The following is a 100,407-nucleotide window of genomic DNA, read 5'->3' as shown; positions in this document are numbered from 1 at the left end:
TTCGGCGGCTCGCTGGCGTTGAAACGGCGGGTCATGGCGCCCTACTTGTTGCATTTCGAGATCATGCGGCACGCGCAAGCCCGAGGCTGCGAGTGGTACGACTTGTGGGGTGTCGCCCCCCCAGGCCACATGGACGACCCGTGGCAGGACATCAGTGTCTTCAAACGGAAGTTCGGCGGCGTCGAGGTGAGCCTCGTGCCGACGCTCGACTATATCTACGATCAGGCAGCGTACGAGCGCTATCTCAAAACGCTGCGCGAGCCGGCAGTTGCATGAAACAACCATAGCCCGACAGGCTTCCGCGCGGTGCAAGCCGCCCAGGGTTTCACGTCGAGCTCCTGGGCAAATCGATCACCACCAGGTCTTCTTCCAGGATTCCGGTGCGCCCATTCGCGATCTGCTGTGCCCCGCCATCCGCTGGCGCAAGAGCCGGCGCTTACTCCGCCGCTCGCGAGGCGCAACGCGTTGTGGGAGGCAAACCTAATTGTCTCGAGAAAATGGTTCTGTGACCACGGTGCGGCGATCTCTCAGAAGCCGTCGTTGGTGCCGATATTCTTTCAGCTACTCCAATGAAGCGTTTACTTTGGCTGAATTCTTTAGCCTGCGAATCAACCACGCTTCTGCGTCCTCGCGGGCGGCCCGAGTAGATGCGCCACGAATCGGCGTTACTTCGAAAGCACGCACTGGACCTTCGAGATCGAGCTTTCTCCAGCCGACCAGCTCACGCAATGCACTTGGGTTGAGACCGGATAGATAGAGTCGCCCTCCCTCCGCCGCCAGACTTTCCGCATAGCCAGCCAGCACCGCAAGCAGCGTCGCGCCGAGCGACGTGCGCCCTCGTAACCTCAGGATCACCACTGCATTGTGCGAGCCCAACGGCAGTGGCAGCTGACGCTCGAGCGTACGCGCGCCAGCATAAAAAAGACCCCCGTAGACATCGAGCACAGTGACCTGGTTGGAGCGCAACTGCCGATCGACCGGTACTTCTCGAAAGGCAGATGGGCGAGCGCCTGACCCGTGCCCAGCGCCGCAGCGCTGGTCGTCGTGATCAGCATCAATTGCGAGCTTGACAGAAGTCCGCCCGCGATCGGCCCCGCCATGCACGCGTACAGGCCGTGGATTGGGTTGACACCTGCAAGCAATCCGCTCGCCATGCCGTCTGGGATGCTGCTCAGCGCGCTGTTCAACCCAGCGATCGAGTCCTGTCGGATCGGCGTCCCGTCGAGGGCACGATGCGCACGGTTTGCGACAGCGGTGCGCAGTGCGGACAGGCCAGGCTGATTGAAATCAGCCTCGCTGCCTCTTGGGAACTGCGCATTGATGAGCGGCTCGTCCATGCCAGCACAACCTCGACTGCCTGGTTCGTGCGGATCACCCGACGGACTTTGCCAGCGTCTCTTCGTTGTAGGCGAGCGTGTACTTTGCGTCCTCCGGTATCAGGGGCATGCCCTCGTCCCACTCGAAGTAGGCGCGCCGTAGCTCCATGAAGCGCTCGGGCTCCCGGTATCTGAGGTTCGCACGTTCGCGCTGGTCCTTCTGGAGATTGAACAGGAATTCGTTGCCATCGACGCAGAGCCATTTCCAGTCGCCGGCGCGCACGGCCTTTTGGTTCCTGAAAATCATGCGCCAGAACACTTTGCGCTCCACCGCCGGACCGAACATGTCGACGCCATCGAGCGGATAGTCGCGATGAGGCGCTACACCCGCCGCAGCCAGAAACGTAGGCATCCAGTCCATGCCCATGACGATGCGATCGTTCACCGTGTTGGGTTTGATACGGGCCGGCCAACGCACAACGTATGGCACGCGAATGCCGCCTTCGAGCAGGTCCATCTTCTTGCCGACGAAAGGCCAGGTATCTGAGAATCGCTCGGCGCCGTTGTCGCTGGTGAACACCACGAGCGTATTGTCGCGCCCACCCGTCTCCTCGATCGCCTGCAAGATCCAGCCGATGCCCTCGTCCATGTGATGAATCATCCGCTGATAAATTTCGACCGAGCCGCCGTCGAGATGAAACAGACTCTTGATTCGTTCCGCCTCGGCGCGGTCGTCACGCGTCTCCCATGGCCAATGCGGCGCGCTGTAATGAACCGATAGCATGTAAGGGCCATCGTTCGCCTTGCGTCGGATGTAATCGGCCGCGCGCTTGGACAGAATGTCGGTGAGGTATCCGTCCACATGAGCTTCTGCGTCCCCCTCCCAGAGGTCGTGCGGCCCAGCGAAGCTGCGATGAGTGAAGAAGTCCACCGCGCCGCTGCGGAAGCCGAAGAATTCCTGGTATCCGCTCTTCTCGGGGCTGAACCACGGCGGCGATCCCAGGTGCCACTTGCCGATCAGCGCAGTCGAGTATCCGGCGTCACGCAGCAGCGAAGGCAGGGTCGGATGTTCCGGAGGCAGGCCCAACAAGGGCCCGCCGCTCGCGATCGGCTCGTCGAAGCCGCCTCTCAATCGATGCTGATAGCGGCCGGTCATGAGTGCGAAGCGCGCCGGTGAGCACACCGGAGAGTTCGAATAACCATTCGTGAAACGCGCCCCCTCGGTGGCCATCCGATCGAGCACCGGAGAACAATTCGAGCGCCCGCCGTAGCACCCGAGATCGGCGCAACCCATGTCATCCGCCATGATGAAGATGAAGTTTGGACGAGACATACCCACCTCCGGTCTCCTGCCAACACTGGCGTTCTATCGCGTCGACTCCGGCCGGTTCATCGTGACGGAAACGGTGGAGCGTGCTCTCCGCCTGCCCTCGCCTTGCGCCGGCCCAGGTAGGTTGAAAACGGAATGAGGAGCATCGCGACGATTGAGACGACCACCGCCATGACGAGCACTCTCGGCTCATCGAAGGCTTGCGTCGCAACCACGATCGCCGCAGCGAAGTTGCGCTGTGAGGCGCCGAATCCCAGCACCACCCGCTCGGGTTTGTCGAAACCTCCAGTGACATAGCCGAGCACGAAGGCAATGGCGATGAACAGGATCGAGACGAATATCGCCCCGTGCCCGACGATATCCAGGACGGCGTTGCGATTCAGGAACAGCGACAGCGCGATCATGACCCACAACGCGATCCCTAAAATCGTCGCAAGGACGGGAACGGCGCGCCTGGCCAGCTCAGGTATAACGGGCCTGAGGATGAAGCCGATGACGAGCGGCAGGAACATCGTGATCAGAAGAGGCTGGGCGATCGCCACAGCGCTGACTCGAGCTCCTTCGGCAACGAGCGGCAGGATGAGCGGCATCGCGATGATGGTCCCGATCAGGAGCAGCACGATGAGCGATGCCGCGAAGCCGACATCTTCTTTCGCGTTCATCGCCAGCTTTACGAGCAGCGGAGCGCCCCCGGCGCTCGCAACGATCATCAACCCCGTCGCGTACGGAGCGTCCAGCGGAACGGCCCGCAGCAACAGCATCGCGAGCAGAGGCACGAGGACGAAGTTCGTCACCAGCGCAATGACGACGCCGGAGATGTCACGCAGCGGTCGCGCGAGGTCGCCGATGGTGTAGCGCAGACCGACCATCAGCATGCTCGATACTGCAAAAATTTGAATCGAGAGGGTGAGTGCGAATGGCAACACACGCTCTGTCATGAACTCGATCATCAGTCCTTCATCCCGACCCGCACGCGCGCTATCGCGTCAGGTCTGTAGCGGAGCGACTCGCGGCGCGAACGACGCGGCGCCCGTGAGGCTGACCGACCGCCGCGGACAGGTCCATGGGGCCTTGGCCCAACAAAAAATCACATCGCTTCCGACTTACGGCGCGTCGGGACTGGCGGTGGCGGTGTCGTCGAGATACCGGCTCGGCAATGTGAATAGCCAGGTCACGAGTATGAAGGGCGCCGTGAGAGCAGGAATCGCGAACGGCGACAAAGCCGCGTTGAGGGCCGACTGCGCGATGACTGTGAAGATAGTAGCAACCGCGGTGTACGCCACGACACGCAAACTCGGCTGATAGAAGACGGTGCCGAGCGCGATCGCCGTCAGGACCGGGCTGAATCCGAGCAGACCGCCGGTGATCAGGGTGCTCTCTGCTCCGAAAAGGTGTGCGGTGGCGACCGCGAGAATCGCGCCACCCAATGCGAATGCCGCGGCAGCGAGAGAATTCACCGCCAGGCCCGCGAGCAGGAGCAACGCCGCCACGCCGCTTGCCTTCAAGAACACTTGCGAGATGCTTTGGTACACGCCCTGTACGAAGTCAGCGAGATCGAGCGGGCTCGCTTCATAAGGCTCGTACGGTGCGACAGCCTCGGCCGAAGGCAGCGCGGTGCCGGTCAGACCCGCGAATCCATACGTCGCGAGCAGCAGGAGCCATGACGTAATGACGAATGGATACGTCAACGCCGACCAGCCCCAAGGTTTGACGACGGTGACTGTTCCAATCGTAACGGCGACCGAGGCGACCGCCCCCAGCACCACATAGACCCAGAGCAACGGCCCGGGATCAAGAAACGTCGCCACCGCGAGTCCGACCAAGATGCTGTTATAGCCATAAAGACCGGCAGCCAGCTTTGCGTCGTCAGCGTGAAGCCAGTTCGCCGTCAAGGTTGCGACCACGATCGCGAGCACACCGGCAACCGCCACGTGAGGGACGCCGGCCGCATAGGAGCCCCAGCAAATCGCCGCCAGGAAGAACAATCCGGTCAGCGGATTGTCCTGAAACATGACTTGCCCGATGCCCCGCAGATTGCCGTCCACGAACCGTAAGGCGCGTGACCTCGCGCACAGCTTTTCCCATTTTGCCAAGAGGGCTTTCATCGGGCGCCTCCACGAGCGAGTTGAGCCGTTGTCACCGCCACAGAAAAGGTGGCGAGAGTCGAGCGCCGACAACCTCCTCGCGCACTACTCCCCATAGCTCGCGCACCTTGGCCTTGACCTGCGCGGTCTCGCAACCCAAGATCTTATAGATCAGGCCGGCATCGTGCGGCAGACGACACGCCCCAAACGCTACGCCAGTGGTGAGATCGACGTCGGCGGTGAGGCGCTCCAGAATGCGATCGGCATGATTCTTGGGCGTGCACACGATGACGTTGCCGAGCACGTCGAACGGACCCATCACACCGGTCTGTCGCATCACGTAGCGCTGCGGATCGATCAGCAACTTCTCGACGAACAACCTGGGTCCCTCCGGCCGGGCAGCAGCGGTCGCCAACGAAATCATCGTGGCCCCGAAGCACTCGCTGGATCGATAGTGTTTGCGACCGGACTGAACGATCTCCGAACACAGCAACGTCGCGGACGGCGCGATGGTGATCTGCGTGTCGCTGACGAATCGCGCGTGCCGGTGCGGAATCAGGGGATCGGGCAGAAACTCCAGATAAGCATCGTCCTCGAGCGTGATGGTCTGGACTTGCACCGCGTAGTTGGCATCCATCGAATGAACTTTGGTGGCGGATTGCGAGGTGACATGTGCCTGCGCGCGCGGACCCAGCGCGATATCGAGGGTCAGCCGGTCTCCCTGCAGCAGGCAGCCGGTGGTAGTGATCAGGAAGACGTGGGCCAGATCGGGCATCGCCTGATCGAAGTACAGTGCACGTTGCGCCATGTAGGGCGCGCGCCGTTGAAGGTTCGCGAGGATCGTACGACAACCGCGGCGCTCGAAGCCCAGATGCAGGAACCCTGTCTTACCCGCCGTACCGCTCCTCATCTGCTGCGGCTCGTCCTGATAGGCCGCAAGCTCAGGCATCGAGACGCCGAGCGCTTCGGCGCGAGCCCATCGTGCGGTGTCCGACGACATCATGGCGCCTGCTGCCGTCGCGGCTCGAGATCGAACAGCAGCTCTCGCTCGATCAGCGCGACCAATTCGGTAACGCCCTCGCCGGTTTTGCAGTTGGTGAACAGGAACGGCTTGCCACCGCGCATCAGCTGTGAATCGCGCTTCATTACCTCGAGGCTTGCCCCGACGTACGGCGCCAGATCGGTCTTGTTGATGACGAGGATATCCGAGTGCGTGATGCCGGGTCCGTTCTTGCGCGGGATCTTGTCGCCGGCGGCGACATCGATCACGTAGATGAAAAAGTCGACCAGCGCCGGCGAGAACGTGAGCGTCAGATTGTCGCCGCCACTCTCGATCAGCACCACATCGCTATCGGGAAAGCGTCGCTCCATATCCTCCACCGCCGCCAGATTCATGCTGGGGTCCTCACGCACGGCGGTATGAGGGCACGCTCCAGTCTCCACACCGACGATATGCTCCTGCAGGAGTACGCCTTTGAGCGTCCGCTGAACGTGCTTGGCGTCCTCGGTCGTCACCACATCGTTCGTGATGATCAGCACCTTGATGCCCAGATCGAGCAGACGCGGCGTGATCGCTTCCACGATCGAGGTCTTGCCCGACCCGACCGGACCGCCGATGCCAATGCGTGTGATTTTTTTCGCCATGACTTTTCATCAGCTCATGAACAGGCGCACATGCGCCTTGGTGTGGATGGCGGCGAGAATCTCCGCGAGCGGCGCATAGCTGGCCATGCTCGACAAATGCGCCCTCGCGGCACTCTCGTAGGCGGCCTCGGTCAGTCCACTGAGATCGAAGAGGATTCTCTGCGTCTCCACGTGGCTGATCTTCATCAGCCTCAAGGCCGCACTCAGGATGGTCGACGCTGTGCCATATTGAAGGACGACGAACGCTTGTTGCGCCGTCAGGTTCTGGATGGCGAAGTTCATGCCCAAGGCCACGGGATAGCAACCCATCACCACTGACGCATCTATGCACTCGAGCCATTTTCGCAGTAGCGGAGCGCCGATCACTTGCGCGCCCATTTCAGTGAACCGCTTGCCCATACGGACAGACATCAAGCGCGCTTCATCGGACAGCTTGCGGGCGTAGACCTCGCCGTCAATGTGAATCAGCGCATCGACGTCACCCGCGCTTGCCGCGCGATGTGCGGCAATCACGGCGATGCCATCGCCTCGCGCCGCCTGCTCTACCGCAGTGAGCGTGAATGCACGAAGCGTGGACGCATCCGTGACGACACCTTTCTGAACGGCGGACTCCAGAGCGCAAGAGAACGAGAACCCGCCGATAGGAAACATCGACTCGCCGAACTGCAGCATTCGCGCAAACGAGATCGCTGAGCCGAGCGCCTCGAAGCAATCATTCGCCGTGGTCGTGCGCATGGCCGGCCGCGGAAAAGCTGATGTTTGGGTGCGAATGCAACGATCCGTGCGTCCCACCAAAGAGCCGACGCGATTCGTAGGGAGCCAGGTGGGGAATGACGTCGCGCCCCGCCACGAACTCGTAACGCAGTCCTTCGAAGCGATGCGTCTGCATGACGGAGGTCATCACCTTGCGATCGACGATGAGCGGCACGTAGACGCGACTTTCATTCACGACAGCGGGCCAGTGCTGGTTGCCCATTGCATGGCCAAGCTCGACGCACGTGCGCATCGCAGCTTCGCGCCCGAACTGTAGAAGCTCGTCCAGATAAACGACCATCACATCGCTCAACTCGATGCGCGCCACGACGGCGGAGGGAGCCTGCTCGTCCCAAAGCAAAACGTCGCCGTCTTTCAGGTAGGTTCCGCGGTCGACGCAGACGGCCACCTCCACTCCCTTGGCGGTCTGCTTGCGGAAGCGGCTCTTCTGCGCCTCACGTTGATCGATCTCCAGTGTATCCACCGCCGCTGTAGACAGACGCTCCGCCCAAGCCGGATCGCCGATATTTCCAAGAACAGCGTCGACGATGATCACAACAGGCTCTTCAGCTGAAGAAGTATTTCTGGTTCAGCGCGATCGACTGCAACGGCGGCACGGTCGCGTGCTTGCCGTCGACAGTGACCGCGAACGTCTCCGGGTCTACCTCGATCCGCGGCGTTCCGGAATTGCGCACCATGTCGCGCTTGCCGATCTTGCGCACGTTCTTCACCGGTATGACCTGCCGGTGCAGTCCGAGTCGCTTCTTGATGCCGGCGCTGTATGCGGCGCCAGAAACGAAGGTGATGCAGGTCGCGGGCAATGCATCGCCACAGGCTCCGAACATCGGACGGTAGTATGTCGGCTGCGGCGTTGGCAGCGACGCATTGGGGTCGCCCATCACCGCCCAGCTGATGAACCCGCCTTTGATCACGAGCTTCGGCTTGACGCCGAAGAAGGCCGGCTCCCACAGCACCAGGTCGGCGATCTTCCCGACCTCGACTGAGCCGAGCAGATCGGCGAAACCATGCGTGATCGCCGGATTGATCGTGACCTTCGCCACATAGCGCAGCACGCGGAAGTTGTCGTTGCCTGGCGCGTCCTCCGGCAGCTTGCCGCGTCCGGTTTTCATCGCGTCGGCAGTCTGTATGCACCGGAGCCAGACTTCCCCGATACGCCCCATCGCTTGCGAGTCGCTCGAAAACATCGAGATCACTCCGAGATCCTGCAGAACATTCTCGGCCGCGATCGTTTCGGCGCGAATCCGGCTCTCGGTAAATGCCACGTCCGAGGGGATGCTGGGATCGAGGTGATGACACACCATGATCATGTCGTACAGCTCTGCCTGCGAGTTGATGCCGTAGGGAAGCGTCGGGTTGGTCGAGGACGGCAGGACGTTCGGCAGACCGGCGATCTTGATGATGTCCGGCGCATGACCGCCGCCGGATCCTTCCGTATGGAACGAGTGCACCGCGCGCCCTTCGAAGGCTTCGATCGAATCGTCGACGAAGCCCGATTCATTGAGCGTGTCGGTGTGAATGCAAACCTGAAAATCCATCTCGTCGGCGAGCCGGAGCGCGGAACGCAGCACCGCGGGCGTTGTGCCCCAGTCCTCGTGACACTTTACGCCGACCGCGCCTGCTTCAATCTGCTCGGCCAGCGAAGCCTTTCCGTATCCGTGCCCCTTGCCGAGAATGCCGACGTTGATTGGCCAGCCCTCGAACGCGCGCAACATCATGGTGATGTTGCCGGGGCCTGACGTAACCGTCGTCGCGTAGGAGCCATCCGAAGGACCGGTACCACCGCCGATCAAGGTTGTCGTGCCGTTCGAGAGCGCCACCTGCGCCTGCTGTGGAGAAATGAAATGAATGTGCGTGTCCACCCCGGCGGCGGTCAATATCAGATGTGAACCCGAGATCGCGTCGGTCGCCAGGCCAACATGCAGTCCCGGCGTAACGCGATCCATGATCTGCGGATTGCCGGCCTTGCCGATGCCGCATATGCGTCCGTCCTTGATGCCGACGTCGGCCTTCACTACGCCGAGCACCGCATCGATGATAGTGACGTTGGTGATCACGAGGTCAGGAACTCCCTGCGCGTGCGTCACCTGATTGTCCATGCCCATGCCCTCACGCATGCTCTTGCCGCCGCCGAAGACGATCTCGTCGCCGTAGCCCCGCAAGTCGCGCTCGATCTCCACGAACAGATTCGTATCTCCGAGACGAATGCGATCGCCAGTGGTGGGGCCGAAGAGGCCGACGTACTCGTGTCGCGAGATGGTTGGCATGAAAAGAGACCTTCACGGCTTCGAGCTGGAGGAACGAAAGCACCGCTGGGCCGCCAGGGCCAGCGCTTTCGCCTTTTGACTGGCGAGATCCTTGCCGGCAGTTTCGCCGTCGACCAGATTGTTGAATCCATAGACGGCGCGCTTACCGGCATACGGAACGAGCTGCACTTCGCGCTCGTCGCCGGGCTCGAATCGCATCGCCGTCGATGACGGAATATTGAGGTGCAACCCGAAGGCGGCTGCGCGATCGAACTCCAACTCGCGATTCACCTCGAAGAAATGAAAGTGCGATCCGATCTGCACCGGGCGATCGCCGGTGTTACGGACCTTGAGCATGGTCACCGGACGATCGGCATCGAAAGTGATCGCCGAGGGACTGCACACGTACCCACCCACCGGGACCTCTGCTGTCGCCGGGTCGACGTCGGCTGCCACTGCTGGCCCTAGCTTCGGTCCCGCCATGGAAACCTCCTGTGGAGCAAACTTACTGGATCGGTGTATGCACCGTCACCAAGCGGCTACCGTCGGTGAACACGGCTTCGATCTGCACCATCGGAATGAGATCGGCAACGCCTTCCATCACGTCAGCCTTGGTCAGCGCAGCGCTCGCGTCCTGCGTCACCTCCTCGATGGTCTTGCCGGCGCGCGCACCGTCGAGGGCCACGGCGGAGATGACGGCGACGGCCTCCGGGTAATTGAGCTTCAGCCCTTTGGCTTTGCGCTTGAGGGCAACGTCAGCCATCGCGTAAACGAGCAGCTTGTCGAACTCTCTGGGAGTCAGCTGCATGCGATTCTCCAGACCTCAACGACTTCCCGGCAAGAAAACATCGAGCACATCCATCGACATCGGCGAACACTCTGCCGACATCGCCAGATCGCGCAGTTGACCCTGCCGAATCCGACCGGTCAATCTGTGATTGGACCTGCTCGCGCGCCCCAAGCCCGCATAGATCGTTTGGCGAGTGTCCGTATCGTTGGGGCTCGGCTGCATGGAGGGGGATCGCTGCCGCGCTCTCGAGGAGAACGTGATGAGACGCTCGGTTCTTCCATGGCTTTCCGCAGCCTTCGTCCTTGTTCCCGCAGTCGTGCTGGCGCACACCGGCCACTCGGACACGAGTGGTTTCATGCACGGATTCAGGCACCCCATCACGGGAATCGATCACATGCTCGCCATGACTGCCGTCGGCGTGCTCGCCGCACAGATCGGCGGGAGCGCACGATGGCTCGTGCCGCTCGCGTTCGTGAGTGTGATGGCGATCGGCGGCATCTTCGGCATGGCAGGCGTTTCGCCGTCCTTTGCCGAGCTCGGCGTCGCGATGTCTGTCATCGTCTTTGGAATGGCAATCGCGGTTCCTCTGCAGTTGAAAACAGTGGCGGCCGTGATTGTTGTCGGCTTCTTCGCCCTATTCCACGGCTATGTGCACGGTGCCGAGATGCCCGTAACGGCTTCGATGCTTTCCTACGTCGCTGGCTTCGTCAGCGCGACGGCGCTGCTACATATGACTGGCGTTGCACTCGGAGCAAAGTTCGATCTGCCGCGGATGAACCGGCCATACCGCGTCGCTCGGGTCGCTGGCGGCGCGATGGCGCTGTTCGGCGTCGCCCTGCTCACGGGATTCTAAAGAAACAAAGGCATGGACCCATGGGTCTCGCCGGGATAGTGCTCGCGCTTGCATTGTTGATGTGGCTTGCCTACCGGGGCTGGAGCGTTCTGCTCCTATCGCCTGCAGCTGCGCTCCTGGCTGCAGCCATCTCCGGCGAGCCGCTTCTCGCCCACTGGACGCAGACCTTCATGCCTGGGGCCGCGCGCTTCATCGCCCAATGGTTTCCCATGTTTCTGCTCGGCGGGTTGTTCGGCAAGCTCATGGACGACAGCGGTTCGATCAAGTCGATCGCAAATTTCTTGACGGCAAAGTTGGGAGTGCGACGGACCATGCTGTCAGTGGTGCTGGCCTCGGCCGTGGTCACCTATGGCGGGGTCAGCGTCTTTGTCGCATTTTTCGTGCTGGTGCCGATGACGCGAGAGCTGTTCCGGGCGGCGAATATCCCGGCCCGGCTGATGCCGGCGGCGATCGGTCTGGGCGCATTCACATTCACCATGTCGGTCATGCCTGGAACGCCCTCGGTGAACAACGCGATTCCGATGCCCTACTTCGGCACCACGACCTTCGCGGCTCCCGGTCTGGGCATCGTTACATCGATCGTCATCGCAGCTTTTGGGATGTGGTGGCTGAAACGCGCCGAGGCGAGAGCGCGGCATGCCGGAGAAGTCTACGTCGATACCGCGGATACGGCGCCCGTCATCGACGAGATGTCTCGCGAGCGAGCGACAGCTGCCGGAGATTTCGATCCTGCGGAATTCGAGCACGGCAAACGCAGTATCGGCGAGCCGCCGTTCATTCTTGCGCTGCTGCCGCTTGTGGTGGTGATCAGCGTGAACTTTCTCATGTCCCTGCTCGTGCTCCCGAATCTGGATCTCACATTTCTCGCGGCGGACAGGTGGGGCGCGGTTACGAGCGCAGCAGTGGCCGGCGTGTGGTCGGTAGTCGTCGCGCTGACGGCGGCCATCGTGACCCTGATTGTCATCAACTACCGTCGTCTGCCCTCGTTGCGCGAAAGCCTCGATGCCGGCGCCAAGGGCTCGGTCCTGCCGATCATGACGGTCGCCAGCCTGGTGGGATTCGGCGCGGTGATTGCAGCGCTGCCTGCATTCAAAGCCGTCCAAGACGCAGTGTTGGAGGTGCCGGGCGGACCGCTGGTTTCACTCGTAGTCGCGATGAACGCACTGGCGGGCCTCACCGGCACAGCGTCGGGCGGCATGGCCATCGTGCTCAATACACTCGGTGAGACGTACATGCAGCTCGCGACTGAGCACGGCATCGACCCCGCACTCATGCATCGCCTGACGACGATCAGTGCCGGCACGCTCGATGCTCTGCCTCACAACGGCACCGTCCTGCTGCTGCTTCAGATCTCGCACCTGACGCATCGAGAAAGCTACCTGGATATGGTAATGACCGTGATCGTCAGCGTGATCATCGGTCTGGCCGTGGCGTTCGTGCTCGGCTCGACGTTTGGGTCGTTCTGATCGCCAGAATGTGTCCCGCCACTGGCGGATCCCTGGGGACTCAACTGGTTCTTTGAGTTATTGTTTTTATTGGAAATATTGGCTGGGGCGGAAGGATTCGAACCTCCGAATGGGCGCGAAGATCGCTCTCATGTAGAGCGCGTACGCGGACGAGATGGTCGCGTAGCGGCTCGAACAGGTTCTGCGGCAACAGTGTAATGCGATCTTTCTGGCCTTTGGCGTCTCGGATGACCAGCTGGCGATACTGGAAATCGATGCCCTTCACTCGAAGGCGCAGGCATTCCAGCAGCCGCAACCCGCCGCCGTAAACGAGCGCCGCCATGAGCCAGGTGGTGCCTTGCATTTGCGCGAGCAGGGCTCTGACCTCATCGCGAGTGAGCACCACTGGCAATCGCTGCGGCTTCTTGGCGCGCTGTACGCCGTCCAGCCACGGCAGTTTGCACGTCAGTACATCCCGGTAGAGAAACAGTATGGCGTTCAGCGCTTGGTTCTGCGTGGAAGCCGCTACATTGCGCTTCACGGCCAAGTGGCTGAGAAACGCTGTGACCTCATCGGCGCCCAGTTCGAGCGGATGGCGTTTGTCATGGAACAGAATGAATCTCTTGATCCACTGCACATATGCTTGCTCCGTACGGATGCTGTAGTGGCGGATTCGTATCAGCTCACGTACTTGGTCGAGCAGCCGCGGCGAGTTTCGATCCTGCGAATCAGGCGACATAAGAACCTCCTTGTTCACTCCAATGAGCTGGCAGATTGTCGCTGGCAACAATGCGGCACTATCTTGGCCACCGAACGGAGTCCGGTGCGGTAATATTTCTGCGCGAATTGCCCAATAAGTGCCTAAGTCATGAAGAGATGGGACGAAAGCGGAGATCGGAGCCAGGTTGGCTGGGGGATACACCGCACTTTTGCGGCATCCAGAAATACGCCGCGGCACGGACTACCGCATTTAGGCGGTCTATAGTAAGAGTTATGCATCCTAGAGTTTCCCGTTACAGCGTCTCGATAGCACTGCTGTCACTTGCTTCGGCAGTGTGTCTTGTTGCACTGGCGGCTCGCTACGCTAGCGTGGATTCGCAATACAGTCTTTCTTTTATGTCTCATCTATCGTTGACTCTTCCCTCACTGGTCTGCGCCGGGTTCTGGGTTTGGTGGAAGAACCCATTCTTTCGTGCGGCGGGGTACTGCATCGGGTCGGTTCTGCTTGCGTTCTGCGCGCGGAGTCTGGCTGTTGGGCCGGTGGGAGGAGATATGGATTTTGGAGCCACATTCACGGCTCTCATCGCGACGATAGGCTGTTTCGTTCTTTCCATGGTCGCGTGCGCGGTCGCCGCTGTTCTGTCTCTATTGTGGCCCAGCGTGCATAACAAGCCGTTGCAGCCCATCGCGCGCGAAGACGCGCGCTCCGGCTGAACGGCGGCGTTAGAGCGCATGGGACTGCTTCTGCTATTCGTTGCCTCCTTCCTTGTAGCGTTCGCTTTGCAGTGGTTCAAGCGATGGTGGTGGCTAGCTGCGCCGCTTTCCTCAATAAGTTTCGCAGCCTTGATCTTGCTCGACGAGTTCGTGCTGCCCTATCGTGGCGGCGGAGCTTCAATGTGGCCGATTGCTCTCCTCTTTGGCGTTCCGACTGCGGTGGCTGGGAGTCTTTTCGGTCTCTTCTTCGCCTGGCTGTTTCAACCCGATAGAGACTCCAACAATGCGCTCTAGCAACCGCTTGGAGTTCGCGCGTGTTGCGTGCCCGACTTGCAAGGGCGAGGCGCCGTTGCTCGCGGCTCACGCGGGGCGTTAGCTGCCTGCAGACGCATGGCTCGATTCAACGTTTATCGCGGCGAGGAGATGATCGGCGGCTCGGACCTTGAGTTCGGGGATCCACCGATGGGCGTAGCCTTTGGAAGGTTCATCCCTAACGAGCGGTATAAAGGTGCGGGAGCTGCATCCTCTGGCGTGTTATCTGTTTGCACGGCCAGCGGGGTTCTCATTGAAGCATCTGGCGGAGTTCATCTCGAAGATCAGTCGGCGGAGTTGGGGCCAGACGGCATGGAGGTCTCGGTTCTCGGCATCGCTAGTCCAGAATACGGAACACTATTTCCGGAGCATGTGACCGCATATGAACACCGGCTCAAGAGCAGCTAACAAGCGAATCGAGTCCGCGCGCATGGCGCGCCCGACTCGCAAAAGCGAGGCGCTTTTGCTCGCGGCTCATTCGCAGCGTTGGGTGGCAGGAAGGCGATGAAGTACAAGCACATCAACTCCGCTATCCACAACTTTGGACACAGTTTCACCAGCCTGATGAACTACGTGGACGATGGGTACGTGATTGATGAACTCGTGGACATCCATGCGAAGGGCTATGACATAGAGGTCAACTGGCTCACCGGTACATTCAAGCCAGAAGTGCTTCGATCGCCCAGAATCAAGAAGTCCATTGGGTACTGGAGAGACAATCTTTCAAAGCACCTTACGAAGCATGGTGTGGGGCCTGAGGCGCTTACGGAGCTACTGTTTGTTTGGCCCGCGCGTGAACGCAAGCAAATGCGGGCAGTCGATAATCGCGGAAAGTCTTATCGGATGTACGTGAATGAAATTAAGTAGCTCGCAACCCAACGACGCGCTGCAGGCGACGTGCGAAACGCACGCGCCTGAGCGCAGACGTTAGGCATCAAGAAATGCTGAGCATCGCGATAGTCATTTTTCTGAGTGTCGGTGCATTCGCGATCCTTGCACTTGCTTGGCGACCGCGAGAGCGGAGACTCGCGGAGCAGCAGCGAGAGCCTGACGATCAATTCTTGTGGCGTCCAGAATCGATTAGCGCGTCCATACAAGAGAATGACTTCTATGGTCAGTTTCTGAATCTAGATCAGGAACTGCGTCCTGAAGAAGGCGGCTGGACGAACATGAAGATCTCCATCCCGCAGAACTGGAATACCCAGTCCGTTGTCATGGTTGGTGGCACTGTCGTGCTAACTCTCGCTGGCGGCGTGGAGTACCTACTGAGCAGAGAGAATGTTGGAGATCTGTCGTTCAAGACAATGGATGGTGGCCCGGGTAAGTCAGATGAGATCATTGAGCAGATCTGGAATCGGCACGCGCGTGATCAGAATGCCTAACAAGCGCGTCAAGTTCGCGGGCTGCGCCCGCCCGACTCGCAAAAGCGATGCGCTTTTGCTCGCGGCTCAACCGCGGCGTTCGGCTGTTCGTCGCCTGGGACCGAGAGGCCAGTCTGTTGCAGCCAGTAGCCGCGCAGACGTAAGTCCGGCACCTCCGGCGGTCGTGGCCAGCAGCGATGCGGTAGATACTCGTAGCAAGACCCGGTAATAGTAAGTGTGCGGGCCTTATGATCGCGGGATCAAATCCCGCCATTGGTACTACGCACGCTTGCGCGTGGCTCTTCGGTAAGCGACTCGATCGTCGCTCATTTCTCTAGCAAACAACTCGTTTGCTGCGAATGACGCGAAAGTCGCTCAACTCAGCGGATGCATCCTCGTCAAGTGCCAGCCTGGTGCCAGCGCCGGGGGATCTCAGGGGACGCCACCGATTCTTTAAGCTATTGCCTTTACTAGAAATGTTGGCTGGGGCGGAAGGATTCGAACCTCCGAATGGCGGGATCAAAACCCGCTGCCTTACCACTTGGCGACGCCCCAACAGCTGCAAAAGAATGACTCGATCTCGAGTCGGGGGAGTTCAGGCCGATTCGTGCGCCAGCCGGTCCAGCAGCGGCGAACGGTTCAGACCTCGGACCACATAACCGGTCCAGCGCGCGGGTACGCGCGCCAGTACGCTCCGGGCCGTCGCCTCGTCAGGCAGCGCGACGAACACGCAGGCGCCGGTGCCGGTCAGCCTTGCCTCCCCAAATTCCTCAAGCCAATCAAGCGCTTCGGCAATCTCACCACTGCGCTTGCGGACCACCGGGGCACAGTCGTTATGACCACCCCCCGCGAAGAAGGCGCGTATTGTCGTGACGGGTGAATTACGTGTCAATTCAGGGTCCTGAAAGACGGCCGCAGTGCTCACTCCGGTTTGCGGTTTAAGCACCAGAAACAGCTGCTCCGGGAAGTCGCAAGGCGTGAGTTGTTCGCCGACGCCCTCGGCCCAGGCCGAATGGCCGCGCACGAAAATGGGCACGTCGGCGCCGAGCCCCAGGCCGAGCGCGGCCAGCTCCTCGATCTTCAAGCCCAGCCGCCACAGCTCGTTGAGCGCAACCAGCACGGTTGCAGCGTCTGAGCTGCCGCCGCCCAGGCCGCCCTGGACGGGAATGCGCTTTTTGATTTCGATGCCGACGCCGTCGAAGACCTCGTAGCGGGTCGCGAGCAAGCGCGCGGCGCGCACGACCAGATCCTCTTCGGCGGGGATGTCGGCATTGTCGCCGACGCGTTCGATGACGCCGGCCGGGCGCCGGTAGAACTGCAGCTCATCGCATAGATCGATGAGTTGCATGGCGCTTTGTAACAGGTGATAGCCGTCGGCACGGCGGCCGACGATGTGCAGGCACAGATTGAGCTTGGCGGGCGCCGGCCAGGGTTCCGGCAGCCCGAGGAATTCGTTGTTGTAGTTCATTGTCCCAGCTGCCAGCGGTCGACGACGATGCGCACGCGCGCGTCGCCGCTCGTGGCGGTGATGCGCATCGGTACGCGAGCGCCGGGCTCGGTGGAGTAGCGCTGATAGTCGATGCGCCAGCCGCCTTGCTCCAGCGTGGTTACACCGTTTTCGTTTTCATCACGCCATCGATGCTCGCCGGGCGCGGCGAGACCGAGCATCCAATAGCGCAGGTTGCCGGCGGGCACGGAAGTGCCGAGGCGGTTCTGCAGTTCGTCCCAGGCAGCGTCGGACTCTAGCTTGAGGCCGTCGCTGGTTTCCAATATGAGATTGGGATTGCCGCCGGTGCCGCTCAATTCCAGATGCACGCCGCCGATCCCGACCGGGCCGCGGATGTCGACGTTGGAAACATCGCCGCGTTGACGCCACTCGAAGCTGCCGGAGCCGCCGTTATCGGGACCGGAAACGCCGAGCCGGCCGCGAGCTTGCCAACGATCCAAGTCCTTGAGATCGGCAGGAATCGCCGTGCCAGGCGCTTTAGGCGTGGTGGCACAACCAGCAGCAAGCAAAAAAACTGCGGCCAGCGCCGGCCAGGAAAAGAGGCGAAGGCGAATACCGCGGACCTCGGCGAGTTGCCGCCGCAAGACGGCGGCGAAGGAAAAGCGAAGGGCGCGCCACAGCGAAGCGGCGGCGAAGGAAAAGCGTAGCGTTTGGTCCCGCGAAGCGGTGGCCAACCCAGAGGCCAGTGGCATCGTGCCCACGGTCAATTCAGCTTCTGCAGCCGCTGCTTGATCTCGTTGTTTTCCGGGTAGCGCTCGCTGGCCCGCTTCCAGACATCGCGGGCGTCGTCCTTGCGATCCAGGGCGATCAGCACTTCGCCGAGATGCAGATCCACTTCGGGATCGTTGATCCGGCGCTTGGCGTGCTCCAGATACCCGAGCGCATCCTGAGAACGGCCGACTCGGTGCAGCGCCCAGCCCATGCTATCGAGCACCGCGCCGCTGTCCGGCGTTTCGGTGAGCGCCTGTTCGATCAGGTCGAGGCCTTCTTTGTGATGACGAGTGCGATCGACCAGCGTGTAGCCGAGCGCATTGGTCGCCGAGGGATCGTTCGGTCGATCGGCCACGAGCCGGCGCAGATCGGTAATCGCCTCATCGACCTTGTCCGCCGATTCGAGCTGGAAAATGCGCGCGAAGCGCAGTTCCACCGCATCGGGATACGCCTTCAACGCCGAGTCCAGCAGCGCGAGCGCGCCGGCGGTGTCGCCATTCGAGCTCATCAAGGAAGCGCGGGCAGTGATGGTCTCGATCCGGTATTGAGGCCGAGTGGCGCCGAACTCTTCGAGATGCTTGAGCCCGGCCTCGAGGCCCTCGTTCTTCGCCTTGATGCGGGCCAGGCGCGTCTGCGCAGCCATTGCGAATTCGCCGCCGGTGACGCGGCCGTAGATCTGCGAGGCGTCATCCCAAGCCTCGCGGCCTTCGGCGATCGCGCCGAGATAGAACAGCGACTCGTAAACGAACCGGCCATTGGACACCAGGTTGCTGAAGCGTTGCGCGGCGGAGTCGCGATTGCCGAGCTGGAAGTCGATGTCGGCCAGCGCGCGCTCCACGACAGTCCCAGTGGACTCGCTGTTGGCGAGCGCCGCCAATTCCTTGCGCCCCTGCTCTTCCTTGCCTGCCTGCATCAGCATCAGCGCATATTCGAGCCGGTTGGAATCCTGATTGTCCTGATCGATGACTTGCTTGGCGGTGACCAGCGCACCCTCGGCGTCGCCGGTCAGCATTTGCATGCGAGCCAGCAGCAAGCCAGCGGGCGACCAATACGGCCCCAGCTCGCGCGCCTTACGGGCATGCTCCATCGCCAACCCGAGGTTGTCGGACTGGGACGCAGCCTGCGCCAGCGCGTAGTGCGCTTCTGTCACATCGGGGTACTTCACGACCAGCTGGCGGAGCACGGCGGTGGCCCCGCTGGGCGTGCCCTCGTCCGCGAGCTGCGGCAGCAGCGCCAGGAAACCGGCCTGCGGATTGATGAATGCCGAGTCGAGCAGGATGCCCAGGTGCTCGGTGGCGGTATTGATCCTATATAGATGAAGCGCGGCGAAGGCGGCGAAGCGCCGGGCTTCCTCGTTGGTATGGTTCAGCTCGAGCCAGCGCTCGGCGGCCGCCTGCACGACCGTCCATTGGCGATGCTCATGGGCGACCCGGGTGGCCTGCTCGGCCAGCTCCTCGTCGTTGGACGCCTGGGCGGCGCGCAGATAGGCCTTGGACGCTTCCAGGTATTGCCCCCGTTGCAAGGCCATTTCGGCGCCCAATACCAGGGCATTGGGATCCGCCGGCAAATTCTCGGCGGCCGGCTCGCGCTTGCCTCCCGGCGCGCTACAACCCGCCAGGACGGAGGCCAGCAATAACGCCGCAATACGCGGGAAATAGCGGAATGGACGAGGAAGTGGGCTCATTGTCAATTAACTATATCAGCTTGGATCGACACCGCTTGGTCGGCGGAACCTGCGGACTCGCTTGTCATTGGTGAGCCCTTCCCCGACAATCCGCCACCGTTGCGACTGCAGCCGGCATGCCACTCGTCGTCATAGGAATCAATCACCGCACCGCGCCCGTCGAAATCCGCGAAAAGATGGTCTTTGCGGGTGAGGAGCTGCCCGCGGCCTTGCGGGAATTGGCGGGCCAGCCGGGGGTGCGCGAAGCGTTGATCGTTTCCACCTGTAACCGCACCGAGCTCTATTGTTTCGCGGACGCCGGCGGAGAATCCCCCGACGGTGTCATTAACGAGCCGGCCCTGCTCCCGGATCCATCGCTGCCCCTGTCCGATTGGCTCGCCCACTGGCACGACCTGGCCGCGCATCGGCTGGACCTCAATCAGACCCTGTATCGCCTGCATGGCTCGGCCGCGGTCCAGCACTTGTTCGCGGTCGCCTGCGGCCTGGATTCCCTGGTGATCGGCGAGCCGCAGATCCTGGGCCAGCTCAAGGATGCGTATCGGGCCGCCCACGAGCAGAAAGTCACCGGCCCGTACCTGAACCGGGTGATGCAGACGGCCTTCTCGGTCGCCAAGCGGGTGCGCACGCAGACTCGGATCGGCGCCAATGCCGTGTCGGTGGCGTATGCCGCCGTGTCGCTGGCGCGCACGGTGTTCGAAAAGTTTGCCGGCCACACGGCGTTGCTGGTCGGCGCCGGCGAGACGATTGCACTGGCCGCGCGTCATCTGCACGCGAATGGCCTGGGCCGCATGATCGTCGCGAATCGCAGCATCGGGCGGGCGCAGGAGCTCGCCGCCGAGTTCAAAGGCTTCGCGATCGGCATCGACGACATCGCGGCTCATTTGCCCGAGGCCGACATCGTGATCACGTCGACCGCCAGCCCGACGCCCGTGATCACCTACGACGCGGTCCAGGCCGCGGTTCGTGCCCGCAAGCGCAAGCCGATCTTCATGGTCGACATCGCCGTGCCGCGCGATATCGAAGCGGAAGTGTCGAAGATCGAAGACGTGTATCTGTTCACCATCGACGACTTGCAAAACGTGGTGAACGAGAACCTGGCCTCGCGACGCGAAGCCGCGCGCGATGCGAGCGAAATGCTGGCGACCGAAGTGTCGCTGTTCGAGCAGCAACTGAAGACGCTGGATGCGGTGCCGATGATCCGGCAGTTGCGCCAGGACGCCGAAGAGGTGCGCTCGCAGACCGCCGCTCAGGCGCGGCGTATGCTGGCGGCCGGGCGCGATCCGAAGGACGTCGTGGACTTCCTGTCCTCGACCCTGACCAACCGGCTGTTGCACGGCCCGAGCCAGCGCCTGCGCGAAGCCGCCGAACAGGGCGAAGTGGAATTACTGGAGGCCGCGCGCATTTTGTTTGCCGCCGACGCTCCCGATCAAACGTGATGAAAGATTCGATACGCATCAAGCTGGAAAAGCTGGCCGATCGCCACGAGGAAGTGAGCGGCCTGCTCGCCGACCCCGCGGTGATCGGCGACAACAACAAGTTTCGCGACCTCTCCGTGGAATATTCCAAGCTCGACCCGGTGGTCGCGCGCTACAAAGCCTATCTCGGCACGCTCGCCGAACGCGTCTCGGCGCGCGAGATGGCCGAAGGCGAAGATCCGGAAATGCGCGAGCTCGGCCAGGAAGAGCTCGCCAGCCTCTCCGCGCGCATCGAAGTCGAAGAGGCAGAGCTTGCGAAAGAGCTCATCCCGAAAGACCAGCGCGACGAAAGCAACATTTATCTCGAAGTGCGCGCCGGCACCGGCGGCGACGAGGCGGCGATCTTCGCCGGCGACTTGTTCCGCATGTATTCGCGTTACGCCAGCCAGCACGGCTGGAACGTCGAAGTGCTGTCGGAAAGCCCCGGCGAACACGGCGGTTATAAAGAAGTCATCAGCCGCGTCGTCGGGCGCGGCGCGTTCTCGCATCTGAAATTCGAATCGGGCACCCATCGCGTGCAGCGCGTGCCCGCCACCGAAGCGCAAGGTCGCATTCATACGTCGGCAGTCACGGTCGCCATCCTGCCGGAGCTGGACGATATCGAGCCCATCGAGCTCAACCCGGCCGACCTGCGCATCGATACCTTCCGCGCCTCGGGCGCGGGCGGTCAGCACGTCAACAAAACCGACTCCGCGATTCGCGTCACGCATCTGCCCACGGGCATCGTGGTGGAATGTCAGGATGAACGCTCGCAGCACAAGAACCGCTCGCGCGCCCTGTCCCTGCTCAAGGCCAAGCTCAAGGCCGCCGAGCAGGAAAAGCGCGACCAGGCCGAGGCCAGCTCACGCAAGCTGCAGGTCGGTTCGGGCGATCGTTCCGAGCGCATCCGGACTTATAACTTTCCCCAAGGCCGTGTGACCGACCATCGCATCAACCTGACGCTGTACAAGCTGGCCGACGTGATCAATGGCGATCTGAACGGATTGATCCAGCCTTTGCAGCAGGAATATCAGGCCGAGCAGCTGGCCCGCATCGTGGAGTAACGGAGCAAGAAACCCTCATGGCCGCGCCTCAGGTCACCCTGCAGAGCATTACCGGCGTCGATGTCGAGCTGCGCATCGCCGGCGTCGGCAGCCGCAGCTTCGCGTTCGTGATCGACTGGCACATCCGCCTGATCCTGGCGTTCTCGTGGTGGGCGGTGGGCACCTTGATGAGCATCGGCCAGCTGAACTTCCTGGCGGATGACGGCGACTTGAGCCCGGGCTATTTCCTGTGGGTGCTGCTGCCGACAGCGGGCATTTATCTGTTCTATCACCCCATCCTCGAAATCCTCATGCGCGGCAGTACGCCGGGCAAGCGCATGGCGGGCGTTCGCATCGTCACGCGCACCGGCGACATTCCTGGCATCGGAGCGCTGCTGATCCGGAATGTGTTTCGCCTGATCGATTCGCTGCCGTTCGCTTATCTGGTCGGGCTGGCGACGGCGATGTTCACCGAACAGCACGTTCGCTTCGGCGATATCGCTGCGGGCACGTTGCTGATCCTCGACAGCAAGGAACACGACACCTCTTTTGCGCGCCTCACACCCGCGAATCGCTCGCTCGATCCGCGCGCTGCGGACCTGATCCACGAATTGCTGGAACGGTGGACGGCGCTCGACGAGAAGACGCGAGGTGAGATCGGACGTTCGCTGCTCGCACAAACCGACAAATCCATCTCGCCCGAACAGCTGGCGCGGATGACCACCCTCGGGCTCAAAGCCCGCCTGCAGGCGTTGATCGAATGACCGCCGAAGCCGGCATGCAGGCGTGGCTGGCGTCCCGGGTCGAGACGTGGCGTCAACTTTCGCCTCAGCTGGAAGCGCTCGAGAAAAGCCGCAACCACTCCGCCGCCGAAGCGTTGCAGGCCATCGACTTGTATCGCGCGCTCGGACGAGACCTGTCGATCGCGCGTCGCATCCTGCCGGGAAGCCGTGTCACGAAGGCGCTCGAACACAGCTACGCGAAGCTTCATTCCATCATCTATCGTAAACCGCACGATTGGCGGGCGCGCCTGCTCAGTTTGTTCCGGGAAGAGATCCCCGCGGTCGTGCGCGAGCTGCGTCCTGCAATCGTCTGGGTGACATTGTTGTTCGTGCTCAGCGCGGGCGCCGGCTGGTGGCTGATCTCAGAGCATCCCGAGTTGATCTCGCTGCTGGCCAGCGAAGAAATGATCAACGGCGTGGAGGGCGGCCGGCTGTGGACCGAGGGCCTGCTGAATGTCACGCCCTCTTCCATGCTGTCGATCGGCATCCTGTCGAACAACATCGCCGTGAGCCTGATGGCGTTCTGCCTCGGCATCCTGTTCGGGCTCGGCACGTTCTATATCATCGCCACCAACGGCCTGATGCTCGGCGCGATCTTCGCTTTCACCCATCAGCATGGCATGGCCGGCGAACTGCTGAAGTTCGTCACCGCGCACGGCGTCGTCGAGCTGTCGGTGATTTGTCTTGCCGGAGCGGCTGGCACGATGCTCGGCGAAGCGGTGATCCGCCCGACGCATGCGACCCGGCGTGAATCGTTCCAGCACGCCGCGACCAAAGCTTCGCGTCTGCTCGTGCTATGCGCCTTGCTGTTGGTGGGCTGCGGATTCATCGAGGGCTATCTGTCGCCCGATCCGAACTTCCCGATGATCAGCCGTGTCATCGTCGGCTTGGGTTATGGAATGGTGATGATCGGCGCACTGACCGGCGCTTTGTTCGGCCGCAAGCGGGTCAAACCCGCCGCCGATTTCTGAACTCAGCGTAGGCATCGAACACGGCGCGCTCCATATGCTCGGGACGCGTTACCAACGCCGGCGCACCCAAAGCACGTAACGCCCGCACGTTGCGCTCCAGTCGCGAGAGGTATTCCTGAGCCGCCAGCGCCCGATAGGGATCGAGCCAGGAATGCGCCGGTGCATCGCGCATCGCCTCCGCTTCCGGACTGGAGATCCCCGCGATCAGCGGCAAATGTTTCGGTAGCAACAAACGCGCCGCCGATGCGAGCTGCCCGGCTACGGTCGCGTCGTCCACATCGGTCAGCATCACGATCAGACTGCGATGTCGCACCAGCGTGCGGATGCGCAGCGCTGCGTTCAATGGATTCGACTCGGCCAGCTTCGGCGTCGCCGCCGCCAGCATCTGGCGAATGCGAAGCACACTGCCGATGCCGCGGCCGGGTGCAAGTGTCGCGAGCGGCTGATCGGCGAATAACATGACGCCGACCCGATCGTCCTGCGCGACCGCATGCTCGGCAAAGCGGGCAGCAAGATTGATGTAGTGACCGAGCCGATCCAGATCGCCGGCGCGCAACGCGCTGGTGCGTCCAGCATCGATGGCGATGACGATGTCGAGGTGTTGATCTTCGGTGTAGTCCCGGCTGATCAATCGGCCCCGCCGCGCAGTCGCCTTCCAATCGATGGCGTTCTGCGGATCGCCCTCACGATACTCGCGAAGCTGCAGAATTTCCGCGCCCGCGCCTTGATTGAAGTGGGCGCGCATGCCGCCACCCACGGCGCTGATGCGCCCCGCGCTGTCACGTAGCAACTCCGGCATGACCTTGAACGAGTAATTCGCATCGAAGCGACGCGACCACCACGCCAATCCCAGAGGCCCGCCAACGCGCACTTGCATGCTTGGCCACTGGTGTTGCCCAAGCCTGCGAGGCGTTGCACCCAACTCGATGGCCGCCGCCTCACCCGCCGGCACCTTCAGCATGCGAATCTCATTGTCGATCTCGACCGCTTCAGGCGCGGCCGGCGCAACTTGAAGCTCGACATCGCGTCCGAGCGCGTGTCGAAACAAAAGCTGCAGCGACATCGGGCGACCCAATATTCCCTGCGCGGACGCGTCGATCGCGACGTTTGTTCGCGCGCGCGTCACCGTCATGCCTTCGTACGCGAGGCCGAGCAGCAACAGTGCGAGCGGCAACAGCCACAGGCGCTGCAGGTCAGCCTCTCCGCTCCACGCGCCGAGAATGGCCACGAGCACGGTGAGCACCGCGAACACGAAGCCGTTGATACGAAGATGCATGGCTCAGCGAGGCACCGGCGTACGATCGAGCAGTTGCTGCGTGATCGTCTGCTCGGTCACGCCTTCGAGCAGCGCTTCGGGCGCAAGCATCAAACGGTGCGGAATCACCAGCGGCGCCACTTGTTTCACATCGTCCGGCGTAACGAAGTCGCCGCCACGCATGCCGGCGGCAATTCGCGCCGCACGCACGAGTGCCAGCACGCCACGCGTGGAAAGACCAAGACTGACGTGAGCGTGCGAGCGTGAGGCCGCCGCCAGATCGATCACATACCCCGACAGTTCGGGCGCGATATGAACTTGCTCGACGGCTTGGCGAACCGCGACCAGATCGAGCGGCGGCAACTGTTCTTTCTGCTCGCCTCGCGCATGCGCGTCCGTATTGCCGTAGCGGGCGACGATGGCCAACTCGTCTTCGCGCGTCGGATAAGAGAGCTCCACACGCAGCATGAAACGATCGAGCTGCGACTCCGGCAATGGGAATGTGCCCTCGAACTCGCGCGGGTTCTGGGTCGCCACGACCAGAAAGTTTTCCGGCAGCTCGTAGTTCTGACGGTCGACCGTGACCTGGCGCTCTTCCATCGCCTCGAGCAACGCCGACTGAGTCTTGGGCCCGGCGCGATTGATCTCGTCGACCAGCAGCACATCGGCGAACACCGGCCCAGGGCGAAACACGAACTGGCGCTTTTCGGCGTCGTAGGCATGGACCCCGGTGATATCGGCGGGCATCAGATCCGACGTGCCCTGCACTCGCTTGAACACACCACGCAGCGACGCCGCCAGCGACTTGCTGAGCAATGTTTTGCCCAGGCCAGGCGCACCCTGCAGCAGCACGTGCCCCCGAGCGACGACCGCAATCGCCAGCGCGCGGATCACAGGCTGCAAGCCGAGCACCACCGAGCCCAACTCCTGTTGCAAACGTTCTTCGAAAGCGACCAGCGCGTTCATTAATTTCCTTTCCCGGGGTAAGCGACTAATTCAAAGCCGCGCGCAATCGTATCAGCAGGTTGTGAAGCTGAGACAAGTTGACGCGATGACCTCGTTGTACCTTGGCGTGCAGCGCTTGCAGGCGCTCGACATCCTGCTCGGACACGACGGTCTGCGCGCTCAACCATTCCCACATCGGCGATCCGTCCGCCGGCAGGCCGTGGCGCTTGCGCGCGTCGTTGAAGAAATTCGCGATCATTTGTTGACCGACGGTCGCGGGCCGCATCACGCGCGCCATGAATCCACCCGTCGCGCGCACGAAGCCGGTGATGTCCACCGGATTCCAGCTGGACTGCGACGGACGCAGCCGCTGCGAGCCGAGGACGAACACCAACCACAGGGCCAACAACCACCACAAAGTGGCGTGCAGCCGCGAGTCGCCGAAGAACGCATCGGGATCGTAGAACGCCACCAGCCCCTGATGCGCGTCGTCGATGATCACCTTGCCGTTGCCACGCAAGGACCAGCGCACGATGTTGGCCAACAAGCGGGCGTTATCGTCTTCGCCGAGCAGTTTGTTGCCAAAAATGCTGCCGTAGGCACTGACGATGATCTGCCCATTGCCCTCCGGCAACAGCCACAGCACCGGTGCGCCCGACTCTGGATCGTGCGCCAGCTCCAGGACGCCCATGCCCTTGGTCCAGGCATCCCACTTCGAAGTCAGATACTCCGACGTCGCGCTCACCTTGTTCACGCCCTCGAGCAGCGGATGCGTGCCGGCCGGTCGCATCTCGAAATGCAGCGGCTCTGGCAGCTTGGTCTGCACGGCGACCAATTCCGCCTCCGTCGGTTCTGCGGCGTCTTCCTTTTCGGCGTCCTCCTCGCCTTCTTCTTCCGCATCGTCGGCATGCTGCTCGAAACTCATCCGCGTGATCTCTTGCAGACGCTCGATGAACGGCGCGTCGCCGCCCGGCTCCATGGACCAGTCCGGTGTATCGGACAACCCCGCGACGATCAGCAAGGTATTGCCCCGCTGCACCCAGGAATGCAGCGGCAGGATTTCGGAATCGCGCACCGGGTACAAATACGGCGCGGCCGAGATCAACAGATTGCCGGTGTGAGATTCGAGACCGGGCACGTCGCTCAACTTTGGGAACCGTTCGCGCAACGACAGCACCGGCACGCGCTCCGACTCCAGCCAGCGCACCATGCCGAGATAACCGTTCGGGCCGCCTTCGGTGCTGATCGGACGCGTCGCCTGCGGTTGCGGCGGTTCGGGCTTCGGCCCCATCACCGCATAGAACGCAACGAACGCACCGATGGCGAGCGCCAATGTGAGCAGGCGCTCCTTCACGTTGCCGCTCCCTTCAGCTGCGCATCCAGGGTGCGCCCCACCCGCAGCACGTCCGCCAGGTCGTCGCTCGCAACTTCTTTGCCGCTGAAGGTTTCACGCTCGGCGAGCTGCGCGATCTTCTGGAAAGATTCGCGCTGCGTGGAGTCGTCGAACCGTGCACGCTTCGCGAGCTCGCGATGAGTCAAACTCTGTGCGCCCTGCAAACGCCCGGTGTCGACGAGCGTCGCGATCAACAGTCTCAACAGCGCGGACAGTCTTTCGCCGCCGGCGTCCAGCCCCGTTCCAGCGGACCTCGAATCGAAAGGAACATCCGCTGCATTCGCCGCCTTCGCGGCGGATTTGCGCCGACGACCGCGCGCGGCGGTCCGCACCTCGTTGATGACGATTCCCAACGCAAGCAGGACCATCAAGGCCATCGAGCCGTAGATCAGGCCCCAGCGCACGGTATCCGGTAACGAATATTCCTTCAGCCAGCGACTCAGCCAGGAGTCGTTGCTGGAGTTGGATGGTTTTCTGTCGAGGATTTCGCGCAGCCAACGTTCCAATCGCTGGTACCAGGACAGCGACTGCTCGGCCACCGGCGGCTCGCGCAGCGACTCGAGCACCGGCGCAAGCGTGTCGCTGCCGATCGTTGCATGCTCCGGCTCCTGCTCATAGCGAAGCGCGAGCTGGTGCAGGCTGTGCAAACCGTCGCGGCTCAACAGGCTGAGCTGATCTTCGGAAACCAGATCGGTGAGCCCGAGCTGCTCCAGGGCCACACGGATCTCCGGGCAAGTCTTTTCGATGGCTTCCAGGCCGATGGCATCGGGCTCGAGCGCCTCGATACATTCCCCAATCGCTTGCCGCGCCGGGCCCTCGCTTTGCGCGAGGACCGCGGGCGCGGCCAACAACATCAGAGCCAGAAAGCTCGAACGCACCAATCAGGCGGCGCTCAGCGCATTCACGCGCGCGGCGAGATCGCCGCCTTGCTTGCGCAGCTTCAGATCCCAATAGGTCGCAATGAACACCGCGCAGGTAAACGGCATGACCAGCACGTTGATCGCCGCTTGCGAGATCAGCTGCACGGCCATGACGACCACCAGCGAATTGCCGAGCGCCATGGCGGCAAACGGCGAGATCAGTCCGAGAACGAAGGCCAGCGCCAGATAGAGGACCATCATCAGGATGCCGGTCAGAGTGAAGATCGCAGCGGTGCGCCACCAGTTACCCCACACCAGCTTGTGACTGCCGAGCAGCGCATCGACCGGACCTTTGTGCTCGAACAGCGCCAGCGACATGTACATGACCAGGCTCAGCGCCAGGATCACACAAGGCACGATCAGCAGCACGAAGCCGACCGTGAGCGCCAGCATGTAAAGAACGAGCGCCACGATCATCGTCGGCAGCCGCTGCAAAGCCGTTTGAAACGCCGCGCCGGTGGACAGGTCGCCGCCGGCACCGATCGCTTCCTGCTTCAGGAACATCGCGCTCATGCCCCACGTGGATGGGATCAGCGAGATCAGCACGGCGATCATGATGTTCCCGATCACGGATAGGTCCACAGCCGTCGCGGTCGGATCGAACACCGGGACGCCTGTCAGCACGAGGTAAACGAACGGCGCCAGACTCAGGACCGTCACCAGCAGCGCAATGGGCCAGATCACGCCAAGCGAGGATTTGTACAACTGAAACGCAGTGTCCAGGACGCCGCCGACGCCCTGCGGCTGAGTGGGCTGAATGGCCATGACACGTCTCTCCCTTGTGCTTTGTCTCGGTTGATCGAGCTGCCGTCCGCTTCAGGCAGATCGGCGGCGCAGATGATCGCGGTTGCTCCGTGCCAATGGCAAATATCCCTTTCGCAAAACCAGGGGCTTAGCCGTGCTCCGTGGGCCTGGGCAGCACTGTGATATCACTATGATATCTTTCTATGCTAGGGTGCAGCAGAAGCTCAGGAGAAAGCCATGAAAGAACGACAAGTGATGACCCTGCCCGGCGTACCCATGGTATTGATCTTATTGGTGTTATTGGCGCTGAGTGGCTGGTGGCTATGGCATTCGGTGGCAGCCTTGGTATCGCCCCTGCCACCGATCGTGGCCGCCGCCCTGGTCGGCTTTTGCGGGATGGGCTTTTTCATCGTGCAGCCGAACCAGGCCGCGGTGATGCAGTTCTTTGGCAAGTACGTCGGCTCCGAACGCAACAGCGGTCTGCGTTGGGCCAATCCGTTCTACACCAAGAAAACCGTCACTCTGCGCGTGCGCAACTTCGAGTCCAGCAAGTTGAAGGTGAACGATCTGGAAGGCTCGCCCATCGAGATCGCCGCGGTCGTGGTCTGGCAGGTGCACGATGCCGCCGAGGCCGTGTTCAACGTCGACGATTACGAGAACTTCGTGCAGGTCCAGAGTGAAGCGGCGTTGCGTCAGATGGCGACTTCCTATCCCTACGATCTGCACGAAGAACACAAGATCGCGCTGCGCTCGCACGCCCATGAGATCAACGACCATCTTCGTAACGAAGTGCAGGATCGCCTGGCACAGGCCGGGCTGACCGTGATCGAAGCGCGCGTCAGCCATCTCGCCTACGCGCCCGAAATCGCACAGGCGATGTTGCAACGTCAGCAGGCCGCCGCGATCATCGCCGCTCGTACTCGCATCGTCGAAGGCGCGGTCACCATGGTGCACATGGCGCTCGAACAGCTGGCGCGGAAGGACGTGGTCCACCTCGACGAAGAGCGCAAGGCAGCGATGGTGTCGAATCTGCTGGTGGTATTGTGCGGCGAGCGCGGCACGCAACCCGTCGTCAACACCGGCACTTTGTATAGCGGCTGAGTAAGCAGTTGGCGGAGAAAAAAGCTTATCCGCTGCGTATCAGCAGCGACGTACTCGACGCCGTTCAACGCTGGGCGCAGGATGAGCTGCGCAGCGTGAACGCGCAGATCGAGTACGTCCTGCGCGACGCGCTTCGCAAGGCGGGAAGAATGAATTCCTCGGCGCCCCCACCGCCGGTCGAGGGCGGCGAGGACACGGAAGGCTCTTAATCGGCGAGCGCCTGCTCCAGGTCCGCGAGCAGATCCTCGACGTCTTCGATACCCACCGACAGGCGGATCAACGAATCGTCGATGCCGAGCTCGCGACGCTTCTCCGGCGGAATCGACGCATGCGTCATCAGGCCCGGATGATCGACCAGACTTTCCACGCCGCCCAGGCTCTCGGCGATCGTGAAGATCCGGCAGCGTTCGAGGAAATGTTTGGCCTCGCCCAACCCGCCCTTCACGAAGAACGTCACGATGCCGCTGAAGCCGTTCTGCATCTGACGCCGGGCCAGTTGATGTTGCGGATGGCTGGCGAGCCCCGGGTACAACACCTTCGAAACGCGCGAATGTTTCTCCAGCCAGCCGGCAATCCGTAGCGAGCTCTCGCTCGACTGGCGCATGCGCAGCGCCAATGTTTTCAGGCCGCGCAACGCCAGGAAGCTATCGAACGGCCCGCTGACCGCGCCGACGGCGTTCTGCAGGAAGCCGATCTTGTCCGCCAGCTCGTTGTTGGACGCCACCGCGACGCCGCCGACCATATCGGAATGGCCGTTCAAATATTTGGTCGCCGAGTGCATGGTGATATCGGCGCCCAGCTCGATCGGCCGCTGCACCCACGGGCTGGCAAACGTATTGTCGACGACCGTGAGAATGTTCCGCTTGCGCGCGAACTCGGCGACCTGCTCGATATCGACCAGACGCAGCGTCGGATTGGTCGGCGTCTCGATCCAGATCATCCTGGTGGTCGGACGGACTGCGGCCTCCAATGCCTTTGGATCCGCCAGATTTGCGAAGGTGATATCGAGATTCGCCGAACGCTTGCGCACGCGCTCGAACAAACGGAACGTGCCGCCGTAGAGATCTTCCATCGCCACGATGTGACTTCCGGCGTCGAGCAATTCCAGGAGCGTGCTCATCGCCGCCATGCCCGACGCAAACGCGAAGCCACGCACGCCGCCTTCGAGATCGGCGATGCACTTCTCCCACGCGCTGCGCGTGGGATTCGAGGTGCGCGAATAGTCGTAACCCTTGTGCACGCCCGGACTGCTCTGCGCGTAAGTCGAGGTGGCGTAGATCGGTGGCATCACCGCGCCCGTGCTCGGGTCGGGGGCCTGACCGGCGTGAATGCAGCGAGTGCCGAAACGCAATGAGCGGGAATCAGTCATGGTGAGTACCGTTTATAACGTAGCAAAAGTTTTTTCTGCTAGCCGGCGCTGCGCGCCGACCAACGAAGATGAGGGGTTGTTTGGACGCCGTCGCATGCTTGAGTCTTACTTGACCTGGCGGCGCAGGTAATTGAGCACGTCCGAGCGCGTGACGAGGCCGAGAAACTTCTCTCCATCCATCACGGCCGCCGACGAGCGCACCTCGAGCATCGCCACCAGATTGTTCAGCGTCTGGGTCTTGTCGACGCGCAGGAACGTGCTGGTCATGGCCTTATGCACCGGCTCGTTGAAACGCTCCGGATGGCCGAAGGCAAAGCGCAGGATGTCATCTTCTGTGACGACACCGATCAGTTGTTCTCCATCCATCACCGGCAACTGCGAGAAGCCCGCGTTGCGCAGACGATTGTGCGCGGTCGTGAGCACATCGTTCGGACCGACCGTGATCGTGGCTCGCTGACCGTGCGGGCGACCGATCAGGTCGCGCAAGTCGCCATACGTCTCGCGCTGAATGAAACCCTGATCCTCCATCCAGAAATCGTTGTACAGCTTCGACAGATAGCGTGCGCCCGTATCGCACGCCAGAGTCACGACGCGCTTCGGCGTCTTCTGCTCACGGCAATAGCGCAAGGCCGATGCGAGCAAAGTGCCGGTGGACGATCCCGCCAGAACGCCTTCCTTCTGTAACAACTCGCGCGCGACCGAGAACGACTCGGCATCGGAAATGCTGTAAGCACGCTTCGTCATGGAGAAGTCGGCGATCTCGGGAATGAAATCCTCACCGATGCCTTCCACCAGCCAGCCGGTCTTCTGAGTCATTTTGCCGGTCTGGATGAACTCCGCGAGAATCGAGCCGACCGGATCGGCGAGCACCAGCTCGACATGAGGCGCGTGCTTCTTGAAGAACGCGGCGAGGCCGGCGATCGTGCCGCTCGAGCCGACGCCGATGACCACCGCGTCCACCTTCTGCTCCATCTGCTCCCAGATTTCCGGCGCGGTGGTGAGCTCGTGCGCCTTGGGATTGTCGGGATTGGCGAACTGATTGATGAAGTAAGCGCCATTGCGCTTGGCGATGGCCGCGCCCAGGTCCTGGTAATACTCCGGGTGCCCCTTGCCCACATCCGAGCGCGTCAACACCACTTCGGCGCCGAGCGCGCGCAGGTTGAAGATTTTTTCCTGGCTCATTTTGTCCGGTAACACCAAAATGAGCCGGTAGCCCTTCTGCGCGGCGACCAGCGCGAGGCCCAGGCCGGTGTTGCCGGCGGTGGCCTCGACGATGACGCTGCCGGGCTTCAGATCGCCGCGGCGCTCGGCTTCCTCGATCATGGACAGGCCGATGCGATCCTTGATGGAGCCGCCCGGGTTCATGTACTCGAGCTTCAGGAACAGCTCGCAAGGACCGGTATCGAGCCGATGCAGCCGCAACATGGGAGTGCGGCCAATCATCTCGATCGCGTTCTGGTAAACGTGCATGGAAGACTCCGTGAAGCTCGATTCAGTGTGTTAGTCCAACGTCATTCATGCCTGCCGTCAAATCCTCGCAAACCGTATCCGATGCCCTGCATACCGCAACCATGTTGCTGTCGCGGTCCTCGCCCTCCGCGCGCCTCGATGCCGAGCTGCTGCTGGAGTATGTAACCGGGCTGTCACGGACGAATTTCCGCGCCAACCCAGAGCGCGAGCTGCCTGCCAATGCCGGCTGGTCGTTCCAGCAACTGGTCAAGCGTCGCGCGCAAGGCGAACCGGTTGCATACATCCGCCAGCAGCAGGAGTTCTGGTCGCTGCTGCTGGAAGTGAGTCCGGCGGTGCTGATTCCGCGCCCGGAGACCGAACTGGTGGTCGAGCGGGTGCTGGCTCATATAAATAAAGAAGACCCGGTCAGAGTTGCGGACCTGGGCACCGGCAGCGGCGCCATCGCGCTCGCCGTCGCCTCCGAACGACGGCAAGCGCAAGTCACCGCCATCGACGCGTCCAAGGATGCGCTGGAGCTGGCCAGCCGCAATATCGGCCGACTGCAGCTGACCAACGTCTCGCTATTACACGGCAGCTGGTTCGCGCCGGTGGCAGGGCAGAAATTCCATGCGATCGCGTCCAATCCACCCTACATCGCGCAGGACGATCCCGACCTCGCACCCGACGTCCGGAAGTTCGAGCCCGTCATGGCCCTGATCTCGGGCCGCACCGGGTTCGAAGCCATCGACGCCATCCTCCGCGATGCGCCGACACACCTGGAATCCGACGGCTGGCTGGTGCTGGAGCACGGCTGGAAGCAGGCCGAGGGGGTCCGTCAGCGGCTTGTGCGCCAAGGCTTCGTTCACGTACGCTCGCACGCCGATCTGGCCGGCCACGAACGCGTCACCGAAGGCCAGTGGCCCGGCACCCAACGAGGACCGTGGCCAGAGCCACCTAGAGGATAATCCCCATGCTCGAATTCAAGACCACCAAAGGCACCTTCACCGTCCAGCTGTTCGACAAGCAGGCGCCGATCACGGTGGAGAACTTTTATCGTTACGCCGACGAAGGCTTTTTCGACGGCACGATCTTCCATCGCGTGATCCCGAACTTCATGGTCCAGGGCGGCGGCCTGACCGAGGACCTGAAGAACAAGAAGGGTCACGAGCCGATTCAGAACGAAGCCACCAATGGCTTGAAGAACAAGCGCGGCACGCTGTCCATGGCGCGCACCAACGACATCAACAGCGCGACGTCGCAGTTCTTCATCAACGTCGTCGACAACGATTTCCTGGATCACAAGGGCCCGAGCAACTACGGCTATGCCGTGTTCGGCCGCGTCGATTCGGGCATGGAAGTGGTCGACGCCATCGTCGCCGTGAAGACCGGCAGCCGCAGCGGCTACCAGGATGTGCCGGTGGAAACGGTCACGATCGAGTCGGTCCGCCGCATCGAACCGAAGGCCTGATCTCCCAAACGACAACGCCGGACGCGAGTCCGGCGTTGCGTAGCGAGCGGTGCTGCGCGTTATTTGAACAACACGCCGACGTTGATCACGTCGATATCCTGCTCGTAGGTCTTCGAGTCGTCGCCCACATCGAAGAACTTCTGATACTCCACGCGGATGGCCAGGCGCTCGGTCGCGCTCCAGGTCGCGCCGATGCCGGCGAACAGTTCCGTCTGACTCGCGTCGGAGCGGCCGTGAGCAAAGTTCTCCGCGAACTCGACGTCATACAGCCGGATCGTCTCCCGCGTATCGGCGAGGAAGATGCCGGCCTTGCCACTCAGTTCGAAACGCCGACCCAGCGGCACGAATCCCACGAGCGCGCCGGTCGGGCCGGCGCTGGTGAAACGGTAGCCCATGGTGTAATCGAAGTCTTCGCTGATCGCACCCGGGTCGAACGTGCTGTTGACGACCCCGTTGAAGTCGTATTTCACCTCGCCCAGATGCACGTAGCCGACCTCCATGCCGAGCCACCGATTGAAGCGGAAGCCGATCGTTCCGCCCCACACATCGGTGGTGTCATCGAGCGTCGAAGGGCTGCGGCCGGCGTCGGTCAAGGTCAGTGTGCCGACGGTCTCGGGATCGCTGTTATAGTCGTTCGCGATGCTGTCGAGGATGCTCTGCACCCAGGCGGTGTCGAAGGCATCGTCGATTTCGGCGCTCGAAGGCATATCGGTCATGCCGCTACCGCCCCAGAGTCCGAAATAGAACCCTCGATACTCCTCGGCAAGCGCCGGGGTCGACAGCACACAGCCCAGCGCCAGGCCCGTCAGCAGGCGCGCTTTATTAGTCATGTCTCAAGCTCTCCGTAGGTCCGTGACATCATTTACGGGAAGAGTCCATCCCGGAATTTGGGCGGCGATGCTAGATGTTTATGTGCAATCAAACAGCAACTGGCTCACACTTGCCCGGCGCTTGCAGCGCTTTCGTGACCTGTGCCCGGTTCTAGTTCCGCAATAACGCCATCCATCGCCGCTACTTCGCATGTTTCGTTTGCTCGCCTGGCTGCTGACCCTGTTACTTCTCTTGAGCATCGGCCCCGTGGCTCTGCTCAGATGGATGGATCCGCCCACGACTGCTTTTATCATCCGTGAGCAGCTCTCCGCGGGCGAGCCCGGCAAGCCGCGATCGGTGCAGTACCGATGGGTAGATGGGAATCAGATCTCGCCGCATATCAAAGTGGCCGTGATTGCGTCCGAGGACCAGAAGTTTCCCGAGCACCACGGCTTCGATCTCGATTCCATCAATGACGCCCTGGAAGATCGCGAACGCGGCCGTCGCGTCCGCGGCGCCAGCACACTGAGTCAGCAGGTCGCGAAGAATTTGTTTCTTTGGCCCGGGCAGAGCTGGATCCGGAAAGGACTGGAAGCGTACTTCACCGTGCTGATCGAGACGCTGTGGCCGAAGCGGCGCATTCTCGAGGTGTACGTCAACATCGCCGAGTTCGGCAGCGGCGTGTTCGGTGTCGGCGCGGCCTCGGAAATCTTTTTCAAGAAGCCGGCCGCACGGCTCAACGCGCCCGAAGCGGCGTTGCTGGCGGCAGTGCTGCCGAGTCCGAAACGGATGAAAGTCAGAGCGCCGTCGCGCTATGTGCTGTCACGTCAACAATGGATTCTGGGACAGATGCGCGGCCTGGGCGGCGTCGGCCTGTTGCGGGAAATCGAGCCCCCGCCACCCAAGCAGGCGAAGAAGAAAAGCTAGCCGAGTCGCACGACCTTCTGATCGATCGCGCCGAAGATGCTGCGGCCCTGCTCATCGAACATCTCGATGCGCACCGTGTCGCCGAACTTCAGGAACGGCGTCGCCGCCTTGCCCTGCTCGATCTGTTCCAGCGTGCGGCGCTCGGCGATGCAGGCCGAGCCTAGCGAACGGTCGTAATTGGAAATCGTCCCCGAGCCGAGCACCGTGCCCGCTTCGGCATTGCGAGTGAGGGTGACGTGCTCGATCAATCGGGCGAAATCGAACGTCATATCGACGCCGGCGTTCGGCTGACCGAAAGGCTGGTCGTTCACATGCACGACCAGCGGCCGATGCACCTTCGCGTCCCGCCACGCCGCGCCCAATTCGTCCGGCGTGACAGCCACCGGTGAGAACGCGGTCGCCGGTTTCGATTGATAGAAGCCAAAGCCCTTCGCCAGCTCACCCGGAATCAGGTGACGCAGCGACCAATCGTTCACCAGCATCACGAGCTTGATGTGATCGAATGCACTGTCGCGCTTCGTACCCATCGGCACGTCGTCGGTGATCACGGCGATCTCGCCTTCCAAGTCGATGCCGTACTCTTCGCTCGGCACTGGCGCGTCATCGCGTGCGCCGAGGAAATCGTCTGAGCCGCCTTGATATACGAGCGGGTCGGTCCAGAAACTCTCCGGCATCTGCGCGCCGCGCGCCTTGCGCACGAGTTCGACGTGATTGACGTAAGCCGAGCCGTCCACCCAGTGATACGCGCGCGGCAGCGGCGCCATGGCCCGCTTCGGGTCGAAGGCGAACGAATCTTTGGCCTCGCCACGCTCCAGCGCGGCAGCCACGTCGGCAAGCTTCGGCGCGACGCTTGACCAATCGTCGAGCGCGGCCTGTAACGTCGCAGCGATCTGCGGGACCGCGACCGCCCTGCTCAGATCGCGGCTGACGACGACCAGCTGGCCATCGCGAGAGCCGCTTTTCAGCGTAGCTAACTTCATTTCAAAGACCACCGAGGTTCCAGCGAAGCGGCGCTCATTGGCCGGCAATCACTTCTGTTTCCAACTATCAACGTAGCCCGCCCACTCGACGCCCGCAGCCGACTCCGTGATCTCCAGCGCATCGCGCGTATCGATCATAACGGCGTACTCATCCGTCGCCGGCTTGGACTGCACGAGCATGTTCTTCAGCGCCTTCGGATGCGGTCCGTGCGTGAAGCCGCAGGGATGCAGCGTCATCATTCCCGGCTTGATGTTGTCGCGCGAGAAGAAATCGCCGGCGTGATAGAACAACACTTCGTCGTAGTCGTCGTTGTTATGGAAGAACGGCACCTTCAACGCGCCCGGATCCGTCTCGAACGGCCGCGGCACGAACGTGCAGACCACGAAGCGATTACCGACGAACGTGGTATGCGCCGACGGCGGCAAGTGATAGCGATGGCTCGCCACCGGTCGAATGTCCTTCACATTGATGCGAACGACCGAAAGATCGCCGTGCCAACCGGTCGCATCGAGCGGATTGAACGGATAGGTCACTTTCGAAATCGCATTGTTTCGTTTGACGCGCACCTGCCAGTGACGATCGTCGCGCTGCTGAGCGACGAATGCCGCATCCATCTGCGGCACATCCAGCATCGCCGGATCGAAGATGGCGTGCGCGCCCAGTAGCCCCTTATCCGGCAGCGCGTAGCTGGAGTTCGTCGCCTCGATCAGCAACGCGAACAACGGCTCTTTCGTCTCGATGCGCCACATCGTGCCGCGGGGGATCACGACGTAGTCGCCCGCCGCGAGCGTCAGGTGTCCGTAGTCACAATGAAACTCACCGGCGCCCCGATGCACGAACAACAGGTCATCGCCATCGGCATTGCGCGCCAGGTGATCCATCGACTTGGCAGCATTCCACACGCGCACCCGAACATTCGCATTGCGCAGAATCTCCGCCGCCTGCCACGGCGATGTTTGATCCTGATCGATCTTGGTGAGATCGAAAGCATGCGGCCGCAGCGGCCCTTCGAACTCCACCCAACCGGTCGGCGGATGACGATGATGAAAGAACGCGGCCGGGCCGAAGAAGCCTTCCTTACTGATCTCGCGCTCGAACGTGCCCTGCGGCAGGTCGGCATGCGCCTGCCGCGATGCCGTGCCCTCGACCCGCGATGGAATGATGGGTCGTTTCATGACGCACCTCGGGTTAAATCACACCACGACGCATCTGATCCAATTCGATCGATTCGAACAGCGCCTTGAAGTTGCCTTCGCCGAAGCCGTCGTTGCCTTTGCGCTGGATGATCTCGAAGAAGATCGGCCCGATGACGTTCTGCGTAAAGATTTGCAGCAGCAGGCCTTCGCCCTTGGCCGGATTGCCGTCGAGCAGGATGCGACGCTTGCGCAGCTCGTCCAGATTTTCGCGATGACCGGTGACGCGCGCGTCGACGCCTTCGTAATACGTGTCCGGCGTGTCCTGGAACGCCACGCCCTGCTCACGCAACACATCGACGGTGCGCTGGATGTCGGCGGTGCCCAGTGCGATATGCTGAATGCCTTCGCCCTTGTACTCGCGCAGGTATTCCTCGATTTGCGACTTGTCGTCCTGAGACTCGTTGATGGGAATGCGGATCTTGCCGCACGGGCTGGTCATGGCGCGGCTGAATAGGCCGGTCTTCTTGCCTTCGATGTCGAAGTAACGGATCTCGCGGAAGTTGAACAGCTTCTCGTAGAAGCCCGCCCACTTATCCATGTTGCCGCGAGCCACGTTGTGCGTCAGATGATCGATGTAAGTCAGCCCCGCCGTCCGGCTCAACGCAGCGCCTGTCACCGGCACGAAGTCGACGTCATAGATCGTGTGCTCGCCGTAACGATCGACCAGATAGATCAAGCTGCCGCCGATGCCTTCGATGGCGGGAATGTTCAGCTCCATCGGGCCGACGCGGGTTTCGACCGGCCTGGCGCCCAGCTCGACACAACGCTTGAACGCGTACGCCGCGTCCTTCACCCGGAAGGCCATCGCGCAGGCCGACGGCCCGTGCTCGCGCGCGAAACGCTGGCCGAAGCTGTCCGGCTCGGCGTTGATGATGAAATTGATATCGCCCTGCCGATGCAACGTGACATTCTTGCTGCGATGTCGGGCAGTCGCCGGGAAGCCGAGCCGCTCGAACAAGGTCCGCAACAATTCGGGATCTTCGGCGGTGTATTCGACGAACTCGAACCCGTCGGTGCCGAGCGGGTTGTGACTGTCCTGGGCGGCGCTGCTCATACTCATCCCCTGAACGCGAAACCAATGGTTACAATTGAAACTATATTCCCGGAGCCCGTCAAGGGGAGTGCGCGCAAGCCATGACTGGACCTAAAGAAAAAGTTGCCGACCTGCCGCCCGCAGGGCCCGCGCTACAGCTCGATCGTTTCATTCCCTACCGGCTGTCGGTGCTGACGAACACGGTCAGCATGGTGATTGCCGGCGCCTACGAGCGGGAGTTCGGCCTGTCCATCCCGCAATGGCGCGTGATGGCGGTTCTGGCCCGTTACCCGGACCTGTCGGCGGTCGAGGTGGCCGAGCGCACGGCCATGGACAAAGTCGCCGTCAGCCGCGCGATCCAGGGTTTGCTCGATGAGAAGCGTGTGTTGCGCGCGTTCGACAAGGGCGACCGCCGTCGCTCCATCCTCCGCCTGTCTGCCGCTGGACAGGCCGTCTACACGCGCGTGGCGCCGATGGCCTTGCGCTATGAGGCCGAATTGCTGAGCGCACTCAGTCCAAGCGACCAGCGCACGCTCGACCGCCTGCTGACCCGGCTGATGGAGCAAGCCAAATCAATGCAAGCGAGTCGCGACGTTTAGGAAGGACTCGCTATAATCCGCGCCGCTTGCATGATCGCTCTTCCGCGATCGAAGGAGCGGCAACGAGTGAGAACAGTGGCGGAGTTCCGGATCGAATACCTGCGGCAGCTGAGCCCGCAGGGTCGTCCGCTCGACGAGTTGCCGGCTTTCGCCGCCGACAACGAAGAATTGCTGAAGATGTTCGCGGCCATGCTGCGGGCTCGCACGTTCGACGCCAAAGCCGTCAATCTCCAACGCACCGGCAAGCTCGGCACTTATGCGCCCTGCCTCGGCCAGGAGGCCGCGCATGTCGGCGTCGGCGCGGCGATGCGCCCCGAAGACTGCCTGGCCATTGTTTATCGCGAAATCGGCACCCTGTTCTGGCGCGGTGTCAGCATGACCGAAGTGCTGCTCTACTGGGGCGGCGATGAACGCGGCAACGACTTCGCCGTGCCCCGCCACGATTTCCCCTGGTGCGTGCCCATCGCGACCCAGACGCTGCACGCCGCCGGCGCGGCCATGGCATTCAAGATCCGCAAAGAACCTCGCTGCGCCGTGGCGTATATCGGCGACGGCGGCACTTCGGAAGGCACTTTCTACGAAGCGATGAACCTGGCCGGCGCGCGCCAGCTGCCCATCGTGTTCGTCGTCGTCAACAACAAGTGGGCGATCTCCGTGCCCATCGAAGAGCAGACCGCGGCCGAAACCCTGGCGCAGAAAGGCATCGCCGCCGGCATCCCGGGCGTTCAGGTCGACGGCAACGACGTGATCGCCGTACGCGATTGCATGTCGCGAGCGCTGGAAAAGGCGCGCAATGGCGGCGGCCCGACCGTGGTCGAAGCGATCAGCTATCGCTTGAGCGATCACACCACGGCCGACGACGCGAGCCGTTATCGCAACGAAGCCGAAGTCGCCGAAGCCTGGAAGGTCGAGCCGATGATCCGGCTGCGCAAGCTGCTCGAGTCTCGCGGCGTGCTCGATGAAGCTCGCGAACAGGCCATGAAGGCAGAGTTCACCCGTGAGGTCGACGCAGCCGTTCAGGAATACCTGAGCACGCCGCGCCAGGCCACGGACGCGATGTTCGATCATCTTTACGCCAATCCGCCGCCGTACGTGGAAGCGCAGAAAGAGCTCGCGCGCCGTTATGCCGGCACCGGCCGGCCTTCTCACTGAAGTCCTCGCATGCCCAAAGTCACAATGGTCGAAGCCATCGCGATGGCGCAGGCGTGGGAGTTGGCGCACGACCCGAGCGTGGTCGTGCTCGGCGAAGACGTCGGCAAGAGCGGTGGCGTATTCCGCGCCACGTCGGGCTTGTTCGAACGATTTGGCGCCGATCGCGTTCAAGACACGCCGCTGGCGGAGAACATGATTGCCGGCATGTGCGTCGGCATGGCGGCGCAGGGCATGCGGCCGGTCGCCGAGATCCAGTTCATGGGGTTCCTGTATCCGGCGATCGATCAGATCGTGAATCACATGAGCCGGCTGCGTCATCGCACTCGCGGACGTTTGTCGTGCCCAGTAGTGATCAGGACGCCGCATGGTGGCGGCATTCATGCGCCGGAACATCATTCCGAATCGGTCGAGTCGATGATCGCGCACGTGCCCGGCATTCGCGTGGTCTGCCCTTCTTCGCCGGCCCGCGCATATGGCTTGTTGCTGGCGTCGATACGCGACCCGGATCCGGTGCTGTTCCTCGAGCCGACGCGCATCTACCGACTGGCGAAGCAGGAAGTGCCGGACGACGGCGTCGCCGCGCCGCTCGATGTTTGTTACATCCTGCGCGAAGGCGAGGACGTGACCATCGTGACCTGGGGCGCGATTACGACCGATGTGCTGCAGGCGGCCGAGCAACTCGCGGCGCAAGGCATCAGCGCGGAGGTGATCGACCTGGCCACGGTGAGTCCGATCGATTCAGAGACCATCCTCGATTCCGTTGCGAAGACCGGCCGCCTCGTCATCGTTCACGAAGCCGCGCGCAACTGCGGTGTCGGCGCTGAGATCGCCGCGATCGTCGCCGAGCACGGGCTTTATGATTTGCTGGCGCCGATTCAACGCGTCACCGGTTTCGACACCGTCGTGCCGCTGTATCGACTCGAGAACGACTACATTCCCAGCGTGACCCGCATCGTCGATGCGGCGAAAGCGACGCTGGCCGGTTAGGAAGAAGACTATGAGCGTGACCTTCAACCTCCCGGACCTCGGCGAAGGCCTGCCCGAAGCGGAAATCGTCTCGTGGCATGTCAAGGAGGGCCAGCGCGTCGAAGTCGATCAACCGTTGTTGTCGGTTGAAACGGCCAAAGCCGTTGTCGATGTGCCGAGCCCGTATTCGGGCAACATCGTTCGATTGCATGCAAAAGCCGGCGACACGGTTCAGACCGGCCGGCCGCTCGTCGATTTCGATCTGCCGTCGCAAGCCGCGAAAGCGTCGGATACCAGCGCGCCGGCGCAGGCCAATCAGGGCATGGTCGTCGGCCACATGGCCACCCGTAACGAAGAGCTCGTCGATCACGCTATCGTCGGTCGCGGCCGTCGTGCATACAGAGACCGTGGTCGCGTCCGCGCGGCACCCGCTGTTCGCATGCTGGCCAAGCGATTGGGCGTAGAACTATCGGCATGCTCGGCAACCGGTCGCCACGGCCTGGTGAGCGTCGACGACGTGCTTGCTCGGGCGAACCTGAGCAAATCGCAGCAGCGCGCTCCCGCCGTCCCCGGCCTCACCGATGCCGACAAACTGCGCGGTCCGCGAAAGGCGATGGCGCAAAGCATGTCGCTGTCTCGCGATGAGATCGCGATGTGCACAATCTTCGATGACGCCGACATCGACGCCTGGCAGAACCGCGGCGACATCAGCATCCGACTTGTCCGAGCAATCGCCGCCGGCATCAAGGCGGAGCCGGCACTTAACGCATGGTTCGATCCCGCCGGCCCGTCGCGCAAATTGATGGAGCAGGTGCATCTGGCGATTGCAGTGGATACAAACGACGGCCTGATCGTCCCGGTTCTGCGCGATGTCACTTCGCAATCGGCGCCGCAATTGCGTGCTCAACTGGACGATATCAAGCAGCGGACGCGCGCCCGTACCATCACGCCGGAAGAAATGCGTGATTACACGTTCACACTTTCTAACTTCGGTACGGTCGCCGGACGGTATGCAACTCCGCTGGTGGTCCCGCCGACGGTGGCAATCCTGGCAGCGGGCAAACTGCAAAGAGACGTCGTTGCCGGCGCAAAAGCCCCGGAGATACACGTTCGTCTGCCGCTGTCATTGACGTTCGACCACCGCTGCGTCACCGGTGGCGAAGCCCTGCGTTTCCTCGCCGCTGTCATAAACGATCTGCAGTCGCCGAACTAACTGGCGAGAAGCTCCAGCGCTCGTCGTTATTCCTTTTTGGTGCAGCCGGCGCCACGGCGGTCTATTACCCTATGCACCGTCATAGTTCATCGTTCAAGACTTGCGCCCCTTACTGATTGAACATGGGTGAGCTTCAGGGGCTCACTCTGCCCCCTTCAAACCAACAACGTTGGCATCATGACAACGACTATTCCCGCTGCACGTCAAAAACTGATCGAGCGCATTGCGCAGTCCGCCCGCGCGTTGAAGCGACGCGGCGATCCGCTGGATGTTCAGGAGTTCGTCCGCCAGTACTACCGCGGCGTTGGCGAAGAAGATCTCGCTGAATACCGCCCGGACACATTGGCGGCGCTGGCGCTGGCGCATCTTCGCAGCGCGAGCGTGCGCAAGCCGAGCCGTCCGCTGGTGCGTGTATTCAATACGGATGAAGCGCGCGATGGCTGGAGCACTACGCACACCATCGTGGAGGTCACCACCGAGGACATGCCGTTCCTGGTCGACTCGCTCGGCATGGTGCTGACGCAGGCGGGCCTCACTATTCATATGATGGTCCACCCGGTGCTGCCGATCCGCCGCGATCGCGCTGGCAAGCTCGAGGAGTTGGGCGAGGTCGGCAACGGGAAGAAGTTCACGCACGAGTCGTGGCAGCACATCGAGATCGACCGCATCGGCGCGCCCGAGCGGCTGCAAGAGATCGAGCAAAAGTTGTTACGCACCCTCGAGGACGTGCGCCTTGCCGTCGGCGATTGGAGCGAGATGCGCCAGCGCGCGAGCGAGTTGGCCAACGAGATCGAGCGTGACAATCCCGGCGTGCAGCCCAGCGAAGCGCGCGAAGCCAAAGCGCTGCTCGACTGGATGGCCGCGAATCATTTCACGTTCCTCGGCTATCGCCAGTACGAATTGAAACGAGGCCGCAGCGAAGACCTGCTCGTGCCCATGCCGGAAACCGGCCTAGGCATTCTGCGCGCCCGCAAAGGTTATCGGGCCGAGCCGACCGTGCTCACCGGCGAGCTGCGCGAGCACGCTCGGCAACCCGAGCTGATGCAGATCACCAAGGCGAACTCCGTTTCCACCGTTCATCGCGCAACCTATCTCGACTATGTCGGCGTGAAGACCGTCGACTCGCAAGGCCGCGTCACCGGAGAGAAACGTTTTCTCGGTCTGTTCACGTCCGCTGTCTACAACCGCAGCCCGCGTGAGATTCCGATGCTCCGTCACAAGATCGAGCGCGTAGTCGGGCACTTCGGCCTCGACCCGGCGAGTCACGACGGCAAAGCAGTCGTGCACGTATTGGAAACGTATCCGCGCGACGAGCTCTTCCAGGCCAGCATCACCGACTTGATCCGCAACGTCCGCGGCATCGTCAATCTGTACGAGCGCCAACGTGTGCGTGTGTTCCTGCGCCGGGATACATTCGGTCGTTTCTATTCCGCACTGATCTTCGTGCCGCGTGACCGCTACAACACGCAGGTGCGCGAGAAGATGGAAGCGGTCATCAACGAGAAGCTCAAAGCCACTGCGATCGAATCGCAGGTCCAGATTTCTCAGTCCGCGCTCGCTCGCGTGCACATGATCATTCGCCTGCCGGCCGATGGCGGCCCGCGCATGGATGCGGAAGAGCTGGAGCAACTGATCGCCGAGACGGTGCTCACCTGGAACGACAAACTCCGCGACGCATCGATCGACAAGCACGGCGAGCTCGACGGCCGTCTGATCGCCGAAAAATATCGCGACGCCTTCCCCGCTGCGTACCAGGAAGACACGACTGCGGAAGTCGCGCTCGACGACATCGGTCAGCTCAACGAAGTCGTCGCCGACACCGACAAGATCGCCATGCGTCTCGCGAGCGGCGAAGGCAAAACGGTTCACCTGCGGCTGTTCCGAGCCGCGGCGCCGATCGTCTTGTCACAAGCGCTGCCCATTCTCGAGAACATGGGTTTCGTGATTGTCAGCGAGCGCCCGTATCGCATCGCTGTGTCCAGCGGTCGGCCGATCTGGCTGCAGGACTTCGAGATGCAACGTCGCGACGGCGGTACGATCAACCCCGCGACCTTGGGCCAACGCTTCACCGACACCTTCTCGGCCGTGTGGACCGGCCGCGCCGAGAACGACGGCTTCAATCAGCTCATCGTCGTCACCGATCTCACCTGGCGTCAGTCCAGTGTGCTGCGTGCGTACTGTCGTTACGCAATTCAAACCGGCGCGAGCTTCAGCCAGGCGTACATGGAGCAAGTGCTGACGTCGAACGCCAAGATCGCGACCACTTTGTCGCAGCTGTTCGAAGCGCAGTTCGATCCGGCGGTGAAGCCGGCCAGGCGCAGCGGCGAAGTGGATCGCTTGAAACAGGAGCTGTCCGATCTGCTCGACTCCGTGCGCAGCCTCGACGAGGACCGCATCCTCCGCCGCTTCGCGCATGCCATTCAGGCAACGCTGCGCACGAATTACTTCCAGATGGACACGAACGGCGCGCCCAAGCAGTGGGTCTCGTTCAAGCTCGACTCGCGCAGCATTCCTGAAGTGCCACAGCCGCGACCGGCGTTCGAGATCTTCGTTTACTCGCCGCGCGTCGAAGGCGTCCACCTGCGCATGGGTCAGGTCGCCCGCGGCGGCATTCGCTGGTCGGACCGTCGCGAAGACTTCCGCACCGAAGTGCTGGGCCTGATGAAGGCGCAGAACGTGAAGAACACGCTGATCGTCCCGGTCGGCGCGAAAGGCGGCTTCGTTCCCAAGCGCATGCCGGCCGGCGCGAGCCGCGAAGACGTGCAGAGAGAAGGCGTCGAGTGCTATCGCACCTTCATCTCGGCGTTGCTCGACATCACCGACAACATCGTCGAAGGCAAGATCCTGCCGCCGGCGCAGGTGGTCCGTCGCGATGGCGACGATCCCTACCTGGTGGTCGCGGCCGACAAAGGCACGGCGACCTTCTCCGATATCGCCAACCGCCTGGCCGCCGACTACAACTTCTGGCTGGGCGACGCGTTCGCCTCGGGCGGCTCGGCCGGCTACGACCATAAGAAGATGGGCATCACCGCGCGCGGCGGCTGGGAGTGCGTGAAGCGTCACTTCCGCGAGATGGGCATCGACACCCAGTCGCAGGACTTCACCGCCATCGGCATCGGCGACATGGCCGGCGACGTGTTCGGCAATGGCATGCTCCAGTCGCCGCACACCCGCCTGCTGGCGGCCTTCAACCATCAGCACATCTTCCTGGACCCGGAACCGGATGCGGCCTCTTCTTATAAAGAGAGACAGCGCCTGTTCAACCTGCCGCGCTCCACCTGGGAGGACTACAACCGCAAGTTGATCTCCAAGGGCGGCGGCGTCTACGCGCGTAACGTCAAGTCGATCAAAGTGTCGCCCCAAGTGCAGGCGATGCTCGGCATCAAGCGCGACACGTTCACTCCGATCGAGCTGATTCGCGCGATTCTGTGCATGCCGGTCGATCTGCTGTGGAACGGCGGCATCGGCACGTATGTAAAAGCTACAGACGAATCTCACATCGAGGTCGGCGACCGCGCCAACGACGCCTTGCGCGTCAACGGTCGCGATCTGCGCTGCAAGGTCGTCGGCGAAGGCGGCAACCTCGGCATGTCACAACGCGGCCGTGTCGAGTACGCGCTCGCCGGTGGCCGCCTCAACACCGACTTCGTCGACAACTCCGGCGGCGTCGATTGCTCGGACCACGAAGTCAACATCAAGATCCTGCTCAACAACCTGCCGAAGCGCGCCGGCCTGACGCTCGAGAAACGCAACGAGCTGCTGGTCGATATGACCGATGAGGTCGCCGCCCTGGTGCTGCGTGACAACTATCTGCAGAGCCAGGCGCTGTCGATGCTGGAGGCCCGCGCGAGCAAGGATCTGCTCGAACACGCGCATTCGATCCGTCGCCTCGAAGTGTCGGGGCTGTTGGATCGCGGGCTCGAGTTCCTGCCGGCGAGCGAGGAAATCACCGAGCGGCACCAGGCCGGCAAGGGCCTGACGCGGCCCGAGCTCGCCATTCTGCTGGCCTACGCCAAGATGGCGTTGTATTCGAAGCTCATCGATTCGGATGTGCCCGAGGATTCGTACCTGGGCCACGAGCTGGAACGTTACTTCCCTGCACTGATGCAGAAACGTTTCAATAAGTATCTACCGGAGCACCGTCTGCGCCGGGAGATCATTGCCACGGCGACCACCAACAGCATCGTCAATCGCATGGGCCCGACATTCGCTCGCCGGGTTCAGGAAGACACCGGCGCCAACGCCGGCACCGTCGCCCGCGCCTATGCCATCGCTCGCGAGTTCGTCGCGATGCGCGACACGTGGGCCGACATCGAAGCGCTCGATACCAAGATCGCGGCGGCCGTTCAGTACGAGATGATGTTCGAGACCACTCGCCTGCTGCGCTTCTGCACCTACTGGCTGATTCATCGGCTCAGCGGCCAGCTCGATATCGAGCGTCAGGTGTCGCGCTTCCGCAAGGGTATGAAGGATCTCGACGGCCTGCTGCCGAAGGCGCTCAGCGGCGATGACCTGTCGGTCTACAACAGTCGTCACAGCCGCTACGTCGGCGCGAACGTGCCGGACAAACTCGCCCGGCGCATGGCCAGCCTGATGGCGCTGCGCTCCGGCCCGGATCTGATCGAGATCTCCGAAGCGAGCGATCTGTCGCTCGATCGAGTCGCCGCGCTTTATTTCGGTGTCGGCACGGCGCTGTCGCTGGACTGGATTCGCGAGCAGGTGGAAGTGCTCGGCGTGGAAGGCCACTGGCAGGCAGTGGCGCGCACGACCTTGCGTGACAATGTTTACAACCTGCAGCGGGCGCTGTGCCTGCAAGTCATCGGAGAGTCGAAGCGCTCCATCAAGGACGGCAAAGCCTCGCCGGCCGAGCTGCTCGAAGGCTGGAGCAATCGCCATCGGGCCGCTGTCGATTATCTGCGACAGACGGTGAGCGACATGCGCGCGCTGCCGGCGATGGATTTCGCAACGCTGTCGGTCGCCCTGCAGGCTGTGCGCCGAATGACGGAATAAGGGGCCTGTCGGGAGCGCCTCAGGCGCTCCCGAACCCTGTTTCTGCCGAAAGTGACGGTACCTGGCGACAGATGATTGCTGCTTGCCGGGACAAAATGAATGGACGCGGCGACACCTGCGGCTTGGGGGCGATGTCTGCTATAAAGTCGGCCCTCGTTCAGCCTCACTTTAGTTATGGCCGGCCAACTCGTACTCCTGCGTCACGGACAAAGCACCTGGAATCTGGAAAACCTGTTCACCGGCTGGGTGGACGTGGACCTGACCGAGCAAGGCCGCAACGAAGCGCGCGCCGCCGGCAAGCTGCTCAGGGAAGAAGGCTTCGAATTCCAGCAGGTGTTCACGTCGGTGCTCAAGCGCGCCATCCGCACGATGTGGATCGCGCTCGATGAAATGGACCGCATGTGGCTGCCGGTGGAGCGCAGCTGGCGCCTGAACGAGCGCCACTACGGCGCCCTGCAGGGCCTGAACAAATCCGAGACCGTCGAAAAGTACGGCGCCGACCAGGTGAAGATCTGGCGCCGTAGCTACGACATTCCGCCGCCGGCGCTGACGCTGGACGATGAACGCCATCCGCGCTTCGACCTGCGCTATGGCTCTTTGCAGCCCGCGGAGCTGCCGACCACCGAATCTTTGAAGACCACGCTCGATCGAGTGCTGCCTTACTGGAACAACCGCCTCGCTCCGGAGTTAATTGCCGGACGAAATGTATTAGTAGTCGCACACGGCAATAGTTTGCGTGCCCTCGTGAAGATGCTCGATGGCATGTCCGATTCGGACATCGTCGAGTTCAACATTCCAACCGGGGTGCCCATTCACTACCAGTTGGATCAGGCGCTCAAGCCGACCTCGCGTCGCTTCCTGGGCGATCCCGAGGCCATCAAAGCCGCAGCTGAAGCCGTCGCGCGACAGACCGAAAAGAAAAGCGGTTAACGATTCGAGTCCGGATTTTTGATTTCAGACTGCGCTGTCGCCATTCGCGAACAGCGCAGCGGGCAGCTTTTGACTCGTGCGAGCGAAGCAACAGATGTTTGTATCGCCGTTGCTTCAGTCGGCGCCGTCGCAAGACGGTGACGATTTAACACTGGAAATCAACGTTCCATATTGATGCACAGCTGCATCGGAACTGTTTCGGTGTGACGCATGTCATCTGCTCGTCGTGTTTGGATGTTGTACTTGCGCAGCACTCGAGATTCGTCTAATTAGCCTGCACAGGCTTTGTTTGATGCATTTCGGTGCGCGTTGTGATGTTTCGCCGATCAGCGACGGCAAAAATTACACTGGAATAAAACTTGCTTTGTAAAAGCAAGTGACGATGGGGCAAGACAGCTGATGAGTCTTGCAAGATGTTTTTTGCGAGCCGTGGGGACGGGGGCGCAAACGCACACAACGATATGCAACTGTGCCTGTCCGCGTGTGCGTCATTGATGAGGAGTGATGCATGCGTCTGATCAGACTCGCAGGGGCTCTCGTGGCCCTGAGCGTTAGTTGGGCTGTGAGTGCGAACCCGGCAATCCACAGCAACGTGAGTGGCTCTATCGCCGGCCCTGCGGCGGCCAGCACTCAAATGGTCGCCAGCCAGGCGCAGGTGCGCCTCGACCGCGCCGGACTCACCGGCGATCTGGCCAGCAACTTGAGCGGCAAGGATGCACGCACAATTTCCAATACCTCTGCCGCAGGCACAGACGACTCGCGCGGCTGGCTCATGGCCCTGGTCGCGGTGTTGCTGATCGGTCATCAGCTGCGCCGTAAGCATCGTTTCCTGCGTCCGCAGCGCTTCAGCGATCTTTGATTCGCCGAACACTGCTTCCGCACATGCGGGAGGTGCGATGATCAATCAACGTCAGCCCTTAAGGTCTTACGATCGTTCGACCGGTGTCAGCGCGTCCGAGCCGACATCGTTGTTCGTCCTGAAATCGCTGCTTTATCCAGTGATGCCGGTGCTCACCTTGGGCCTGTGCATGCTGGTGTGGCGCGAGAGCCTGCTGCAGGGGCCGTACTTCCTGATGGCAGTACTGGCCTTCTTCGGCGCGGCCGATGTGCTCGATGCCTTGCCGATGGCGCCGCCGCGCCATCGCTCGATGGCGATCGCGTCGCTGCTCGACATCATCTTCCGCTGGTGCCTGGTGATCGCATTCATCTGGGCGCTGCTGGAGATCGCGGGCATTGCCAGGCAGCTGCGCTGGGAAGTGCTGGTCAGCTGGGCCATCTCCACGCCGTTGGTGCTGTGGGTCGGCCGGCTGTACGCGCCGCATTTGTTCGTTCGAGCCAGCAACAGCGGCGCGCCTCGCAAGGTCGTGATCGCCGGCGCCAACCGGCTCGGCGCGAAGCTCGCGGGCAAGCTCGAGGAGTCGCCCTGGCTGAACATGGAAGTGCTCGGCTTCTTCGACGACCGCGATTCCGGGCGCATGCCCGAAGAGTGTGCGCGTCGCGTGCTGGGCAAGCTCGGCTGGATGCGTGACTACATCGCTCGCAACTCGATCGACGTGGTCTACATCACGCTGCCGATGACGCGGCACCCGCGCATCACGGAGCTGTTGCAATCTTTGAAAGATTCGACCGCCTCTGTGTATTTCGTACCAGACCTGACCATGTGCGACCTGGTGCAGCCCCGCTTCGACCTGGTGAACGGCGTGCCGGTGGTGGCGGTCTGCGAATCGCCGTTCTACGGCGGACGCGGCATCGCCAAGCGTGTCAGCGACATCGCGATCTCGGCCTTCGCCATCGCGCTGTTGTCACCCGTGATGCTGGCGGTCGCCGCGGCGATTCGCCTGACGTCGCCGGGCCCCGTCATCTTCCGTCAGAAGCGCTATGGCTTGGACGGCAAGGAGATCGTGGTCTACAAGTTCCGCTCGATGACTGTCACGGAAGATGGCAATAAGAGTTATACGCAGGTCACGCGCAACGACTCGCGCGTCACGCCGGTTGGATCGTTCATCCGCGCCACGTCGCTGGACGAACTGCCTCAGCTGCTGAATGTCCTGGAAGGAACCATGAGCATCGTTGGCCCGCGGCCGCATGCGGTGGCCGTCAACGAACAGTACCGGCGGCTGATCCCCGGCTACATGCTTCGCCACAAGGTGAAGCCAGGCATCACCGGTTGGGCGCAGGTCAACGGCTTCCGCGGCGGCGATGACATCGGCTCGATGCGCTCGCGCATCGAACACGACCTGGAATATCTCCAGCATTGGTCGCTCACGCTCGACCTGATGATCATCCTCAAAACAGCAATGGTGGTTTGGAACGACAGACATGCTTATTAGTCCGATGGCGCGCCGAACTGTCTCAACGTTGAGCCTGGTGCTGCTGATGATCTGCTCGATGCTGGGCAGGTCGAGCTTCGCGGCCGATGCGGACTATCGCCTGGGACCGGGCGATATGTTGCGAGTCAACGTCTTCGGCTCGCCGGAGTTGTCCGGCGAGGTGCGGGTGAGCGAGTCCGGCAACATCACCTATCCGCTGATCGGGCAGGTGCAGGTGTCCGGCAAATCGCCGGCGCAGGTCGAAGCGCAGCTGGTCAGCGCATTCGTCGAAGGCGGCTATTTGAAACAGCCGCAGGTGTCGGTGCTGGTGCTGGAGTACCGCAGCCAGAAGGTGTCGGTGATGGGTCATGTCACGAAGCCCGGCCAATATTCGCTGCAGTCGAGCAGCCGCGTGCTGGACGTGCTCGCCGCGGCCGGCGGCCCCATCAGCGAGGAAGCGGCCGACGTTGTTTCGCTGATGCGCAAGGACGGCAGCAAGGTGCCGATCGACCTGACCAAGTTGTTCGCGGGCGACCCGTCCCAGAACCAGGAGGTGGCCGGCGGCGACACTTTATATGTGCCGCGCGCGCCGCAGTTCTATGTGTATGGCGAGGTGCAGAAGCCCGGCATGTACAAGCTCGAGCGCGGCATGACGGTGTCACGCGCGATCTCGAAAGGCGGCGGTCTGACGACGCGCGGCTCGGAGCGGCGCGTGGTGATCAAGCGCAAGGACAAGGAAGGTAAGGAAGAACACTACTCGGCGAAGGGCTCCGACCTGCTGCAAGCCGACGACGTGTTGATGGTCAAGGAAGGTTTGTTCTGAATGGACGCTCGCGAAGTAACCAGGAACGAAGCACTATGATGGGCCTCGCTCAAATGTTGAGAGTTCTGCGCGGACGCGCGTTTCTGTTCACGATCGTCGTGCTGGCGGTGGTGACCGGCGTGGCCGTCATCAGCCTGCTGTCGCCGAAGAAATATGTGGCGGAGCTGGCGCTGGTGGTCGACCTGCAAGGCAGCGACCCGATGAAGGAACAGGCGCTGGCGCCGATGCTGGTGCCGACGCATCTGTCCACCCAGACCGAGATCATCAAAAGCCGCAATGTCGCGCACAAGGTGATCGAGAAGATGGGCCTGGCCACCAATCCCGAGGTGGTGGCGAGCTTTCGCGACAGCGGCTCGACGACCGATCTGAATTCCTGGCTGGTCGACAACCTGTTGCGCAACGTGGACGCGAAGACCGCCCGCAGCAGCAACATCATCCGCATTTCCTATAGCAGCCCGGACCCGGTGCAGTCGGCGGCCATGACCAATGCCTTCGCCGACGCTTACATCCAGACCAGCCTGGAGCTGAAGGTCGATCCGGCTCGCCGCCAGGTCACCTGGTACGAACAGCAGGTTGCGCAGCTGCGCGATGAGCTGGTGGCCGCGCAGACCCGGCTGTCCAAATATCAGGCCGATCACGGCGTGCTCGGCGTCGACGCGGCTCGCATGGACGTCGAAAACGCCCGTCTGCAGGAAATCTCCAATCAATTGGTCGCCGTGCAGGCGCAGATGTTCGATGCCAACGCGCGCAGCCAGCAGATCACGAACAGCGATCAGCTCGATTCGCTGCCGGATTTGATGAAGAACCCGACGATTCAGAATCTGAAGCAGGAGCTGGCGCGCGCCGAATCCAAGCTCGCCGAGGTCAGCGAGCGTTATGGCGTGAATCATCCGCAGTACATCGCTTCGGCCGCTGAAGTGTCCGCCCTCAAATCCAAGCTCAACGTCGAAATCGGCGTGACTCGCGGCTCGTTGGTGCAAAGCGCCGAAGTGGCCCGTCGTCAAGTCGGCGCCGTGCAGAAGGCGCTGGAAGAACAAAAGGACCGCATCATCGCGCTCAAGCGCTCGCAGGACGAGCTGTCGGTGCTGACGCGCGACATCGAGAGCGCCCGCACCGCTTACGACGCAGCTCTGCAGCAGGCGAACAAGACCAAGCTGGAAAGCCGCGTCGATCGCACCAACGTCGCCGTGCTCAATGCAGCGACGCCACCGCTGCTGCCGGCGTCGCCACGCATCCTGCTCAATCTCGCGGTCGGCCTGTTCGCCGGCATCGCGCTCGCGATCGGCCTGATCTTCACGCTGGAAGTTTGCAACCGGCGGTTGCGCTCGGCGCAGGACCTGGTCGAGTTCACCGATTTGCCCGTGCTTGCGGAATTGCCGGCACTCCCGGCAGGCGCGCGCCGTCATCGCAAACGCGAAGTGCGTCGCCAGCTGAAACTGCAGCCTGGCGTTGCGCCAGCGAACTGAGTAACAACCGAGATCGAGCCATTGAGGACGCCCGTAATGGACGCCGCTGTCGAACCCAGATCCCGCCGCCTGCCTCGGGTCAGCCGCCCGCGCATTCGCATCGGCGAGATCCTGTTGAACATGGGTGCGCTCTCGGAAGCCGATCTGCAAAAGGTGCTGGCCGCACACGTGGATCGCGGCGAGCCGTTCGGCAAGGTCGCTGTGTCCATGAAGCTGATCACCGAAGGCGAGCTGCGCTCGGCTCTGGCACAGCAGTTCACTTATCCGATCGCTCGCATCGGCGAGTCGGCGCTGTCGCCGTTGCTCGCGGCAGCTTACGAGCCGTTCGGTCAGTACGCCGAAGGTTTGCGCACGCTGCGCAGCCAGCTGCTGATGCGCTGGATGGGCGAGCATGACTGCACGCTCGCTGTTTGCTCCGCCCGCAGCGGCGAAGGCTGCAGCGTGCTGGCCGCGAATCTCGCGATCGTATTTGCCCAGCTCGGCGAACGCACACTGCTGATCGACGCGAACCTGCGCGACCCGGTCCAACATCATCTGTTCGGCCTCGGCGAATGCGACGGCCTCACCGACCTGATCAAAGGCGCGACGCGCACCGAAAAGGCGCTGCGCAAGATTGCCCAGTTCGAAAGTTTGAATGTGCTGACGGCCGGCACGCCGCCGCCCAATCCGCAGGAGCTGTTGAGCCGTCTGCCGTTCGCCCACTTGCTGGATGAGATGTCCGGCTATTACGACGTGATCATCATCGACACGCCGCCGCTGCTCGAGTTCGCCGATGGCCAGATCATCGCGACCCGCGCCCGCGGCTGCGTGCTCGGCACGCGCAGGGACAGCACGCGCCTGATCGACATCGCCCGCATGAAGGCGCAGCTCGATCCCAACCTGACCCACGTGCTGGGCACTGTGATCAGTGGCTGAAACGACGGCAATCGGCAACATTGGCGGCGTTCACGTCGCGCCGCGAGCACATCAGCACAGCGATTTCGTGCCCCTGCTCCTGCTGTGCACGCCGATCGCGTGCGCCAGCCTGTTGTCGAAGTTCGGCATCCCGGGCTACGCCAGCTTAGGCATCGGCATCGCCATTCCGTTGATGATGCTGGTGCTCGCGTTCGGCATGCTCAACAATTGCGTGCGCATCGAGCCGCGCCGCCTCGGGTTCTATTGCATTACGCTCGCCGTGCTGATTCTGCCGCAGCTGTTGCAGGCCGGCATGTTCTCGCTCGACTCGCTGATGATGCTGGCGGTGCTGCACATTCCTTATGTGCTGGTCGTGGTCCGCGGCGACGAGCTCGTCCCGAAGGCGCTCACGTTCTTCTTATATATCGCCCGGCTGCTCGCCTGTCTGGCGGTCGCGCAGTACTTCCTGCAAGGCATCGTCGACAACGCCTTGCTGTATCCGATCGACAACCTGCTGCCGCCGGATTTCATCGTGCAAGGCTTCAACGCCCAGGGCACCGTCAGCTATTACTCGACCCAGGTCCGCGCCACCGGCATGTTCATGCTGGAGCCGTCGTTCCTGACTCAATTCCTGGCGGTGGCCATCGTCGCCGAATCGGTCACGACACGGCGCCTGTGGCCCCTGGGCCTGTACGTGGCCGGCATCCTGGTGGCGCATGCCGGCACCGGCATCGCGATCCTGCTGATCTGCATGCCGTTCGTCGTGCTCCTCCATCGCCGTTGGGATCTGGCACTGCTCGGCGTGCTTGCCGCCGCGGCGGTGCTGGTGTTCGGCGAGATGCTGGGCCTGAACTTCATCGCCAACCGCGCCAACGAGTTCAGCGATCCGAACTCGAGCGGCTTCGCGCGCTTCGTCGGCGGCTTTTATATGTTCGAAGAGATGCTGTGGCCGAACCTGCCGCGCGCCTTATTCGGCTACGGCGCTGGCGCGTTCATGGATTACGCGCACCTCTTCACCATCGAGGTGGCCGACATGCCGGTCACCAAGATGATCTTCGAATTCGGGCTGGTCGGCGCGTTCACCTACTTCGCGTTCATTTTCAGCAGCCTGTTCGCTTCGCCCCTGCCGCGCATGGTGAGCGTGGCTATCGCACTCACTTTCCTGCTCAACGGCATGTATGTGCCGTTCTCGCATGGCCTGGCGCTTGGCCTGCTGGTGCTGACTTCCACGCGCAAGGTGCAGCTGGTCACGTCGAATGTGCCAGCGAGAAAACGGATATGACCATGTCACTCGAACTCGTCCTGCTGGTGCTGGCGTTGATCTGCCTGGGCTTGGCTCAGCACCCGTTCGTCACCTATCCCTTGTCGCTGAATCTGATGAAGAAGCTGTGGCCGCATCGCGCTCCGCCGCTGCCGGCCCGCAAACGGCACATCGATTTCACGATCTGCATGTGCGCGTACAACGAGGAAGGCGTGATCCGCGAGAAGCTGCAGAACCTGCTGGCGCTCAAGCAGCGCGAACCGGGCCTGGAGATTCTTATCTATGTGGACGCGGCCAGCGATCAGACCGCCAAGCGCCTGCGCGCCTACGCGCCGCATATCAACTTCCATGTCTCGCCTGCACGGCATGGCAAGACCTATGGCATGAACCTGCTGGCGAGCCGCGCCACGGGCGATGTGATCCTGTTTACGGACGCCAACGTCATGCTGGACATGGAAGTGCTCGACAAGCTGCGCGCCTCCTTCGAGGATCCGGAGATCGGCTGCGTCTGTGGCAATCTCATCTATACGAACGGCGGCGCTTCGGTGACCGCGTCGACCGGCTCGCTTTATTGGCGCCTGGAAGAAGGCATCAAGCGGCTCGAGCAGGAGACAGGCTCGGTGATGGGCGCCGATGGATCTTTGTTTGCGATCCGCCGCTCGCTGCACAAGGCGCCGCCCGATCACATCATCGACGACATGTTCGTATCGTTCTGGGTGCTGATCCAGGGCTATCGCATCGTGCAATCGAAAGACGCGCGCGCCTTCGAAGAGTCGGCGAGCAACGCGTCCGACGAATTCGGCCGCAAGGCCCGCATCGCTTGCCAGGCGTTCAATGTGCATCGGCTGATCTGGCCGCACATCCGAAAGCTCAACGTCGTGACCGTCTACAAATACGTGTCGCACAAGCTGTTGCGCTGGCTGTGCATTTATTTCCTCGCGCTCAGCGGCGTCTTCACGGTCGCTGCGCTGGCGGTTGCAGGCTACTCATGGGCCGCGGTGGTGCTGGTTGCTGCCTGCTCTATTGGTTTCATTCTCGGCGCCCGTTACGCGATCAAGCCGTTCTCGCAGATCGTCGACATCGTCACCAGCATGGCGGGCGCGGGATTGGGTGTCTGGAAATCGGTGCGTGGCGAACGGTTCCAGACCTGGACGCCGGTCGCCTCGTTACGCAAGGTCGCCGAATGAGATGTTTGTGGATCAGCCGGCACGTGCCCTACCCCATGAACGAGGGGTTGAAGGTGTACTCGGCAAAACTTTCCGAAGCGCTGGCCCAGGCCGGTGCGTTCGTGCGCGTGCTCGGCTTTGGCAGCACTGAAGCCACGCCGAAGAACCGTGCCCGCATGGAATGGGTTTCTGTCCCGGGCGATCGTCGGAACACCGCCGTCGCCTTGTTGAATCGTTTTCCGCTGACCGCGGCCGTCGATTCGACGAGCGCATATCGTGCGCTGCTCGAAGAGCAACTGCGTGAGCCGTGGGATGCGATCGTCTTCGACAGCTACGGCGCCGGTTGGGCGCTGGATCGTTGCAAAGCCTATCGCGCGACGAAACTGGGCGCGAAAGCCATCCTGGTCCATGTTTCTCACAATCACGAAGAAGTGTTGTGGCATTCCATGGCCAGGCAAGCCGAAGCCGGCTTGCCGAAGCGACTGGCGCTCTGGCAGAACTACTACAAGGTTCGCGGCCTGGAACGTCAGCTGTTGCGCGAGGTCGACCTGGTGTCGGCCATTACCATCGAAGACGAGCAGGCACTGCGGGCTCATCGCAGCGATAACAACACGCTCACGCTGACGCCTGGCTATGAGGGCGCCGTTGCGCCCGAGCGAGTCATCGATGCTTCGGTTCCGCGCCGCGCGGTTATCGTCGGTTCGTTCCAGTGGGTCGTGAAGCGCGAAAACCTCGCCCGCTTCGTCGAGCACGCCGACGCCCAGTTCGCCGCGCACGGCATCGAGCTGGTCGTCGCCGGCGATGTGCCCGATGACCTGAAACAAACACTGCTCGCCACCAGCCGTGCGACGCGTTTCGAAGGCTTTGTCAAAGACCTCGCGCCGTTCCTGGCGCAGGCGCGCATCGCCATCGTTCCCGAGCTGATCGGCGGCGGCTTCAAGCTGAAGTTCCTGGATTACATTTTCGGCCGCGTCCCGGTGGCGACTGTCGACGCCGCCGCTGCGGGCCTGCCCCCGAAGCTGCGCGAGGATTTGATCACCAGCACCGATTTTGCCGGTCTGACGTCCGCCATCGTCGAGCACATCGACCGTCTGGAGCATTTGAATCGCTTGCAGACGGCCGCGTTCGAGCAGGCGAAAACCTTGTATCGATGGGAGGACCGCGGGCTGCAGTTACAGCAGCGCATCGCGGAGTTGCAGAAGGCGCGTGCGAACTCCCCCGCACGCTCGTCGGCCACCGCCGCCGCCGCGAGCGCCTGAGCAGGAGCGCTGAATGTTCGGTTACGTTTCATTTGCCCAGCTGTCCAACGCCATCCGGTCGCAACTTTATGCGATTCCGGCGGATGTGGATTTGATCGTCGGCATCCCGCGCAGTGGCATGGTGCCCGCGTATCAGATCGGGCTGTTCCTGAATCGCCTGGTCTGCGACATCGATACCTTCATCGCCGACGGCAACATCAGCCACGGTCACACGCGCAAACTCGGCATCGCACTGAATTCGCTGCGCCAGGCGCAGCACATCCTGCTGGTCGACGACAGCATTGCGACCGGTGGTTCGATGCAGAAGGCGGTCGCACGCATTCAGGAGTCAGGCTACTCGGGCCGCGTCTCGACGTGCGCCGCGGTGGTCGCGCCGTCGCACAAGAGCAGCGTGGATGTTTCTTTCATCACGATGCCGCTGCCCCGGCTATTCGAGTGGAACGCGTTTCATCACGCCTGCGTGGAGACCGCCTGCTTCGACATGGACGGCGTGCTGTGCGTCGACCCGACAGCGTACGAGAACGACGACGGTCCGCGTTACGAGAAATTCCTCGCCACCGCGCGCCCGCTGTTCCGCCCGACCTTGAAGATCGGCCACATCGTGACTGCCCGTCTCGAGAAATATCGCAGCCTCACCGAGGACTGGCTGGCGGCAAACAACATTGCTTACGGCCAGCTGCACCTCGTCGACCTGCCGAGCCGCGCCGAGCGCATCCGACAAGGCGCGCACTGCTCGCACAAGATTCGCGTGTATCGCGAAACGGGCGCGACGATGTTCTATGAGAGCGAGATCGGCCAGGCGCACGAGATCGCCACCGGCGCGGGCAAGCCCGTGCTCTGCATCGACGCAATGACCATGGTGATGCCGGGCGCATCTCACCTCACGGCGACGGCCAAGGTTGCGCTCTGGCGGCTGCGCGCCCCGCTAGGGCGCGCGAAGGGCTGGGTTCGACAGCAGCTGCGATCCTCCAGAACTCCCGTTCGCGGGGCGTGAGTGCAACGTGCCGCCGCTCAACTCCTCACTGCTTCCGTCGCCACACACGGATGTAATCGATCGCATAGTTCCACTGCGACTCGTCGGCTTTCATCGAAGAAACGTCGACACCCTTCAGGATCATTCCGAGCTGATTGGTCACGAGGATGTGCGCGGGCACCGGCTTGCTCCAGACGTAGTACGTCTGCTTGATCGGCTCGCCGTCGAGCAACCAGATCGGCTGGTCCTTGACCCAGTCGAGCGAGAACACGTGGAAGTCGGCGGAGAAATCGAAGCCGGGGATGTACTCGTTCTTCTTGAATTTGGTCCACAGATCCTTCGGCGGGCCGTAGCGCTCGGGATTCTTATGGGTCTGCACGTAGCCGGTCATCACGCGCGTTTCCGGCCGGCCCTGCCAGTTGAAGAACTCGAAGATGTCGATTTCCGGCGGCCACGGCAGCTCGGAGAATTTGCCATCTGGATACTGCACGCCGGGATTCAACCAGAACGCCGGCCATGCGCCAACGCCCGTCGGCAGCTTCGCTCGCATCTCGATATACATGCCGTCGGTGACCGGCAGCTTGCCACGCAACATGCCCGACTCCAGGCCGCGCGGCTTCAAGCCGCCGCCCGGCGGAATGCGCCCTTTCAATGTGAGCGTGCAGTCATCGAACACATGCAGCGAGCGCGGGTCGCCGTCGGGATAGTCACGATGGTACGACCAGTACGTCTTCAGCCCGTCGAGCTTGCCGTTCTCATAGATGTAACGGTAGAAAAATTCCTGATCGAGCTTGGCGCGCGTATCGATGGTCGCATCCTTGCGACTGCGACCGAAGGTGTAATCCTTGACCAGCTCGAACTCGCCGGTTTGTTTGTAAGGCCGCGCCGGATCGATGGGCGGTCCCAACAATGCAGTACAAGCCGTGGCCGCCGCCGCTGCAAGAGCGATGATGCTCATCGTCACCTCTCGAATTCTTCCCGGCCATCTTCACGATCTGGCCGCCGACTGGCAATAGGAGCATGCGCTTGAGCAGGGAAATCATCATCACGGGCGGCGACGCTCATTTCTTTCCCTGGATCATTGCGGCGATCAGCTCTTTGCGCGCGCACGCGGAAACTCGTGCGCTGGACATGGGCATCATCGATCAAGGACTGACCGAGGCTCAACGCGCACAACTGAGCGCGTTCGGCTGCAAGATAGTCGAACCGCAGTGGACACTGCCCGTGCCGCAAGAAGCGCGCACGTTGCGAAACATCGGCCTCGTGGCTCGCACAGCGCTGCGCGACTACTTCCCCGGCTACGAGATTTATTTGTGGTTCGACGCCGACGCGTGGATGCAAACGCCCGAGTTCGTTACCGCTTATGCCGAAGGCGCGCGTGCCCGCGGCGCGGCCGTCGTGACGGAGAACGGTCCGGGATATCGCAAAACATTCACGGACTGGAAGTGGTGGGCGGGAAACATGGTCGCCTCGTTCGGCGTGCTCGACGGCCTGCGCTGCTCGTTCGCGACCAGTATCAACATCGGCGTGCTGTGTCTCAAAGACACGGCGCCACATTGGCAACAGTGGCAGCGCTACTACACGAAAGCGCTGGAGCGTACCGGCAAGGTGAACATGGATCAGCACGCGCTGTTCGCGGCGATTCATCTCGAAAATCTGTCGACGGCGCTCCTGCCCGCGCGCTTCAACTGGTTGCCGCATCTGAGCTGTCCGGTCTGGAACGCCGAACAGAAGCTGCTCTGCGAGCCGACGGCGCCGCATCGTCCGCTTTCCGTCATTCACCTTGCGGGTCCTCGTAAAGATCGGCCTTACGAAGTGGCGCATCTGAGCGGCGGCTCGTTCGCGACCTCGCTGACCTACCCAGCGATGCAACAGCACCTGGCAACCTGAATATGAACTACAACTCACTCAAAACCGTGTCGGTCGTGATTCCCGCCTACAACGCGAGGAACACGATTCAACAGGCCATCGCCACGGCGCGCGCGCAGACGTTGCGTCCGACGCAGATCGTCGTCGTCGACGACGTCTCCAAGGACGACACGATTCAACGAGCCGAAGCGGTCGCGGGCCCCGACTTGCTGATCGTGCGCAGCCCGAAAAACGGCGGCGGCGGCGCTGCGCGTAATCGTGGCATCGACCATTCGACCGGCGACGTCGTCGCATTTCTCGACGCCGACGATCTGTGGGCGCCGAACAAGCTCGCAAATCAAATGATGCTGTTACGCACGCAGACGCGCGATTCGTTTTGTTTCAGCGCCGTCGAGCAGGTCAACGAGTACGACGAGAAGCACATCCTGCCGAAGCGCGAGCCGTTCATCGGCGAGAGCCTGGCGGACTACATGCTCAAGGCCGGCAACATCATGCAGACCAGCACCCTCATGGTGCCCCGGCATCTGCTGACGAAGTGTCGCTTCAACGAACGGCTGCGCCGCTTTCAGGACCTCGACTTCGTGCTCACGTTGGACGAAGCCGGCATCGCCGCGACGTTCTGTCCGCAGCCGCTGGTCGAGTGGCGCAACGTCGGCAACCCGAAACGCGTCAGCTCGAACCCGGACCCAACGGTCATGCAGACGTTTCTAAACGCCCATCCGCGGCTCACGCGTGCGCAAAAGCTGGGGCTGGAGATTCGCAGTGTCGGACCGACACCCGGCGCGGCCGGTACCTTGCGCTGGTCATGGCGACTGGCGTTGTCTGTGTTCTCCGGCGCATTGCCGCCGCCGAATGCGGTAAGCCTGCTGCTGAAACACAGCCTCGGCATGCGCAATTACGGCGCGCTGCGCGCACGCCTCGGAGCCAGGTCGTGAAGCCCGCTGACGGCCATGCCATGAGCGAAATGGCGTCGACCTACCTCGACGCCTTGCGCGCAGCCGGCGCCAATCTGGTCATCGCCGCGCATGTCATGGCGCTGTATTTGGGCATTCGCGATCCCTACAGCCTCGGCAACCTGGGCGTCGCGATCTTCTTTTTGTTGTCCGGCTTTCTGATCATGCAGTCGATGCTGAACTGGCTGAACAAGCCGGAGCCGCGTCTGCCCGGCTTCCTCGCCGATCGGGTCGCTCGCATCATGACGCCGTACCTGCCGGCATTGATCCTGATCGCGATCCTCAACCTGACGCTCATCCACACCAATCACAGCCAGGGCGGCACGAACACCGGCGTGCTCACTTTCCTGGGCAATCTGCTGCTGCTGCAGGATCACGCCGTGTTTCAGGGCCTCGAGTTCGCAGGCATCGATTTCCCGTGGCGCATCCGCTCATACAACTCCGCGGAGCCGTTCTGGACGGTGGCGATCGAGATGTGGATCTACGTGTCCATGGGCCTGTTCTTTTTCTGTCTGCTCAAGCGCGAGCGCATCGATCGATGGCTGGGCCTGGCGCTGGTGGCAGTCGCAGTGCCCGTGCTGATCTGGAATGCAGCGGCGGGCGGCGGCAAATCGCTGAGCTTGATCTGGCTGCTGGGCGCGATCACCGGTTATCTGTTTCACCTGTGGCGAGCCAATGGCTACGCAAACATTCGCAGCGTCGCCACGGCCGTGACGGCATTCAGCGTCATCGCGCTGGTCGGGCGCGCCGGCAAGGTTGGCTTTCAGCCGTTCGATCTGCAAACGGCGCTGTTGATGGCCATGATTATGTTCGGGGTGCTGGCACTGCTGATCAGCGTACAGCGCGCGCCGTCCCTGCTGCGTGGGTCGGTGAAATTCCTGGCGTCATATAGCTACAGTTTGTATTTGATCCATAACACCGTCCTAATCCTGGTCCTGGAACATGTAAAGACCGAGAGCACCTGGGTGAATGTGGCCATCGCCGTGGTCGCAGCCCATGGCTGCGCCTATCTGTTGTATCTGGCATTCGAACGTCACTATCGAGTCGTGGGCCGCTGGCTGCGTCCGAACTTCGAGCGCGCCCTGGCGCCGCGAGCCAGCGAATCGACCGTTCCAGTCGCGGCCGATCTGGTTGCCGGCAGCGCAACCGCGGCCAGCCAGCAGGAGCGCTGATGTCCGCCGTTCGTAATGTGCGCTGGGTCGGCATGATCCAGGTCACGCGAATCAGCGTGCAGCTGCTGGGCCTGCTGGTCCTGTCCCGATTGCTGACGCCGGCCGACTTCGGCCTGGTCGCCATCGTGTTCGCGATCACGAATTTCGCATTGCTGCTGCGGGACATGGGCATGGCGTCCGCGATCATCCAGCGGGAGACGCTGGATGAGGCGACCGTGCTGACGGCGCACTGGACCAATTGTTTCATCGGCCTGGGGCTCGCGGTGTGCCTGTTCGGCTTTTCGTTCGTTGCCGAACACGTTTTCCAAGCAACGGGGCTCGCACCGTTGGTGCAGCTGAGTGCGCTGTCGTTTCCGTTTCTCAGCGCCACGACGGTGCATCAGGCATTGCTGGAGCGCGCGTCGCAGTTCGCAACCGTTGCTCGCATCGAAATAGTCGCGCTGCTGACGGGATTCACCGTCGCCGTGGTGTCCGCGTATCTCGGCGCCGGGCCCTACGCTCTGGTGCTGCAGACATTGACGGTCGCGGTGCTCTCGGCGATCCAGTTTTGGATTGCGTCGGACGCGAAGATGAAATGGGGCTGGAGCTCCGACCATGCCAAGGACTTGTGGAGCTACAGCGGCAGCTTGTTTGGTTTCAACCTGGTGAACTACTTCTCACGCAATGCCGATACGATGATCATCGGCCGCATGCTCGGGCCCGCGGCTCTGGGACCCTACTCGCTCGCGTATCGCGTGATGCTGTTCCCGTTGCAGAACCTCACGTTCGTCGCGACGCGCGCCTTGTTTCCGATGATGAGCCGTCACCAGCATTCTCCGCAGGAGCTGGGCACCATGCACCTGCGCCTGCTGTCGGTGATTTCGTTCTTTACCGCGCCGATGATGGCGGGGCTGTTCGTGCTGCGTGAACCGTTCGTTGACGTGGCGCTCGGCGATTCGTGGGGCATGGTCGCAGCGCTGATCATGTGGCTCGCGCCGATCGGGTTCATTCAGTCGCTGGTGAGCGCCGGCGGCGTCGTATTCCAGGCGGTGGGCCGCACCGACCTGCTGCTGCGCCTCGGAGTGATCAGCAGCATTCTGCACGTCACGGCTTTCATCACCGGCGTGCAGTGGGGGCTGCTTGGTCTCGCGGCTGCCTATTTCGTCGTCACACTGATCAACGCGGCGATCTCGCTTGGCGTACTGCTGCATCTGTTGCAACAGACCGTGCCGCGGCTGCTCGGCGCGATCCTGCCTTCGATCGCGAAGGCGTTGATCATGGCGACGTTGCTCTATTTCGCCGATGTCGAGCTGCGGGCCGTGGAGTTTCCGCCGCTGGTCCGTCTGCTGACGCTGAGCGCCGGCGGCGGCCTCATATTCCTGGCACTCACGCGCATCCATCTGATGCCGTCCGACCGTGACGTGCTCCGTTTGTTCATGAAGAAAGCTTAGGAGGGGAACAAATGACTTCGAAGGGAACACTTCGTCGCAACACTTTGTGCCTGGCCGCGGTTAGCACCGTGCTTTGCAATGCCGCCCTGGCGGCGCAGCCTGACCAGGAGAAGAAAGAGGAGCACCTCTATCTCTCCGAACAGTTTCTCTACGACGACAATCTGTTCCGCGATGCCGAGACCAACGACACCGACGTGATCCCGGGCGATCCGACCGATCCGAACGCGACTCCGCGCGAAGTATCGCGCGAGGACTACGTGAATCGCATCACCGTGGGCGTAGGCAACGACTTCCACCTGGGCCAGCAAACGTTGCGCCTCAAGGGTCGGGTCTACGATGCGCGCTATCAGGACAACGATTATCTCGACTACACCGGTGGAGACGCGTCGGCCGCGTGGGATTTCCGCGCGCTCACTGCGTTGTCGGGTCGTTTGTCGGGCTCATACAACCGCACGCTGGCCGACTTCGCCAACACGCTGGGCACACAACGCGACATCATCGAGAGCACCAACTACTCGGCGCTGGTGCGCTGGGCACTCGGCCCGCGCTGGTCGATCAGTGCGAGCGGCGGGCGCATCGAGACTGAGCACGGACTGAACATTCGCGAAAACGAAAATCTGGAAGCCGACGTGGGCCGCGTCAGCATCGATTACGCGACGCCGTCGTTTCATTCCTTCGGCGTCGAGTACCGCTACATCGACGCGAAGTTTCCGAACGCCATCGTCGCTCCTGGCTTCGACGCGTCGACCAGCGACTACGAGGAGAACGCGGCCCTTGCCCGCTTCACCTACACCGCCACCGTTCGCACGCAGTTTCGTGTGAGCGCCGGTTACGTCGAGCGCGAACGGCCCGTCGACCCGGAAGGCCGCTACTCGGGCGACACTTGGCGCGCCGAGATCGACTGGAAGCCGCGCGAGAAATTCCAGATGTTGTTCTCCGCCTGGAGCGAGCTGAAGGCCTATACCGACGTCGAATCGGATTACTTCATCTCCGACGGCTACAGCCTCGCCCCGAGCTGGAGCCCGACCGAGAAGCTGAACTTCTCGCTGACGGCTTCGTACGAAGATCAGGAATATCTGAACACCCGCGACCTCGACCTGGTCGGCGGCCAGCGCAATGACGATGTGCTGACCGGCTTGTTCACGTTCACCTACAAGCCGCGCGACCAGCTCGCCATCGAGCTGAGCTATCGCGGCAGCGACCGCGACAGTAATCGCGTCAACCGTCGTTACGACGCGCAGGTCGCCGGCATCGCGCTCCGCTGGAGCGTGTTCTGATGTAAGGCCGGCGTCGTAAGCAGGTTACGATGCCGGCCGATATTCGAGCATGTACTTCACTGGCTGCGGCAGCTGCTCGCTCGACACTTCGACGTTGAGAAGCAGCGTGCCATTCGCGTCTTTCGAGAACGAGTTCACGCGCGTGCCGTCCTCGGCCTTGTAGGTCTGGATCAGCTTGCCGCCCTCGAGCCTCGCGGAAACATCGAAAACCTCGCCGTCGGCGCGCTTCCACTTGATCGATTCGCCACTGAGCGGCATGCGGATCGCAGCCTGCGTGTCGTACGTGATCACGGCCTCGCTGGCGCCGAACTCGATACGGATCTCCTTGTAAGCAAAGTTGGTCCGGCTCAGTCGCCCGCGCGCGATCGGCCGCTTGATGAAGTTCATCTTCTCGACGGCCTTGTCGATCGCCTGCGCAATATCGTTGCTGCGTTCGGACACCGATTTATAGGTCCCCGACAGGCCGGACACCTCGTCCGCTCCCGCTCCGAGCGCGGCGATGCAGCCCATGAGAACAATGCAAAATGTGCGTTTGAGCATTTTGCCTCCGGTCAATGAGGTGCGCGCCTCATCGTAGCGCATAGTCCAGCGGCGGCAAAACTGTCGGCCCGCTCGCACCGAATCGCTCGACGGCAGCGACGAAGCAATACCCCTGGCCGGGAACGTTGGCAATATAGCGCGCGCCGGCCGCGCCCTCTCCCAGCACTTTGCGCAGCCCGTTGATCTGCACGCGCAGATTGCCCTGGTCGACCACGAGGCCCCGCCAAGCTTTGGAGATCAGCTCACGATGCGAGACGACCTGCCCCGCTCTACCGACGAGCACGACGAGGATATCGAGAGCGCGACTTCCCAGCGGCAGCGGCATTCCATATCTCTTCAGGACGCGGGCGGTGGGAAACAACTCGAAAGCATCGAAGCCGATGCACTCGCCGGGCTCATGACGAGGCAGATAGGTCGAGCGGCTGGCGGTGGCGAGTAACTGAGTCATGACTGATTGCCCATGCGTTGCGTCGAAAGCAGGAGCACGATGACATATCGGAGCATCGCGTCGCATCGCCACTTTGTAGTACCCATTTCGGGGTCACCCGAAATGGTAAGCGCGCAATTACTCTAGACTTCGAGAATGCCCCGCTTCAGCGCGACCATGACTGCATGAGTGCGATCCTTCGCGCCGAGCTTGAGCAGAATGCTCTTCATGTGCGCCTTGACGGTGTCTTCGGTGATGCTGAGCTGATCTGCGATCTCACGATTGGAGTTGCCCCGCGCGACGCCTTTGAGCACCTGCACTTCGCGCGTGGACAACGTACTCTCGCCGGCGAACTCGGCCAGCTCCATGGCGACCTCCGGAGGAATCACGCGCTGCCCGGCATGCACCGCGCGAATCGTCTCGCGCAGCTCCTTGCGCAATGTTCCTTTCAGCAGGAAGCCGCAAGCTCCGCTCTTCAACGCACTCAACACCTGCGCGTCGCCCTTGTACGTCGTCAGCACCACGATGCGGGCGTTCGGATCTTCCTGCCGGATGATGTGCAGCGCTTCGAGGCCGCCCATGCCGGGCATCTGCAGATCCATGAGCGTTACATCGGGATGAAACTTTCGATACGCCTCGATGCCCGCGCGCCCGTCGGCGGCCTCCGCCACCAGTTTCATATCGGGCTCGTTGGAAAGCGCCGATGCGATCCCGTCTCGCAATAGCGGGTGGTCATCCACCGCCAATACTGTGATCGGCCGTGGGTCGTCGTGTTCGGTGGTCACGTTTCACTGATCCTGCGCACGCTGCGCCCTGACTTGAACGCCATCCTGGCGGGGACCTTCAGTTCGACACTCGTCCCTTGGCTGGCGCTGCTCGATAAAGTGAGTTGGGCTCGAATGCGAGCCGCGCGCTCTTCCATGCCTTTCAATCCCCAATGGCCCGCTGGAATCTGCGAGCGATCGGTATTGAAGCCTCGTCCATCGTCGCGCACCAGCAGTACCAGGGCCCGACGCGTGTATGAAATACGCACTTGGATGCGGGTTGCCTGAGCATGCCGGAACGCATTTGCCAGCGCTTCGGCGCCTATGCGGAACGCTTCTTCCCGAATGACCGGGTGCAGGTCGCATTCCTCGCCCTCGACGGAAAGTTCGAAGGTCGCCGTGTAGTCCTGCGCAAGCTCGGATCCCAGCACACTCAGCGCCTGGGGCAGGCTCGTGGATGTCTGCGAAGACGAGCGCAGGCTCGTCACCTTGTCGCGGCCGTCCGCCAGCACCAGGTCGGCGCGATCCAGTGCTTCTTCCATCAAAGCCCGCGCCGGTTCGTGCTTCGGAATGCGCTCGGTCGCGGACTGAAACCGCAGCATCAATCCCTGCACGCCCTGCAGAAATGTATCGTGCAGCTCGCGCGCAATTCGCTCGCGCTCCACCAGGCGTTCTTCGAGCCGCCAGCGCAGTTGAGCCTTGGCGTGGCGAAAGCGGATCGCGAACGCCAGCCAGACGATTCCCAGCACCGACCCCACCAGCAGCGCAGTGAACCAGGGCGTTTGCACGAACGTGGGCGGAATGACGAACTCCAGCGCGGCGCCGGTTTCGTTCCATAAGCCATCGTTGTTCGAAGCAATCACCTGGAAGCGATATTTTCCCGGCGGCAGATCGTTGAAAAACGCTTCGCGGCGGGTGCCGACGTCCTGCCATCCGGAGTCGTTGCCTTCGAGCCGATACTTGAACCGCACTCGTTCGGGAATGGCGAGGCTGAGCGCGGTATAAGCGATCTCCAGATTGCGGGTTCGCACCGGCAGTTGCAACGGCTGCGACGCTGTCCATTGATAGGTGCCGCCATCCGCGCGAACCGATTTCACGAGCACGGTAGGAATGACTTCGTTACGCACGCGCGGCTGTGCGTCAGTCCATGCCACACCATCACTGGTGGCGAACCACACGCGCTGCTGCTTGTCGACCACGACGGTGGGCAGCGGCCGGATGACGAACGGCACACCCGGCATGCCGTCGAGATAGTTGAGCAGCTTGTAACTCACAACATGCGATGGATCGCTCAACGCATTGCGGGCTTCGGACGCTTCGATGCGCACGGCGCCATCGCCGGTGTTGAGCCACAGGTCGCCAGTATCTAGCTCGACGATGCCCGAGATCGCTGCGAAGGCCCCCTCGGCACGCCGGATCGGACGAAAAGTCTGTCCATCGAAATGAAACATGCCGCGCTCGCCGCCGATCCAGACGTTGGCGCCGCGCGGCACGATCGCGAACACAGTACCCGCCGCCAATCCATCCTTCGACGTGAAGGTCGTCACCCGATCGCCGTCGAGCACGGCGACCTTGCCATCCACATAACCAAACCACACGCGCCCGCGCTCGTCCGCGGCGACGATGGTTGCGGCCTCCGGCGGCAGATCGGTACGACCGCCCCAGAGAGTCCACTCATCGCCAACGACTTTGAAGACGCCGACCCGGACCACCGATACCCACATGGCCCCGGTCGTATCCATGGCCATGGACTGAATTTCACCGGGCGCCGTTCGCGAGCGCTGTGCGATCGGGAGTCTGGACGCCTGCCATCGGCCCGCATGCAACTGCCAGATCTCATTCCGCAAGCCGATCCACAGGTCGCCCTTCGGGTCGAGGTAGAAGCAACCGTACTCGCCTGCCGGTGCGGGGACCGGCGTCTGGCGCAAGTCACTCGAAATCCGAAACAATTGTTCCGAGCTGGTGCCGATCCACACCGCGCCGTCGTGGCTCGGCGCAATTGCGTAAGTCATCGAGCCGGAAGGCAGGTCGGCCCGCGACAGAGCCGGAGCGCGCAGCTGGTCGAGTCCGCCGCTGGTTGCGAACCAGATGCTGCCCTCCCGGTCTTCGAGGATGGCCGACACATACCGGCCTGTGAGAGGCACGATCCGATCGCCGTTCAGCTCCCTGGCATGCAGCTCGCGAGCAGCCTTCCCCGACTGACCGGGCGCCGTCGCTGCAGCAACCGACACATCGAGCCGCCGGGCCCCTTGTTCGCCGGCCAGCCAGAGTTGACCCTGCCGGTCGAACCGAGCTTGCGCGAAGGAATACGTGTGGTCCTCGTTACCAATTCCCTCGATGACGAGCCTGGCGCCATCGGTCGTGGCTTGCAGTATCAGCGCGTCACGCTGCGTCCTGGATATCATCCAGACCGCGCCATCTCTGGGCAAAAGGAAACTGAGTGCCTGCTTATCGGGGACAGTGCAATCTTCAAACCGTTGCGCTCCCCTGCGGAGAAACCTGCAGACATTCTCGATACTGCTGGCCCATATCGTTCCCGCTTTGTCGCTGGCTATTTCGTAGAATCTGCTGGCCGGAATGTTCCATTCGTTGCCCAGCGGACTCCATTTGCCGTCGACCAGCCGAAACAAGCCGGTCGTCGTCGCGGCCAACAGCGATCCCGAGCCATCCGGCGCGAAACGAAGCGTCGTGCCGACTGGCAATCCCTCGCCGGCAGGGTAATGAGTGAGGCGGTCTCCCTCCATATAAGTTGCGCCACCAAAGCGATAGCCGATCCACATGCCACGCTCGGCGGCCCACAGCGTGCTGATGTTGGCCGATAGCAGCTCCTGTCCGCCCACGCGCGAAATGCGCTCGAAATGTACGCCGTCGAAACGAAACAGGCCGGCGCCGTTCGACATCCACAAGTAACCATCCGCTGTCTGCACCAGGGTCTGAATGCCCGGCGGCGCTCCGTCCTGCGTCGTCCATTGCGTGTGATAGAACTGATCGGCGCTGCGAGGCGCAGCGGCTGCGGCCGCGCCCAGGAACAGCCAGCAGACTGCTGCAATCAAAATGTGAGGTGCGCGACTCGACATTGAAACCCGGCTACCCGAGCCATGCCCGAGCATTGGTCACATTCAGTGGATGGCTGGTCTCCAGCATGCTGGCCGCCTCCTTTCAGCTTACGATCCCCAGAGCAATCGGTGCACTACACGGGGAGGTAAACTTGGTTCTACCCTTTCGGGTAGCTCTACTGCTTGCGCGCCCAGGCGCAAAACACCATCTCCCACAGGCAGGTTGCATTCCGCTCCCTGCGCTCGGCAGCCAGCCGAGCGTCGAGGGTGGCCACATCGACTTCGGCCTCGGTTGTGATGCCAAGGTGCTGCAGACGTGGGAGCACCGAGCGGATGATCGCACCCACCGGATAGGTGGATGTCGGCGTCAGCACATTCGCCTCGGCGCGCACACGTTGAACCGCTAGGCCGCCAACGGAGAGCGCCGAATGAAGCCCGAAGCCCATGTGCAGATTGGCCCCTTCCAGGCGAAGCATTTCCCGGAGCCATGAGCGAACCCGGTCGTGCAGCGGCAGCGCCGTCGAGCTATCGCTGATCGCGACCATGTCGTGCTCATGGAACGCAATGACGCCTCCCGGGCGGATCGCATCCACGAGTTGCGCCACGGCTAGCGACGCATCGGGCTGATACATGAGCACGCGGCGGCCCACCACCGCATCGAGCGTGCCACGCTCTGTAAATGCGACATCGAAGCCGCCTTCGATGAAGGTGAGGTTCGACAGCCCGGCGTCGCGTGCCGCGCGTCGGGCCAGCTCGAGCATCTGGGGGTTTTGATCGACGCCAAAGACATGGCCCGTGCCGCCAACGCGGCGTGCGATCATCAAGGAAACCGCACCCGGGCCGCAGCCGATATCGAGCACTCGCATCCCCGGTCCGATGCCTGCGTCATCGAGCATGCGTTCGGTCATCTCATCGACATGATTCATCGGTGCGTAATCTCACTTTGCGAGCGCAGGTCAGTGACTATCCGATTGCGCGCGACGCCTGGATCTAGGATAAAGGCGCCTTGTTTGCTTGCCACCGATAGACTCGAAATGCTGGCCGCGAATTCCACAGACTCTGCTTTTTTTGCCCGTTCGGCAACGGGCCATCTCGGCAATGGCTGAGCCGGCAATCGAAACCCCCTCAGATACGCCGTCGACCGACCGGCTGGTGATCCGCATCAAGCTGGTTTCGCAAGAGCCTGCTCCGCCTCCGGCTCCGGCGCGACGATTCGGCAGAGGCGCGCAGTTGGTAGTTGCCGGGCTCGTTGTCGCCGTATTGGTGGGCTGGTTTGGCATCGGCAGCCTCGAATCCGATCCGCCTCCTCCGCCCGCAACCATCGCGAAGTCGCCAGTCGCCGCCGAGCCAGCGCCAACACCTGCGAAGCCGGTCGAGCCCGAAGTGCCGCAACAGCCCGATGCTCCGCCGTCAGTCCTCAACGAAGTAGTCCCGGACGTTCCGCAAAGTGCGTTGGATACGATCCGCGGCACGATCAGGGTGATCGTTCGCGTGACCCTCGATAAGCAAGGGAGGGTTATCGCCGCTGCCGCGGATGATCCCGGCCCGAGCCGGTACTTCGAGCGGCTCTCCCTCGAGGCAGCAAAGAAATGGACATTCACGCCCGCGAAGCTGGACGATCGGCGGGTAATGTTTGTACGGTTCTACTTCAGGCGTGACGGAGCTACGGCGAACGCGAGCTCCGAACCGAAGTGAGCTGAGGTTGATCGGGCCGAACCATGGAGGGCTGCGTGCGGAACAGTCTGGTCATCCTCGCCTCAGCCCTGTTCCTCCCGGCCTGCCAGGCCGTGGTCAAGCCAGCTCCTGAAAAGATTACGCCGTGGACGACCCAGCTAAGGGCTGCTCAGCCTGACGATGCGTTCGCGGCAGTGTATTCGTGGCGAGGGCAGAGCCTGATCTTCGTCGGAGCCAAGCATGCGACCCGCACCGACAGCCTGACCTTCCGGCTGATCCAGCAGGCCTATGCTTCGTTCCACGTCGACACCGTGATCGCGGAAGGCCCGCCCTATTCGCACGGGGCCAATGCCGAGCGCTTGTTCCGCTGGGTCGAGAACCAAAGAGAGATCGACGGATTCGTCGAAAGTGGCGAGATCGTTCCAACGGTCCGCGGCGCGCGCGATCACGGAGCGGTCGTTTGGGGCGGCGAGCCGGATGACACCGAGGTCCGTGATCGCGTCCTGGCTCGAGGCTTCACATTGCAAGATCTCGTCGGCTTTTACACGTTGCGGTCCGTGCCTCAATGGGTGCGCGAGCAAAAAATCACCGGCCCGGACGACAGCCGAACGAAACAGCTCATCGAAGCAGAGCTGGAGCGCAGCCGCTCGCGGCTCCAGGCGCCCGCCGACCCTCTATCGAGCTACGCGAGTTGGGCGCAATGGTATGAACGAACCAACGGCAAACCCTTCGACGCGTCGTTCACGCTAGAGGAAGGTGGACCGCTGGCCGACGGGCGCTATGCCACCAACAAGATCTCCGAGGCAATCGGACGCGTACGCGACGAATTCCTGCTCGAGATCATCGCGCGCCACTTGAATGCGCGCGACAACGTGCTGGTCGTCTTTGGAGAAAGCCATCTGATGATGCTTCGGCCGGCATTGAGCTCGATGCTCGGGCCGCCCTGCTATGAGGGTGACGATCTGGGGGCGGCAGGTGTTGACTGTCGAAACAGGCGCGCAGCGCTCACTTCGCAGATCGAAAGAATTCCTCGAGTGCATGCCGAACGGCGTCGCGGCACTCGAGATACGCAAAGTGCCCGCAGTCCTTGATCGTAACGAGCTTGGCGTTCGGGACCGCACGCGCGATGTGCTCGGAAATGTCGACAGGGATGAAGTCGTGGTCGCCGGTGACCACGAGCGTCGGGATCGGCAGCGCGCGCAGCTTGGGAAGCAAGTCATAGTTGGGGTTTTGCCAGGTATCCCGCATGAGTTGATCTTCGACTGCCCGCGCCTTGATGATTCCTGCGCTTCCCTGATTGACGAACTGCGCCTTCATGATCGTCATCAGCCTCTCGAAATCCTCGGGCCGTCGCAGTGCTGGCGTGAAGTGAATCCGATAGCGGGCGGCAACGGCCTCCGGATCGCCATTCTTATATTCAGCGCTGGCGAGGATCTCGCGCTGTCGGTCCATGGATGCGCCAATCTTGCGAAGATACGCCTCGCGCAGCAGGGCGAAATCTCGCGCCGAGACCGGTGCCGGATTCATCAGCACCAGATGGGACACATGTGTCGGATGGCGAAGCGCGTACTCCACTGCCAACACTGTGCCCCATGAGTGTCCGAAGAGAACGGGAGCGTTCAGCGCGAAGTGACGGCGCACGCTGTCGATGTCTTGGATATCGGAAGCGAGGGTGACGTTCTGCGGCTGAACATTCTCCGCGGATCGCCCGCGCCCTCTCTGGTCGTAATAGATGAGCTGAAAGATGTCCATCAACCGATCCAGGTCCGGCAATAGATAAGCATGATCGAAATCAGGCCCGCCATGGAGCACGATGGCCGGCCGGCCTTGTCCGATGGCGCGCGCATACAGTGAGACATCGCCAACCGGCACGCGGGTCTCATGTGCTTGCCCCTGAGGCTGCGCCCTGACACTCTGCGACGCAATGACGGCCGCAAGGAACACGACGAGAAGAGCAGCTCGCATGGACATCCCCTAGTCCGTCAGGCTCGGCCATTCTAACATCCGAGCAACGTTGAACATGCGTCAACCGGCTGTCGGCTTCAGCCCGGCTCGTTCGTCCTTGAGACATCGCGGATCCCCTGGAGCGCCCCAATGAACCCCACCATCACCGCTTTTGAACAATCTCCCGACCGCGGCCAGGGGCTGGCGCGCGATATGCGCGTTCGATGGGCGCTGGAAGAAGTGGGCCAGCCTTACGACGTCCGCCTGGTCTCGTTCGCCGGGATGAAGGAGCGTGCGCATCGCAGGCTTCATCCATTCGGTCAGATTCCGACCTACGAGGCTGGCGACCTCACCCTGTTCGAATCTGGGGCGATCGTGCTCCACATCGCCGAGCGCCATGGCGGCCTGCTGCCGGAGGATGCAAATGCCCGCGCACGCGCGATCGCATGGATGTTTGCCGCGCTCAATACCGTTGAGCCGCCCATCGTCGAGCGCTCGATGGCGATAATCCTGGAGCGCGACAAGAGCTGGTATGCCGAGCGCCAGACCATGCTCGACGACCGCGTGCGCGCACGGCTGGGCGAACTTTCCAATCACCTGGGCGATGCCGAATGGCTCGACGGTGAGTTCAGCGCCGGTGACCTGCTGATGGTGACGGTGCTGCGCCGGTTGCGTGGAGGGGGTGGACTGGAGAACTATCCGAATGTTGGCGCCTATATCGCACGCGGCGAAGCGCGTCCGGCATACCAGCGCGCTTTCGCCGATCAACTGGCGGTTTTCACCGCCACGCAAACGAAAGGCTGAAGACGAGTTACTCCCGCAGAATCTTCTCCATCGCTTTGCCCTTGGCGAGCTCATCGATGAGCTTGTCCAGGTAGCGAATCTTCTGCATCAGCGGATCCTCGATTTCTTCCACCCGAACCCCGCAGATCACGCCTTTGATCAGCGAGCTGTTCGGGTGAAAGGCGGGCGCCCGGGCAAAGAACGTTTTGAGATCGCTCTCCTGCTCGATCTGCCGCTCCAGCTGCGCCTGGCTGTAGCCGGTCAGCCAGCAGATGATCCGGTCCACTTCCGCCTTGGTGCGATTCTTACGTTCCGCCTTTTGCACGTACAGCGGGTAGACCTTCGCGAACGTCAACGCAAACAATCGATCGTTGGTCATGGTCGCTCTCCGAATCAGCGCTTCGCAGCGTCAGCCTGGTGTGCCGGCGTGAGTCGGAACGGAATCGACATCTCGATGCCCTCCGGATCGCGCAGCTTGATCAGTTCGGGCCGGCCGTCGCGCTCGACGATTCTGGGTGCAGGATCGGCTTGGTGGTACCAGTAGATGGCGTTGGTTACCGAGCCATAGAAGTTCGGGGAATACGGCGATGCACGCCTGCCGGGCATCACGTCCTCGATGAGTCGGGACCAACCCGGCTCCGTTGTTCCATACCAAAGGTCCAGATAAACGGTGTTCCCTTCGCGCCAGGCATATGGGGTTTGCGTAAATCGATAGAGCTCATCGAACTCGGCAAAAGTTTTGGCGTGGGTTACCCGAAGCTTTAGATAAGCCTCTGCCGATACTGCAAAGACCTCGGCGGAAATGTGTCGGTGCAGGAGCAGCTTCGCGTTGCGATCGAACACCACGAGCTGCACGTCGTTCATGGCTTTGATTCTCGACAGCCCCACGACGTACCGCGAATCCGGCGTTATATGCAGATACGTCAGGGCCGGACTCGGCACTCGCGCAATCGACTTGTCGCGTTCGAAAAATTCGAGACTCGACACATTCGGCTCCACGCCAAACGGATTGTCGAGCGAGAACCTCAGCTGCTCCAGCACCAGCGACCAATCGTGCCGATGGCGGACCGTCAGGGTCGGGCTGTGCGCTGTGAGATCCTTTTTGTCGCCATACCGCGCCCGATCGGCAAACACAGGGTTCACCGACACCATCGCGATTGCCAGCAGGAGAACACGTGCTACGTTCATGAGCCGGCATCATAGCGACTTCGGATCAGGCCGTCGCTGCGCGAACAGCCACTCCAGCAAGTCCCGCTCCCGGAACGCGCGGGTCCACACGTCGTGGCCCACGCCCGGGTACTCCGTATACCTGACCGACGAATTAACGGTTCGCAGCGCTGCGACCATTTCGCGCGAGTGTGATGCGGGGACCGTGGTGTCTTCCGCGCCATGAAATGCCCATACTGCTACATCGCGCGCCGACAGAATTCGTTTTGTATCTCCGCCGCCGCACAAAGGGATCGCAGCGGCGAAGATGTCGGGATATCTCGCAATCAGATCCCAGGCGCCAAAACCACCCCTTGACTGCCCGATGACATAGACCCGACCCGTGTCGATACGCAGCTCCGAACTCAGCTCGCCCAGCAGTTCCAAAAGTGCCGCGACATGAGGCAAAGGTTCATCGCTCGACGAATGCCATCTCGATGTCTCAGGAATCTGTGGCGCGAGCACGAACGCGGGATGTCGTTCCTGCATCGCCGGTTCGATCCAGATATGGGTGCCGTCCGTATTGCCACCCGAAACCTGCTTGCGGTTGTCCGTGCCGGCGCCGCCGCTCCCATGCAAAAACAAGATCAAGGGCAGCGCCTGATCGCGTTTAGCGGCGCCTGGAAGGTAGAGGCGGTACGGCAGCTTCACTCCCGCCGCGCTCTGATACTCGCGTGCAACGAACCCATCGAGGATCGCATTGTCATTGGCGAAGCTCGCCAGTGGCGCCGCTACCAGTGCGACAAACAATGCAACGATAATAATCATGCCTGTAAAGAAAACCCGTTTCGCTTGCATGGGATTGCTGGCGCGCCGGGATGCTCGAAGGAGAACCGAATGAAGGTGGTGCGCGCTCTACTGCTTCTCGGCATGCTGGCGAGTCCGATCGTTTCGGCCACGGAGGTCAGCGGCAAGGTCCTGATGATTCTCTCGAACGGCGCATCCGCCGGCGAGTTCAAGGCCAAGAATAACTTGTGGGAGTACGCCGAGCCGCATCATATATTTGTGATGCACGGCCTGAGCGTGGACTTCGTCTCGCCCCACGGCGGCCCGGTGTCGTTTTCCCTGGATGCCGACGAGACCGATCCGCCCGGCATGGTCCATTACACGATCAAGTATGAAGGCTTCCGGCAGAAAGCCGACCGGACGCTCAAGCCAGAATCGATCGACGCGCATGGCTACAGGGCCGTGTTCATCGGCGGCGGCACCGGCACCCTGTTCGACGTGGCCGAGGACCACCGCTTGATGTCCATCATCGCGCGAGTTTACGAGAAGGGCGGAATCGTTGGCGGCGGCGGGCACGGGCCGGCCAGTTTGGGCAACGTGAAGCTCTCCGATGGCCGCTATCTGGTGGCCGGCAAGCGAGTCACAGGCTTTCCCAATTCGACCGAGCAAAGAAGCAAATGGACCAAGGGCGGAACGCTGCTGCCATTTCGGGTCGAAGACCGGCTGCGCGCCCGGGGTGCGCTGTTCGTGAGCAAGGAGGAGCTGCCCGACAAACACGATGTGGTCATCGACAGCAGAATCGTTACAGCGATGTTCTTGCCGTCGTCCGCGGCCGTTGCTCAGGAAATGGTCAACCTCATGAAATAGCCGTCGCCTGCCCTTCGATCGGAGAGGGAACCCTCCGGCGCCGCCATCGTTCCATCGGTATGGCCAAGCAGAGCGCAGCTGAAAGCCTTACCGTCGCGGGGCGTGAGATCGCGATCTCGAATCCGCAGAAAGTGCTGTTCCCGGAGCCGAAGCACACGAAGCTCGATCTGGTTCGTTACTACATTGCGGTGAGCGAAGGAGCGCTGCGAGGCGCTGGCGGGCGACCGAATATGCTGGTGCGCTACCCGAACGGGATCGAAGGCGATCACTTTTATCAGAAGCGCGCGCCTGCCAGCCGCCCGCCGTGGATCGAAGTGGTCGAATTGCATTTCCCTTCGGGCCGGGCTGCGGATGAAGTGGTGCCTCGTGACGCTGCCGCGCTGGCGTGGCTCGCGAATCTCGCATGCCTCGAACTGCATCCTCATCCTGTGCGAGCCGAGGATCTCGATCATCCCGACGAACTGCGCATCGATCTGGATCCCGTACCCGGCGTGACGTGGCAGCAGGTCCAGGAAGTTACAGCCATCGCTCGAGCTGTACTCGATGATTTCAAACTTGTTGGCTGGCCGAAGACGTCGGGCTCGCGCGGCATGCACGTATGCGTACGTATCGAGCCGCGCTGGACCTTCGATGAAGTCCGCCTCGCAGCTCTTGCGCTGGCGCGCGAAGTGGAGCGCCGCGCGCCGAAACTCGCGACGAGCAAGTGGTGGAAGGAAGAGCGCCAGGGGGTCTTCGTCGATTACAACCAAAACGCCAAGGACCGCACCGTCGCCGGCGCATATTCAGTACGGCCCAGGCCTGACGCGCGGGTCTCGGCGCCGCTCTCGTGGGATGAGGTCGAGATTTGCGATCCTGCGGACTTCACCCTCGCCACGATGCCGGCACGCTTCAAGAAGTCAGGCGACCTGCATGCACGCATCGATGAGCACGCCGGCTCCATCGAAGGCCTGCTCGAGCTCTTCGAGCGCCAGGGCTTGGGCGACGCGCCCTGGCCGCCACACTATCGCCGGCAGGACTCGGAGCCTCCTCGCGTTCAACCCTCCAAGCGCAAATCCAAACTGCCCCTGATCGAGATTGGGCGCGCACGCCGTAAAGAAGATGCTGTAGCGGGCGTTGAACGCTGGAAGGCGCGACACCCGGAAGCAGCAGCTCATTTGCAACCCGCTGACATACTCGTCGATGCGATGCGCGGGCGATACACGACGTGGACGCGGACTCGCATCAATCTGCAGCACGTCCCCGAAGCGCTGCGGCCGCCTCAGGAACCGCTCGATCCGGATGAGAAGATGCGCTCGAGCTCGTAAGGTTTGGTCACTTCGAGCTGATCGTAACGGCAGTCATGTGGCGGCTTGTCAGGTCGCCAGCGCAGAAAAATTGCCGCGTGCCGGAACCGATCGCCCTGCATGTGATCGTACTTCACCTCGCAGACGCGCTCGATCCTCAGCGGCTCCCATGACAAGTCCTTGCCCGCACTCCAGCGACTCTGACCGCCGGGCATGCGACTCGATTCCGCGGCCGCGCCTGCCCATTCGCGCCACGGGTGGTCGACCATTGCATTCTTGCGCAGCGGCGCAAGCTCTTTTACGAGCTGCCGGCGCACTGCCATCGTGAACGATGACGTGACTCCAACGTGCTGGAGCACTCCATCGTCATCGTAGAGACCGAGCAGTAACGAGCCCACCGCATCCTTGCCGCTCTTGTGATAGCGGAATCCCGCCACCACGCAATCCGCCGTGCGCGCGTGTTTCACCTTGATCATCGCGCGCTTGGCCGGCTGATACACACCCGACTCCGGCTTCGCAATCACGCCATCCAGGCCAGCGCCTTCGAAGCGCGTCAGCCAGTCGAGTGCGATCGCCCGGTCGCGTGTGACCGGCGTCAGATAGACGGGAGGCGCAACATCCCCGAGCAACTTTTCCAGAGCAGCACGCCGTGTCGCTTGCGGTTCGCCCATGAGATTACGCCCTGCCGCCGCCAGTACATCGAACGCGACAAAAGCGGACGGTGTTTCTTTCGCAAGCTTCGCCACACGCGATGCCGCCGGATGCAGCCGCAGCTGAAGCGCATCGAAATCGAGCCCGCCGGTCGTAGCGATCACGATCTCGCCGTCCACCACGCAGTTTTTTGGCAAGCGATCGAGCAGCACGTCGTGCAGTTCCGGGAAATAACGATCCAGCGGCCTGGAGTCCCGGCTCTGCAGATAGACGCTGTCTTTGCTACGGAACACGATCGCCCGGAAGCCATCCCATTTCGGTTCATATAGGTAGTCCCCTGCCGGCAGCTCGTCAGCGAGCTTCGCGAGCATGGGCTCGACCGGAGGCTTTACGGGCGAAGAGTCATTCATTCAAGTGGAACGGCCTCAGGCGATGCGCCGTTCCGCATGCGATCAAACCAACAGTCCGAGTTTCGTCGGAAGGCGGGCTTTTACGACCGTTCCGCGCTCGCGGCCAACTCGACGAGTAGCTCGTCGAGCTGCGTGAACGTTTCATGCGTGGCATCCGCCGCCCCGGTGCCGGCAGCGTCGAGCGCTTCCTTCGACGGATATAGCTCACTCATGACCAGCAGCGTCTTGCCGCCTTTCTCCTCCAGGGTCACCGTCGTGACGGAACCATCCTCACCACCTTCTTCATTGGTCCAGACGATGCGCGAATGCGGCGTTACTTCGAGGTACCGACCGAAAAACTCCATACCCTGGCCGAACACGAGGCGGTACTTGCCCCCGACGCGAACATCCATCTCGCAGGAGAGCAGGGACATGCCCATCGATTTCGGCACCCACCATAGCTTCATCAGCTCGGGCCTGGTCCACGCCTCGAATACGAGACGCGCCGGTGCGTTGAACGTTCGCGTGACGAGAATCTCACGGTCGGATTTCTTTTCGACAGTCGTGATGTTCTTCATGGTTGCGTGCTCACTTTCTCTTCTTCCGCCCATTGACCTTCTCCTTCCGTTTCATTTCCTCGACAACCTTGTCCAACTCGTCGAAGCGCGCGGCCCAAAGTTGGCGGTACTTATCGATCCACGCCATCTCCTCCTCCAGTCGCCGCGGGCCGATCTTGCAGGTCCGCACGCGCCCGATCTTCTCCGTGGTGACGAGGCCGGCGTGCTCCAGGACGCCGACATGCTTCTTCATGCCGGTGAGGCTCATGTTGAACTTCGCGGCGAGATCCGTGATTGATGCTTCCGCACTGCCGAGTTGCTCCAGAACACCACGTCGGGTGACGTCCGAGAGCGCAGCGAAGGAGGCATCGAGGGAGGCATTCGTATACTGAACCATGAGGTTCAGTATGTACCCACGGATAGGCGGCGCGCAAGAGGAGGTTGCAGGCGCGCTCGAATCAAGGCTTCACGAGTTATGCACTAATCGCTGATTCAGCGCGCGGGCAAAGCGGACACATGACACGAAGCCCGCGGACTCAAGCGTCGTAACCATCAATTTTGCTTGTTCGATGTCAGGAGCCCTCAGGACGCATCGCTCGCCGTCGAGGCACCGTTACAAACATGGGGACGTTCCCGGCCAGGGCCTTGGAAATATCGCCTGTTTCCAGGAAGTCGGCACTCTGGTAGCCAAATATCCAGCCTTCCTGGAGCTCTGAGACGCTCTCATCGAGTATGCGAAACCGGCTCCCGCCAGGCATCGCATCCAACTTCCGCCTGACGAGCTCTCTCGCCTGCTCCAATGTAACTGCCATCTTGTTCATCCGCGCCTCCCCAGACTGCAACTCACGAAGCCCCTGGCGTCAACCCGCCCCACGCGTTACGTTGTAGTGCTAGCGGTACCATTTGGGGATATCGGTCGAATGAAGCTACAACTATTCCTGGGCCTCTGCCTGGCCTTCGCCCCGTGCGTCACTCCAGCGCAAGACAACTCCTCCCTGCGCTTGCACGAGCGCGGCTACCTCACGCGCCCGGGCCTGGACGTGTTCGTCTTCTCCGACATCTACCCGGACGGCCATCAAACCGGTGTCACGATCATTCAACATGGCACGAGGGTGGCCGCGAACGGTGACGTGCGGCTCGAGAAATCGCCGGGGCAATGGTCGCCGATGCCTAAAGGGGGCGAACGCACCGTCGACGAGGACAGCGCGACGATCCGTCAGTACCTCTCCTATCCCGACCCGGAGAAGAATCGGCGAGGTTTCAATCCGATCTTTTATCCGGATCTGCAGCTCGGCTACTGGGTGCGCGTCACGCCCGAGCGCAACGGAGCCTTTCGCATTCGCGTGGATCTAGAGAAGCCATTGCCGCAGGAGTGGGTGGGACGAGTCGGCTTCAATCTGGAATTGTTTCCTACCGATCTGTTCGGGAAATCCTGGCTGATGGACGCCGTCGGCGGCATCTTCCCACGCCAGCCTGGCGGCCCGCTCGTTTCGAGCTCCATTTCCGACGCCGCTGCTTCGATCCCGCGGCAAGCCAATTCACCTACGGCCACCCCGGACAGCGGATTGACCGCGCCGCTCGCGATCGGCAAGCGTCTGGTTGTCGCCGCCGAGTCCGATCTGCAGCGACTGTCGATCGAAAGCGTCACGGGCTCGTTGGAGCTCATCGACGGTCGCAGTAATCACAACAATGGATGGTTCATTGTTCGCGGTGCGCTCGAGGCTGGAGCGGCGACACGCGCTCTGGAGTGGGTCGTCACGCCACACACAGTTGCGAACTGGCGCTACGAGCCGGTGATCCAGGTCTCTCAAGTGGGTTATGCGCCGGCTCAGCCCAAACGAGCGATCATCGAGCTGGACGCGCGGGAGATGACATTACACCCGGCGCGCCTGCTCCGTCTCACCGAGAACGGCTCACAGGAAGTGCTCTCGCTCACGCCGACCGCCTGGGGAAACTTTCTGCGCTATCGCTACGCCGCCGTCGACTTCAGCGCGGTCCGCGATCCCGGCATGTATGTGCTCAGCTACGGCGCCAAAACTTCACATCCATTCCGCATCGGTGACGATGTATATGCACGGCACGTCTGGCAACCGACGCTGGAATATTTCCTGCCTGCGCAGATGTGCCATATGCGCGTGAGCGAAAAGTATCGTGTGTGGCACGGCTTGGATCACCAGGACGACGCGTTGATGGCGCCCGTCAATCTCAATCATTTCGATGGCTACGTGCAGGGGCCGAGCACGCTGTCCCGGTTTCGGCCCGGAGAGTCCGTGCCTGGCCTCGCGGCAGGCGGCTGGCACGACGCCGGCGACTTTGATCTGCGGGTCGAGTCGCAAATCGGCACGGTCTGGCTGTTGGCGAAGATGATCGAGGAATTCGGTCTCGACTACGACGCCACCACGATCGATCAGTCGCGCCAGCAGGTAGAGATCCGGGACGCCGACGGCAAGAACGATGCGCTCCAGCAGATCGAACATGGATTGCTGAGCGTGCTGGGCGGCTATCGAGCGCTGGGGCGACTGTATCGCGGCATCATCGAGCCGGACCTGCGGGCCTATGTTCTGCTTGGAGATGCGGCTGTTCAAACGGACAACGCCGTGAGCAAACCGGTCGCCGGACTCGGCGTCGACAATAACGGTCAGCCCATCGTCGCGGACGATCGCTGGGTGTTCACCGAAGACAATCCGGAGCGCGAGTTGCACGTCGCCGCCGGCTTGCTTGCCGCCGGCCGTGTCCTGCAGGGCTACAACTCGCAGCTCGCCGACGAGGCAACGTCGGTCGCGAAGGAGCTCGTCGCCCGGGCGTCAGATAGAAACAAGGGAGCGGCGCGTGTGTTCGCTCTTGCGGAATTGATTCAATCGACCAATGACGCGCGCTACGTGCAGGAACTGGTTGCGATGGAACCGTTCATCGTCGCGCAACCCAAGGACAGCGCCTGGATGCTGGCGTCGATCCTGGATCGCTTGCCGAAACGTTTCGTTGCACGCGTCACCAAGGCGGTCGCTGAATATCAACAAGGCGTCAGCGCTCGCGCACGCACCGACTCGCCCTACGGTGTGCCCTATGAACCGAACATCTGGGGCGCGGGCTGGGACATTCAGAAGCGCGGCGTGCAACAGTACTTCTTCCAGAAGGGCTGGCCCAAGCTCACGAGCGTCGACTCATACGTCAACGCACTCAACTTCGTGCTGGGCGTCCACCCGGGCTCGAACACTGCGTCGTTCGTCTCCGGCGTCGGCGCGCACTCGGTCACGACCGCCTATGGCACCAATCGCGCCGACTGGTCGTACATCCCGGGCGGGGTGGTCTCGGGAACGAACCTGGTCCGTCCCGATCTGCCCGAGCTGAAAGTGTGGCCGTATTTCTGGCAGCAGACCGAATATGTGATGGGCGGCGGCGAGACGAACTACATGTTCCTCGCGCTCGCGGTGGATAAGTTGTATCGGGAGCACGAGCCGACAGCAGTCAGCCCTTGAGGCCGCTCTGTCACAATTCGCCCCCTTGGTTCGTCTTGAAGCTGCCTACATCTCATAGTGACGCTGCTTCGATCGAACCAAAGGGGGTTACATGGCCTGGTTGATGCTCATCATTGCGGGCTTGTGCGAGATCGTCTGGGCGATCGGGCTCAAGCACACGGAGGGTTTCACGCGCTTCTGGCCGACCGCCGTTACGCTCACCGCCATGCTCGTCAGCATCGTCCTGCTGGGAATCGCGATGAAATCGCTGCCGGTCGGGACGTCCTATGCGGTGTGGGTGGGGATCGGAGCGGTCGGGACGGCGATCATGGGCATTCTGGTGCTTGGCGAGCCCGCCAATGCCGGACGGATTGCCAGCCTGACGCTCATCATCGCGGGCATCGTCGGGCTCAAGCTGGCAACGCCTTAGTACGGCGTGCCGTCCTTGTGCACGAAGCGCCCGTCGGTGTTGGCGCTCATCATGTCGATCTCGGAGTAGTTGATGACGTCCTCCAGGTGGCGCGAGCCCATCTCCAGATAGACGGCGACCGTGGCGGATTTGTTGATCAGATGATGACCGTTGCCGGTGCCTTTCGGAAACGCCGCGCAGTCGCCTTTGCGTAGTACGGTCTCGCCGCCGTCTTCGACGAGCGTCAGCTCGCCTTCGAGGACATAAACGAATTCATCTTCGTGACTGTGCCAGTGACGCTGGCTCGACCAGTTGCCGGGTGGCAGCGTCATGAGATTCACGCCAAAGTCGCGCAGGCCACCCGCGTCGCCCAAGCGACGACGAGTGCGTTCGGCGCAGGGCGCATCGAAGGGCGGTGGATAGGGGCAACCCTTCCGCACGGTCACTTTGGAAATGTCGACCTTGGGCATGATTGCTTCACCCTCTTCAATAACTGCCGAAGGAAAATAGACATCCGCAGTCAGCATTAGCTGCTAGCGTCCGGACAAGAACCGGAGTGTGCCAGCGCAGCCGCTTCGTGAGAATCATCGCCTATCCTGGCCAACGGACACTCAACTTGAACATTTCCCGGCTGTATACATCGATCGTCGCGATCGTCGGCTTGCTCCCAAGCCATGCAGTCGCGGCGGAAGAAGGCCAATCGACCGAGGCAGTGTCGCAACAATCGCTCGACGACGCCTGGTGGACCGGCCCGATCATCGCGGCCGGCGCAGGCACGCTCCCACAAGGCCATGCCTTGGTCGAACCTTACATCTACGATGTGATTCGCTACGGCCGCTACGATAACGATGGCGATGAGCGAAGCGCGGCACGCACGCACTCATACGGATCCTTGACCTACATTCTCTACGGGGTGACCGATCGATTTACGGCGGGCCTGATCCCGACGTTCGGCTACAACAATGTGAGCGGCGGCCGGGACAGCTCGGGCATTCAGCTCGGCGATGTCTCGGTGCAAGGACAATATCGCCTGACGCAATTTCAACAGGGCAGCCCCATTCCGACCGTTTCTTTGGTCGTTCAGCAGACGCTGCCGACGGGCAAGTACGATCGCCTGGGCGAGAATGTGAATGACGGACTCGGTGCCGGCGCGAACACCACGACGCTGGCGCTCTACTCGCAGTACTACGTCTGGATGCCGAACGGCCGCATCCTCCGCAGTCGCTTCAACGTATCGTATGCGCTATCGGACGACGTGGACATCGAGGATGTCAGCGTCTATGGCACGAACGCCGGCTTCCGCGGAACTGCGAGTCCAGGCGATGTGCTCACCATCAACTCCGCCTGGGAATACAGCATCACTCGCGAGTGGGTGTTCGCCATCGACCTCATCTACCAACACGACGCGAGCACGCGAGTGGATGGCCTCCAGACCGACCCGGCCACCGGCAACATACAGCGCATCGACGAAGACTTCGGTTCGGCGTGGCGCTTCGGCGTTGCACCCGCCATCGAATATAACGTCACCAGTCGCGTCGGCGTCATCGCCGGCGCGCGATGGTTCGTCGCCGGGCGCAATACGAGTGCAACGATTACTCCGGTCGCGGCGATCAACATGGTGTTCTGATCGATCTCAGCTTCTCTTCTTCGCCTTCGCCCGCTTCGCGACCGGCTTCTTCTCGAGCCGCTGCGGGACAATGGTCTCGCCTCTCGCCAGCATCGCCACCAACGTCTCGATTTTCTTCGCCCGGCCCGCCGGCGTCTTCATGTTGTTGGTCCGGAAGATCAGCGAGAACAAGTTCTGGCGGTTGAGCGATTCGAAGGTCTTGCGCGCGCGAGCGTTTGCGTCGATGGCGGCACGGAGATCCTTGGGAATGGTGTCCGCGGAGGCGCTGCGAATCGGCGCGTAGGCGGCATCCCAACGGCCGTCGGCCTTCGCGGCATCGATATGCTTTTGACCATGCGGCGTCATACGACCGGCCGCAGTCAGACGCGCGACATTCTTGCGGTTGATGTCGCTCCAGATGCTTTTCGGCTTGCGGGGCGAATAGCGTTGCAGAAAGGAGATTTCGTCGTAGGACTTGCGAAGACCATCGATCCAGCCCCAGCACAGCACTACATCCAGCGCCTCGGCGCAGGTCACGGTCGGCTGGCCGGAGTCCTTCTTGAAAACTCGCAGCCACAGCTCGTCCTCGCGGTCGTGCTGCTTGCTCAGCCACTTCTCGAACTCGGCGGCCGAGCGGAAGCTTTTGATCTTTTTCGGATCGGGAATCACCTGTGCCATCGGCGTGCCGCTCTCCTTCAGTTCCGTCGCGTAGTCTAACTTAAATGTCCTTCAATTCTTTTCGATGGTGCGCCGTCCTGCGGTCGTGGATACTGCATCGTCCATCGTGTTGAGGTTGTTCGATGAGTGGCCTGGGTCGGCAAAAGCGTGTGCAGTTCGATTTCGAAGTCGAGTTTCTGAATGGCGGCGGCATCCAGGGGCAGGAATTCCGGCTGGACATCGAAGGCGACGACATCGACGACAGCGCGCTGGCACAGTACATCGTTCAAGATCTGCGGCTGCTGATGGTCGGGCGCGTGACGATCTTGAACAAGACCATCATCGTCGAACCTCACAAACGCTCGCGCGCGTCGACGCCGGGCGAGGACAACGCGAGCCACGCGACGCTGATCGATCTCAGCCACACCATCGAAGACGGCATGATCACCTACAAGGGTCTGCCGGCGCCGATCATCTGCGATCATCTCAGCCGCGCACAATCCAGAGCTCTGTACTCTCCCGGTACGGAGTTCCAGATCGGCAAGATCACGATGTGCTCCAACACAGGCACCTACATCGATAGCCCGTTTCACCGCTTCCCCGAGGGGACGGACATCGCCGGTTTAACGTTGGATACGCTCGTTGGATTGAGCGCCGTGGTCGTGCACGCCGATGGCATGTCGGGCCGCAAGATTCCGGCAGAGGCATTCGGTGCTGTCGATGTTCGCAGCAAAGCCGTGCTGATTCACACGGGATGGTCGCGTCATTGGCGCACCGATCAATACTTCGAAGGCCACCCATTCCTGACGGCGGCGGCTGCCGAGTATTTGAAGAAGGAAGGCGCGAAGCTCGTCGGCATCGATTCTCTCAATATCGATGACACCAGCGACGGCCATCGGCCCGTTCATACCACGCTGCTGGGCGCGGGCATTCCCATCGTCGAACACATGCGGGGGTTGGAGTTGGTGCCGGCGACGGGCGCAACCTTTACGGCTGTCCCACCGAAGGTGAAAGGAATGGGAACATTTCCGGTGCGCGCGTTCGCGACAATCCCCGGTCAGCGCGCTACTTAGAAGACGACGCCTTCCGGTCGCGCAGCGGCTCGAACGGCACGGGCGGCTCGGTCGGATGTTCGTATTCTTGCGCACCGAATTGCGAGCAAACATGGGTAACGCCGTTGACCTTGGCCCATGCCCGCGCCTCGTCGGGACCGTGGGCAACGACCAGCACGCGGCGATGCCCCAGATCGCCGAAGGGCTTGCCCGCTTGCTTCTCGTGCCACTTCGATCCCAGCTTCGGATGCTCGAGCATGATGCCGTCCACGTAGCGCTCGCCGCTCAGGCCGTGCGCATCGCCGCGATCCCAAGCGCCGTTTGAAACGATGATGAAACCCGGGTTGATCGCGCGCCGCTTCTCATCGAGTCGTCGCACCAGGTCGATGGTGCCATCGGTCCATGCATCCTTCTCCTGCTGCGGCCAACTCTCCCAATCAGCCAGCTTGTTCCACGGCCGCGCACCCAACGAATCGAGAAACACTCCATCGACCTGGCCATCGCGCATCAACTGCTCCACATAGTCGACGACGTGAAGGATCCAGCGCGAGCCCGGCCGCATGTCGGTCATGTGAGTCTTCGGATAGCTGACTCGCTCGCCTTCGCGCGGATACGGCCACAACGGCACGCGTGTCGGATCATTCATGTACAACTCGTTATCGAGCGCACACACGCGATGATCCGGACGAGCTGTAGCGCTGATATAGAGAAGAACCTCCGCCCCGCGACTTCGAGCCTGCCGGAACGCCGGCTCATTCCGATTGCAACGTCCGGCGATGATCATTCCCGTCGGCTGCGCGTACAGCGACACGTTCGTCGTGTCCTTGAAAGCAATACCGAGCGGATTAGCCGACTCCGCTCGATGCGCTTGCATCAGCGCAAATGCTGCCAACCATGGAATGCAACCAATGAGCCGCATAGCTATCTCGCTGTGCCAAGATGCCGGGCAGACGTATCATTGCCTCGATACAAGAGCGAGGCGCAACATGCTCCGACTGGCATCGCCGGATGATCAGGACACGGTGTACTCCATCTACATGCATCCTGACGTCATCCCGTACCTTGGCTATGACCCCATGTCTGCGGCGGAGTTTCGTGCGGTCTTCCAGGAACTGGTCGATTGTCGCTCGTTCTATGTGCTGGAGCAGGAAGGGAGCATCGCTGCATTCTGCAGAACCACGCGTCAGCCCGGGCGCGCCTCCCACGTGGCCACACTGGGGACCCTGGCCGTCGCGCCTCGCTGGCGCGGCACGGGAATCGCCCGGCAACTGCTGGAGCAAATTTTTACGCTGCTGAAAACGCAAGGCGTGCTCAGGGTGGAGCTCATGCTGGAAGTCGACAACCCGCGTGCGTTTGCTTTCTATAGCAAACTCGGCTTCGAGCAGGAGGGCATCATGCGCGCCGCCTACAAACGCTCCAGCGACGCTCACTACACGGACGAGATCTTCATGGCCAAGCTGTTGGCCGATCTTCCTAGCGCGTGATTCCAGCGGTCACGCCCCGCCCTTTCCCCAGCCGCGGCGGCTGTTCGATCTGCTTGGGAAAGTGGCGGTGGTATTCGTCCATCCACATCTGGTTGATCTCGGCCGGCGCCGGCATGCCGGAGACGCGCATCCAGGTGACGATGGTGTAGCGATGCCCGGCGGTGACCGGGCGGACGCCGTGGATGTAATTGTGATCGGATGGGAAGCAGACCAGCGTGCCGGCTTCGGGCTCGATGACCAGATCGAGGGCGGGAAAGAACAGTTCGCCGCCGGAGAAGTCGTCGTTGATGAAGTAGACGACCGACAGGTCCCGGTCCAGCGTCTTTTCCCACAGCTCGAGGCCGTTGTCGTCCTTGTAGAGCGTTTCGGCATCGACGTGCGGAATGTAGTGGCCGCCGACCCCGTAGTGGAGAATCTGCGATGGCTCGCAGTCGCGCACTTCGATCTTGTAGAACGGATTGATGATCGACGCGATACAGGCATCGTCGATGGCCGCGAGTTTCTTCTCGATGGCCCTGGTGAGCTTCACCTGCTGCGTGTCGCGGATCTGTTTGTTGATCACCCACTCCACTTCGCCGGCCTGCGCCTCCTCCTCGAAATTCGAGACCGGCGAATCCGTCATGCCGGCACGGCGTAGAAAACGAGTGAGCTCCGCGAGATCGGCCGATCCCACGGCGTTTCGCCGCACCAGTACACCATCGCGCAAGTTCATGACCAAAAGGCTAGCGAGATACGCCGCTCACATCAACGCGGGACTCGGAAAACATCGGCGTCGTCATAGAAGGCAGGATTTTCATTGTCGGACCACCAGCCGGGCACGCCGAGCACCGGCATGGGCAGGAAGTCTTTAGCAGCCAGGCGCGCGCGCGCAAGGCTCGAGGCGATCGCGTCGTCAGTCAAGTCCTCGATCAGCCAGACATGAGCCGTGATGGCCTTGCGCGGTTGCATCAGCTTTTCGAGCAGCGCATGACCGAACAGTGCGAGGCGCGCCGACTGCCACTCAGCGCGATGATCGATGAAGAGCGCCTTCCAATCACGCGAGCGCAATGACTCGACCAGCGTCGGCGGCGCTTGCAGTATCGCAGCGTTCTCATCGAACAGTGTCAGAGCATCGCGTAAGGGACCACGAGCACCGACCGCACCGCCTCGTGCGGCAATCTCCTGGGCGTGGATCGCGTTCAAGCGCCGCTTGGTCGTGGGGTAACTGAGCCATATCAGCCCGTTGAATAAGTCGTGCAAGTTGTCCCGCGTGGGAACACAGGCCGTGCGGGCGATGAAAGATTCGTAGGGCTCGCCGTCCGGCAACGCGGCCTGCTCGACGAAGCGCACAGCGCCCTCACCCGCTGCGTTCAACGCGTCGGCCACCGAATCCGACTTCGCTGCCGCCAGCACGTTTCGTGCGACACGCGCATAGGGCAAGAGCCACGGAGCCGGTGTATTCAAAGCCGCGGCCAAGGAGGCCAGTGCAGACGTCATAAGCGATGGATGAGTGCGGGAGCCAGCGCCCTATTCTAGGGTCGGAACCCATGACGACGGCGGACGATTTCAGTGGCAGGTCTCCTGATCGCTGAGAGCCGCCATGATTCGCAAGCTCGCCTCGGGCGAATATCGCCTGTACTCGAGGAAAACCGACCCACGCACCGGCAAACGCCGCAATCTCGGCACGTTCAGAACTCGTTCTGCTGCCGAGAAGCACGAACGCGAAGTGCAGTACTTCAAGCGTCATTGACGACGGCGTGCAGCAGGTAATCGGCCGACATGCGCCGCTCTGAAGGGCGGCGCGGTGCGACGTGCGTCTCAATCGCACACCCGCCGCACGTATCTTCCCCACTCAAGGAAACCCTCACAGGGTCGATGCACTTCAGACACACCAGCCAGCAGCGGAATCGAAAACGCGGGCCGAGCATGCTCACCGGTCGCGATATATTAGAGACACATGAAGAGCACGCCGACGCGCCCCGCCGATCATCGACCGCCTGGACTGGATGCGATCCTGCGCCGTTTGCGCAGCAGCTCTGGCTTTCCGACGCTGTCGACCACCATCGTCGACATCAACAGCGTCGTCGCCAACGAGTCGCACAGCACCAGGCAATTGACACAGGTCATTCTGCGCGACGCTTCGCTCACCACCAAGCTGCTGCAGGTGGTCAATTCCGCGCTCTATGGCCAGTATCACGGCCGCATCCGCACCGTCTCCAAAGCGGTGATGATCCTGGGCTGCGACGAAGTGCGGAACACGGCGATGGCCTTGACCATGCTGGAGTTCGCCAAGGGGCGCCCGCAAGAGAAGTCGCTGCAGAACGAGCTCATCGGCGCGTTCTTCGCAGGCGTCGTGTCGAAGCAGCTGGGCCAGCGCCTCGGCATCCCGAATAGCGAGGAAGCGGTGATCTGCGCCATGTTCCAGAGTTTGGGACGGCTGCTGGTGACCTTCTTCCTCTACGATGACATTCAAAAAATTCGCGCGCTGGTCGAAAAGGAACTGCCCGAAGAGGCCGCGGCCGAGCGAGTGCTTGGCGTGTCCTATCGCGAGTTGGGCGTGAGCGTTGCCCGCGAGTGGAATTTCCCCGGCCGGTTGGTCGAAGGCATGGAGACGCTCTCTGCTCGGGAGATCTCCGCACCCTCGACCGATGTCGATCGACTGAAGATCGCCGCCAACTATGCCAACGATCTATACAACGCCGCGCTACGCACGCCTGCATCCGCTAAATCCGCGGCGCTGTTCGCACTGAGCAGGCGTTACAGCCCCGCGATCAAGCTGGACGCCAGAGAGCTGACCGCCATCATCGATCAAAGTCTCAAGGAGATGGCGGAACGCACCACGGCACTCGAAGTGCCTGCGGAGAAGAACGCGACGTGGCAAGCGATCCGCGCCTGGAGCGGCAGCGCGCCGGACGGTGGCGAGACATCGGATACCGAAACCGCAAAGGCACCTGACCCGCTGACACAGCACGTCGACGCCATCGACGCGCAGGAAGAAAAGGAAGTGGCGGCGGCCGAAACTCCACAGCAGGCGCTGTCCGCCGGCATTCGCGACGTGACCGAAGCGCTCGCCTCGGACTGCTCGTTGAACGACCTGCTGCACATGGTGCTGGAAACCATGTATCGCGGCATGGGCTTCACACGCACCATGATCTTCATTCGCGACGGGCGCATGAGCACGATGCGTGCGCGCTTCGGCTTCGGCGCGGACATCGAGCGTGTCATTCCTCAGTGCTCGTTTCCGTTGGCGTTCGCGCCCGACGCGTTTCATGTGTCGATCGAGAAAGGCGCCGACATCGTCATCGAAAATGCGCAGGCGGAGAACATCGCTCAACGCATTCCGGATTGGCACCGCAAAGCGATTCGGGCCAAGAGTTTCATCCTGCTGCCGGTGATGCTGAAGGAACAGGCGATCGGCCTGTTGTACGCGGACTCGGACAAGCCCGACGGCATCAAGATCGATGCCGAACAACTTGGATTGTTACGAACGCTGCGAGGTCAGGTGACGCTGGCGTTCAAGCATTGCGCACCAGGGCGCGGTTGAATCAGCCGCCGCTTTCTCGGACCGCCATCCAGAGATCGCGCACATAGTCGAACAACCAGCACGCCAGCTCCAGGCGATGCCAGGTCGTCAATTCGGTGAGCGAGGTGTACGCACTCAGCAGCTGCTCGCGCTGCAGCTTGTCGTAGTTGTGATAAACGCACACTGACGCGAGATCGAACAGCCGCTGCCCGACGCCCGCGTATTCCCAATCGATCAACCGCAGTTGGCCGTCATCGGTGACGTTCAGGTGATGCACGTCGTTATGACACAGGGTGGCGGCGGAGTTCTCGCGCAACTTCAATGCTACTTGCAGCGCGCGCTCGCGCAGTGACTTGGTCGTCAGCGCCGGTTGAATACCGCGTTCCTGAAGCGTGCGGAAGTAGCCTTCGAGCGTGTCGTTCAGCTCCACGCGACGGACGCCGAGCGGCGGCGACAAGCGATGCAGACGACGAAACAATTGGCCGAGCCGCTGGATGTTGTCTTCCCGTACGGCATCGGCCTCGGCCCAGGTATCGCCGAGATAGCGCGTCACCAGCACTCGCTGCGCAGGATCGCACAGGAGCACTTCCGGCCCGATGCCTGCCTCGCTCACCACCGCGAGCACGGCGGCCTCGCTCTGCCGATCGATCTGCAACGCCTGCTCGGCGGCATTGCTGATGCGAACGACGACGTCGTCCTGCTTGGTGCGCACCAGCCAGCTGTCATTGGTGAGCCCATGCTTGATGGGCTCGCAGGACAGAACCGCCTCGACGGCGATGCCCAGAACCCGCGCGGCGATATCGAGCGCGCCGGCGGCTGTGCCAGCGGACGTCATGTCAGCTCACGTCGATGGCGCAGCGGCACTCTGAAAAGCTTGTTCCCTTCGCCACACAAAATATCCACGCACCACGATCCCGAGATAGATGATGAACAATACCGTGGTGGCCAGCAGGCCCTGGCTGAAGTACAGCCAGGCAGCGACGGCGTCGACCACGATCCAGTACAACCAGTTCTCGATTATGCGTCGCGCGACCATCCAAGTGGTAACAATGCTGCCCCAAGTGACGAAAGAATCGAGATAGGGCGCGGGCGAGTCGGTCCATCGCGACAGTGCCCAGCCGTTCAGCGCGGTCGCGATTATGACAAGCGCGGCCACCATCACATGTTGGTTCACAGTCCACGACTCGATCCGCACCTCGCCCGACTCGGTCCGTCCGCGCTTCCAGTCGATGAAGCCATACACCGCCATCACCAGGTAAAACACCTGCAAGAGCGACTGCATGTACAGCGACGCCTTCGCGAACAGCACCAGATAAATGCTGGTGCTCACGAAGGCGCACAACCAGCACAGCAGGTTGCGGCGTACTGCAAGCAGCAGGTAGGCCAGACCGATCAGCGACGCCGCGGCTTCCCACGGCGAGGTTGCCAGGAATTGCTCGACGATGATTTGCGTCATCGGCGCCGGAGCCAGCGATGCCTTGAGGATGGCTTCTTCCATGGACGGCTCAGGCGTCCGGCACGGTGCCGCCGAGCACCTTCATCACGAACACTTTGCGACCGTGCCCGGCGAAGCTGATTGCAGTCTCCTTGCCGAGAATCTCGAACAAGCGCGCATGCTCGCCGGCGATCTGCGTGCTCATGGCGTTGGTCGTGACCTGCAGCTCGGGATACGTGTTCAGCCGATCGATGAAATCCTTGATCGGCGGAATGTAGTCAGCGTCGAGCGGATAGAGACTGATCTCGATGGCGGTACGCATTATTTGAACTCCCAACGGAAGGTGACACCGAACTGCCGCGGCTCGCCGAGCTGCGTGTAGCGCTTGTTTGCAAAATCGGGCGGCTCGTTGCCGAAGAAGAAGCCGCGCGTATAGTAATCCTCGTCGAACACGTTGCGGCCCCAGGCGTACACGGCCCAGGTTTCGGCTTCGTAGCCGGCTTTCAGGTGTGCAAGCGTGTAGGTGTTGGATCGATAGTTGTTCTTGTCGACGTCGAGGTCGGGCACGTCGAAGTAATAATTGTCGGTCGCGGCCACATCGACGCGCGCCATCCAGCCCAGCGGGTGACGCCACGTTGCATTCACCGATGCCTGGTACTCGGGCGCATACGCCTGATCGCGATCGCTCAAGTCGGTGACACCGTCGGGACGGAAGCCGGAGTAACGGGTGCGCAGGAGTCCGAGCGCTCCGCCTAACTCCAACGTATCGGTCGCACGCCAGCGCACGCTGCTCTCGACGCCCATGTTGCGGCCGCCGGAGGCGTTGTCGGTGTAGAGCAGATAGCTGCTCGGATCGCCCGGATCGAGCTGCGTGCTGATCGCCACCTGCATATCGGTGCGCTTCATATAAAAGGCCGTGACATCCGCATACAGGCGGCCCTCGAGCCACTGACCTTTCATGCCCACGTCGAGACCGATCAGACTCTCGGGCTGGAAGTCCGCTTGCACCTGCGCCGCTTCACCGAGATTGAACCCACCGGCTTTGTAGCCACGCGACAGCGTGGCGAACCAACGCAAGTGATCGCGCGGATCGAAATAGATCGTCGCCTGCCCGCCCCACATGGTGTCCTTCGCGGACGCATCGATGCCGGTCAAATCTTCGCCGGTGCGGCGATCGGTGTAATCGGCATCGCGCTGCTCGCCGCGCAATCCAAACGACCAGCCCCAGCGCTCGCTGAACGGCGCTTCGACCTGCGCATACATCGCGAGATTCTGCGCGTCGTAATCGCTGCGCAGTGTCTTGTCGGTGGATCCGGAGTAGTCAGGGAAGAATGGATCGATGTAGACGCCTTGCGACGTGTAGTAGAGCTGCTCATCCACATCCAATCCATAAACGCCCGCGACCCACGTCACCCCGTGCGGCGACGCTGCTTCTTCGGAAGTGATACGAGCCTCGAAACTGCGGCCGCGACGGTCGCGTTGCTGGCGATCGAAATAATCATAGGTGTACGGCGCCCAGCTCTCCGCATTCCCCCAGTCAGCGTCGAAGCTGTAGTCGGTGTTGCTATCGGACAGCGTCGCCGTCAGCGTCAAACGGCCCAGCTGGCCTGCCGATGTATCGACGCGCAGCGCCGCGCCATCGGACTTCTGCGAATCCCTGCCCGGACGATCGGCGAGCGACACGCGTGAATTATCGATCGACCACGCGTCGTAGCCGTTATCGAGATCGGCATGCAGCCAGGTCAGATCGACCGTCGTGCTTTCGCTCGGGCGCCAGCGCCATTTGGCGCGCGCCGTCAGCTCGTCGCGATCCATCGTGTCATCGCGGCCGAGATAAACATCCTTGCGAAAACCATCGGTGCGATAGTTCTGAACCGCCACGCGCCAGGCTGAATTCAGCGACTCGACCGGACCGGTCGCGACCGCGCCGATCGATTGGCTGTTGTACTCGCCGACCGAAGCTTCGGTGGAGAAACCAAATTGATCTTCGGGATCGCGGCCACGCAGGACGATGAGGCCGCCGAGCGCGTTCGCGCCGTAGTGCAAGCCTTGCGGCCCGCGCAGCACTTCGATGCGATCGACATCGAATGTCGTGGCCGGCATGCCCATGCCGCTGAAATCGATATCGTCGATCAGGAAGCCGACCGAAGGATTCGGCGCGCCCTGCCATTCCTCGCGCTCACCGATGCCGCGAATCTGGAAGAAGCGCGGACGTGAAGTGCCGCTCGCATAAGACAGGTTCGGCACGTTCGAGAGCACATCTTCGAAATGCTGCCGACCGCCGTCGCGCAACGTCGTCGCGTCCAGCACCGTCACGCTGACCGGCGCTTCGACCAAGGATTGCTGACGGAGTGTCGCGGTGACGACCACTTCTTCGAGCACATCCTGCTCGGCGGCGGTCGCCAGGCTGGCGGTCAGCGCCAGGGAAACAATCGATGCCCGGGTGCATCTCCCGAGACTTTTTCCGAAAATTATTTGTTCGTCGATGAACATGGCCAGATCCTCTTCAGTGAAGATCCGGGCAACAGCGGGCGAAGAGCGGGGAAATAAACGGACCGGTCACGATCGGCAACGGTCACTACCTGCTCCCTACGCCGGTACTAACCGGATCAGGTTCAACGGGTTTGCCAATGAGCCGGCGTTCGGCGGTTGGCATCTCGGGCCCCAGTCAGGGCCACCCCTAAGGCGGGCGCGATTGTAACAAAGAGCGTGCGAAAGGCACAAAGCGCCCCTTTTGGCTCTTGTTGGACGCTGGGCACTGGGCACCAATCGCTTCTGGCGCTATAAGAGCGCTTTCGTTTTTTCTATGGCTGCAACCATGCCCAACCGACATTGCCGGCTGTTTCACGTCGACGCGTTCACTCGCCAACGCTATACCGGCAATCCCGCCATCGTGGTGCTCGACGCGGACCATCTGACCGATGAGCAGATGCAGACCATCGCCACCGAAGTGAACGGCGAGACCGCGTTCGTGCTGGAAGCCGAATCCGGCGATCACGACATGCAGGTGAGATTCTTCACGCCGCGCCATGAAGTGCCGTTCGTCGGTCACGCCACCATCGCCGCGCAATACGTGCGGGCGAAGAAAGACGGCAAACCCGGCGGCCGGCTGCGGCAGCGCACGGGCGCCGGCATCGTCGAAATCGAGGTCACCGATGTCGACGGCGACCTGCGCATCGCCATCACCCAGAACCCGCCGTCGCTCGGCCCTGTCATTCCGGAGCATCACCGCCGCCAGGTGTTGAATGCGCTCGGCATCTCCAGCCCGAGCCTGCACGTCGATTGTCCGTTGCAGGTCCTGACCAAGGGCGGCTCGCGCCTGCTGGTGGGCTTGAAGTCCAACGACCTGCTCGGCGCGATCAAGCCGGACTTCGAAGAGCTCGCCCGCCTCACATCGCACGTGGGCGCGGAGGGATATTTCGTGTTCGCGCTGGTCGAGAACAACGGCGTCGTCGGCACCGAATCGCGGATGTTTGTTCCGGCGCTCGGCATCCGCGAAGACGCGGTCAGCGGCAATGCGCACGGCATGCTCGGTGTCTATCTCGTCAATCACGGCCTGATGACGCCTAAGGACGGGCGCGTCGTGTTCCAGGGCCGTCAGGGCATGTGGATGCGCCGTCCCGGCATGGTCGAGGTGGCGATCGAGTCGTCGGGCAAGGTCGCGCAGTCGGTCCGCATCGTCGGCGACGCCGTGATCGTGTACGAGGCCAACATCCAGGCCTGAACGGCCCAAAAAACCCTGAAAATTCCTACCGTAAGGCCGCGGCTGAGCCGGCGGCCGTCAAATTCCCGGCACGGCTCGAAAATTTTCTTTCTCTTACAATAACTTCGGCCGATTTTTCAGGTAGAATGCGCGCCCTTCGCCTGGGCGCCCCGGTTGGGAGCCGCCTGGGTAATCTCATTTGCGCGGTTTTCCGATAGAATCCGCGCCCGCTAAACGACCCACAAACCTAGCTGCGCACAGACCTTGTAACGGAAATCTGACATGCCCCGTACTACAGCCCTTGCCGATATTAGAAACATCGGCATCATCGCCCACGTCGACGCCGGTAAGACCACGACCACCGAACGCATCCTGTACTACACCGGCCGCAAGCACACGATCGTCGACGTTCACGACACCAAGGATCTGAAGTCCTCGACCACGACGGACTACATGGAGCAGGAGCAGAAGCGCGGCATCACGATTCAGTCGGCCGCCGTCTCGACGTTCTGGCGCAAGAAGAAGATCAACGTCATCGACACCCCGGGCCACGTCGACTTCACCATCGAAGTGAACCGCTCGCTGCGCGTGCTGGACGGCGCGGTCGTCGTGTTCGACGGCGTCGCCGGCGTGGAGCCGCAGTCTGAAACGAACTGGCGTCTCGCCGACAACTACGGCGTGCCGCGTATTTGCTACGTCAACAAGATGGACCGCAGCGGCGCCAACTTCCTGCGCTGCGTGGACATGATCAAGAAGCGCCTCGGCGCCCGTCCGCTGCCCGTGCAACTGCCGATCGGCTCGGAAGACAACTTCAAGGGCATGATCGACCTGGTCGAGATGAAGGCCCTGGTGTGGGAATCCGACGATCGCGACGCCGTGCCGGTCGAACACGCCATCACCGCCGACCTGGCCGACAAGCTGGACATCAGCGTGCCGAGCGATCGCAAGATCCTCGCCGACATCGCCAAGTACCGTTCCGACCTGGTCGACACCTGCCTGGAGCAGGACGACGCGGCGATGGAAAAGTACCTGGAAGACGGCGTCGAGCCGTCGCCCGAGGTGCTGCGCAAGTGCCTGCGCAAGGGCACGATCACCGCCTCCTTCAACCCGGTGCTGTGCGGCTCGTCGTACAAGAACAAGGGCGTGACCCAGATGCTCGACGCCGTCGTCGACTATCTGCCGGCCCCGACCGACGTCGAAGCCATCAAGACCGTGGACCAGGACGGTAACCCGAACGGCGAGCGCAAGAGCTCGGACGACGAGCCGTTCTCGGCCCTGGCGTTCAAGGTGCTCAACGACGCGTACGGCGCGCTCACCTTCGTGCGCGTGTACTCGGGCGTGCTCACCAAGGGCATGTCGGTGATGAACTCGACTCGCGGCAAGCGCGAGAAGATCGGCCGCATGGTGGAAATGTTCGCCAAGGACGCGAACCCGATCGAAGAAGCCCGCGCCGGCGACATCATCGCGCTGGTCTCGCTTGCCGAAACGGAAACCGGCGACACGCTGTGCGCCTCCGAAAGCCCGGTGATCCTGGAGCGCATGCGCTTCCCGGACCCCGTCATCAGCGTCTCGGTGAAGCCGAAGAACAAGGCGGAGCAGGAGAAGTTCGGCACCGCGCTGGGCAAGATGGTCCGCGCCGATCCTTCGCTGAAGCTGGAAACCGATCGCGAAACGGGCCAGACGATTCTGCGCGGCATGGGCGAGTTGCACCTCGAAGTGACGCTCGACCGCATTCGCACGGAGTACAACGTCGAAGGCATCATGGGTCAGCCGCAGGTGGCTTACCGCGAAGCGTTCACCAAGACGATCGCCGAGCAGTACGTCCACAAGAAACAGACCGGCGGTTCCGGTCAGTTCGCCGAAGTGTGGATCACGTTCGAGCCGCTCGAGCGCGGCGCCGGCTTCGAGTTCGTCGACGAAACCGTCGGTGGCTCGGTGCCGCGTGAATACGTGCCGTCGGTGGAAAAAGGTCTGCGCATGCAGATGGAACAGGGCGTGCTCGCGCAGTACCCGACGGTGGACTTCCGGGCCCGCCTCACGGACGGCAGCTACCACGACGTCGACTCGAACGCGCTGACGTTCGAAATCGCGGCGAAGGCCTGCTTCCGCGAAGCCATCCGCAAGGCCGGTCCGATCCTGCTCGAGCCGGTGATGAAGGTCGAGACCGTGACCCCGTCCGACTACCT

97 protein-coding genes, 1 tRNA gene, 1 pseudogene and 1 riboswitch (1 of these 100 running past the window's edge) are annotated in these 100,407 nt (G+C 62.1%); of the genes and pseudogenes, 49 read left to right on the top strand and 50 right to left on the bottom strand.

Annotated features, from left to right (window positions below; all coding sequences use genetic code 11):
* The coding region (locus GYH35_RS34630; RefSeq protein ID WP_202624388.1) for a peptidoglycan bridge formation glycyltransferase FemA/FemB family protein at window positions 1-276 on the top strand (276 nt) is incomplete at its 5' end.
* A 575-nt stretch (window positions 277-851) separates the two neighbouring features.
* Here GYH35_RS34630 and GYH35_RS17750 read toward each other — a convergent pair.
* From GYH35_RS17750 to GYH35_RS17700, 11 genes are all read right to left on the bottom strand, one after another.
* Window positions 852-1,337 (bottom strand): SulP family inorganic anion transporter, encoded by a 486-nt coding sequence (locus GYH35_RS17750; RefSeq protein ID WP_161811239.1) that lies wholly within the window; start codon window positions 1,335-1,337, stop codon window positions 852-854.
* A gap of 34 nt (window positions 1,338-1,371) precedes the next feature.
* Window positions 1,372-2,649: a sulfatase family protein gene (locus GYH35_RS17745; protein ID WP_161811238.1), complete on the bottom strand. Its 1,278-nt coding sequence runs from the start codon at window positions 2,647-2,649 to the stop codon at window positions 1,372-1,374.
* 56 nt (window positions 2,650-2,705) lie between these two features.
* Window positions 2,706-3,596, bottom strand: a complete 891-nt coding sequence (locus GYH35_RS17740) for a bile acid:sodium symporter family protein (RefSeq protein WP_161811237.1) — start codon at window positions 3,594-3,596, stop codon at window positions 2,706-2,708.
* A gap of 153 nt (window positions 3,597-3,749) precedes the next feature.
* The gene (yut, locus tag GYH35_RS17735) at window positions 3,750-4,751 is read right to left on the bottom strand and encodes an urea transporter (protein WP_161811236.1); all 1,002 of its coding nucleotides are present in this window, start codon (window positions 4,749-4,751) and stop codon (window positions 3,750-3,752) included.
* 31 nt (window positions 4,752-4,782) lie between these two features.
* On the bottom strand, window positions 4,783-5,733 hold the full coding sequence (locus tag GYH35_RS17730) for an urease accessory protein UreD (protein ID WP_161811235.1): 951 nt from the start codon (window positions 5,731-5,733) through the stop codon (window positions 4,783-4,785).
* Window positions 5,730-6,374 (bottom strand): urease accessory protein UreG, encoded by a 645-nt coding sequence (gene ureG / locus GYH35_RS17725; protein WP_161811234.1) that lies wholly within the window; start codon window positions 6,372-6,374, stop codon window positions 5,730-5,732. The genes GYH35_RS17730 and ureG overlap by 4 nt, the downstream gene beginning before the upstream one ends.
* Before the next feature lie 9 nt (window positions 6,375-6,383).
* The gene (locus GYH35_RS17720) at window positions 6,384-7,109 is read right to left on the bottom strand and encodes an urease accessory protein UreF (protein WP_161811233.1); all 726 of its coding nucleotides are present in this window, start codon (window positions 7,107-7,109) and stop codon (window positions 6,384-6,386) included.
* Entirely contained in the window at window positions 7,087-7,683 is a 597-nt protein-coding gene (gene ureE / locus GYH35_RS17715) for an urease accessory protein UreE (RefSeq protein WP_202624387.1), read from the bottom strand. The genes GYH35_RS17720 and ureE overlap by 23 nt, the downstream gene beginning before the upstream one ends.
* A gap of 10 nt (window positions 7,684-7,693) precedes the next feature.
* A complete protein-coding gene (locus GYH35_RS17710) occupies window positions 7,694-9,412 on the bottom strand; it encodes an urease subunit alpha (protein ID WP_161811232.1) in 1,719 nt (572 codons plus the stop codon).
* A 12-nt stretch (window positions 9,413-9,424) separates the two neighbouring features.
* Window positions 9,425-9,874 carry an urease subunit beta gene (locus GYH35_RS17705; protein ID WP_161829098.1) on the bottom strand — a complete coding sequence of 150 codons (450 nt, stop codon included), beginning with the start codon at window positions 9,872-9,874 and terminating at the stop codon, window positions 9,425-9,427.
* Window positions 9,875-9,896: 22 nt separating this feature from the next.
* Entirely contained in the window at window positions 9,897-10,199 is a 303-nt protein-coding gene (locus GYH35_RS17700; protein WP_161811230.1) for an urease subunit gamma, read from the bottom strand.
* Window positions 10,200-10,386: 187 nt separating this feature from the next.
* Between GYH35_RS17700 and GYH35_RS17695 the strand changes: the two genes are divergently transcribed.
* Both GYH35_RS17695 and GYH35_RS17690 read left to right on the top strand, forming a co-directional pair.
* Window positions 10,387-11,034 carry a HupE/UreJ family protein gene (locus GYH35_RS17695; protein WP_202624386.1) on the top strand — a complete coding sequence of 216 codons (648 nt, stop codon included), beginning with the start codon at window positions 10,387-10,389 and terminating at the stop codon, window positions 11,032-11,034.
* A 20-nt stretch (window positions 11,035-11,054) separates the two neighbouring features.
* Complete coding sequence (locus GYH35_RS17690; protein ID WP_161811229.1) at window positions 11,055-12,500, top strand: GntP family permease; 1,446 nt, start codon at window positions 11,055-11,057, stop codon at window positions 12,498-12,500.
* 118 nt (window positions 12,501-12,618) lie between these two features.
* On the opposite strand, the pseudogene GYH35_RS17685 reads toward GYH35_RS17690, so the two are convergent.
* Window positions 12,619-13,218, bottom strand: a pseudogene (locus tag GYH35_RS17685) (phage integrase N-terminal SAM-like domain-containing protein); the annotation flags it as partial.
* Window positions 13,219-14,303: 1,085 nt separating this feature from the next.
* Between GYH35_RS17685 and GYH35_RS17680 the strand changes: the two are divergent.
* From GYH35_RS17680 to GYH35_RS17670, 3 genes are all read left to right on the top strand, one after another.
* Window positions 14,304-14,633 (top strand): hypothetical protein, encoded by a 330-nt coding sequence (locus GYH35_RS17680; RefSeq protein WP_161811227.1) that lies wholly within the window; start codon window positions 14,304-14,306, stop codon window positions 14,631-14,633.
* 96 nt (window positions 14,634-14,729) lie between these two features.
* Entirely contained in the window at window positions 14,730-15,092 is a 363-nt protein-coding gene (locus GYH35_RS17675; protein WP_161811226.1) for a hypothetical protein, read from the top strand.
* Between the two features lie 74 nt (window positions 15,093-15,166).
* A complete protein-coding gene (locus tag GYH35_RS17670) occupies window positions 15,167-15,607 on the top strand; it encodes a hypothetical protein (RefSeq protein WP_161811225.1) in 441 nt (146 codons plus the stop codon).
* A gap of 459 nt (window positions 15,608-16,066) precedes the next feature.
* Here the strand turns inward: GYH35_RS17670 and GYH35_RS17665 are convergent.
* From GYH35_RS17665 to GYH35_RS17650, 4 genes are all read right to left on the bottom strand, one after another.
* Window positions 16,067-16,141, bottom strand: a tRNA-Gln gene (locus GYH35_RS17665).
* 40 nt (window positions 16,142-16,181) lie between these two features.
* Window positions 16,182-17,054, bottom strand: coding sequence for a 4-(cytidine 5'-diphospho)-2-C-methyl-D-erythritol kinase (gene ispE, locus GYH35_RS17660; protein ID WP_161811224.1), 873 nt, complete (start codon window positions 17,052-17,054; stop codon window positions 16,182-16,184).
* On the bottom strand, window positions 17,051-17,785 hold the full coding sequence (gene lolB, locus GYH35_RS17655; protein WP_235936800.1) for a lipoprotein insertase outer membrane protein LolB: 735 nt from the start codon (window positions 17,783-17,785) through the stop codon (window positions 17,051-17,053). Before lolB ends, ispE begins: the two co-directional genes overlap by 4 nt.
* A gap of 11 nt (window positions 17,786-17,796) precedes the next feature.
* Window positions 17,797-19,488: a tetratricopeptide repeat protein gene (locus GYH35_RS17650; RefSeq protein WP_161811222.1), complete on the bottom strand. Its 1,692-nt coding sequence runs from the start codon at window positions 19,486-19,488 to the stop codon at window positions 17,797-17,799.
* 116 nt (window positions 19,489-19,604) lie between these two features.
* Here GYH35_RS17650 and hemA point away from each other — a divergent pair, with 116 nt between their 5' ends.
* The 4 genes from hemA to GYH35_RS17630 are packed head-to-tail and all read left to right on the top strand — an operon-like array spanning window position 19,605 to window position 23,738.
* Entirely contained in the window at window positions 19,605-20,924 is a 1,320-nt protein-coding gene (hemA, locus tag GYH35_RS17645; protein WP_161811221.1) for a glutamyl-tRNA reductase, read from the top strand.
* Window positions 20,924-22,006 (top strand): peptide chain release factor 1, encoded by a 1,083-nt coding sequence (prfA, locus tag GYH35_RS17640; protein WP_161811220.1) that lies wholly within the window; start codon window positions 20,924-20,926, stop codon window positions 22,004-22,006. Before hemA ends, prfA begins: the two co-directional genes overlap by 1 nt.
* Before the next feature lie 17 nt (window positions 22,007-22,023).
* Complete coding sequence (locus GYH35_RS17635; RefSeq protein WP_161811219.1) at window positions 22,024-22,749, top strand: RDD family protein; 726 nt, start codon at window positions 22,024-22,026, stop codon at window positions 22,747-22,749.
* On the top strand, window positions 22,746-23,738 hold the full coding sequence (locus GYH35_RS17630) for a stage II sporulation protein M (RefSeq protein WP_161829097.1): 993 nt from the start codon (window positions 22,746-22,748) through the stop codon (window positions 23,736-23,738). Before GYH35_RS17635 ends, GYH35_RS17630 begins: the two co-directional genes overlap by 4 nt.
* Here GYH35_RS17630 and GYH35_RS17625 read toward each other — a convergent pair.
* Genes GYH35_RS17625 through GYH35_RS17605 form a run of 5 tightly spaced genes read right to left on the bottom strand, consistent with a single transcriptional unit; the run spans window position 23,716 to window position 29,016 of the window.
* Window positions 23,716-25,014: a DUF58 domain-containing protein gene (locus GYH35_RS17625; RefSeq protein WP_161829096.1), complete on the bottom strand. Its 1,299-nt coding sequence runs from the start codon at window positions 25,012-25,014 to the stop codon at window positions 23,716-23,718. The two genes, GYH35_RS17630 and GYH35_RS17625, sit on opposite strands and share 23 nt — an antisense overlap.
* A 3-nt stretch (window positions 25,015-25,017) precedes the next feature.
* Window positions 25,018-25,959, bottom strand: a complete 942-nt coding sequence (locus GYH35_RS17620) for an AAA family ATPase (protein WP_161829095.1) — start codon at window positions 25,957-25,959, stop codon at window positions 25,018-25,020.
* A 25-nt stretch (window positions 25,960-25,984) separates the two neighbouring features.
* Entirely contained in the window at window positions 25,985-27,292 is a 1,308-nt protein-coding gene (locus GYH35_RS17615; RefSeq protein WP_161811215.1) for a DUF4350 domain-containing protein, read from the bottom strand.
* Window positions 27,289-28,209 carry a DUF4129 domain-containing protein gene (locus GYH35_RS17610; RefSeq protein WP_161829094.1) on the bottom strand — a complete coding sequence of 307 codons (921 nt, stop codon included), beginning with the start codon at window positions 28,207-28,209 and terminating at the stop codon, window positions 27,289-27,291. Before GYH35_RS17610 ends, GYH35_RS17615 begins: the two co-directional genes overlap by 4 nt.
* Window positions 28,210-28,212: 3 nt before the next feature.
* Window positions 28,213-29,016 carry a hypothetical protein gene (locus GYH35_RS17605; protein ID WP_161829093.1) on the bottom strand — a complete coding sequence of 268 codons (804 nt, stop codon included), beginning with the start codon at window positions 29,014-29,016 and terminating at the stop codon, window positions 28,213-28,215.
* 216 nt (window positions 29,017-29,232) lie between these two features.
* Between GYH35_RS17605 and GYH35_RS17600 the strand changes: the two genes are divergently transcribed.
* Together GYH35_RS17600 and GYH35_RS17595 are read left to right on the top strand one after the other, a co-directional pair.
* Entirely contained in the window at window positions 29,233-30,096 is an 864-nt protein-coding gene (locus GYH35_RS17600) for an SPFH domain-containing protein (protein ID WP_161811212.1), read from the top strand.
* Window positions 30,097-30,104: 8 nt separating this feature from the next.
* Complete coding sequence (locus GYH35_RS17595) at window positions 30,105-30,305, top strand: Arc family DNA-binding protein (protein ID WP_161811211.1); 201 nt, start codon at window positions 30,105-30,107, stop codon at window positions 30,303-30,305.
* Here the strand turns inward: GYH35_RS17595 and GYH35_RS17590 are convergent.
* Together GYH35_RS17590 and GYH35_RS17585 are read right to left on the bottom strand one after the other, a co-directional pair.
* Window positions 30,302-31,465 (bottom strand): trans-sulfuration enzyme family protein, encoded by a 1,164-nt coding sequence (locus GYH35_RS17590; RefSeq protein ID WP_161829092.1) that lies wholly within the window; start codon window positions 31,463-31,465, stop codon window positions 30,302-30,304. The genes GYH35_RS17595 and GYH35_RS17590 overlap by 4 nt on opposite strands.
* 105 nt (window positions 31,466-31,570) lie before the next feature.
* Window positions 31,571-32,935 (bottom strand): pyridoxal-phosphate dependent enzyme, encoded by a 1,365-nt coding sequence (locus tag GYH35_RS17585; RefSeq protein WP_161811209.1) that lies wholly within the window; start codon window positions 32,933-32,935, stop codon window positions 31,571-31,573.
* A 47-nt stretch (window positions 32,936-32,982) separates the two neighbouring features.
* Between GYH35_RS17585 and prmC the strand changes: the two genes are divergently transcribed.
* Window positions 32,983-33,879 carry a peptide chain release factor N(5)-glutamine methyltransferase gene (gene prmC / locus GYH35_RS17580; protein ID WP_161829091.1) on the top strand — a complete coding sequence of 299 codons (897 nt, stop codon included), beginning with the start codon at window positions 32,983-32,985 and terminating at the stop codon, window positions 33,877-33,879.
* Window positions 33,880-33,884: 5 nt separating this feature from the next.
* Window positions 33,885-34,382, top strand: a complete 498-nt coding sequence (locus GYH35_RS17575; RefSeq protein ID WP_161811207.1) for a peptidylprolyl isomerase — start codon at window positions 33,885-33,887, stop codon at window positions 34,380-34,382.
* 59 nt (window positions 34,383-34,441) lie between these two features.
* Here GYH35_RS17575 and GYH35_RS17570 read toward each other — a convergent pair whose 3' ends face one another.
* Window positions 34,442-35,212: an outer membrane beta-barrel protein gene (locus GYH35_RS17570; protein ID WP_161829090.1), complete on the bottom strand. Its 771-nt coding sequence runs from the start codon at window positions 35,210-35,212 to the stop codon at window positions 34,442-34,444.
* Between the two features lie 190 nt (window positions 35,213-35,402).
* Here GYH35_RS17570 and mtgA point away from each other — a divergent pair, with 190 nt between their 5' ends.
* Window positions 35,403-36,119: a monofunctional biosynthetic peptidoglycan transglycosylase gene (mtgA, locus tag GYH35_RS17565; protein WP_161829089.1), complete on the top strand. Its 717-nt coding sequence runs from the start codon at window positions 35,403-35,405 to the stop codon at window positions 36,117-36,119.
* Here the strand turns inward: mtgA and GYH35_RS17560 are convergent.
* The 3 genes from GYH35_RS17560 to hppD are packed head-to-tail and all read right to left on the bottom strand — an operon-like array spanning window position 36,116 to window position 39,350.
* On the bottom strand, window positions 36,116-37,099 hold the full coding sequence (locus GYH35_RS17560; RefSeq protein ID WP_161829088.1) for a fumarylacetoacetate hydrolase family protein: 984 nt from the start codon (window positions 37,097-37,099) through the stop codon (window positions 36,116-36,118). The two genes, mtgA and GYH35_RS17560, sit on opposite strands and share 4 nt — an antisense overlap.
* Before the next feature lie 48 nt (window positions 37,100-37,147).
* The gene (locus GYH35_RS17555) at window positions 37,148-38,275 is read right to left on the bottom strand and encodes a homogentisate 1,2-dioxygenase (protein WP_161811203.1); all 1,128 of its coding nucleotides are present in this window, start codon (window positions 38,273-38,275) and stop codon (window positions 37,148-37,150) included.
* A gap of 13 nt (window positions 38,276-38,288) precedes the next feature.
* Entirely contained in the window at window positions 38,289-39,350 is a 1,062-nt protein-coding gene (hppD, locus tag GYH35_RS17550) for a 4-hydroxyphenylpyruvate dioxygenase (protein WP_202624385.1), read from the bottom strand.
* 80 nt (window positions 39,351-39,430) lie between these two features.
* Between hppD and GYH35_RS17545 the strand changes: the two genes are divergently transcribed.
* The 15 genes from GYH35_RS17545 (at window position 39,431) to GYH35_RS17475 (ending at window position 59,371) form a co-directional block, all read left to right on the top strand.
* Window positions 39,431-39,928 (top strand): MarR family winged helix-turn-helix transcriptional regulator, encoded by a 498-nt coding sequence (locus GYH35_RS17545; protein ID WP_161829087.1) that lies wholly within the window; start codon window positions 39,431-39,433, stop codon window positions 39,926-39,928.
* Window positions 39,929-39,994: 66 nt separating this feature from the next.
* Entirely contained in the window at window positions 39,995-41,080 is a 1,086-nt protein-coding gene (pdhA, locus tag GYH35_RS17540; protein WP_161829086.1) for a pyruvate dehydrogenase (acetyl-transferring) E1 component subunit alpha, read from the top strand.
* A gap of 9 nt (window positions 41,081-41,089) precedes the next feature.
* Window positions 41,090-42,067 carry an alpha-ketoacid dehydrogenase subunit beta gene (locus tag GYH35_RS17535; RefSeq protein WP_161811199.1) on the top strand — a complete coding sequence of 326 codons (978 nt, stop codon included), beginning with the start codon at window positions 41,090-41,092 and terminating at the stop codon, window positions 42,065-42,067.
* 10 nt (window positions 42,068-42,077) lie between these two features.
* Window positions 42,078-43,259 carry a dihydrolipoamide acetyltransferase family protein gene (locus tag GYH35_RS17530; RefSeq protein WP_161829085.1) on the top strand — a complete coding sequence of 394 codons (1,182 nt, stop codon included), beginning with the start codon at window positions 42,078-42,080 and terminating at the stop codon, window positions 43,257-43,259.
* A 177-nt stretch (window positions 43,260-43,436) separates the two neighbouring features.
* Window positions 43,437-48,269, top strand: a complete 4,833-nt coding sequence (locus tag GYH35_RS17525; RefSeq protein ID WP_161829084.1) for an NAD-glutamate dehydrogenase — start codon at window positions 43,437-43,439, stop codon at window positions 48,267-48,269.
* Window positions 48,270-48,443: 174 nt separating this feature from the next.
* Window positions 48,444-49,199 (top strand): 2,3-diphosphoglycerate-dependent phosphoglycerate mutase, encoded by a 756-nt coding sequence (gene gpmA / locus GYH35_RS17520; protein ID WP_161811196.1) that lies wholly within the window; start codon window positions 48,444-48,446, stop codon window positions 49,197-49,199.
* Window positions 49,200-49,707: 508 nt separating this feature from the next.
* Window positions 49,708-50,058 (top strand): hypothetical protein, encoded by a 351-nt coding sequence (locus tag GYH35_RS17515; RefSeq protein WP_161811195.1) that lies wholly within the window; start codon window positions 49,708-49,710, stop codon window positions 50,056-50,058.
* 37 nt (window positions 50,059-50,095) lie between these two features.
* Window positions 50,096-51,529 carry an undecaprenyl-phosphate glucose phosphotransferase gene (locus GYH35_RS17510; RefSeq protein WP_161811194.1) on the top strand — a complete coding sequence of 478 codons (1,434 nt, stop codon included), beginning with the start codon at window positions 50,096-50,098 and terminating at the stop codon, window positions 51,527-51,529.
* The gene (epsE, locus tag GYH35_RS17505) at window positions 51,519-52,331 is read left to right on the top strand and encodes a polysaccharide export protein EpsE (RefSeq protein WP_202624383.1); all 813 of its coding nucleotides are present in this window, start codon (window positions 51,519-51,521) and stop codon (window positions 52,329-52,331) included. Before GYH35_RS17510 ends, epsE begins: the two co-directional genes overlap by 11 nt.
* 35 nt (window positions 52,332-52,366) lie before the next feature.
* Window positions 52,367-53,797: a chain length determinant protein EpsF gene (gene epsF, locus GYH35_RS17500; protein WP_161829083.1), complete on the top strand. Its 1,431-nt coding sequence runs from the start codon at window positions 52,367-52,369 to the stop codon at window positions 53,795-53,797.
* A gap of 36 nt (window positions 53,798-53,833) precedes the next feature.
* On the top strand, window positions 53,834-54,712 hold the full coding sequence (locus tag GYH35_RS17495) for a polysaccharide biosynthesis tyrosine autokinase (RefSeq protein ID WP_161829082.1): 879 nt from the start codon (window positions 53,834-53,836) through the stop codon (window positions 54,710-54,712).
* A complete protein-coding gene (locus tag GYH35_RS17490; RefSeq protein WP_161829081.1) occupies window positions 54,705-55,973 on the top strand; it encodes a hypothetical protein in 1,269 nt (422 codons plus the stop codon). Before GYH35_RS17495 ends, GYH35_RS17490 begins: the two co-directional genes overlap by 8 nt.
* Window positions 55,974-55,975: 2 nt before the next feature.
* On the top strand, window positions 55,976-57,139 hold the full coding sequence (locus GYH35_RS17485) for a glycosyltransferase (protein WP_161811190.1): 1,164 nt from the start codon (window positions 55,976-55,978) through the stop codon (window positions 57,137-57,139).
* A 35-nt stretch (window positions 57,140-57,174) separates the two neighbouring features.
* On the top strand, window positions 57,175-58,377 hold the full coding sequence (locus GYH35_RS17480; protein WP_161829080.1) for a glycosyltransferase: 1,203 nt from the start codon (window positions 57,175-57,177) through the stop codon (window positions 58,375-58,377).
* A gap of 13 nt (window positions 58,378-58,390) precedes the next feature.
* Entirely contained in the window at window positions 58,391-59,371 is a 981-nt protein-coding gene (locus GYH35_RS17475) for a phosphoribosyltransferase family protein (RefSeq protein ID WP_161811188.1), read from the top strand.
* A 25-nt stretch (window positions 59,372-59,396) separates the two neighbouring features.
* Here GYH35_RS17475 and GYH35_RS17470 read toward each other — a convergent pair whose 3' ends face one another.
* A complete protein-coding gene (locus tag GYH35_RS17470) occupies window positions 59,397-60,308 on the bottom strand; it encodes a glycoside hydrolase family 16 protein (protein ID WP_161829079.1) in 912 nt (303 codons plus the stop codon).
* A 68-nt stretch (window positions 60,309-60,376) separates the two neighbouring features.
* Here GYH35_RS17470 and GYH35_RS17465 point away from each other — a divergent pair, with 68 nt between their 5' ends.
* From GYH35_RS17465 to GYH35_RS17445, 5 genes are read left to right on the top strand one after another with little or no spacing between them, the layout of a single operon-like run.
* On the top strand, window positions 60,377-61,240 hold the full coding sequence (locus tag GYH35_RS17465; protein WP_161829078.1) for a glycosyltransferase family protein: 864 nt from the start codon (window positions 60,377-60,379) through the stop codon (window positions 61,238-61,240).
* Window positions 61,241-61,242: 2 nt separating this feature from the next.
* Window positions 61,243-62,154: a glycosyltransferase family 2 protein gene (locus tag GYH35_RS17460; RefSeq protein ID WP_161829077.1), complete on the top strand. Its 912-nt coding sequence runs from the start codon at window positions 61,243-61,245 to the stop codon at window positions 62,152-62,154.
* Window positions 62,151-63,344, top strand: a complete 1,194-nt coding sequence (locus tag GYH35_RS17455; RefSeq protein ID WP_161829076.1) for an acyltransferase family protein — start codon at window positions 62,151-62,153, stop codon at window positions 63,342-63,344. Before GYH35_RS17460 ends, GYH35_RS17455 begins: the two co-directional genes overlap by 4 nt.
* Window positions 63,344-64,774 carry a lipopolysaccharide biosynthesis protein gene (locus GYH35_RS17450; RefSeq protein ID WP_161829075.1) on the top strand — a complete coding sequence of 477 codons (1,431 nt, stop codon included), beginning with the start codon at window positions 63,344-63,346 and terminating at the stop codon, window positions 64,772-64,774. Before GYH35_RS17455 ends, GYH35_RS17450 begins: the two co-directional genes overlap by 1 nt.
* Window positions 64,775-64,785: 11 nt before the next feature.
* Window positions 64,786-66,051 (top strand): outer membrane beta-barrel protein, encoded by a 1,266-nt coding sequence (locus tag GYH35_RS17445; protein ID WP_161811182.1) that lies wholly within the window; start codon window positions 64,786-64,788, stop codon window positions 66,049-66,051.
* 24 nt (window positions 66,052-66,075) lie between these two features.
* On the opposite strand, the gene GYH35_RS17440 is transcribed toward GYH35_RS17445, so the two are convergent.
* The 5 genes from GYH35_RS17440 to GYH35_RS17420 form a co-directional block, all read right to left on the bottom strand.
* Window positions 66,076-66,591 (bottom strand): hypothetical protein, encoded by a 516-nt coding sequence (locus GYH35_RS17440; protein WP_161829074.1) that lies wholly within the window; start codon window positions 66,589-66,591, stop codon window positions 66,076-66,078.
* Between the two features lie 28 nt (window positions 66,592-66,619).
* Window positions 66,620-67,039, bottom strand: coding sequence for a winged helix-turn-helix domain-containing protein (locus GYH35_RS17435; protein ID WP_161829073.1), 420 nt, complete (start codon window positions 67,037-67,039; stop codon window positions 66,620-66,622).
* A gap of 122 nt (window positions 67,040-67,161) precedes the next feature.
* Entirely contained in the window at window positions 67,162-67,803 is a 642-nt protein-coding gene (locus GYH35_RS17430; protein WP_202624382.1) for a response regulator, read from the bottom strand.
* Window positions 67,800-70,859, bottom strand: a complete 3,060-nt coding sequence (locus GYH35_RS17425; protein ID WP_161829072.1) for a sensor histidine kinase — start codon at window positions 70,857-70,859, stop codon at window positions 67,800-67,802. Before GYH35_RS17425 ends, GYH35_RS17430 begins: the two co-directional genes overlap by 4 nt.
* A gap of 155 nt (window positions 70,860-71,014) precedes the next feature.
* Window positions 71,015-71,764 (bottom strand): class I SAM-dependent methyltransferase, encoded by a 750-nt coding sequence (locus tag GYH35_RS17420; protein ID WP_202624381.1) that lies wholly within the window; start codon window positions 71,762-71,764, stop codon window positions 71,015-71,017.
* Window positions 71,765-71,936: 172 nt separating this feature from the next.
* On the opposite strand from GYH35_RS17420, the gene GYH35_RS17415 reads away from it, so the two are divergent.
* Together GYH35_RS17415 and GYH35_RS17410 are read left to right on the top strand one after the other, a co-directional pair.
* Window positions 71,937-72,533 carry a TonB family protein gene (locus GYH35_RS17415; RefSeq protein WP_161829071.1) on the top strand — a complete coding sequence of 199 codons (597 nt, stop codon included), beginning with the start codon at window positions 71,937-71,939 and terminating at the stop codon, window positions 72,531-72,533.
* A 35-nt stretch (window positions 72,534-72,568) separates the two neighbouring features.
* Complete coding sequence (locus GYH35_RS17410) at window positions 72,569-73,603, top strand: hypothetical protein (protein ID WP_161829070.1); 1,035 nt, start codon at window positions 72,569-72,571, stop codon at window positions 73,601-73,603.
* Here the strand turns inward: GYH35_RS17410 and GYH35_RS17405 are convergent.
* On the bottom strand, window positions 73,518-74,477 hold the full coding sequence (locus tag GYH35_RS17405; RefSeq protein WP_161811176.1) for an alpha/beta fold hydrolase: 960 nt from the start codon (window positions 74,475-74,477) through the stop codon (window positions 73,518-73,520). The genes GYH35_RS17410 and GYH35_RS17405 overlap by 86 nt on opposite strands.
* Before the next feature lie 129 nt (window positions 74,478-74,606).
* Between GYH35_RS17405 and GYH35_RS17400 the strand changes: the two genes are divergently transcribed.
* Complete coding sequence (locus GYH35_RS17400) at window positions 74,607-75,260, top strand: glutathione S-transferase family protein (RefSeq protein WP_161811175.1); 654 nt, start codon at window positions 74,607-74,609, stop codon at window positions 75,258-75,260.
* Window positions 75,261-75,267: 7 nt separating this feature from the next.
* Here GYH35_RS17400 and GYH35_RS17395 read toward each other — a convergent pair whose 3' ends face one another.
* From GYH35_RS17395 to GYH35_RS17385, 3 genes are read right to left on the bottom strand one after another with little or no spacing between them, the layout of a single operon-like run.
* Window positions 75,268-75,618: a DUF2200 domain-containing protein gene (locus GYH35_RS17395; protein WP_161811174.1), complete on the bottom strand. Its 351-nt coding sequence runs from the start codon at window positions 75,616-75,618 to the stop codon at window positions 75,268-75,270.
* A 14-nt stretch (window positions 75,619-75,632) separates the two neighbouring features.
* On the bottom strand, window positions 75,633-76,427 hold the full coding sequence (locus GYH35_RS17390) for a hypothetical protein (RefSeq protein ID WP_161829069.1): 795 nt from the start codon (window positions 76,425-76,427) through the stop codon (window positions 75,633-75,635).
* Between the two features lie 9 nt (window positions 76,428-76,436).
* Window positions 76,437-77,243, bottom strand: a complete 807-nt coding sequence (locus GYH35_RS17385) for a carboxylesterase family protein (RefSeq protein ID WP_161829068.1) — start codon at window positions 77,241-77,243, stop codon at window positions 76,437-76,439.
* Window positions 77,244-77,282: 39 nt separating this feature from the next.
* Here GYH35_RS17385 and GYH35_RS17380 point away from each other — a divergent pair, with 39 nt between their 5' ends.
* Both GYH35_RS17380 and ligD read left to right on the top strand, forming a co-directional pair.
* Window positions 77,283-78,038, top strand: a complete 756-nt coding sequence (locus tag GYH35_RS17380; protein WP_161829067.1) for a type 1 glutamine amidotransferase domain-containing protein — start codon at window positions 77,283-77,285, stop codon at window positions 78,036-78,038.
* Between the two features lie 59 nt (window positions 78,039-78,097).
* Window positions 78,098-79,342, top strand: a complete 1,245-nt coding sequence (gene ligD / locus GYH35_RS17375) for a non-homologous end-joining DNA ligase (protein ID WP_161811170.1) — start codon at window positions 78,098-78,100, stop codon at window positions 79,340-79,342.
* On the opposite strand, the gene GYH35_RS17370 is transcribed toward ligD, so the two are convergent.
* From GYH35_RS17370 to GYH35_RS35475, 4 genes are all read right to left on the bottom strand, one after another.
* Window positions 79,297-80,382, bottom strand: a complete 1,086-nt coding sequence (locus GYH35_RS17370) for an ATP-dependent DNA ligase (RefSeq protein ID WP_161829066.1) — start codon at window positions 80,380-80,382, stop codon at window positions 79,297-79,299. The genes ligD and GYH35_RS17370 overlap by 46 nt on opposite strands.
* 80 nt (window positions 80,383-80,462) lie before the next feature.
* Complete coding sequence (locus GYH35_RS17365) at window positions 80,463-80,939, bottom strand: SRPBCC domain-containing protein (RefSeq protein ID WP_161829065.1); 477 nt, start codon at window positions 80,937-80,939, stop codon at window positions 80,463-80,465.
* Between the two features lie 10 nt (window positions 80,940-80,949).
* A complete protein-coding gene (locus GYH35_RS17360) occupies window positions 80,950-81,315 on the bottom strand; it encodes an ArsR/SmtB family transcription factor (RefSeq protein WP_161829064.1) in 366 nt (121 codons plus the stop codon).
* 175 nt (window positions 81,316-81,490) lie between these two features.
* The gene (locus GYH35_RS35475) at window positions 81,491-81,730 is read right to left on the bottom strand and encodes a YrhB domain-containing protein (RefSeq protein ID WP_161829159.1); all 240 of its coding nucleotides are present in this window, start codon (window positions 81,728-81,730) and stop codon (window positions 81,491-81,493) included.
* Between the two features lie 108 nt (window positions 81,731-81,838).
* Between GYH35_RS35475 and GYH35_RS17350 the strand changes: the two genes are divergently transcribed.
* Both GYH35_RS17350 and sugE read left to right on the top strand, forming a co-directional pair.
* Window positions 81,839-84,394, top strand: a complete 2,556-nt coding sequence (locus GYH35_RS17350) for a cellulase N-terminal Ig-like domain-containing protein (RefSeq protein WP_161829063.1) — start codon at window positions 81,839-81,841, stop codon at window positions 84,392-84,394.
* Window positions 84,395-84,485: 91 nt separating this feature from the next.
* The gene (sugE, locus tag GYH35_RS17345) at window positions 84,486-84,803 is read left to right on the top strand and encodes a quaternary ammonium compound efflux SMR transporter SugE (RefSeq protein WP_161829062.1); all 318 of its coding nucleotides are present in this window, start codon (window positions 84,486-84,488) and stop codon (window positions 84,801-84,803) included.
* Here the strand turns inward: sugE and GYH35_RS17340 are convergent.
* A complete protein-coding gene (locus tag GYH35_RS17340) occupies window positions 84,800-85,252 on the bottom strand; it encodes a cupin domain-containing protein (RefSeq protein ID WP_161829061.1) in 453 nt (150 codons plus the stop codon). The genes sugE and GYH35_RS17340 overlap by 4 nt on opposite strands.
* A 146-nt stretch (window positions 85,253-85,398) precedes the next feature.
* Between GYH35_RS17340 and GYH35_RS17335 the strand changes: the two genes are divergently transcribed.
* Entirely contained in the window at window positions 85,399-86,409 is a 1,011-nt protein-coding gene (locus GYH35_RS17335; RefSeq protein ID WP_202624379.1) for a transporter family protein, read from the top strand.
* A gap of 6 nt (window positions 86,410-86,415) precedes the next feature.
* On the opposite strand, the gene GYH35_RS17330 is transcribed toward GYH35_RS17335, so the two are convergent.
* Window positions 86,416-87,066, bottom strand: coding sequence for a YdeI/OmpD-associated family protein (locus GYH35_RS17330; protein ID WP_161811162.1), 651 nt, complete (start codon window positions 87,064-87,066; stop codon window positions 86,416-86,418).
* Window positions 87,067-87,188: 122 nt separating this feature from the next.
* Between GYH35_RS17330 and GYH35_RS17325 the strand changes: the two genes are divergently transcribed.
* Window positions 87,189-88,118, top strand: coding sequence for a cyclase family protein (locus tag GYH35_RS17325; protein WP_161811161.1), 930 nt, complete (start codon window positions 87,189-87,191; stop codon window positions 88,116-88,118).
* Here the strand turns inward: GYH35_RS17325 and GYH35_RS17320 are convergent.
* Window positions 88,111-88,743 (bottom strand): hypothetical protein, encoded by a 633-nt coding sequence (locus GYH35_RS17320; protein ID WP_161829060.1) that lies wholly within the window; start codon window positions 88,741-88,743, stop codon window positions 88,111-88,113. The two genes, GYH35_RS17325 and GYH35_RS17320, sit on opposite strands and share 8 nt — an antisense overlap.
* A gap of 130 nt (window positions 88,744-88,873) precedes the next feature.
* Between GYH35_RS17320 and GYH35_RS17315 the strand changes: the two genes are divergently transcribed.
* Window positions 88,874-89,581 carry a GNAT family N-acetyltransferase gene (locus GYH35_RS17315; RefSeq protein ID WP_235936799.1) on the top strand — a complete coding sequence of 236 codons (708 nt, stop codon included), beginning with the start codon at window positions 88,874-88,876 and terminating at the stop codon, window positions 89,579-89,581.
* On the opposite strand, the gene GYH35_RS17310 is transcribed toward GYH35_RS17315, so the two are convergent.
* Together GYH35_RS17310 and GYH35_RS17305 are read right to left on the bottom strand one after the other, a co-directional pair.
* Window positions 89,571-90,293, bottom strand: a complete 723-nt coding sequence (locus tag GYH35_RS17310) for a prolyl hydroxylase family protein (protein WP_202624378.1) — start codon at window positions 90,291-90,293, stop codon at window positions 89,571-89,573. The genes GYH35_RS17315 and GYH35_RS17310 overlap by 11 nt on opposite strands.
* Before the next feature lie 32 nt (window positions 90,294-90,325).
* Window positions 90,326-91,057 carry a DUF3025 domain-containing protein gene (locus GYH35_RS17305; protein WP_161829059.1) on the bottom strand — a complete coding sequence of 244 codons (732 nt, stop codon included), beginning with the start codon at window positions 91,055-91,057 and terminating at the stop codon, window positions 90,326-90,328.
* A 103-nt stretch (window positions 91,058-91,160) separates the two neighbouring features.
* On the opposite strand from GYH35_RS17305, the gene GYH35_RS34625 reads away from it, so the two are divergent.
* Together GYH35_RS34625 and GYH35_RS17300 are read left to right on the top strand one after the other, a co-directional pair.
* The gene (locus GYH35_RS34625; RefSeq protein WP_129775733.1) at window positions 91,161-91,310 is read left to right on the top strand and encodes a hypothetical protein; all 150 of its coding nucleotides are present in this window, start codon (window positions 91,161-91,163) and stop codon (window positions 91,308-91,310) included.
* Window positions 91,311-91,517: 207 nt separating this feature from the next.
* Complete coding sequence (locus GYH35_RS17300; protein WP_161811157.1) at window positions 91,518-93,104, top strand: HDOD domain-containing protein; 1,587 nt, start codon at window positions 91,518-91,520, stop codon at window positions 93,102-93,104.
* Between the two features lies 1 nt (window position 93,105).
* Here the strand turns inward: GYH35_RS17300 and GYH35_RS17295 are convergent, their stop codons facing one another.
* From GYH35_RS17295 to GYH35_RS17280, 4 genes are read right to left on the bottom strand one after another with little or no spacing between them, the layout of a single operon-like run.
* Entirely contained in the window at window positions 93,106-93,918 is an 813-nt protein-coding gene (locus GYH35_RS17295) for a phosphotransferase (RefSeq protein ID WP_161811156.1), read from the bottom strand.
* 6 nt (window positions 93,919-93,924) lie between these two features.
* Window positions 93,925-94,581, bottom strand: coding sequence for a nicotinamide riboside transporter PnuC (pnuC, locus tag GYH35_RS17290; RefSeq protein WP_202624377.1), 657 nt, complete (start codon window positions 94,579-94,581; stop codon window positions 93,925-93,927).
* Between the two features lie 7 nt (window positions 94,582-94,588).
* The gene (locus GYH35_RS17285; protein WP_161829058.1) at window positions 94,589-94,840 is read right to left on the bottom strand and encodes a YkoF family thiamine/hydroxymethylpyrimidine-binding protein; all 252 of its coding nucleotides are present in this window, start codon (window positions 94,838-94,840) and stop codon (window positions 94,589-94,591) included.
* Window positions 94,840-97,011, bottom strand: a complete 2,172-nt coding sequence (locus GYH35_RS17280; protein WP_161829057.1) for a TonB-dependent receptor — start codon at window positions 97,009-97,011, stop codon at window positions 94,840-94,842. The genes GYH35_RS17285 and GYH35_RS17280 overlap by 1 nt, the downstream gene beginning before the upstream one ends.
* Before the next feature lie 75 nt (window positions 97,012-97,086).
* A riboswitch (TPP riboswitch) is annotated at window positions 97,087-97,210 on the bottom strand.
* Between the two features lie 126 nt (window positions 97,211-97,336).
* Here GYH35_RS17280 and GYH35_RS17275 point away from each other — a divergent pair.
* Together GYH35_RS17275 and fusA are read left to right on the top strand one after the other, a co-directional pair.
* Window positions 97,337-98,242 (top strand): PhzF family phenazine biosynthesis isomerase, encoded by a 906-nt coding sequence (locus GYH35_RS17275; protein WP_161811153.1) that lies wholly within the window; start codon window positions 97,337-97,339, stop codon window positions 98,240-98,242.
* Between the two features lie 261 nt (window positions 98,243-98,503).
* On the top strand, window positions 98,504-100,407 hold the 5' portion of the coding sequence (gene fusA, locus GYH35_RS17270; protein WP_161811152.1) for an elongation factor G. It continues 253 nt past the right edge of the window; only the first 1,904 of its 2,157 coding nucleotides appear in the window; the start codon lies at window positions 98,504-98,506; its stop codon lies beyond the right edge, outside the window.

The sequence above is a fragment of the Steroidobacter agaridevorans genome (genome assembly GCF_009932555.1).
Classification (GTDB): Bacteria; Pseudomonadota; Gammaproteobacteria; order Steroidobacterales; family Steroidobacteraceae; genus Steroidobacter; species Steroidobacter agaridevorans.
The sequence above is the reverse complement of the archived record's forward strand: the minus strand, read 5'-3'. Positions and strand labels throughout refer to the sequence as shown.

Bases quoted from the DNA above. Each gene is read 5' to 3' on its own strand.
- GYH35_RS17415 (WP_161829071.1), top strand. From the start codon at position 71,937: ATGGCTGAGCCGGCAATCGAAACCCCCTCAGATACGCCGTCGACCGAC.
- prmC (WP_161829091.1), top strand. From the start codon at position 32,983: ATGCCTGCCGTCAAATCCTCGCAAACCGTATCCGATGCCCTGCATACC.
- GYH35_RS17470 (WP_161829079.1), bottom strand. From the start codon at position 60,308: ATGAGCATCATCGCTCTTGCAGCGGCGGCGGCCACGGCTTGTACTGCA.
- GYH35_RS17710 (WP_161811232.1), bottom strand. From the start codon at position 9,412: ATGCCAACCATCTCGCGACACGAGTACGTCGGCCTCTTCGGCCCCACC.
- GYH35_RS17700 (WP_161811230.1), bottom strand. From the start codon at position 10,199: ATGCAGCTGACTCCCAGAGAGTTCGACAAGCTGCTCGTTTACGCGATG.
- GYH35_RS17310 (WP_202624378.1), bottom strand. From the start codon at position 90,293: ATGAACTTGCGCGATGGTGTACTGGTGCGGCGAAACGCCGTGGGATCG.
- GYH35_RS17600 (WP_161811212.1), top strand. From the start codon at position 29,233: ATGAAAGAACGACAAGTGATGACCCTGCCCGGCGTACCCATGGTATTG.
- yut (WP_161811236.1), bottom strand. From the start codon at position 4,751: ATGAAAGCCCTCTTGGCAAAATGGGAAAAGCTGTGCGCGAGGTCACGC.
- GYH35_RS17420 (WP_202624381.1), bottom strand. From the start codon at position 71,764: ATGAATCATGTCGATGAGATGACCGAACGCATGCTCGATGACGCAGGC.
- GYH35_RS17370 (WP_161829066.1), bottom strand. From the start codon at position 80,382: ATGAATGACTCTTCGCCCGTAAAGCCTCCGGTCGAGCCCATGCTCGCG.
- GYH35_RS17650 (WP_161811222.1), bottom strand. From the start codon at position 19,488: ATGAGCCCACTTCCTCGTCCATTCCGCTATTTCCCGCGTATTGCGGCG.
- GYH35_RS17680 (WP_161811227.1), top strand. From the start codon at position 14,304: ATGGCTCGATTCAACGTTTATCGCGGCGAGGAGATGATCGGCGGCTCG.
- GYH35_RS17405 (WP_161811176.1), bottom strand. From the start codon at position 74,477: ATGCGAGCTGCTCTTCTCGTCGTGTTCCTTGCGGCCGTCATTGCGTCG.
- GYH35_RS17305 (WP_161829059.1), bottom strand. From the start codon at position 91,057: ATGACGTCTGCACTGGCCTCCTTGGCCGCGGCTTTGAATACACCGGCT.
- GYH35_RS17555 (WP_161811203.1), bottom strand. From the start codon at position 38,275: ATGAAACGACCCATCATTCCATCGCGGGTCGAGGGCACGGCATCGCGG.
- GYH35_RS17535 (WP_161811199.1), top strand. From the start codon at position 41,090: ATGCCCAAAGTCACAATGGTCGAAGCCATCGCGATGGCGCAGGCGTGG.
- GYH35_RS17495 (WP_161829082.1), top strand. From the start codon at position 53,834: ATGGACGCCGCTGTCGAACCCAGATCCCGCCGCCTGCCTCGGGTCAGC.
- prfA (WP_161811220.1), top strand. From the start codon at position 20,924: ATGAAAGATTCGATACGCATCAAGCTGGAAAAGCTGGCCGATCGCCAC.
- GYH35_RS17590 (WP_161829092.1), bottom strand. From the start codon at position 31,465: ATGACTGATTCCCGCTCATTGCGTTTCGGCACTCGCTGCATTCACGCC.
- GYH35_RS17385 (WP_161829068.1), bottom strand. From the start codon at position 77,243: ATGCAAGCGAAACGGGTTTTCTTTACAGGCATGATTATTATCGTTGCA.
- lolB (WP_235936800.1), bottom strand. From the start codon at position 17,785: ATGCCACTGGCCTCTGGGTTGGCCACCGCTTCGCGGGACCAAACGCTA.
- GYH35_RS17360 (WP_161829064.1), bottom strand. From the start codon at position 81,315: ATGGTTCAGTATACGAATGCCTCCCTCGATGCCTCCTTCGCTGCGCTC.
- GYH35_RS17350 (WP_161829063.1), top strand. From the start codon at position 81,839: ATGAAGCTACAACTATTCCTGGGCCTCTGCCTGGCCTTCGCCCCGTGC.
- GYH35_RS17450 (WP_161829075.1), top strand. From the start codon at position 63,344: ATGTCCGCCGTTCGTAATGTGCGCTGGGTCGGCATGATCCAGGTCACG.
- GYH35_RS17440 (WP_161829074.1), bottom strand. From the start codon at position 66,591: ATGCTCAAACGCACATTTTGCATTGTTCTCATGGGCTGCATCGCCGCG.
- GYH35_RS17395 (WP_161811174.1), bottom strand. From the start codon at position 75,618: ATGACCAACGATCGATTGTTTGCGTTGACGTTCGCGAAGGTCTACCCG.
- GYH35_RS17320 (WP_161829060.1), bottom strand. From the start codon at position 88,743: ATGAATGATCCGACACGCGTGCCGTTGTGGCCGTATCCGCGCGAAGGC.
- GYH35_RS17525 (WP_161829084.1), top strand. From the start codon at position 43,437: ATGACAACGACTATTCCCGCTGCACGTCAAAAACTGATCGAGCGCATT.
- GYH35_RS17750 (WP_161811239.1), bottom strand. From the start codon at position 1,337: ATGGACGAGCCGCTCATCAATGCGCAGTTCCCAAGAGGCAGCGAGGCT.
- GYH35_RS17705 (WP_161829098.1), bottom strand. From the start codon at position 9,874: ATGGCGGGACCGAAGCTAGGGCCAGCAGTGGCAGCCGACGTCGACCCG.
- GYH35_RS17690 (WP_161811229.1), top strand. From the start codon at position 11,055: ATGGGTCTCGCCGGGATAGTGCTCGCGCTTGCATTGTTGATGTGGCTT.
- pnuC (WP_202624377.1), bottom strand. From the start codon at position 94,581: ATGGAAGAAGCCATCCTCAAGGCATCGCTGGCTCCGGCGCCGATGACG.
- GYH35_RS17625 (WP_161829096.1), bottom strand. From the start codon at position 25,014: ATGCATCTTCGTATCAACGGCTTCGTGTTCGCGGTGCTCACCGTGCTC.
- GYH35_RS17325 (WP_161811161.1), top strand. From the start codon at position 87,189: ATGAGTGGCCTGGGTCGGCAAAAGCGTGTGCAGTTCGATTTCGAAGTC.
- GYH35_RS17545 (WP_161829087.1), top strand. From the start codon at position 39,431: ATGACTGGACCTAAAGAAAAAGTTGCCGACCTGCCGCCCGCAGGGCCC.
- GYH35_RS17480 (WP_161829080.1), top strand. From the start codon at position 57,175: ATGAACGAGGGGTTGAAGGTGTACTCGGCAAAACTTTCCGAAGCGCTG.
- GYH35_RS17275 (WP_161811153.1), top strand. From the start codon at position 97,337: ATGCCCAACCGACATTGCCGGCTGTTTCACGTCGACGCGTTCACTCGC.
- GYH35_RS17730 (WP_161811235.1), bottom strand. From the start codon at position 5,733: ATGATGTCGTCGGACACCGCACGATGGGCTCGCGCCGAAGCGCTCGGC.
- epsF (WP_161829083.1), top strand. From the start codon at position 52,367: ATGATGGGCCTCGCTCAAATGTTGAGAGTTCTGCGCGGACGCGCGTTT.
- GYH35_RS17635 (WP_161811219.1), top strand. From the start codon at position 22,024: ATGGCCGCGCCTCAGGTCACCCTGCAGAGCATTACCGGCGTCGATGTC.
- GYH35_RS17400 (WP_161811175.1), top strand. From the start codon at position 74,607: ATGAACCCCACCATCACCGCTTTTGAACAATCTCCCGACCGCGGCCAG.
- ureG (WP_161811234.1), bottom strand. From the start codon at position 6,374: ATGGCGAAAAAAATCACACGCATTGGCATCGGCGGTCCGGTCGGGTCG.
- GYH35_RS17675 (WP_161811226.1), top strand. From the start codon at position 14,730: ATGAAGTACAAGCACATCAACTCCGCTATCCACAACTTTGGACACAGT.
- GYH35_RS17670 (WP_161811225.1), top strand. From the start codon at position 15,167: ATGCTGAGCATCGCGATAGTCATTTTTCTGAGTGTCGGTGCATTCGCG.
- GYH35_RS17745 (WP_161811238.1), bottom strand. From the start codon at position 2,649: ATGTCTCGTCCAAACTTCATCTTCATCATGGCGGATGACATGGGTTGC.
- GYH35_RS17585 (WP_161811209.1), bottom strand. From the start codon at position 32,935: ATGCACGTTTACCAGAACGCGATCGAGATGATTGGCCGCACTCCCATG.
- GYH35_RS17380 (WP_161829067.1), top strand. From the start codon at position 77,283: ATGAAGGTGGTGCGCGCTCTACTGCTTCTCGGCATGCTGGCGAGTCCG.
- GYH35_RS17740 (WP_161811237.1), bottom strand. From the start codon at position 3,596: ATGATCGAGTTCATGACAGAGCGTGTGTTGCCATTCGCACTCACCCTC.
- GYH35_RS17435 (WP_161829073.1), bottom strand. From the start codon at position 67,039: ATGACTCAGTTACTCGCCACCGCCAGCCGCTCGACCTATCTGCCTCGT.
- GYH35_RS17510 (WP_161811194.1), top strand. From the start codon at position 50,096: ATGATCAATCAACGTCAGCCCTTAAGGTCTTACGATCGTTCGACCGGT.
- GYH35_RS34625 (WP_129775733.1), top strand. From the start codon at position 91,161: ATGATTCGCAAGCTCGCCTCGGGCGAATATCGCCTGTACTCGAGGAAA.
- GYH35_RS17280 (WP_161829057.1), bottom strand. From the start codon at position 97,011: ATGTTCATCGACGAACAAATAATTTTCGGAAAAAGTCTCGGGAGATGC.
- GYH35_RS17605 (WP_161829093.1), bottom strand. From the start codon at position 29,016: ATGGCCATTCAGCCCACTCAGCCGCAGGGCGTCGGCGGCGTCCTGGAC.
- GYH35_RS17315 (WP_235936799.1), top strand. From the start codon at position 88,874: ATGATCATTCCCGTCGGCTGCGCGTACAGCGACACGTTCGTCGTGTCC.
- GYH35_RS17620 (WP_161829095.1), bottom strand. From the start codon at position 25,959: ATGAACGCGCTGGTCGCTTTCGAAGAACGTTTGCAACAGGAGTTGGGC.
- hppD (WP_202624385.1), bottom strand. From the start codon at position 39,350: ATGAGCAGCGCCGCCCAGGACAGTCACAACCCGCTCGGCACCGACGGG.
- GYH35_RS17445 (WP_161811182.1), top strand. From the start codon at position 64,786: ATGACTTCGAAGGGAACACTTCGTCGCAACACTTTGTGCCTGGCCGCG.
- GYH35_RS17530 (WP_161829085.1), top strand. From the start codon at position 42,078: ATGAGCGTGACCTTCAACCTCCCGGACCTCGGCGAAGGCCTGCCCGAA.
- GYH35_RS17340 (WP_161829061.1), bottom strand. From the start codon at position 85,252: ATGCCCAAGGTCGACATTTCCAAAGTGACCGTGCGGAAGGGTTGCCCC.
- GYH35_RS35475 (WP_161829159.1), bottom strand. From the start codon at position 81,730: ATGGCAGTTACATTGGAGCAGGCGAGAGAGCTCGTCAGGCGGAAGTTG.
- ligD (WP_161811170.1), top strand. From the start codon at position 78,098: ATGGCCAAGCAGAGCGCAGCTGAAAGCCTTACCGTCGCGGGGCGTGAG.
- epsE (WP_202624383.1), top strand. From the start codon at position 51,519: ATGCTTATTAGTCCGATGGCGCGCCGAACTGTCTCAACGTTGAGCCTG.
- gpmA (WP_161811196.1), top strand. From the start codon at position 48,444: ATGGCCGGCCAACTCGTACTCCTGCGTCACGGACAAAGCACCTGGAAT.
- GYH35_RS17365 (WP_161829065.1), bottom strand. From the start codon at position 80,939: ATGAAGAACATCACGACTGTCGAAAAGAAATCCGACCGTGAGATTCTC.
- GYH35_RS17475 (WP_161811188.1), top strand. From the start codon at position 58,391: ATGTTCGGTTACGTTTCATTTGCCCAGCTGTCCAACGCCATCCGGTCG.
- GYH35_RS17300 (WP_161811157.1), top strand. From the start codon at position 91,518: ATGAAGAGCACGCCGACGCGCCCCGCCGATCATCGACCGCCTGGACTG.
- GYH35_RS17485 (WP_161811190.1), top strand. From the start codon at position 55,976: ATGTCACTCGAACTCGTCCTGCTGGTGCTGGCGTTGATCTGCCTGGGC.
- ispE (WP_161811224.1), bottom strand. From the start codon at position 17,054: ATGAACTACAACAACGAATTCCTCGGGCTGCCGGAACCCTGGCCGGCG.
- GYH35_RS17575 (WP_161811207.1), top strand. From the start codon at position 33,885: ATGCTCGAATTCAAGACCACCAAAGGCACCTTCACCGTCCAGCTGTTC.
- GYH35_RS17390 (WP_161829069.1), bottom strand. From the start codon at position 76,427: ATGAACGTAGCACGTGTTCTCCTGCTGGCAATCGCGATGGTGTCGGTG.
- sugE (WP_161829062.1), top strand. From the start codon at position 84,486: ATGGCCTGGTTGATGCTCATCATTGCGGGCTTGTGCGAGATCGTCTGG.
- GYH35_RS17570 (WP_161829090.1), bottom strand. From the start codon at position 35,212: ATGACTAATAAAGCGCGCCTGCTGACGGGCCTGGCGCTGGGCTGTGTG.
- GYH35_RS17720 (WP_161811233.1), bottom strand. From the start codon at position 7,109: ATGCGCACGACCACGGCGAATGATTGCTTCGAGGCGCTCGGCTCAGCG.
- GYH35_RS17425 (WP_161829072.1), bottom strand. From the start codon at position 70,859: ATGTCGAGTCGCGCACCTCACATTTTGATTGCAGCAGTCTGCTGGCTG.
- GYH35_RS17285 (WP_161829058.1), bottom strand. From the start codon at position 94,840: ATGCGTACCGCCATCGAGATCAGTCTCTATCCGCTCGACGCTGACTAC.
- GYH35_RS17295 (WP_161811156.1), bottom strand. From the start codon at position 93,918: ATGACGTCCGCTGGCACAGCCGCCGGCGCGCTCGATATCGCCGCGCGG.
- hemA (WP_161811221.1), top strand. From the start codon at position 19,605: ATGCCACTCGTCGTCATAGGAATCAATCACCGCACCGCGCCCGTCGAA.
- GYH35_RS17330 (WP_161811162.1), bottom strand. From the start codon at position 87,066: ATGGCACAGGTGATTCCCGATCCGAAAAAGATCAAAAGCTTCCGCTCG.
- GYH35_RS17460 (WP_161829077.1), top strand. From the start codon at position 61,243: ATGAACTACAACTCACTCAAAACCGTGTCGGTCGTGATTCCCGCCTAC.
- GYH35_RS17560 (WP_161829088.1), bottom strand. From the start codon at position 37,099: ATGAAGTTAGCTACGCTGAAAAGCGGCTCTCGCGATGGCCAGCTGGTC.
- GYH35_RS17630 (WP_161829097.1), top strand. From the start codon at position 22,746: ATGACCGCCGAAGCCGGCATGCAGGCGTGGCTGGCGTCCCGGGTCGAG.
- mtgA (WP_161829089.1), top strand. From the start codon at position 35,403: ATGTTTCGTTTGCTCGCCTGGCTGCTGACCCTGTTACTTCTCTTGAGC.
- GYH35_RS17515 (WP_161811195.1), top strand. From the start codon at position 49,708: ATGCGTCTGATCAGACTCGCAGGGGCTCTCGTGGCCCTGAGCGTTAGT.